Annotated in this window: 106 protein-coding genes, 7 tRNA genes and 1 pseudogene (1 of these 114 only partly in view); 81 read left to right on the forward strand and 33 right to left on the reverse strand. The window is 72.5% G+C overall.

Annotated elements, in window-relative coordinates; all coding sequences use genetic code 11:
- Positions 1-310: 310 nt before the first annotated feature.
- From ACZ4TG_RS35945 to ACZ4TG_RS35955, 3 genes are read left to right on the forward strand one after another with little or no spacing between them, the layout of a single operon-like run.
- Entirely contained in the window at positions 311-1,096 is a 786-nt protein-coding gene (locus tag ACZ4TG_RS35945; protein WP_468171867.1) for a hypothetical protein, read from the forward strand.
- Complete coding sequence (gene mycP, locus ACZ4TG_RS35950; RefSeq protein WP_468171870.1) at positions 1,093-2,274, forward strand: type VII secretion-associated serine protease mycosin; 1,182 nt, start codon at positions 1,093-1,095, stop codon at positions 2,272-2,274. The genes ACZ4TG_RS35945 and mycP overlap by 4 nt, the downstream gene beginning before the upstream one ends.
- 2 nt (positions 2,275-2,276) lie before the next feature.
- A complete protein-coding gene (locus ACZ4TG_RS35955) occupies positions 2,277-3,017 on the forward strand; it encodes an SseB family protein (RefSeq protein ID WP_468171873.1) in 741 nt (246 codons plus the stop codon).
- 85 nt (positions 3,018-3,102) lie between these two features.
- Here the strand turns inward: ACZ4TG_RS35955 and ACZ4TG_RS35960 are convergent, their stop codons facing one another.
- Positions 3,103-3,480: a DUF1844 domain-containing protein gene (locus ACZ4TG_RS35960; protein ID WP_468171876.1), complete on the reverse strand. Its 378-nt coding sequence runs from the start codon at positions 3,478-3,480 to the stop codon at positions 3,103-3,105.
- A 353-nt stretch (positions 3,481-3,833) separates the two neighbouring features.
- Between ACZ4TG_RS35960 and infC the strand changes: the two genes are divergently transcribed.
- The 10 genes from infC (at position 3,834) to ACZ4TG_RS36010 (ending at position 15,254) form a co-directional block, all read left to right on the forward strand.
- Positions 3,834-4,556 carry a translation initiation factor IF-3 gene (gene infC, locus ACZ4TG_RS35965; RefSeq protein ID WP_468172210.1) on the forward strand — a complete coding sequence of 241 codons (723 nt, stop codon included), beginning with the start codon at positions 3,834-3,836 and terminating at the stop codon, positions 4,554-4,556.
- A 104-nt stretch (positions 4,557-4,660) separates the two neighbouring features.
- Positions 4,661-4,855, forward strand: a complete 195-nt coding sequence (rpmI, locus tag ACZ4TG_RS35970; RefSeq protein ID WP_030387121.1) for a 50S ribosomal protein L35 — start codon at positions 4,661-4,663, stop codon at positions 4,853-4,855.
- Positions 4,856-4,959: 104 nt separating this feature from the next.
- Positions 4,960-5,346, forward strand: a complete 387-nt coding sequence (rplT, locus tag ACZ4TG_RS35975; protein ID WP_007263143.1) for a 50S ribosomal protein L20 — start codon at positions 4,960-4,962, stop codon at positions 5,344-5,346.
- Between the two features lie 199 nt (positions 5,347-5,545).
- On the forward strand, positions 5,546-6,403 hold the full coding sequence (locus ACZ4TG_RS35980) for a TrmH family RNA methyltransferase (RefSeq protein ID WP_468171879.1): 858 nt from the start codon (positions 5,546-5,548) through the stop codon (positions 6,401-6,403).
- A 56-nt stretch (positions 6,404-6,459) separates the two neighbouring features.
- On the forward strand, positions 6,460-7,746 hold the full coding sequence (locus ACZ4TG_RS35985) for a sensor histidine kinase (RefSeq protein WP_468171882.1): 1,287 nt from the start codon (positions 6,460-6,462) through the stop codon (positions 7,744-7,746).
- Between the two features lie 161 nt (positions 7,747-7,907).
- Positions 7,908-9,035 (forward strand): phenylalanine--tRNA ligase subunit alpha, encoded by a 1,128-nt coding sequence (gene pheS / locus ACZ4TG_RS35990; RefSeq protein ID WP_468171885.1) that lies wholly within the window; start codon positions 7,908-7,910, stop codon positions 9,033-9,035.
- On the forward strand, positions 9,035-11,563 hold the full coding sequence (pheT, locus tag ACZ4TG_RS35995; protein WP_468171888.1) for a phenylalanine--tRNA ligase subunit beta: 2,529 nt from the start codon (positions 9,035-9,037) through the stop codon (positions 11,561-11,563). Before pheS ends, pheT begins: the two co-directional genes overlap by 1 nt.
- 143 nt (positions 11,564-11,706) lie before the next feature.
- Positions 11,707-12,858 carry a PP2C family protein-serine/threonine phosphatase gene (locus ACZ4TG_RS36000; protein ID WP_468171891.1) on the forward strand — a complete coding sequence of 384 codons (1,152 nt, stop codon included), beginning with the start codon at positions 11,707-11,709 and terminating at the stop codon, positions 12,856-12,858.
- A 468-nt stretch (positions 12,859-13,326) separates the two neighbouring features.
- Entirely contained in the window at positions 13,327-14,664 is a 1,338-nt protein-coding gene (locus tag ACZ4TG_RS36005; RefSeq protein WP_468171894.1) for a transcriptional regulator, read from the forward strand.
- A 53-nt stretch (positions 14,665-14,717) separates the two neighbouring features.
- Entirely contained in the window at positions 14,718-15,254 is a 537-nt protein-coding gene (locus ACZ4TG_RS36010; RefSeq protein ID WP_468171897.1) for an NUDIX hydrolase, read from the forward strand.
- On the opposite strand, the gene ACZ4TG_RS36015 is transcribed toward ACZ4TG_RS36010, so the two are convergent.
- The gene (locus tag ACZ4TG_RS36015) at positions 15,245-16,147 is read right to left on the reverse strand and encodes a 3-hydroxybutyryl-CoA dehydrogenase (RefSeq protein ID WP_468171900.1); all 903 of its coding nucleotides are present in this window, start codon (positions 16,145-16,147) and stop codon (positions 15,245-15,247) included. The genes ACZ4TG_RS36010 and ACZ4TG_RS36015 overlap by 10 nt on opposite strands.
- 154 nt (positions 16,148-16,301) lie before the next feature.
- On the opposite strand from ACZ4TG_RS36015, the gene ACZ4TG_RS36020 reads away from it, so the two are divergent.
- Complete coding sequence (locus ACZ4TG_RS36020; protein WP_468171903.1) at positions 16,302-17,561, forward strand: glycoside hydrolase family 10-like protein; 1,260 nt, start codon at positions 16,302-16,304, stop codon at positions 17,559-17,561.
- Positions 17,562-17,574: 13 nt separating this feature from the next.
- Here the strand turns inward: ACZ4TG_RS36020 and ACZ4TG_RS36025 are convergent, their stop codons facing one another.
- Entirely contained in the window at positions 17,575-17,772 is a 198-nt protein-coding gene (locus ACZ4TG_RS36025) for a DUF1918 domain-containing protein (RefSeq protein ID WP_468171906.1), read from the reverse strand.
- Positions 17,773-17,831: 59 nt separating this feature from the next.
- The gene (locus tag ACZ4TG_RS36030) at positions 17,832-18,737 is read right to left on the reverse strand and encodes a DMT family transporter (RefSeq protein ID WP_468171909.1); all 906 of its coding nucleotides are present in this window, start codon (positions 18,735-18,737) and stop codon (positions 17,832-17,834) included.
- Between ACZ4TG_RS36030 and ACZ4TG_RS36035 the strand changes: the two genes are divergently transcribed.
- Both ACZ4TG_RS36035 and ACZ4TG_RS36040 read left to right on the forward strand, forming a co-directional pair.
- Positions 18,736-20,169 carry an aminotransferase-like domain-containing protein gene (locus ACZ4TG_RS36035; protein WP_468171912.1) on the forward strand — a complete coding sequence of 478 codons (1,434 nt, stop codon included), beginning with the start codon at positions 18,736-18,738 and terminating at the stop codon, positions 20,167-20,169. The genes ACZ4TG_RS36030 and ACZ4TG_RS36035 overlap by 2 nt on opposite strands.
- A 54-nt stretch (positions 20,170-20,223) precedes the next feature.
- On the forward strand, positions 20,224-20,976 hold the full coding sequence (locus ACZ4TG_RS36040) for an N-acetyltransferase (protein ID WP_468171915.1): 753 nt from the start codon (positions 20,224-20,226) through the stop codon (positions 20,974-20,976).
- A gap of 30 nt (positions 20,977-21,006) precedes the next feature.
- On the opposite strand, the gene ACZ4TG_RS36045 is transcribed toward ACZ4TG_RS36040, so the two are convergent.
- On the reverse strand, positions 21,007-21,801 hold the full coding sequence (locus tag ACZ4TG_RS36045; protein WP_468171918.1) for an alpha/beta fold hydrolase: 795 nt from the start codon (positions 21,799-21,801) through the stop codon (positions 21,007-21,009).
- A 153-nt stretch (positions 21,802-21,954) separates the two neighbouring features.
- Here ACZ4TG_RS36045 and ACZ4TG_RS36050 point away from each other — a divergent pair, with 153 nt between their 5' ends.
- The 7 genes from ACZ4TG_RS36050 to ACZ4TG_RS36080 all read left to right on the forward strand — a co-directional run bounded on the left by ACZ4TG_RS36050 (position 21,955) and on the right by ACZ4TG_RS36080 (position 28,900).
- The gene (locus tag ACZ4TG_RS36050) at positions 21,955-22,905 is read left to right on the forward strand and encodes a LysR family transcriptional regulator (protein WP_468171921.1); all 951 of its coding nucleotides are present in this window, start codon (positions 21,955-21,957) and stop codon (positions 22,903-22,905) included.
- A 35-nt stretch (positions 22,906-22,940) separates the two neighbouring features.
- Entirely contained in the window at positions 22,941-23,969 is a 1,029-nt protein-coding gene (argC, locus tag ACZ4TG_RS36055; RefSeq protein ID WP_468171924.1) for an N-acetyl-gamma-glutamyl-phosphate reductase, read from the forward strand.
- Between the two features lie 88 nt (positions 23,970-24,057).
- A complete protein-coding gene (gene argJ, locus ACZ4TG_RS36060) occupies positions 24,058-25,215 on the forward strand; it encodes a bifunctional glutamate N-acetyltransferase/amino-acid acetyltransferase ArgJ (protein WP_468171927.1) in 1,158 nt (385 codons plus the stop codon).
- The gene (gene argB / locus ACZ4TG_RS36065; protein WP_468171929.1) at positions 25,212-26,120 is read left to right on the forward strand and encodes an acetylglutamate kinase; all 909 of its coding nucleotides are present in this window, start codon (positions 25,212-25,214) and stop codon (positions 26,118-26,120) included. The genes argJ and argB overlap by 4 nt, the downstream gene beginning before the upstream one ends.
- The gene (locus ACZ4TG_RS36070; RefSeq protein WP_468171932.1) at positions 26,117-27,328 is read left to right on the forward strand and encodes an acetylornithine transaminase; all 1,212 of its coding nucleotides are present in this window, start codon (positions 26,117-26,119) and stop codon (positions 27,326-27,328) included. The genes argB and ACZ4TG_RS36070 overlap by 4 nt, the downstream gene beginning before the upstream one ends.
- A 7-nt stretch (positions 27,329-27,335) precedes the next feature.
- Entirely contained in the window at positions 27,336-27,899 is a 564-nt protein-coding gene (locus ACZ4TG_RS36075) for an arginine repressor (RefSeq protein WP_468171935.1), read from the forward strand.
- Between the two features lie 125 nt (positions 27,900-28,024).
- The gene (locus ACZ4TG_RS36080; RefSeq protein WP_468171938.1) at positions 28,025-28,900 is read left to right on the forward strand and encodes a hypothetical protein; all 876 of its coding nucleotides are present in this window, start codon (positions 28,025-28,027) and stop codon (positions 28,898-28,900) included.
- Here the strand turns inward: ACZ4TG_RS36080 and ACZ4TG_RS36085 are convergent.
- On the reverse strand, positions 28,887-29,573 hold the full coding sequence (locus ACZ4TG_RS36085; protein ID WP_468172213.1) for a L,D-transpeptidase family protein: 687 nt from the start codon (positions 29,571-29,573) through the stop codon (positions 28,887-28,889). The two genes, ACZ4TG_RS36080 and ACZ4TG_RS36085, sit on opposite strands and share 14 nt — an antisense overlap.
- A gap of 148 nt (positions 29,574-29,721) precedes the next feature.
- On the opposite strand from ACZ4TG_RS36085, the gene ACZ4TG_RS36090 reads away from it, so the two are divergent.
- Positions 29,722-30,915: an argininosuccinate synthase gene (locus ACZ4TG_RS36090; protein ID WP_468171941.1), complete on the forward strand. Its 1,194-nt coding sequence runs from the start codon at positions 29,722-29,724 to the stop codon at positions 30,913-30,915.
- A gap of 134 nt (positions 30,916-31,049) precedes the next feature.
- Positions 31,050-32,480, forward strand: a complete 1,431-nt coding sequence (gene argH / locus ACZ4TG_RS36095; protein ID WP_468171944.1) for an argininosuccinate lyase — start codon at positions 31,050-31,052, stop codon at positions 32,478-32,480.
- A gap of 121 nt (positions 32,481-32,601) precedes the next feature.
- On the opposite strand, the gene ACZ4TG_RS36100 is transcribed toward argH, so the two are convergent.
- The gene (locus ACZ4TG_RS36100) at positions 32,602-33,117 is read right to left on the reverse strand and encodes an HAD domain-containing protein (protein WP_468171947.1); all 516 of its coding nucleotides are present in this window, start codon (positions 33,115-33,117) and stop codon (positions 32,602-32,604) included.
- A gap of 95 nt (positions 33,118-33,212) precedes the next feature.
- Here ACZ4TG_RS36100 and ACZ4TG_RS36105 point away from each other — a divergent pair, with 95 nt between their 5' ends.
- The 3 genes from ACZ4TG_RS36105 to ACZ4TG_RS36115 all read left to right on the forward strand — a co-directional run bounded on the left by ACZ4TG_RS36105 (position 33,213) and on the right by ACZ4TG_RS36115 (position 36,847).
- Positions 33,213-33,764: a TetR/AcrR family transcriptional regulator gene (locus ACZ4TG_RS36105; RefSeq protein ID WP_468171950.1), complete on the forward strand. Its 552-nt coding sequence runs from the start codon at positions 33,213-33,215 to the stop codon at positions 33,762-33,764.
- Positions 33,761-35,305, forward strand: a complete 1,545-nt coding sequence (locus ACZ4TG_RS36110) for an MFS transporter (RefSeq protein ID WP_468171953.1) — start codon at positions 33,761-33,763, stop codon at positions 35,303-35,305. The genes ACZ4TG_RS36105 and ACZ4TG_RS36110 overlap by 4 nt, the downstream gene beginning before the upstream one ends.
- 69 nt (positions 35,306-35,374) lie before the next feature.
- Positions 35,375-36,847 carry a membrane-associated oxidoreductase gene (locus tag ACZ4TG_RS36115; RefSeq protein ID WP_468171956.1) on the forward strand — a complete coding sequence of 491 codons (1,473 nt, stop codon included), beginning with the start codon at positions 35,375-35,377 and terminating at the stop codon, positions 36,845-36,847.
- A gap of 3 nt (positions 36,848-36,850) precedes the next feature.
- Here the strand turns inward: ACZ4TG_RS36115 and ACZ4TG_RS36120 are convergent, their stop codons facing one another.
- Positions 36,851-37,480, reverse strand: coding sequence for a lysophospholipid acyltransferase family protein (locus ACZ4TG_RS36120; protein WP_468172216.1), 630 nt, complete (start codon positions 37,478-37,480; stop codon positions 36,851-36,853).
- 308 nt (positions 37,481-37,788) lie between these two features.
- Between ACZ4TG_RS36120 and ACZ4TG_RS36125 the strand changes: the two genes are divergently transcribed.
- The 3 genes from ACZ4TG_RS36125 (at position 37,789) to ACZ4TG_RS36135 (ending at position 40,166) form a co-directional block, all read left to right on the forward strand.
- Positions 37,789-38,946: a glycerophosphodiester phosphodiesterase gene (locus ACZ4TG_RS36125; protein WP_468171959.1), complete on the forward strand. Its 1,158-nt coding sequence runs from the start codon at positions 37,789-37,791 to the stop codon at positions 38,944-38,946.
- Between the two features lie 172 nt (positions 38,947-39,118).
- Positions 39,119-39,622, forward strand: a complete 504-nt coding sequence (locus tag ACZ4TG_RS36130) for a sigma-70 family RNA polymerase sigma factor (protein ID WP_468171962.1) — start codon at positions 39,119-39,121, stop codon at positions 39,620-39,622.
- A gap of 37 nt (positions 39,623-39,659) precedes the next feature.
- A complete protein-coding gene (locus ACZ4TG_RS36135; protein ID WP_468171965.1) occupies positions 39,660-40,166 on the forward strand; it encodes a GNAT family N-acetyltransferase in 507 nt (168 codons plus the stop codon).
- 12 nt (positions 40,167-40,178) lie between these two features.
- Here ACZ4TG_RS36135 and ACZ4TG_RS36140 read toward each other — a convergent pair whose 3' ends face one another.
- Complete coding sequence (locus ACZ4TG_RS36140) at positions 40,179-40,610, reverse strand: hypothetical protein (protein ID WP_468172218.1); 432 nt, start codon at positions 40,608-40,610, stop codon at positions 40,179-40,181.
- A 1-nt stretch (position 40,611) separates the two neighbouring features.
- Positions 40,612-40,980 carry a hypothetical protein gene (locus ACZ4TG_RS36145; protein WP_468171968.1) on the reverse strand — a complete coding sequence of 123 codons (369 nt, stop codon included), beginning with the start codon at positions 40,978-40,980 and terminating at the stop codon, positions 40,612-40,614.
- Between the two features lie 106 nt (positions 40,981-41,086).
- On the opposite strand from ACZ4TG_RS36145, the pseudogene ACZ4TG_RS36150 reads away from it, so the two are divergent.
- The 9 genes and pseudogenes from ACZ4TG_RS36150 to ACZ4TG_RS36190 all read left to right on the forward strand — a co-directional run.
- Positions 41,087-41,356, forward strand: a pseudogene (locus ACZ4TG_RS36150) (HAD-IA family hydrolase); the annotation flags it as partial.
- 378 nt (positions 41,357-41,734) lie between these two features.
- Positions 41,735-42,814 carry a methionine ABC transporter ATP-binding protein gene (locus tag ACZ4TG_RS36155; protein ID WP_468171971.1) on the forward strand — a complete coding sequence of 360 codons (1,080 nt, stop codon included), beginning with the start codon at positions 41,735-41,737 and terminating at the stop codon, positions 42,812-42,814.
- Positions 42,811-43,479: a methionine ABC transporter permease gene (locus ACZ4TG_RS36160; RefSeq protein ID WP_468171974.1), complete on the forward strand. Its 669-nt coding sequence runs from the start codon at positions 42,811-42,813 to the stop codon at positions 43,477-43,479. Before ACZ4TG_RS36155 ends, ACZ4TG_RS36160 begins: the two co-directional genes overlap by 4 nt.
- Before the next feature lie 119 nt (positions 43,480-43,598).
- Positions 43,599-44,462, forward strand: coding sequence for a MetQ/NlpA family ABC transporter substrate-binding protein (locus tag ACZ4TG_RS36165; protein WP_468171977.1), 864 nt, complete (start codon positions 43,599-43,601; stop codon positions 44,460-44,462).
- A 176-nt stretch (positions 44,463-44,638) separates the two neighbouring features.
- Entirely contained in the window at positions 44,639-45,319 is a 681-nt protein-coding gene (locus tag ACZ4TG_RS36170; protein ID WP_468171980.1) for a GNAT family N-acetyltransferase, read from the forward strand.
- Positions 45,320-45,387: 68 nt separating this feature from the next.
- Complete coding sequence (gene cbiE, locus ACZ4TG_RS36175) at positions 45,388-46,602, forward strand: precorrin-6y C5,15-methyltransferase (decarboxylating) subunit CbiE (RefSeq protein WP_468171983.1); 1,215 nt, start codon at positions 45,388-45,390, stop codon at positions 46,600-46,602.
- Between the two features lie 237 nt (positions 46,603-46,839).
- Positions 46,840-50,202, forward strand: coding sequence for a nicotinate-nucleotide--dimethylbenzimidazole phosphoribosyltransferase (cobT, locus tag ACZ4TG_RS36180; RefSeq protein ID WP_468171986.1), 3,363 nt, complete (start codon positions 46,840-46,842; stop codon positions 50,200-50,202).
- 1,071 nt (positions 50,203-51,273) lie between these two features.
- A complete protein-coding gene (gene cobA / locus ACZ4TG_RS36185) occupies positions 51,274-52,491 on the forward strand; it encodes a uroporphyrinogen-III C-methyltransferase (RefSeq protein WP_468171989.1) in 1,218 nt (405 codons plus the stop codon).
- Positions 52,492-52,534: 43 nt separating this feature from the next.
- On the forward strand, positions 52,535-53,374 hold the full coding sequence (locus ACZ4TG_RS36190; RefSeq protein WP_468171993.1) for a TrmH family RNA methyltransferase: 840 nt from the start codon (positions 52,535-52,537) through the stop codon (positions 53,372-53,374).
- On the opposite strand, the gene ACZ4TG_RS36195 is transcribed toward ACZ4TG_RS36190, so the two are convergent.
- Positions 53,371-54,537 carry a serine/threonine-protein kinase gene (locus tag ACZ4TG_RS36195; protein WP_468172221.1) on the reverse strand — a complete coding sequence of 389 codons (1,167 nt, stop codon included), beginning with the start codon at positions 54,535-54,537 and terminating at the stop codon, positions 53,371-53,373. The two genes, ACZ4TG_RS36190 and ACZ4TG_RS36195, sit on opposite strands and share 4 nt — an antisense overlap.
- A 529-nt stretch (positions 54,538-55,066) precedes the next feature.
- Here ACZ4TG_RS36195 and ACZ4TG_RS36200 point away from each other — a divergent pair.
- The 4 genes from ACZ4TG_RS36200 (at position 55,067) to ACZ4TG_RS36215 (ending at position 57,204) form a co-directional block, all read left to right on the forward strand.
- Entirely contained in the window at positions 55,067-55,276 is a 210-nt protein-coding gene (locus ACZ4TG_RS36200; protein ID WP_388564509.1) for a hypothetical protein, read from the forward strand.
- Positions 55,277-55,517: 241 nt separating this feature from the next.
- The gene (locus ACZ4TG_RS36205; RefSeq protein ID WP_468171996.1) at positions 55,518-55,883 is read left to right on the forward strand and encodes a hypothetical protein; all 366 of its coding nucleotides are present in this window, start codon (positions 55,518-55,520) and stop codon (positions 55,881-55,883) included.
- Positions 55,884-55,885: 2 nt separating this feature from the next.
- Positions 55,886-56,824 carry a phosphotransferase family protein gene (locus ACZ4TG_RS36210; RefSeq protein WP_468172224.1) on the forward strand — a complete coding sequence of 313 codons (939 nt, stop codon included), beginning with the start codon at positions 55,886-55,888 and terminating at the stop codon, positions 56,822-56,824.
- Positions 56,825-56,889: 65 nt separating this feature from the next.
- Positions 56,890-57,204, forward strand: coding sequence for a TFIIB-type zinc ribbon-containing protein (locus ACZ4TG_RS36215; protein WP_468171999.1), 315 nt, complete (start codon positions 56,890-56,892; stop codon positions 57,202-57,204).
- A gap of 142 nt (positions 57,205-57,346) precedes the next feature.
- On the opposite strand, the gene ACZ4TG_RS36220 is transcribed toward ACZ4TG_RS36215, so the two are convergent.
- The 5 genes from ACZ4TG_RS36220 to ACZ4TG_RS36240 all read right to left on the reverse strand — a co-directional run bounded on the left by ACZ4TG_RS36220 (position 57,347) and on the right by ACZ4TG_RS36240 (position 57,819).
- A tRNA-Val gene (locus tag ACZ4TG_RS36220) sits at positions 57,347-57,421 on the reverse strand.
- Between the two features lie 48 nt (positions 57,422-57,469).
- A tRNA-Val gene (locus tag ACZ4TG_RS36225) sits at positions 57,470-57,541 on the reverse strand.
- Positions 57,542-57,560: 19 nt separating this feature from the next.
- Positions 57,561-57,632 (reverse strand) — tRNA-Val (locus tag ACZ4TG_RS36230).
- A 1-nt stretch (position 57,633) separates the two neighbouring features.
- A tRNA-Cys gene (locus ACZ4TG_RS36235) sits at positions 57,634-57,707 on the reverse strand.
- 39 nt (positions 57,708-57,746) lie between these two features.
- Positions 57,747-57,819, reverse strand: a tRNA-Gly gene (locus ACZ4TG_RS36240).
- A gap of 180 nt (positions 57,820-57,999) precedes the next feature.
- On the opposite strand from ACZ4TG_RS36240, the gene ACZ4TG_RS36245 reads away from it, so the two are divergent.
- From ACZ4TG_RS36245 to ACZ4TG_RS36255, 3 genes are all read left to right on the forward strand, one after another.
- The gene (locus ACZ4TG_RS36245; protein WP_468172002.1) at positions 58,000-59,067 is read left to right on the forward strand and encodes a chorismate-binding protein; all 1,068 of its coding nucleotides are present in this window, start codon (positions 58,000-58,002) and stop codon (positions 59,065-59,067) included.
- Entirely contained in the window at positions 59,064-59,882 is an 819-nt protein-coding gene (locus ACZ4TG_RS36250) for an aminotransferase class IV (protein ID WP_468172005.1), read from the forward strand. Before ACZ4TG_RS36245 ends, ACZ4TG_RS36250 begins: the two co-directional genes overlap by 4 nt.
- Positions 59,883-59,948: 66 nt before the next feature.
- Positions 59,949-60,773 (forward strand): GNAT family N-acetyltransferase, encoded by an 825-nt coding sequence (locus ACZ4TG_RS36255; protein ID WP_468172008.1) that lies wholly within the window; start codon positions 59,949-59,951, stop codon positions 60,771-60,773.
- A 17-nt stretch (positions 60,774-60,790) separates the two neighbouring features.
- On the opposite strand, the gene ACZ4TG_RS36260 is transcribed toward ACZ4TG_RS36255, so the two are convergent.
- Positions 60,791-61,330, reverse strand: coding sequence for a DsbA family protein (locus ACZ4TG_RS36260; RefSeq protein WP_468172011.1), 540 nt, complete (start codon positions 61,328-61,330; stop codon positions 60,791-60,793).
- Positions 61,331-61,526: 196 nt separating this feature from the next.
- Between ACZ4TG_RS36260 and ACZ4TG_RS36265 the strand changes: the two genes are divergently transcribed.
- Together ACZ4TG_RS36265 and ACZ4TG_RS36270 are read left to right on the forward strand one after the other, a co-directional pair.
- A complete protein-coding gene (locus tag ACZ4TG_RS36265; RefSeq protein WP_468172014.1) occupies positions 61,527-61,979 on the forward strand; it encodes a hypothetical protein in 453 nt (150 codons plus the stop codon).
- Positions 61,980-62,105: 126 nt separating this feature from the next.
- Positions 62,106-62,285, forward strand: coding sequence for a hypothetical protein (locus ACZ4TG_RS36270; RefSeq protein WP_468172017.1), 180 nt, complete (start codon positions 62,106-62,108; stop codon positions 62,283-62,285).
- On the opposite strand, the gene ACZ4TG_RS36275 is transcribed toward ACZ4TG_RS36270, so the two are convergent.
- Complete coding sequence (locus ACZ4TG_RS36275; protein WP_468172019.1) at positions 62,226-62,846, reverse strand: CGNR zinc finger domain-containing protein; 621 nt, start codon at positions 62,844-62,846, stop codon at positions 62,226-62,228. The genes ACZ4TG_RS36270 and ACZ4TG_RS36275 overlap by 60 nt on opposite strands.
- Before the next feature lie 199 nt (positions 62,847-63,045).
- Positions 63,046-63,459, reverse strand: coding sequence for an SsgA family sporulation/cell division regulator (locus ACZ4TG_RS36280; RefSeq protein ID WP_030011909.1), 414 nt, complete (start codon positions 63,457-63,459; stop codon positions 63,046-63,048).
- A 177-nt stretch (positions 63,460-63,636) separates the two neighbouring features.
- Between ACZ4TG_RS36280 and ACZ4TG_RS36285 the strand changes: the two genes are divergently transcribed.
- Both ACZ4TG_RS36285 and ACZ4TG_RS36290 read left to right on the forward strand, forming a co-directional pair.
- The gene (locus tag ACZ4TG_RS36285; protein ID WP_468172022.1) at positions 63,637-64,074 is read left to right on the forward strand and encodes a TIGR02611 family protein; all 438 of its coding nucleotides are present in this window, start codon (positions 63,637-63,639) and stop codon (positions 64,072-64,074) included.
- Between the two features lie 55 nt (positions 64,075-64,129).
- A tRNA-Val gene (locus tag ACZ4TG_RS36290) sits at positions 64,130-64,201 on the forward strand.
- Positions 64,202-64,249: 48 nt separating this feature from the next.
- Here the strand turns inward: ACZ4TG_RS36290 and ACZ4TG_RS36295 are convergent.
- Entirely contained in the window at positions 64,250-66,589 is a 2,340-nt protein-coding gene (locus tag ACZ4TG_RS36295) for an SCO7613 C-terminal domain-containing membrane protein (RefSeq protein WP_468172025.1), read from the reverse strand.
- A gap of 120 nt (positions 66,590-66,709) precedes the next feature.
- Here ACZ4TG_RS36295 and ACZ4TG_RS36300 point away from each other — a divergent pair, with 120 nt between their 5' ends.
- Positions 66,710-67,201, forward strand: a complete 492-nt coding sequence (locus ACZ4TG_RS36300; protein WP_468172028.1) for an SRPBCC family protein — start codon at positions 66,710-66,712, stop codon at positions 67,199-67,201.
- Between the two features lie 38 nt (positions 67,202-67,239).
- Positions 67,240-67,311, forward strand: a tRNA-Val gene (locus ACZ4TG_RS36305).
- 71 nt (positions 67,312-67,382) lie between these two features.
- Here ACZ4TG_RS36305 and ACZ4TG_RS36310 read toward each other — a convergent pair.
- Positions 67,383-68,108: an exonuclease domain-containing protein gene (locus ACZ4TG_RS36310; RefSeq protein WP_468172031.1), complete on the reverse strand. Its 726-nt coding sequence runs from the start codon at positions 68,106-68,108 to the stop codon at positions 67,383-67,385.
- A gap of 220 nt (positions 68,109-68,328) precedes the next feature.
- On the opposite strand from ACZ4TG_RS36310, the gene ACZ4TG_RS36315 reads away from it, so the two are divergent.
- Together ACZ4TG_RS36315 and ACZ4TG_RS36320 are read left to right on the forward strand one after the other, a co-directional pair.
- On the forward strand, positions 68,329-68,919 hold the full coding sequence (locus ACZ4TG_RS36315) for a DUF4365 domain-containing protein (protein ID WP_468172034.1): 591 nt from the start codon (positions 68,329-68,331) through the stop codon (positions 68,917-68,919).
- Positions 68,919-70,136 carry a hypothetical protein gene (locus tag ACZ4TG_RS36320; protein WP_468172037.1) on the forward strand — a complete coding sequence of 406 codons (1,218 nt, stop codon included), beginning with the start codon at positions 68,919-68,921 and terminating at the stop codon, positions 70,134-70,136. The genes ACZ4TG_RS36315 and ACZ4TG_RS36320 overlap by 1 nt, the downstream gene beginning before the upstream one ends.
- Here the strand turns inward: ACZ4TG_RS36320 and ACZ4TG_RS36325 are convergent.
- From ACZ4TG_RS36325 to ACZ4TG_RS36340, 4 genes are all read right to left on the reverse strand, one after another.
- Positions 70,133-71,491 (reverse strand): carotenoid oxygenase family protein, encoded by a 1,359-nt coding sequence (locus ACZ4TG_RS36325; RefSeq protein ID WP_468172040.1) that lies wholly within the window; start codon positions 71,489-71,491, stop codon positions 70,133-70,135. The genes ACZ4TG_RS36320 and ACZ4TG_RS36325 overlap by 4 nt on opposite strands.
- A gap of 79 nt (positions 71,492-71,570) precedes the next feature.
- On the reverse strand, positions 71,571-72,032 hold the full coding sequence (locus ACZ4TG_RS36330) for an SRPBCC family protein (RefSeq protein WP_468172043.1): 462 nt from the start codon (positions 72,030-72,032) through the stop codon (positions 71,571-71,573).
- Positions 72,033-72,147: 115 nt separating this feature from the next.
- Complete coding sequence (locus ACZ4TG_RS36335) at positions 72,148-72,714, reverse strand: TetR/AcrR family transcriptional regulator (RefSeq protein ID WP_468172046.1); 567 nt, start codon at positions 72,712-72,714, stop codon at positions 72,148-72,150.
- A 31-nt stretch (positions 72,715-72,745) separates the two neighbouring features.
- Positions 72,746-73,210: a GNAT family N-acetyltransferase gene (locus ACZ4TG_RS36340; RefSeq protein WP_468172049.1), complete on the reverse strand. Its 465-nt coding sequence runs from the start codon at positions 73,208-73,210 to the stop codon at positions 72,746-72,748.
- A 177-nt stretch (positions 73,211-73,387) separates the two neighbouring features.
- On the opposite strand from ACZ4TG_RS36340, the gene thrS reads away from it, so the two are divergent.
- A complete protein-coding gene (thrS, locus tag ACZ4TG_RS36345; protein ID WP_468172052.1) occupies positions 73,388-75,364 on the forward strand; it encodes a threonine--tRNA ligase in 1,977 nt (658 codons plus the stop codon).
- A gap of 16 nt (positions 75,365-75,380) precedes the next feature.
- On the opposite strand, the gene ACZ4TG_RS36350 is transcribed toward thrS, so the two are convergent.
- Entirely contained in the window at positions 75,381-76,070 is a 690-nt protein-coding gene (locus ACZ4TG_RS36350; RefSeq protein WP_468172055.1) for a potassium channel family protein, read from the reverse strand.
- A gap of 67 nt (positions 76,071-76,137) precedes the next feature.
- On the opposite strand from ACZ4TG_RS36350, the gene ACZ4TG_RS36355 reads away from it, so the two are divergent.
- On the forward strand, positions 76,138-76,698 hold the full coding sequence (locus ACZ4TG_RS36355; RefSeq protein WP_468172058.1) for an HIT family protein: 561 nt from the start codon (positions 76,138-76,140) through the stop codon (positions 76,696-76,698).
- 73 nt (positions 76,699-76,771) lie between these two features.
- Here the strand turns inward: ACZ4TG_RS36355 and ACZ4TG_RS36360 are convergent, their stop codons facing one another.
- Together ACZ4TG_RS36360 and ACZ4TG_RS36365 are read right to left on the reverse strand one after the other, a co-directional pair.
- Positions 76,772-78,436, reverse strand: a complete 1,665-nt coding sequence (locus ACZ4TG_RS36360; protein WP_468172061.1) for a hypothetical protein — start codon at positions 78,434-78,436, stop codon at positions 76,772-76,774.
- A 261-nt stretch (positions 78,437-78,697) separates the two neighbouring features.
- Positions 78,698-80,911 (reverse strand): elongation factor G-like protein EF-G2, encoded by a 2,214-nt coding sequence (locus ACZ4TG_RS36365; protein ID WP_468172064.1) that lies wholly within the window; start codon positions 80,909-80,911, stop codon positions 78,698-78,700.
- Between the two features lie 242 nt (positions 80,912-81,153).
- Between ACZ4TG_RS36365 and pgsA the strand changes: the two genes are divergently transcribed.
- The 15 genes from pgsA to ACZ4TG_RS36440 all read left to right on the forward strand — a co-directional run bounded on the left by pgsA (position 81,154) and on the right by ACZ4TG_RS36440 (position 96,427).
- Positions 81,154-81,819, forward strand: coding sequence for a phosphatidylinositol phosphate synthase (pgsA, locus tag ACZ4TG_RS36370; protein ID WP_468172067.1), 666 nt, complete (start codon positions 81,154-81,156; stop codon positions 81,817-81,819).
- The gene (locus ACZ4TG_RS36375; RefSeq protein ID WP_468172070.1) at positions 81,819-82,724 is read left to right on the forward strand and encodes a phosphatidylinositol mannoside acyltransferase; all 906 of its coding nucleotides are present in this window, start codon (positions 81,819-81,821) and stop codon (positions 82,722-82,724) included. Before pgsA ends, ACZ4TG_RS36375 begins: the two co-directional genes overlap by 1 nt.
- Complete coding sequence (locus ACZ4TG_RS36380; protein WP_468172073.1) at positions 82,721-83,890, forward strand: glycosyltransferase family 4 protein; 1,170 nt, start codon at positions 82,721-82,723, stop codon at positions 83,888-83,890. Before ACZ4TG_RS36375 ends, ACZ4TG_RS36380 begins: the two co-directional genes overlap by 4 nt.
- A gap of 89 nt (positions 83,891-83,979) precedes the next feature.
- Positions 83,980-84,519, forward strand: a complete 540-nt coding sequence (locus ACZ4TG_RS36385; protein ID WP_468172076.1) for a LemA family protein — start codon at positions 83,980-83,982, stop codon at positions 84,517-84,519.
- Between the two features lie 138 nt (positions 84,520-84,657).
- Positions 84,658-85,575, forward strand: coding sequence for a pyridoxal 5'-phosphate synthase lyase subunit PdxS (gene pdxS / locus ACZ4TG_RS36390; RefSeq protein ID WP_008740483.1), 918 nt, complete (start codon positions 84,658-84,660; stop codon positions 85,573-85,575).
- 7 nt (positions 85,576-85,582) lie between these two features.
- Positions 85,583-86,176 carry a pyridoxal 5'-phosphate synthase glutaminase subunit PdxT gene (gene pdxT / locus ACZ4TG_RS36395; protein WP_468172079.1) on the forward strand — a complete coding sequence of 198 codons (594 nt, stop codon included), beginning with the start codon at positions 85,583-85,585 and terminating at the stop codon, positions 86,174-86,176.
- A gap of 57 nt (positions 86,177-86,233) precedes the next feature.
- Positions 86,234-86,986: a YebC/PmpR family DNA-binding transcriptional regulator gene (locus tag ACZ4TG_RS36400; RefSeq protein ID WP_468172082.1), complete on the forward strand. Its 753-nt coding sequence runs from the start codon at positions 86,234-86,236 to the stop codon at positions 86,984-86,986.
- Between the two features lie 177 nt (positions 86,987-87,163).
- On the forward strand, positions 87,164-87,715 hold the full coding sequence (gene ruvC, locus ACZ4TG_RS36405) for a crossover junction endodeoxyribonuclease RuvC (protein WP_468172085.1): 552 nt from the start codon (positions 87,164-87,166) through the stop codon (positions 87,713-87,715).
- On the forward strand, positions 87,712-88,344 hold the full coding sequence (gene ruvA, locus ACZ4TG_RS36410) for a Holliday junction branch migration protein RuvA (RefSeq protein WP_468172087.1): 633 nt from the start codon (positions 87,712-87,714) through the stop codon (positions 88,342-88,344). Before ruvC ends, ruvA begins: the two co-directional genes overlap by 4 nt.
- Positions 88,345-88,443: 99 nt before the next feature.
- Positions 88,444-89,517, forward strand: coding sequence for a Holliday junction branch migration DNA helicase RuvB (ruvB, locus tag ACZ4TG_RS36415; RefSeq protein ID WP_468172089.1), 1,074 nt, complete (start codon positions 88,444-88,446; stop codon positions 89,515-89,517).
- A gap of 164 nt (positions 89,518-89,681) precedes the next feature.
- Positions 89,682-90,185: a preprotein translocase subunit YajC gene (yajC, locus tag ACZ4TG_RS36420; RefSeq protein WP_468172092.1), complete on the forward strand. Its 504-nt coding sequence runs from the start codon at positions 89,682-89,684 to the stop codon at positions 90,183-90,185.
- Positions 90,186-90,338: 153 nt separating this feature from the next.
- The gene (gene secD / locus ACZ4TG_RS36425; RefSeq protein WP_468172095.1) at positions 90,339-92,159 is read left to right on the forward strand and encodes a protein translocase subunit SecD; all 1,821 of its coding nucleotides are present in this window, start codon (positions 90,339-90,341) and stop codon (positions 92,157-92,159) included.
- A 3-nt stretch (positions 92,160-92,162) separates the two neighbouring features.
- A complete protein-coding gene (gene secF / locus ACZ4TG_RS36430; protein WP_468172098.1) occupies positions 92,163-93,224 on the forward strand; it encodes a protein translocase subunit SecF in 1,062 nt (353 codons plus the stop codon).
- Positions 93,221-93,772, forward strand: coding sequence for an adenine phosphoribosyltransferase (locus ACZ4TG_RS36435; RefSeq protein ID WP_468172100.1), 552 nt, complete (start codon positions 93,221-93,223; stop codon positions 93,770-93,772). The genes secF and ACZ4TG_RS36435 overlap by 4 nt, the downstream gene beginning before the upstream one ends.
- 225 nt (positions 93,773-93,997) lie before the next feature.
- The gene (locus tag ACZ4TG_RS36440) at positions 93,998-96,427 is read left to right on the forward strand and encodes a RelA/SpoT family protein (protein ID WP_468172103.1); all 2,430 of its coding nucleotides are present in this window, start codon (positions 93,998-94,000) and stop codon (positions 96,425-96,427) included.
- A 123-nt stretch (positions 96,428-96,550) separates the two neighbouring features.
- On the opposite strand, the gene ACZ4TG_RS36445 is transcribed toward ACZ4TG_RS36440, so the two are convergent.
- The 3 genes from ACZ4TG_RS36445 to ACZ4TG_RS36455 all read right to left on the reverse strand — a co-directional run bounded on the left by ACZ4TG_RS36445 (position 96,551) and on the right by ACZ4TG_RS36455 (position 100,177).
- Complete coding sequence (locus ACZ4TG_RS36445; RefSeq protein ID WP_468172106.1) at positions 96,551-97,801, reverse strand: glycosyltransferase family 39 protein; 1,251 nt, start codon at positions 97,799-97,801, stop codon at positions 96,551-96,553.
- Between the two features lie 169 nt (positions 97,802-97,970).
- Complete coding sequence (locus tag ACZ4TG_RS36450; protein ID WP_468172109.1) at positions 97,971-99,200, reverse strand: DUF349 domain-containing protein; 1,230 nt, start codon at positions 99,198-99,200, stop codon at positions 97,971-97,973.
- 200 nt (positions 99,201-99,400) lie between these two features.
- A complete protein-coding gene (locus ACZ4TG_RS36455) occupies positions 99,401-100,177 on the reverse strand; it encodes a peptidylprolyl isomerase (protein ID WP_468172112.1) in 777 nt (258 codons plus the stop codon).
- A 163-nt stretch (positions 100,178-100,340) separates the two neighbouring features.
- Here ACZ4TG_RS36455 and ACZ4TG_RS36460 point away from each other — a divergent pair, with 163 nt between their 5' ends.
- The 5 genes from ACZ4TG_RS36460 (at position 100,341) to ACZ4TG_RS36480 (ending at position 105,326) form a co-directional block, all read left to right on the forward strand.
- Positions 100,341-101,051, forward strand: a complete 711-nt coding sequence (locus ACZ4TG_RS36460; RefSeq protein WP_468172115.1) for an MBL fold metallo-hydrolase — start codon at positions 100,341-100,343, stop codon at positions 101,049-101,051.
- Between the two features lie 10 nt (positions 101,052-101,061).
- Positions 101,062-102,321: a histidine--tRNA ligase gene (hisS, locus tag ACZ4TG_RS36465; protein ID WP_468172118.1), complete on the forward strand. Its 1,260-nt coding sequence runs from the start codon at positions 101,062-101,064 to the stop codon at positions 102,319-102,321.
- A 214-nt stretch (positions 102,322-102,535) separates the two neighbouring features.
- On the forward strand, positions 102,536-103,147 hold the full coding sequence (locus ACZ4TG_RS36470; RefSeq protein WP_468172121.1) for a vitamin K epoxide reductase family protein: 612 nt from the start codon (positions 102,536-102,538) through the stop codon (positions 103,145-103,147).
- A gap of 40 nt (positions 103,148-103,187) precedes the next feature.
- Positions 103,188-104,543, forward strand: a complete 1,356-nt coding sequence (locus tag ACZ4TG_RS36475) for a replication-associated recombination protein A (protein WP_468172124.1) — start codon at positions 103,188-103,190, stop codon at positions 104,541-104,543.
- Between the two features lie 78 nt (positions 104,544-104,621).
- Entirely contained in the window at positions 104,622-105,326 is a 705-nt protein-coding gene (locus tag ACZ4TG_RS36480) for an HNH endonuclease family protein (RefSeq protein ID WP_468172127.1), read from the forward strand.
- A 44-nt stretch (positions 105,327-105,370) separates the two neighbouring features.
- Here ACZ4TG_RS36480 and ACZ4TG_RS36485 read toward each other — a convergent pair whose 3' ends face one another.
- Entirely contained in the window at positions 105,371-106,276 is a 906-nt protein-coding gene (locus ACZ4TG_RS36485) for a DUF2470 domain-containing protein (RefSeq protein ID WP_468172130.1), read from the reverse strand.
- Positions 106,277-106,331: 55 nt separating this feature from the next.
- Here ACZ4TG_RS36485 and rpsD point away from each other — a divergent pair, with 55 nt between their 5' ends.
- Entirely contained in the window at positions 106,332-106,943 is a 612-nt protein-coding gene (rpsD, locus tag ACZ4TG_RS36490) for a 30S ribosomal protein S4 (protein ID WP_008740451.1), read from the forward strand.
- Here rpsD and ACZ4TG_RS36495 read toward each other — a convergent pair.
- Entirely contained in the window at positions 106,931-109,171 is a 2,241-nt protein-coding gene (locus tag ACZ4TG_RS36495; protein WP_468172133.1) for an ATP-binding protein, read from the reverse strand. The two genes, rpsD and ACZ4TG_RS36495, sit on opposite strands and share 13 nt — an antisense overlap.
- Before the next feature lie 148 nt (positions 109,172-109,319).
- On the opposite strand from ACZ4TG_RS36495, the gene ACZ4TG_RS36500 reads away from it, so the two are divergent.
- The 3 genes in view from ACZ4TG_RS36500 to alaS are tightly spaced (at most 8 nt apart) and all read left to right on the forward strand, a layout consistent with a single transcriptional unit that may run on beyond the window.
- On the forward strand, positions 109,320-109,751 hold the full coding sequence (locus tag ACZ4TG_RS36500; protein WP_468172136.1) for a DUF948 domain-containing protein: 432 nt from the start codon (positions 109,320-109,322) through the stop codon (positions 109,749-109,751).
- An 8-nt stretch (positions 109,752-109,759) separates the two neighbouring features.
- Entirely contained in the window at positions 109,760-110,104 is a 345-nt protein-coding gene (locus ACZ4TG_RS36505) for a DUF6167 family protein (protein ID WP_468172139.1), read from the forward strand.
- Positions 110,104-111,189, forward strand: the start of a protein-coding gene (alaS, locus tag ACZ4TG_RS36510; protein WP_468172142.1) for an alanine--tRNA ligase. Its footprint extends 1,584 nt past the window's final position; the window shows 1,086 of its 2,670 coding nt (coding positions 1-1,086); the start codon lies at positions 110,104-110,106; its stop codon lies beyond the right edge, outside the window. The genes ACZ4TG_RS36505 and alaS overlap by 1 nt, the downstream gene beginning before the upstream one ends.

Raw genomic sequence — 111,189 nt, forward strand, 5'->3', positions numbered from 1 at the left:
GGCCGGAAGCAACGGCGCCGCAGGCGACCAGCTCAACCGCCCGGCCAGGGCACCGGCCGGCGCTTGAGGCGCCCCGCAGCAGCCGAGCTGCAAACCGCACCCCGCCCGGAACGGGGCAACCCGATCCCCGACCGACGCCCGGCCAGGGCAGGGGCAGCCCGACCCCCGCCCGGCCAGGGCAGGGTCACCCCGGACCCGACCCCCGCCCGGCCAGGGCAGGGTCACCCCGGACCCGCCCCCCGCCCGGCCAGGGCAACGGCCGTAGAGTACGGGGAGGCCGCAGCGTACGAACGGGGGGCGGAGCAGCCGGATGAGCACGTCTACATGGCAGTGGCCGGTCCTGGCCGAGCCCGATCCGCCCCCGCCGCCGCGCCGCAGGCCCGGGCGGGTGCTGGCCGCCGTGGTGTGCGGGGTGCTCGGGGCGGGGCTGGCCGGCGGGGCCGGGATCACCGCGTGGGACGAACACCGCGCCGCGCACCGCCCGTTGCCCGCCGACGCCGCCTACCGCGAGGCCGCCGCGCTCTGGCGGAACGCCCCCGTCGACAGCCTCTTCCCGCCCGTCCTCGACGGCCGCGGCGACGGCCCCGGCGGAGCCGACCGCACCTGGACCCGGACCGCGCTCGCCCCCGACGCCGACTGCCCCTCCGCGCTCAACGCCGAATGGCGGGCGGCCCTGGCCCCCACCGGCTGCACCCGCGTGCTCCGGGCCACCTACACCGACTCCGCCCGCAGCTCCCTGATCACCGTCGGCCTGGTCTTCACCACCGCCGACTCCGCCACCATGGACGGCTTCCGCAACCGGCTCACGGCCCCGCCGGGCTACGGGTTCGCCGACTCCCGGCGCGCCGCCTGGACCGCCACCGTGATCGCCGAGGCCCCCGCCTTCGTGTACGCCGTCTCCGCCTTCGCCGACGGCCGGGTCCTCGACGCGCCGCAGCCCGCCGAGGAGGCCGTCCGGCAGGCCGCCACCGGGGTCGTGGCCGAGTCGGGCCTCGGCCATGCCGCCAAGTCCGTCGCGGTGAAGGTGGAGCGGAGCGTCGGCGCCCTGGTCGTCCCGCCCGCGTCGCCGGAGCCACAGCCGGAGTCCGCGCCATGAGCCGAGCCCGTACCGCGTCCGCGGCCCTCGCGCTGGCCGCCCTCCTCGCCGGAGCCGCCGCGCAGCCGGCGGCCGCCGACGCCATCCGGGACCGCCAGTGGGGCCTGCTGGCGCTGCGCGCCGAGGAGGCCTGGGGCACCACCCAGGGCAGCGGCATCACCGTCGCCGTGCTCGACACCGGCGTGGACGCCACCCACCCCGACCTCGCCGGCCAGGTGCTCGAAGGCACCGACCTCGTCGGCATGGGCGCCGGCCGCGGCGACCGGGCCTGGGCCCGCCACGGGACCGCCATGGCCAGCATCATCGCCGGCCGCGGCCACGGCCCGAACCGTGGCCAGGGCGTCCTCGGCATCGCCCCGCAGGCGAAGATCCTCCCGGTCCGGGTGATCCTCGAAGAAGGGGACCCGGGCCGCGCCAAGGCCCGGGACAGCAAGGCCGGAGCGCTCGCCGAGGGCATCCGCTGGGCCGCCGACCACGGCGCGGACGTGATCAACCTGTCGCTCGGCGACGACAGCGAATCCGCCCACCACGAAGGCGCCGAGGACGAGGCCGTCCAGTACGCCCTCGCCAAGGGCGTGGTGGTGGTCGCCTCGGCGGGCAACGGCGGCGAACGCGGCGACCCCACCTCCTACCCGGCGGCCTATCCGGGGGTCATCGCCGTCACGGCCGTCGACCGCAAGGGCCGCAAGGCCGACTTCTCCACCCGCCACTGGTACGCCACCGTCAGCGCGCCCGGCGTCGACGTGGTGATCGCGGACCCGGACCGCTCGTACTACGAGGGGTGGGGCACCAGCGCCGCCTCGGCGTTCGTCTCCGGCACGGTGGCCCTGGTCAAGGCCGCCCATCCGGGTCTCTCCCCGGCCCAGATCAAGAAGCTGCTGGAGGACACCGCCTCCGACGGCCCGGCCGGTGGCCGCGACGACTCCCGGGGCCACGGCACGGTCGACGCCGTCGCCGCCCTCCAGGCCGCCGAGAAGCTGCGCCCCGAGGCGCTGGTCCCCGCACCCGTCCCGGCCGGCGCGCGGTACTTCGGCCCGGGCCCCGACCCGGTCCGCCCGCCGGAGCGCGAGGCGCGGCTCGGGGCGCCGGAGGCGGCGGTCGCGGGGGTGGTGCTGCTCGCACTGGCCGGGGTACTGGCCCGGCGTCCGAGGCGTCCGCGGCGGGATAGGGTCGGTTAACTGTGGCGAACAAGAACATTCCCGACCCCGGTTTCTCCGACGACGACGGCTCCGCCGACCCGGCACTGAGCGCGGCCCTGGCCGCCTGGGCCCAGGACCGGGCGCGGGAGCCGCAGGTACTGGCCGCCCTCAAGGGCGCCCGCCTGCTGGTGCCGGTCGTCGCGATGCTCGGCGAGGTCGAGACGGACCCGGAGACCGGGCTCAAGCGCGAGAAGACCAGCGACATGGCCGTCCCCACCCTGACGGCGGGGGACCGGCGGGCGCTGCCCGCGTTCACCTCCATCGCCTCGCTGGCGCTGTGGGACCCGGCGGCCCGGCCGGTGGCGGTCCCGCTGCACCAGGCCCTGGCCGCCGCCGCGCACGAGAAGGCCGACACGATCGTCCTCGACCTGGCCGGCCCGGTCCCGTACCAGCTGACCGGCCCCGCGCTGCTCGCGCTGGCGGAGGGCCGCACCGACGCGGGCCCGCTGGCCGATCCGGCCGTGCGGGAGGCCGTACGGGCCGCCGTGGCGGCGGAGCCCGCCGTCCTGCGCGCCCACCTGGTCCCGGGCGGCGGGGAGACCGACGGCACCCTGGCGATCGTGCTGGAAGCCGGCGCCGAGGCCGCCGTGGCCGCGCGCCGGGTGGCCGGGGCCATCGCGGCCGACGAGACCCTGCGGGGCCGGCTGGTGCGCGGGCTGGACCTGGCGCTGCTCCCGCCGCAGGCCCCGGCCCCGCCCGGCGAGCCCCTGTTCACCCGCTGAGGCAGCGAAAAGGGCCGGGCCGGCCCCAGGAAACCCTGGGGCCGGCCCGGCCCTTTTCGCGGCTGCGCCGTTACGAGAACAGCCGTTACGAGAACACGGGACCCGTGAACTTCTCGCCCGGCCCCTGCCCCGGCTCGTCCGGCACCAGCGAGGCCTCGCGGAAGGCCAGCTGGAGCGACTTCAGGCCGTCGCGCAGCGGAGCCGCGTGGAAGGAGCTGATCTCGGTGGCGCTCGCGGTGACCAGGCCGGCCAGGGCCGTGATCAGCTTGCGGGCCTCGTCGAGGTCCTTGTGCTCGGAGTCCGGCTTGTCCAGGCCCAGGTTGACCGCCGCGGCGCTCAGCAGGTGCACGGCCACCGTGGTGATCACCTCGACGGCCGGCACGTCCGCGATGTCGCGGGTCATGGCGTCGTAGTCGGGGGCCTGGTCGGCCTCGGTGGCGGGGGTGGGGGTCGCGTCAGTCATGCCTCACACGATAAGCCGGGCCGTGCCGCCCGCGGACCGGTCCTCCGGGTGAGCGGACCTGGCGCGCAGTGCTATATTGGGTTAACGACCGGCCGGAGACGTATGTCCCCGGCCCACAAGTGGAGGCTCCGATTCTCCCACCTGACTGCCCTCCGGGGCGGCGGGTCACCGGTCAGGCGGCATCCATCGTTCCGTACGGACGATGGAAAGCTGCCCGAGTCTGCGCCCCGCGGTTCGCACGCGGCGGTGCTCCGGTTGTTTTGGAGCCCCTGCCTGTGCCCGGCGGGGCTTTTTTCATTCTCCGCCGCGGTAGGTCTGACGACAAAACGTCAGCGGCTGTCTGCCAGACAGCCGTGTGGTGCTACCGAGGAGGATCCATCAGCACCGAGCCCCGCATCAACGACCGGATTCGCGTTCCCGAGGTACGACTCGTCGGTCCCAGCGGCGAGCAGGTCGGCATCGTGCCGCTTGCGAAGGCGCTTGAGCTTGCGCAGGAGTACGACCTCGACCTGGTCGAGGTCGCGGCGTCCGCACGCCCGCCGGTCTGCAAGCTCATGGACTACGGCAAGTTCAAGTACGAGTCGGCCATGAAGGCCCGTGAGGCGCGCAAGAACCAGGCGCACACGGTCATCAAGGAAATGAAGCTCCGGCCGAAGATCGACCCGCACGACTATGACACCAAGAAGGGTCACGTCGTTCGGTTCCTCAAGCAGGGCGACAAGGTCAAGATCACGATCATGTTCCGTGGTCGCGAGCAGTCCCGGCCGGAACTCGGCTACCGACTGCTGCAGCGCCTCGCTTCGGACGTCGAGGACCTCGGGTTCATCGAGTCGAACCCGAAGCAGGACGGCCGAAACATGATCATGGTCCTCGGTCCGCACAAGAAGAAGACCGAGGCGATGGCCGAAGCCCGCGAGGCGCAGGCCGCCCGCAAGGCCGAGCGCCAGGGTGTCGCCCTCACCGACGACGAGGCTCCTTCCGAGGACGCCGTCGAGGTGAAGGAGACCGAGGTCGCCTCTGCCGAGGCAGCCTCCGACGAGGCAGACACCTCTCACGAGGCACCTGCCGAGGCCTGATTCCGGGGCAGCCCGTCTCGGATCACCGACACAACATGACGCTCCCGTGAGCCGGTCCCGAAAAGGACCGGTGGGGGCGCCACCGACGAGGAGATAACGGCGCTATGCCGAAGAACAAGACGCACAGCGGTTCCAAGAAGCGCTTCAAGATCACCGGCTCCGGCAAGGTGCTCCGTGAGCGCGCCGGCAAGCGCCACCTGCTCGAGCACAAGTCGTCCCGTGTCACCCGCCGCCTGACCGGCACCGCGGAGATGGCCCCCGGCGACGCCGCGAAGATCAAGAAGCTTCTCGGCAAGTGATGTTCTCCGCTCCCGCGCCGGGAGCGGATGAGCGTCAGGACCGGGACCCCATCGAATTCGGGCCGTGTGAAGACAACCACGGCCCCGCTACAAGGAGTTAAAAAGTGGCACGCGTCAAGCGGGCAGTAAACGCCCACAAGAAGCGCCGGGCGATCCTCGAGGCGGCCTCCGGCTACCGCGGTCAGCGTTCGCGCCTGTACCGCAAGGCCAAGGAGCAGGTCACCCACTCGCTGGTCTACAACTTCAACGACCGCAAGAAGCGCAAGGGCGACTTCCGTCAGCTGTGGATCCAGCGCATCAACGCCGCTGCCCGCCAGAACGGCATGACGTACAACCGCCTCATCCAGGGTCTGAAGGCCGCCAACATCGAGGTGGACCGCAAGATCCTCGCGGAGCTGGCCGTCAACGACGCCAACGCGTTCGCCGCGCTCGTCGAGGTCGCGCAGAAGGCCCTCCCGGCCGACGTCAACGCCCCGAAGGCCGCCGCCTAAGGCCTTGGCCGGCCGCACACCGCAGTCGGCACCCACGGACCCGCAGGCCACACGCCTGCGGGTCCGTGTGCTTTCGCCCCGCGACGCCGGGGCGGGACCTCGCGCAACCCCGCCAGCACGCTGGCTCCGACCCGCCCGGCCCGTACGCCGGCGGCCGTCCGGAGCCGCGCTCCGGACCCCGAGAGAGAACCGCAGACACATGGGCACCCCCGAGCTGATCTCCCCCCGATCCACCCGGGTGGCCGCCGCCAGGCGCCTGGCGCGGCGAAACTTCCGCACCAAGGAGCGCCGGTTCATCGCCGAGGGCCCGCAGGCGGTCCGCGAGGCCGTAGAGCACCGCGGTCCGGGCGGCGCCTCGACCCTGATCGAGCTGTTCGCCACCGTCGAGGCCGCCGAGCGCTACGCCGACATCGTCGAGGCCGCGCTGCTGGCCGGGGCCCGCGTGCACTACGCCGACGACGAGGTGCTCGCTGAGGTCTCGCAGACCGTCACCCCGCAGGGCCTCGTCGGCGTCTGCCACTTCCTGGACTCCCCCTTCGAGGACATCCTCAAGGCCGGTCCCAAGCTCGTCGCCGTCCTCGCCCACGTCCGCGACCCCGGGAACGCCGGAACCGTGCTGCGCTGCGCCGACGCCGCGGGCGCCGACGCGGTGGTGCTGACCGACGCCTCCGTGGACCTGTACAACCCGAAGTCCGTACGGGCCTCCGTGGGTTCCCTCTTCCACCTCCCGGTCGCGGTCGGCGTACCGGTGGAGCAGGCCGTCGAGGGGCTGCGGGCAGCGGGCGTACGGATCCTCGCGGCCGACGGGGCCGGTGAGGACGACCTGGACGCCGAGCTGGACGCGGGCACCATGGGCGGGCCCTCGGCCTGGGTCTTCGGCAACGAGGCCTGGGGCCTGCCGGAGGAGACCCGGGCGCTGGCGGACGCCGTCGTACGGGTGCCGATCCACGGCAAGGCGGAAAGCCTGAACCTCGCCACGGCCGCCGCCGTGTGCCTCTACGCTTCCGCGCGTGCACAGCGGGCGCCCGGAGGGTGCCGCTCCGTGACCCCCAGCTAGTAATGTGGCGGCCCGGGGGGCCCACTGCGCTACTCGGAGATGTGGGGTACGGGGACATGACCGTCGGTACGAACAGCTCGCCAGCGGCCGTCGAGGCGGCCGGGCCGCCGCCCCGGCCCGCCCGCGCGCCCCGGGCTGGCGGACAGCAGGCCCGCCCGCCCCAGGCCCCGCCGCACGTGGTCCCCGCCCAGGCCGGCCCCGCGCACGGGGGACCCGTAGAGCCGGGGAACCCGCGCGAGGAGCCGCCCGCGGCCGGGGCGCCGTCCGAGTTCGCAGGCCCGGGGATCGACCCCGACGACCTGCCGGACGGGCTGGTCGTCGCCGACCACACCGGGCGGGTCATCTGCTTCAACTCCGCCGCCGCCCGGATCACCGCCCTCGCCGCCCGCGAGGCGCTCGGGGCGCGGATCGACCGGGCGCTGCCGCTGGAGGACCTCGAAGGCCGCCGCTGGTGGGCGCTGACCGACCCGTACGGGGGCCTGGCCACCCGGCGCGGACAGCCCGAGCGGAACCTGCTGCTCCCGGGCGGCCGCGAGGTGCTGGTCTCCGCCCGCTACGTACGCACCCACCCCACCGGCCCGCTGCGCCGTCTCGTGGTCACCCTGCGCGGCACCGAGGCCCGGCGGCGCACCGAGCGCAGCCACGCCGAGCTGATCGCGACCGTCGCCCACGAGCTGCGCTCCCCGCTGACCTCGGTCAAGGGCTTCACCGCGACCCTGCTCGCCAAGTGGGAGCGGTTCACCGACGACCAGAAGCGGCTGATGCTGGAGACCGTCGACGCCGATGCCAACCGGGTCACCCGGCTCATCGCCGAGCTCCTCGACATCTCCCGGATCGACTCGGGTCGCCTGGAGGTGCGCCGCCAGCCGGTGGACCTCGCCACCGCCGTCGGCCGGCACGTACAGGCCCTCACCGCGAACGGCCAGGCACCCGAGCGGTTCCTCGTCCGCGTCAGCCGCCCGCTGCCCGATCTCTGGGCCGATCCGGACAAGATCGACCAGATCCTCGGCAACCTTCTCGAAAATGCCGTGCGGCACGGTGAGGGAACGGTCACCATCGACGTATCGCCGACCACCTTCGCGAATGCCGCGGGGAAGACCGAGGAAGGAACCGCCGTCACCGTGACCGACGAAGGGCCCGGGATCCCCGAAGAGTCGATGGGCCGCGTCTTCACCCGCTTCTGGCGGGGCAGCAAGCGCGGCGGCACCGGCCTGGGCCTGTACATCGTCAAGGGCATCGTGGAGGCCCACGGCGGCACCATCGCGGTCGGCCGCGGCCCCGGCGGCGGCGCCGAGTTCCGATTTATCCTGCCCGTCGCCGCCCCGGCCTACCTCACGCAGTAACCCTGCGGGACGTCTCGCCAGGCGGCCCACGGGCCCCTTCACCCCCAGCGACCTTTAGACTCGTCCTTTGGCACCTTTGTGTCCTTGTGTGGAACGTGTCGGTCGAGACTGCCGAGCGTCGCGCGGGGTCCACCAGCCAGCCATCGGAAGTACGGGAAGAGATGTCGGCACCGAACAAGTCGTACGACCCTGTCGAGGTCGAGGCACTGAAACCGGAAGAGATCGAGCGCATGCGGGACGAGGCGCTCGCCGCCTTCGCGTCCGCCGGCGACCTCGACGAGCTCCGCGAGGCGAAGACCGCGCACATGGGCGACCGCTCGCCCCTGGCGCTCGCCAACCGCGAGATCGGCGCCCTGCCGCCCCAGGCCAAGGCCGAGGCGGGCAAGCGCGTCGGACAGGCCCGCGGCGCCGTGAACAAGGCCTTCGGGGCCCGCACGGTCGAGCTGGAGGCCGAGCGCGACGAGCGGGTGCTGGTCGAGGAGGCCGTGGACGTCACGCTGCCCCACGACCGGGTCCCGGCCGGCGCCCGGCACCCCCTGACCACGCTGATGGACCGCATCGCGGACATCTTCGTGGGCATGGGGTACGAGGTCGCGGAGGGCCCCGAGGTCGAGGCGGAGTGGTTCAACTTCGACGCCCTCAACTTCACGCCCGACCACCCCGCGCGCCAGATGCAGGACACCTTCTTCGTCCAGGGGCCCGAGGGCACCGAGGGCGACGAGTCCGGCGTCGTGCTGCGCACCCACACCTCCCCGGTGCAGGCGCGCTCGCTGCTGGAGCGCAAGCCCCCCGTCTACATCGTCTGCCCGGGGCGGGTGTACCGCACCGACGAGCTCGACGCGACGCACACCCCGGTCTTCCACCAGGTCGAGCTGCTCGCCGTGGACGAGGGCCTGACGATGGCCGACCTCAAGGGCACCATGGACCACATGGTCCAGGAGCTCTTCGGCGAGGGCACCACCACGCGCCTGCGCCCGCACTTCTTCCCGTTCACCGAGCCGTCCGCCGAGATGGACATGCAGTGCTACGTGTGCCGCGGCGAATCGGTGGGCAACCCCGACCGCCCGTGCCGTACCTGCTCCAGCGAGGGCTGGATCGAGCTCGGCGGCTGCGGCATGGTCAACCCGAAGGTGCTCGTCGCCTGCGGTGTGGACCCGGAGAAGTACAGCGGGTTCGCCTTCGGCTTCGGCATCGAGCGGATGCTGATGTTCCGGCACAACGTTGAAGACATGCGAGACATGGTCGAGGGTGACGTCCGTTTCACCCGGCCGTTCGGGATGGAGATCTGATGCGGGTCCCGCTTTCTTGGCTGCGGGAGTACGTCGACCTGCCCGCGGGGGAGACCGGTCGTGACGTGGCGGCCAAGCTCGTCGACGCCGGCCTCGAGGTCGAGACCGTCGAGCAGCTCGGCGCCGGGCTCAAGGGCCCCCTCGTCGTCGGCCAGGTGCTGACCATCGAGGAGCTCGAGGGCTTCCGCAAGCCGATCCGTTTCTGCACGGTCGACGTCGGCCAGGCCAACGGCACCGGCGAACCGCAGGAGATCGTCTGCGGCGCCCGGAACTTCTCCGTCGGCGACAAGGTCGTCGTGGTCCTGCCCGGCGCGGTGCTGCCCGGCGACTTCGCGATCGCCTCGCGCAAGACGTACGGCAAGACCTCGCACGGCATGATCTGCTCCGGCGAGGAGCTGGGCATGGGCGACGACGGCACGCACGGCATCATCGTGCTGCCGCCGGAGCACGAGGTCGGCACCGACGCGATCGAGCTGCTCCAGCTCGTCGACGAGGTCCTCGACATCGACATCACCCCGGACCGCGGCTACTGCATGTCCATGCGCGGTGTGGCCCGCGAGGCCGCCACCGCCTACGGCCTGCCGCTGCGCGACCCGGCGCTCCTCGACGTGCCCGCGCCGAACTCGTACGGCTACCTGGTCAAGATCGACGACCCGGCCGGCTGCGACCGCTTCACCGCGCGCACGGTGACCGGCCTCGACCCCGAGGCGCGCTCCCCGATCTGGCTCACGCGCCGCCTGCAGAAGGCGGGCATGCGCCCGATCTCGCTCGCCGTGGACATCACCAACTACGTGATGCTCGAGCTGGGCCAGCCGCTGCACGCGTACGACCGCTCGCGCATCGACGGGGCCATCGGCGTCCGCCGTGCCGAGCAGGGCGAGAAGTTCACCACCCTCGACGGCGTCAAGCGCACGCTCGACGCCGAGGACCTGGTGATCACCGACAACAGCGGCCCGATCGGGCTCGCCGGTGTCATGGGCGGCGCCAACACCGAGATCGCCGACTCCGTCACGGACCCCGAGACCGGCCAGGTCACGGGGACCACCGACGTGGTCATCGAGGCCGCGCACTTCGACCCGGTGTCGATCTCGCGGACCGCCCGCCGCCTCAAGCTCTCCTCCGAGGCCTCCAAGCGCTTCGAGCGCGGTGTCGACCCGCAGGCCGCCGCCGCGGCCGCGCAGCGCACCGTCGACCTGCTCGTGCTGGTCGCGGGCGGTACGGCCGAGGCCGGGGTCACCGAACTCGTCGCCCCGGGTGCCCCGCGCACCATCGCGATGAGCGCGGACCACCCGGACCGCGTCGCGGGCATGGAGTACGGCCGCGAGACCGTCGTGCGCCGTCTCCAGGAGATCGGCTGCGACGTCTACGGCCAGGACGAGCTCGTCGTCACCGTCCCGTCGTGGCGGCCCGACCTCGCCGCGCCCAACGACCTCGCCGAAGAGGTCATCCGGCTGGAGGGCTACGGGAACCTCCCGTCGACCCTCCCGCAGGTGCCCTCCGGCCGCGGCCTGACCGCCCGGCAGCAGCTGCACCGCCGGGTCGGCCGCGCGCTGGCCGGCGCCGGCTACGTCGAGGCGCTCAACTACCCGTTCCTGGGCGAGGGCGTCTTCGACCAGCTCCAGCTGGCTCCGCACGACGCGACCCGCCAGGTCGTCAAGCTGGTCAACCCGATCTCCGACGAGGAGCCGGCGCTGCGCACCACGCTGCTGCCGGGTCTGCTCGGCGCGCTGCGCCGCAACGACAGCCGGGGCAGCCACGACCTCGCGCTCTTCGAGACCGGTTCGGTCTTCCGGGCCGCCGCCCAGCCGGGTGTCGCCGTACGGCTGCCCGTCGACCGGCGTCCCACGGACGAGGAGATCGCCACCCTGAACGCCGCCCTGCCCGCTCAGCCGCGGTACGCCGCGGTCGTGCTGGCCGGTGCGCGCGAGCAGGCCGGCTGGTGGGGCAAGGGCCGCCCGGCCGACTGGGCCGACGCCGTCCAGGCCGCGCGTGCGCTGGCCGCCGAGGCCGGCGCCGAACTGACCGTGCGCCAGGGCCAGTACGGCCCCTGGCACCCGGGCCGGTGCGCCGAGCTGCTCGTCACCCTGGACGGGGTGGAGACGGTCATCGGCCACGCCGGTGAGCTGCACCCGCGCGTGGTCAAGGCGATGGGCCTGCCGGCCCGCACCAGCGCCATGGAGCTCGACCTGGACCGCCTCGCGGCGGCCGGCGGCGAGCCGGTGCAGGCGCCCCGGATCTCCTCCTTCCCGGTGGCGACCCAGGACGTCGCGCTGATCGTGGACGCGTCGGTGCCCGCCTCGGCGGTCGAGGACGCGCTGCGCAAGGGCGCCGGCGAACTGCTGGAGTCCCTGCGGCTGTTCGACGTGTTCACCGGTGAGCAGGTGGGCGAGGGCAAGAAGTCCCTCGCGTACGCGCTGCGCTTCCGGGCCGCCGACCGCACGCTGACGGCCGAGGAGTCCACGGCCGCGCGCGACGCGGCGGTGGCGCTGGCCGGCGAGCGGACGGGCGCGGTGCTGCGGGGCGCGTAACCGCATCGCAGAGAAGGCCTGTTGAGGGGCGTGTCCGGAGCACCGGACGCGCCCCTCACTCGTTCGGGTGAGAACCCTGGTGACCCGTATGCGCTGCTCCGGCCGGTCGACACAATCATTGCGGCCGAGGGGAGGCCGCGACGATGAACACGAGCAGGGAGATGCCCCGGCTGGGCCGGGTGTGCGTCCTGGCCTGGGGCGGCGCCGCGGTGTCCTGGGAGCTGTCCTCCCCGGGGCGGCTGGTGCCGAGCCTCGCGACGTGCGCGGCGTTCCTGCTCCTGGCCACCGGCTGCGCGGTGCACATCCGGCGGGGGCTGGTGGCGGAGCTCCGCCGCTCCCAGGAGATCGCGGGCGCCGCGCAGCGGGCGCTGCTCAGACCCCTGCCGGGGCGGATCGAGGGGCTGGCGCTGGCCGCGGCGCAGCTGTCGGCGACCCGGGGTGCGGTGGTGGGCGGGGACCTGTACGAGGTCGTGCCGACGGGGTACGGGGTGCGGGTGGTGATCGGGGACGTACGGGGGCACGGGCTGCCCGCGCTGGGCGCGGCCGCGGCGGTACTGGGGGCGTTCCGCGAAGCGGCGTACGACGAGCCCGCGCTGGGCGGTGTGCTGCACCGGATGGAGCGGGCGCTCGGCCGGCACGTCCGTGACCGGGCCCGGGCCGAGCACCCCGCCACGTGCTCCGCCGAGCCGGAGTCCCCGTCGGCGGAGGAGTTCGTCACGGTGCTGCTGCTCCAGATCGCCGAGGACGGGGCCGTGCAGGCCCTGAACTGCGGCCACCCGTGGCCGTACGTGCTCCGCCCGGCGGCGGCCGCGGACCCCGCCCCGGAGCCCGATCCGGTGCCGGAGCCCTGTGGGGCCGTCCCCTGCCCGCCGTCGCGCGCTGCACGGGGCGCCGCCCGGACGCGTGCCCCGTGGGCGGGCGAGCGGGACACCGCGCTGCGCGCCCTGGGGCCCGCCGGGGCGGAGCGGGGCTCCGCGCGGCGGGAGACCGATGTGCGCGCCCTCGACGGGGCCGAGCCCCTGCCGCCGCTCGGGGTGATACCCGTACCCGAGGTCCCGGCCGCGCGGGAGTGCGGGCAACTGCGGCCCGGCGAACTGCTCGTGCTGTTCACCGACGGCGCGGAGGACGCCCGTGACGACGCCGGGCGGTTCTTCGACCTGCGCGGCGTCCTCGCGCGGGAACCGGCGCTCACGCCCGCGCGGCTGGTCGCGGGCGTGCACGCCGCACTGCTGCGGCACACCGGCGGACGACTCGCCGACGATGTCGCCCTGCTGGTGCTCCGCAACGACCGTTAGGCCACCGATCGCGCGCACCGGGTCCGGTGGAGGGACCCGGTGCGCCATCGGCCCGGCCCCGGCCGGAACCCGGCGACCAACCGGGTGCCGGCGGAGCCGTGGCGCGCCGCCCGTCTGCCATGGAGTGTCGGGCAGACAGCAGGACGGACGGCGCGGTGTCGGGTCGTCGCACTGTACGAGGGGGAGCCGACGACCCGAGCTCCTCTTGGCGAGGCCCTTAAGTGAAGCGCCCCGCGGGGCCCTCGCGGCAGGGTGCGTATCGCATTTATGCGCGTAGTCAGTTCACACCCCGTGTGAATCGGGCGCAGCACACCCCGTGTGAATCGGGCGCAGCACACCCCGTGTGAATCGGGCGCAGCACACCCCGTGTGAATCAGGTGCAGCACACCCCGTGTGAATCGGATGCACCACACCCCCTGTGAAGCCCGCAGCCACTAGCCTGATGCGGACGAGCCCTTGGAGGGGCCCATGCAGCCCAACGCCCTGCTCGACGCCCTCCTCGCCGAGGCGGGCATGTCCCACGCCGGACTCGCCGCGCACGTCAACCAGGCGGGCCGCGGCCGCGGACTCGCACTGCGCTACGAACACACCGCCGTCTCCCGCTGGTTGAAGGGGCAGCGGCCGCGCGGCCAGGTGCCCGAGCTGATCTGCGAGGTGCTGGGCGGCCGGCTGCGGCGGGCCGTGTCGCTGGACGACGCCGGGCTCGGGATGGCGGGGCCGCCGGCCCCGCACGCGACCCCGCTGAGCGGGTTCGTCGACCGGGCCGCCGCCCTGTGGCGCTGCGACGAACAGGGGCGGTACCCCTTCCTGTCCGCCGAGGCGGTCACTGGAACGCCCGCCGTCATCCCGGTCTGGGAGTGGGAGAACCCGCCCGAGGATTCCGACGTGTCCCGAGAGGGCGCGCACCGGATCGGGCCCGAGCACATCGAGATCCTGCGCGCGGCCCGCTCGCACTACGAGCTGATGTACCGGCGGGCCGGCGGGATGGCCACCCGGGCCCGGATCGTGCGCTTCCTCGGCAGCGAGACCGCCCCCATGCTGCGCGGGAGCTACCCCGACGACCTCGGGCGGCAGCTGCACCGCGCCACCGGGTCCCTGGTGGCGGTGGCGGGGATCTGCGCGTACGACTCGGACGCCCACGGGCTCGCCCAGCGGTACTTCCACCAGGCACTGCGGCTGGCGAAGGCCAGCGGGGACCGGGGGCTGGGGGCGTACGTGATCGCGCTGCTGGTCAACCAGTCGCTGCACCTGGGGGAACACCGGCAGGCCGTCGCCTTCGCCGAGGCCGCGCTGCGGGCCGCCGGCCGGCACACCACCCCCGCCCTGGCCGCCGATCTCCACGCGATGCAGGCCAAGGCGTACGCCCGGCTCGGGGACACCGCCGCCGCGCTGTCCTGCATCCGGCAGGCCGAGGGGGCCGCCGAGCGGATCCGGCCCGGTACGGAGCCCGCCGAGACCGGCTACGTACAGCCCGGGCTGGTGAACGTACAGGTGGCGGAGGCGCTGTTGTGCCTCGGTGATCTGGAAGCCGCGCACGAGCAGGCCGCGGCGGCCGTCGGGACCCCGGCGCACGACCGCGGGCGCGTCCACCGGCTGGCGATCCTGTGCGAGGTCCAGCTGCGCCAGGGCGAACCGGACCGGGCGGTCGCGGCCGCGGCCGAAATGGCCGAGCGGGCCCGGGGGATGGAGTCGCAACGGCTCAGGGAGCGGCTGCGGGCGGTCCGGCAACGGCTCCTGAGCAGCGGCTGCGCCGACGCGGAGGAGACCGTCCAACTCATCGACGGGGCGCTGCGCGTTCCCCTCTGACGGTTCGGACTGCTGCCATGTTGCCACCTGAAGATGCGGAAGGTGGCAAAGCCGTGCAGTGGACGAACCTGAGTGAGCAGACCGTGTACAAGAACCGCTGGTTCGACGTGAACCTCGCGGATGTGGAACTACCCGACGGCCGGCACCTGGACCACTTCGTGATCCGGCTGCGGCCCGTCGCGGTCGCCACGGCCGTCAACGAGGCCAACGAGGTGCTGCTGCTGTGGCGGCACCGCTTCATCACCGACAGCTGGGGCTGGGAGCTGCCCGCCGGGGTGGTCGAGGACGGTGAGGACATCGCCGTCGCCGCCGCCCGGGAGATGGAGGAGGAGTCGGGCTGGCGGCCCGGGCCGCTCCACCACCTGCTGACCGTCGAGCCCTCCAACGGGCTGACCGACGCCCGCCACCACCTCTACTGGGCCGACGGGGCCACGTACACGGGCCACCCCGAGGACGACTTCGAATCCTCGCGCCGGGAGTGGGTCCCGCTGAAGCTGGTGCCGGACATGATCGCGCGCGGCGAGATCCCGGCCGCCAACATGGCGGCCGGGCTGCTGCTCCTGCACCACCTGCGGCTGGGTCAGCCGTAGGGGTAGAAGCCCGAGCCGGTCTTGCGGCCGAGGCGGCCGGCGTCGACCATGCGCTGGAGCAGCGGGGGAGCGGCGTACAGCGGCTCCTTGAACTCGGCGTACATCGAGTCCGCCACCGAGGCCACCGTGTCCAGGCCGATCAGGTCCGCCAGCTTCAGCGGGCCCATCGGGTGGGCGCAGCCCAGCTCCATGCCGTTGTCGATGTCCTCGCGGCTGGCGATGCCGGACTCGAACATCCGGATCGCCGACAGCAGGTACGGGATGAGCAGCGCGTTGACCACGAAGCCGGAACGGTCCTGGGCGCGGATCGCGTGCTTGCCCAGCACGTCCCGCACCAGGGCCTCGGACCGCTTGATGGTCTCCTCGCCCGTGGTCAGCGCCGGGATCAGCTCGACGAGCTGCTGCACCGGGGCCGGGTTGAAGAAGTGGATGCCGATGACCTGGTCGGGGCGCGAGGTCGCGACGGCCAGCTTGACCAGCGGGATCGAGGAGGTGTTGGAGGCGAGGATCGCGTCCGGGCGGGTGATCACCTGGTCGAGGACCTGGAAGATCTCCGTCTTGACCTGCTCGTTCTCGACGACGGCCTCGATGACGAGGTCGCGGTCGGCGAACTCGCCGAGGTCGGTGGTGAAGGTGAGGCGGGCCAGGGTGGCGTCCCGCTCCTCCTCGCTGATCTTGCCGCGTTCGGCGGCCTTCATCAGGGAGTTGTGCAGCCGGGTGCGCCCGATCTCCAGGGCCTCGCCGGTGGTCTCGGCGACCATCACCTCAAGACCGCTGCGGGCGCACACCTCGGCGATGCCCGCGCCCATCTGGCCACAGCCCACCACGCCGACGCGTGCGATGTCGGTCGGGAGGGTAGAGAGGTCCGTCACATCGTGCCTTTCGCTGCTCATCCATCGCGGGTCCCCCGTACTCGGCAGTGGTAACTGCGTTCCGGCGCCCGCCACGCCCCCCGACGTTACCCCCGACCTTGCCCCCGGTTGCGGGGCGGGGCGGGCATGCTGGGCACACGCAGAGCATTGTCACGGAACGGAACGGGGTCGTCACATGGCGTACATCGGACGGCGGGGGCTGCTGGCCGCGGGAGCGGGGCTGCTGGCCTCGGCGACGGCCGCGGGGCCGGCCGGGGCGGCCGGGGTGGCGGAGCGGCCCGGCCGGGCTCCGGTGCCGGCGGAGGCGGCCGCCGCCGAGTTCCGGGGGATGTGGATCGCCTCCGTACAGAACGTCGACTGGCCGTCCAGGGCCGGACTGCCCGCGCGGCAGCAGCGCGCCGAGCTGCTCGCGCTCCTCGACACCGCCGTGCGGCGCCGGCTGAACGCCGTGGTGCTCCAGGTCAGGCCCGCCGCCGACGCGATGTGGCCCTCGAAGCTGGAGCCCTGGTCGCAGTGGCTGACCGGGACGCAGGGCGCGGACCCCGGCTGGGACCCGCTGGGCACGGCCGTCACCGAAGCCCACGCCCGGGGGCTGGAGCTGCACGCCTGGTTCAACCCGTACCGCGTCGCGCACCACACCGACCCGCAGCGGCTCGCCCCCGAGCACCCTGCCCGCCGCAACCCCGGCTGGACGGTCGCGTACGGCGGGAAGCTGTACTACAACCCAGGGCTCCCCGAGGTGCGGGACTTCGTGCAGCGGGCCGTGCTCGACGCGGTCTCGCGCTATCCGGTCGACGCGGTGCACTGGGACGACTACTTCTACCCGTACCCCGTCGAGGGCGAGGACTTCGACGACGACGAGGCGTACGAGAGCTACGGCGGCGCCTTCGACTCCGTGGCCGACTGGCGGCGCGACAACACCGACACGCTGGTCCGCGAGATGTCCGAGAAGCTGCGCAGGATCCGCCCTGCGGCCCGGTTCGGCATCAGCCCGTTCGCGGTCTGGCGCAACGAGGGGAGCGACCCGCTCGGCTCCCCGACGCGGGCGGGCGTCGCCACGTACGACGACCTGTACGCGGACACCCGCAAGTGGGTGCGGGAGGGCTGGATCGACTACATCGTCCCGCAGGCGTACTGGGAGATCGGGCACGCGACCGCCGACTACGCCTCGATCGTGCCCTGGTGGGCGCGGACGGTGGCGGGCACCGGCGTGGACCTGTACGTGGGGGAGGCGCTCTACCGCTGCGACGCCGACAGCCCGACCGCGGCCTGGCGCGACCCGGCGGAGCTGTCGCGGCACCTGCGGTTCGCCCGGGACCACGCGCAGGTCCGCGGCCACTGCTTCTTCTCGGCGAAGCAGGTGGTCGCGGACCCCAATGGTGCGATGGCCAGGGTGGTGGCCGACCACTATCCGACGGCTGCGCCGCCGCGTTGAACCACGTGTGCGATCAGTGTGTGGGCTCGGTCGGATGCTTCACGACGCAGTCGGGGCCCGGGGACATCACGGCCTCGTGCCCGTCCTGGAAGCGGACCCGGTAGGGAGGCGTGCCGTCTTCTCCCAGGACCTGGGTGATCTCACCCACCTTGTCGTGCTGGCCTACGATCCTGCCGTGCTGCACCAGCTGGTCGCCCTCGGTCGCGTGCATTGCTGACCTCCCTCACGAGGCGGTCTGATCCGGTGCTAGCAGTTTAGGTCGTTTCGGTGTTATTTGACCCGTTGGGTCACGGCGATGCAGACCAGTACCGCGCAGGCGGCGACCGGCGCCGCCGGGGACATCCGCTCGCCGAGCAGGGTCACCGCCCAGAGCAGCGTCAGCAGCGGCTGCGCGAGCTGGAGCTGGCTGGCCCGGGCCGCACCGATCTCGGCCATGCCCCGGTACCAGACGTACAGGCCGAGGAAGGTCGAGCCGGCCGCCACCCAGACCAGCCCGGCCGCGCCGTGCCAGGTGAGGTGCGCCGGCTCGTACGCGAGCCCGATCACCGAGCCCGCCACGGCGAGCGGCAGGCACAGCACCAGCGCCCAGCCGATCACCTGCCACCCCGGCAGCATCCGGGCCAGGCGGCCGCCCTCGGTGTACCCGGCCGCGCACACCAGCAGCGCCCCGAAGAGGTAGCCGTCACCGGCCGACAGGGCGCCGCCGCTCTGGCCCAGCGTGAAGCCGAGCACGATCACCGCTCCGGCGACGGCCGCGGCCCAGAACCGCCCGGACGGCCGGGCCCCGGTGCGCAGCGAGGACACCGCGGCGGTGGTCAGCGGGAGCAGGCCGACCACGACGGCGGCGTGCGAGGTGGTGGAGGTCTGCAGCGCGAGGGTGGTGAGCAGGGGGAAGCCGACGACCACTCCGGCGGCGACGACAGCGAGTCCCGCCCAGTGCGCACGGTCGGGCAGCGGCACCCGGCGGGCCAGCAGGAAACCGCCCGCGATCGCCGCGGCGAGGACGCTGCGCAGGGCGACGAGTGACCAGGGGCCGAAGCTCTCCAGGCCCCAGGCGGTGCCGGGGAAGGTCAGGGAGAAGGCGAGGACGCCCAGCGCGGCGAGGGCGGTCCCGTTGCGAGCGGAACCTCGAACCGCTATCGGGGTCGGGAGAGTAGCGCTATTCTGTGCTGTCATGTACGAGCGTAGCAGTGTGGCGGAGCTGGCTGAATCCCTGCGATCGGAGCTTGACCGCTACTCGGTGGGTGGAAAGCTCCCGTCGAGCAGGGCTTTGGTGGAGCGTTATCGCGTCAGCCCCGTCACCGTCTCGCGGGCCCTCGCGCAGCTGGCCGCCGAAGGGCTCGTCGTCACCCGGCCGGGCGCCGGCGTGTTCCGCGCCCGGCCGCGGACGGCGGAACCCGCCGCCGGGGACACCTCCTGGCAGGAGGTCGCCCTGAGCGCGGAGGGCGCCGGGGACGTGTTCCCGCGTTCCGTGGACGCCTCCGGGGTGCTGAGCACCCTCGCCGCGGCCCCGCCCGGGGTGATCGAGCTCAGCAGCGGCTACCTGCACCCCTCGCTCCAGCCCGAGCGGGCCATGGCGGCGGCGCTGGCCCGGGCCGGACGCCGGCCGGGCGCGTGGGGCAGGCCCCCGGTGGAGGGACTGCCCGAGCTGCGCGACTGGTTCGCCCGGGAGATCGGCGGCGCGGTGGGGGCCGCCGACGTACTGGTCACCGCGGGCGGGCAGAGCGCGCTGACCACCGCGCTGCGGGCGCTGGCCCCGCCCGGCGCGCCGGTCCTGGTGGAGTCGCCGACCTACTCCGGGCTGCTGGCGGTCGCCCGCGCCTCGGGCTGCCGGCCCGTACCGGTCCCGGCCGACGCGGAGGGGGTCCGGCCGGAGCTGCTGGCCGCCGCCTTCGAGGCGACGGGCGCGCGGGTCTTCGTATGCCAGCCGCTCTTCCAGAACCCGACCGGCGCCGTGCTGGCCGCCGGGCGGCGCGCGGAGGTGCTGCGGATCGCGCGGGCCGCCGGGGCCTTCGTGGTCGAGGACGACTACGCGCGGGCCCTGGCCCACGAGGACGCCGGTCCGCTTCCCGCCACCCTCGCCGCCGAGGACACCGACGGGGTCGTGGTGCACGTCCGGTCGCTGACCAAGGTCACCTCGCCCAGCCTGCGGGTGGGCGCGCTGGCGGCCCGGGGCCCGGTGCTGGACCGGCTGCGCGCCATCCAGGTCGTGGACAGCTTCTTCGTACCCCGCCCGCTCCAGGAAGCCGCCCTCGAACTGGTCGGCGCCCCCGCGTGGCCGCGCCACCTGCGGGCCGTCGCCGCCGAGCTGCGACACCGCCGGGACGTCCTCGCGGGCGCCCTGCGCCGGGAGCTGCCCGGTCTGACGATCCCCCACCTGCCGGCCGGCGGATACCAGTTGTGGGTCCGGCTCGGGGAGGGCGGGGACGAAGCGGCGTTCACGGCGGCCGCCCTGCGCGCCGGGGTCACGATCGCGCCGGGCCGCCCGTACTTCTGCGCGGAACCACCCGGCCCGTACGTACGGCTCAGCTTCGCCGGCGTGGCCGGCGCGGGGCAGCTGACCGAGGCCGTCCACCGGCTGCGCGGGAGCCTCGGCCCGGACGCCTGACCCCGGGCTGGGAAATCGCTTGAGGGCCGCGTGGGGCGGGCCTAGCCTGCGGACATGACCGGTATGAAGATCACCACGCTCGCCCAGCGGCCCGAACTGGCCGGCAGGCTCTGGGACATGACGGACTCCTGGCCGGAGTTCAGCGCGCACGACTCCCTCGCCTGGCTGCTGTACCCGCGGATGGTGGCCGAACTGCCGGACTACGTCCTGGTCGCCACGGACGGCGACGCGGTGGTCGCCCGCGGGTTCAGCCTCCCCTTCGCCCTGCACGCGCAGGGGCGCGGCGGCGGGGCGCTGCCCGCACGGGGCTGGGACCAGATCCTCCTGTGGGCCTTCTCCGACCTGCGGCGCGGGATCGCCCCCGACACGGTCAGCGCCATCGAGATCACCATCGCCCGCGACCGGCAGGGCGAGGGCCTGTCCGCCCTGATGCTGGCCGCCATGCGGGACAACGCCCGCGCCCGCGGCTTCGCCGAGGTGGTGGCTCCGGTACGGCCCAGCGGAAAGCCCGCCGAGCCGGACACCCCGATGGGCGAGTACGCGTACCGCACCCGCGAGGACGGCCTGCCCTACGACCCCTGGCTGCGCGTCCATGTGCGCGCCGGTGCCGTCATCGACTCGGTGGCCCCGCTGTCGATGACGGTCAGCGCCTCCCTCGCGGAGTGGCGGGAGTGGACGGGACTGCCCTTCGACACGCCGGGGCCGGTGCACGTGCCCGGCGCCCTGACCCCGGTGCACTGCGAACCGGAGCACGGCCACGCGGTCTACGTCGAGCCGAACGTGTGGGTGCGCCACCGGCTCGGCTGAACGGCCTCCCGGCGGGCTCGTCCGGGCGGGTCACGCGGTGGCGCGGGCGGCCCGGGCGATGCGGGTGAGCGCGGCGCGCAGGGCGGTGTCGAAGAGCTCGGGGAGCTCCTGGTGCGGCATGTGGGCGGCGCCGGCGATCACGCTCACCTCGGCCCCGGGGGTGAGGGCGGCGCAGGTGCGGGCCACCTCCAGGGGGATCGCGGTGTCCAGCTCGCCGTGGACGTAGTGGACCGGCACCCGCAGCCCCGGCAGCGTCGGGCGGGGGTCGTAGCCCTCGGCGCCGGCCTGGTGCTCGTCGATGTGGACGCCGGAGTCCAGGATCTGGCGGACCGTCCGGTCGATGAGCGCGGGCGCGGTCCCCGGCGCGTACCACCCCGGCACCCAGCCGGCGACCGTACCGGCCCGGTCGCGGCGCAGACCGGCCACCAGCTCCGCCTGAGCCCGGGGCTTCGTCGACGGCCAGTACCCCGGCGCACCCACCGCGACCACGCCTGAGATCAGCTCGGGGCGCCGCAGCCCCAGTTCCGTGGCGAAGGTTCCGCCGATCGACGAGCCGACGACCACCGGCCGGTCCAGCCGCAGCGCGCCGATCAGCGCCACCAGGTCGCCGACCACCCCGGCGGTGGTGTTGCCCCGGACGGGGCGGCCGGAGCGTCCGCAGCCCCGCCAGTCGAGGGTGACGACCCGGTGGTCCCGGGTGAAGCCGGGCAGCTGGGCGCCCCAGGTCCGGCCGCTGGTGCCCCAGCCGTGCAGGAACAGCAGCGCCGGGCCGGTCCCCTCGTCCTCGTAGTGGAGCGTGGTGCCGTTGACGTCCAGGCGGGGCATGGTTCTCCTCTGCCTCGTGGGCCCTTGCGGGCCGCGCGGTTGGTGACGTCCCCAGCCAACCGTGATCACCTCCGCCGGCCAATGATCGATCCGCGCCTACACTGATCACGAACGGTGATCAATGCCGGTCACGGCGGACAGGGGACCGGGGCCATGGAGCTGCGTCAGCTGCGCTACTTCCTCACCGTGGCGGAAGAACTGCACTTCGGCCGCGCCGCCGAGCGGTTGCACATCGTGCAGTCCGCGGTCAGCCAGCAGCTGCGCCGGCTCGAACGCGAACTGGGCACCGAGCTGTTCGCCCGCTCCACCCGCGTGGTCCGGCTCACCGAGGCCGGCGACCGGCTCCTCCCGTACGCCAGGCAGATGCTCGACCTCCAGGCGCGCGCCCGGGAGGCCGTCGACGAACTGCGCGCCGAACAGGCCGCGACGGCGCGCCTGGGCACCAGCTCCGGGCTGGGTTCCCGGCTGGACGCCGTACTCACCGCGTTCACCCGGCGCACCGGCCACGCCCGGTTGGAACTCGTCACCGGCAGTACCGGGGAGCGGCTGGCGCAGGTGCGGGCCGGCGACCTGGACGCCGCCCTGCTGCGCGGCGAGCGGACCGACCCCGGGCTGGAGTTCCTGCCGCTGTGGCAGGACGCGCTGATGGCGGCGCTGCCCGCGGGCCACGAGCTCGCCGCGCATGAGACCGTCGCGCTGGCCCACCTCGCGGAACTGCCGCTGCGGCTCTCCCCCCGCTCCCGCAACCCCGCGCTCCACGACCTGGTGATGCGCTCCTGCCGGGCCGCCGGCTACGCGCCCGTCCCGGGCCCGGAGTTCACCAACGACCAGGACACCCTGGCCGCCATCGGCCACGGCAGGGCGTCCTGGACGGTCTTCTACGCCCCGCACGCCGACCAGCTCTCCGTTCCCGGCGTGGTGTTCCGCCCGCTGAGCGACCCGGCGCCCGTCATGCGGACCTACCTCGCGGTGCGGAACGGCCCGCCCCGGGCCGCGCTGCGCGCCCTGATCGAAGCCTGCTACGAGGCGGTCGAGGGGGCCGGGGAGCGGGGCCGGGGCGCCCGCCGAATTCCGCTGGGCCGGGCTTTGCATAAACGTGCGTAGATACGTATAGTCATGCCATCGAGGAGGAGGGTCCGATGGTGGTACGTGTAGCAGTGGCCGGAGCGAGCGGATACGCGGGCGGTGAGGTCCTGCGCCTGCTGCTCTCGCACCCCGAGGTGGAGATCGGCGCGCTGACCGGCCACTCCAACGCCGGACAGCTCCTCGGAACCCTGCAGCCGCACCTCGTGCCGCTCGCGGGCCGGACCCTGGAGGCGACCACCCCCGAGGTCCTCGCGGGTCACGACGTGGTCTTCCTCGCGCTCCCGCACGGCCAGTCCGCCGCCGTCGCCGCGCAGCTCGGCGAGGAGGTGCTCGTCGTCGACATGGGCGCCGACCACCGGCTCAAGGACTCCGCCGACTGGGACAGGTTCTACGGCGCCCCGCACGCCGGGACCTGGCCCTACGGCCTCCCCGAGCTCCCCGGCGGCCGCGCCGCCCTGGCGGGTTCCAAGCGCATCGCCGTCCCCGGCTGCTTCCCGACCGCCGTCTCGCTCGCGCTGTTCCCCGCGTACGCGGCGCGGCTCGCCGAACCGGAAGCCGTGATCGTGGCCGCCACCGGCACCTCCGGCGCGGGCAAGGCGCTCAAGCCGCACCTGCTCGGCTCCGAGGTCATGGGCTCCGTGAGCCCGTACGGGGTGGGCGGCGGCCACCGGCACACGCCCGAGATGGTGCAGAACCTCAGCCCCCTCGCGGGTCAGCGGGTCTCGGTGTCCTTCACCCCGACGCTGGTGCCCATGGCCCGCGGCATCCTCGCCACCTGCTCGGCGAAGGCCCTCCCCGGCACCACCGCCGACGCGGTCCGCGCCGCGTACGAGAAGGCGTACGCCGACGAGCCCTTCGTCCAGCTGCTCCCCGAGGGGCAGTGGCCGGCCACGAAGTCCGTCCAAGGCTCCAACGCCGTCCAGATCCAGGTCGCGTACGACGAGTCCGCCGGGCGGATCATCGCGATCAGCGCCATCGACAACCTGACCAAGGGCACCGCCGGCGGCGCGGTGCAGAGCATGAACATCGCCCTCGGGCTTCCCGAGGGCCTGGGCCTTTCCACGATCGGAGTCGCACCGTGAGCGTCGCACGCGCGGCCACCGGCCCGCGGACGACGACGATGGCCGCGCCGGCGCGCCGCGCGGGCGCAGAAGCGAACAAGGAGAAGCAGTGAGCGTCACGGCAGCACAGGGATTCACGGCGGCGGGCATCGCCGCCGGGATCAAGGCAAACGGCAACCCGGACCTGGCCCTCGTGGTCAACAACGGGCCGCGTCTGGCCGCCGCGGGCGTCTTCACCTCCAACCGCGTCAAGGCCGCGCCCGTGCACTGGTCGGAGCAGGTCCTGCGCGGCGGCACGGTGAGCGCGGTCGTCCTCAACTCCGGCGGCGCGAACGCCTGTACCGGACCCAAGGGCTTCCAGGACACCCACGCGACCGCGGAGAAGGCCGCCGAGGCCCTCGGCGGCGACTTCAACGCGGGCGAGATCGCCGTCGCCTCCACCGGCCTGATCGGCGTCCTGCTCCCCATGGACAAGCTGCTCCCCGGCATCGACACCGCCGTCGCGGCGCTGACCGCCGAAGGCGGCGAGGACGCGGCCGTCGCCATCAAGACCACCGACACCGTGCACAAGACGGCCACCGTCTCCCGTGGCGGCTGGACCGTCGGCGGCATGGCCAAGGGCGCCGGCATGCTCGCCCCGGGCCTGGCCACCATGCTCGTCGTCCTCACCACCGACGCCGACCTGGACAGCGGCACCCTCGACAAGGCGCTGCGCTCCGCCACCCGCACCACCTTCGACCGGGTCGACTCCGACGGCTGCATGTCCACCAACGACACCGTGCTGCTGCTCGCCTCGGGCGCCTCCGGCCAGGTGCCCGCGTACCAGGAGTTCGCGGAGGCCGTACGCACCGTCTGCGACGACCTCGCCCGGCAGCTGATCGGCGACGCCGAGGGCGCCAGCAAGGACATCCGCATCGAGGTCGTCGGCGCGGCGAGCGAGGACGACGCGGTCGAGGTCGGCCGGTCCATCGCCCGCAACAACCTGCTCAAGTGCGCCATCCACGGCGAGGACCCGAACTGGGGCCGGGTGCTCTCCGCCATCGGCACCACCAAGGCGGCCTTCGACCCGGACCGCCTGAACGTGGCCATCAACGGCGTCTGGGTGTGCCGGAACGGCTCGGTCGGCGAGGACCGCGACCTGGTCTCGATGAAGGACCGCGAGGTCCGCATCACCGCCGACCTCGCCACCGGCGCGGAGTCCGCGGTCATCTGGGCCAACGACCTGACGGCCGAGTACGTCCACGAGAACAGCGCGTACAGCTCATGAGCACCGCGAGGAAGCACACCGCGCTGCCCAAGGCCGAGATCCTCATCGAGGCCCTGCCCTGGCTCACCCGCCACAACGGCAAGATCGTCGTGATCAAGTTCGGCGGCAACGCCATGATCGACGAGGACCTGAAGGCCGCCTTCGCCCAGGACGTGGTCTTCTTGCGGCAGGCGGGCCTCAAGCCGGTCGTCGTGCACGGCGGCGGCCCGCAGATCAACGCCCAGCTGGACAAGCAGGGCCTGGTCAGCGAGTTCAAGGCCGGTCTGCGGGTCACCACCCCGGAGGCGATGGACGTCGTACGGATGGTCCTGGCGGGACAGGTCCAGCGCGAGCTGGTCGGGCTGCTCAACCAGCACGGGCCGCTCGCGGTCGGCATGACCGGCGAGGACGCCCACACCATCACCGCCACCAAGCACAGCCCGGAGATCGGCGGCGAGCTCGTCGACATCGGCCGGGTCGGCGAGATCACCGCGATCGACACCGGCGCGATCGAGGCGCTCCTGGCGGACGGCCGGATCCCGGTCATCTCCTCCATCGCCCGCAGCGCCGACGACCACCACGTCTACAACGTCAACGCCGACACGGCGGCCGCGGCGCTCGCCGCCGCGCTGGGCGCCGAGACGCTGATGGTCCTCACCGACGTGGAGGGCCTGTACGCGGACTGGCCCAACAGCGACGAGGTCATCAGCCGGCTGACGGTCAGCGAGCTGCAGAAGCTGATGCCCGAGCTGTCCAGCGGCATGGTGCCCAAGATGGAGGGCTGCCTGCACGCCGTGCGCAGCGGGGTGACCACCGCCCGCGTGATCGACGGGCGGGTCCAGCACTCGATCCTGCTGGAGATCTTCACGGACGAGGGCATCGGCACGATGGTCGTGCCCGACCCGCAGGGAGGGGAATCCGCATGACCGGCAACCAGGACTACGCTGCCCGCTGGCAGGGTGCGCTGACCAACAACTACGGCACCCCGGCGCTGGCCCTCGTACGCGGCGAAGGCGCCCAGGTCTGGGACGCGGACGGCAAGCAGTACACCGACTTCGTCGGCGGGATCGCGGTCAACGCCCTCGGCCACGCCCACCCGGCGATCGTCTCCGCCGTGACGGAGCAGATCTCCACCCTCGGCCACGTCTCCAACCTGTACGCCTCCGAGCCCGTCCTCGCCCTCGGCGAGCGGCTGCTCCAGCTCTTCGGCCGCCCCGGCAGGATTTTCTTCTGCAACTCCGGCGCCGAGGCCGTCGAGGCGGCCTTCAAGATCGGCCGGCTCACCGGACGCCCGCACATGGTCGCCACCGACGGCGGCTTCCACGGCCGCACGATGGGCGCCCTCGCGCTCACCGGCCAGCCGAAGAAGCAGGATCCCTTCCTGCCGCTGCCCGGCGATGTCACGCACGTCCCGTACGGGGACGTCGAGGCCCTGCGGGCCGCCGTCACCGAGGAGACCGCGTTCGTCGTCATCGAGCCCATCCAGGGCGAGAACGGCGTCGTCGTCCCGCCCGCCGGCTACCTGACGGCCGCCCGCGAGATCACCCGGGCCACCGGCACCCTGCTCGTCCTCGACGAGGTGCAGACCGGCATCGGGCGCTGCGGCCAGTGGTTCGAGCACCAGGCCCACGAGGGCGTCGAACCCGATCTCGTCACGCTCGCGAAGGGTCTCGGCGGAGGCCTGCCGATCGGAGCCGTCGCCGCCTTCGGGCCGGCCGCCGATCTGCTCCAGCCCGGCCAGCACGGCACCACCTTCGGCGGGAACCCGGTCGCCTGCGCCGCCGGCCTCGCCGTGATCGACACCATCGCCGGCCAGGGCCTGCTCGACCAGGTCAAGGCGCGCGGCGAGCGGCTGCGGTCCGGGATCGAGGGTGCTGGCCACGGGCTGGTCTCCCACGTCCGTGGAGCCGGCCTGCTGCTGGGTATCGTGCTGACCGAGCCGCTCGCACCGCTGGTGCAGCAGGCGGCTCAGGACGCCGGCTTCCTGGTGAACGCGCCCGCCCCCGATGTCGTACGGCTGATGCCCCCGTACGTACTCTCCGAGGCTGAGGCGGACGCGTTCGTCCGGGCGCTGCCCGGCGTGCTCGACGCAGCCAAGGACGCAGCCAACGGGGACGGACGAACCGGGGAATGAGACGACGATGAGTCAGGCGCAGGAACACGAGCCGTGGGGGTCCGCCCAGGCGGAGCCCGGGGGTGGCCAGTCCGTCCCGCAGACCCGCACCGCCCGCCACCGCCGGATCGTGGACATCCTCAACCGGCAGCCGGTCCGCTCGCAGAGCCAGCTGGCCAAACTGCTCGCCGACGACGGGCTGAGCGTCACCCAGGCGACGCTCTCCCGCGATCTCGACGAGCTGGGCGCGGTCAAGATCCGCAACACGGGCGGCGAGCTGATCTACGCGGTCCCCAGCGAGGGCGGCTTCCGCACCCCGCAGGCACCGCTCGGCGAGTCGGCGAAGGAGGAGCGCATGCGGCGCCTCTCCGGGGAACTGCTGATCTCGGCCGAGGCCTCCGCGAACCTCGTGGTCCTGCGCACCCCGCCCGGTGCGGCCCAGTTCCTCGCCTCCGCGATCGACCAGGCCGAACTCCGGGAGATCCTCGGCACCATCGCCGGGGACGACACGCTGATGCTGATCAGCCGCGACCCGGCGGGCGGCCAGGCCCTGGCCGACCACCTGCTGCGGCTGGCGCAGAAGGAAGGCTGAACCCCCTGCCGCCCGGGCCCCTTCCGGGCCGGGCACAGGCACAGGCACGGGCATACGCGCAGGCACAGGCGCGGGCGCCGGAAATCCGGTGCCGGACCCGGGGCCCGCGCACGTAGCCTCGGGGCGTGCTTCAACTCGTCCTCGCCGCATCGGTGTTCACCGTGGCCGCCGCCGTGTACGGGCCCATCGGCCTGCGGTGGCGGCGCCGCTCGGCTGTCCGCCGCGAGATCCTCGCGCTGGTCGCCGCCTTGGAGCTGGAGCCGTACGACGTCGCCGGGATGAAGGCCGAGGCGTCCGGGGCGGCGGCCGCCGAACTGCTCCTCGGCGGCTACCTCGACATCGACGCCGAAGGAGCGGTGCGCCTCACGGACGCGGGCCGCGATCCCGCCAGGACCCCCGCCCACCCGGTGCCCGCCGCCCTGCTGGAGGCCGTACGCCGCCACGATCCCGAGCCGGTGTCGATCGGCTGGATCCAGTGGGGCGACGAGGAGTACCTGGTGCTGAGCGCCGCCCACCGCAGCGAGCGGGAGGCCCTGCTGCCCCCGATACCGCGCATGCCCGAGGCCCGGCCGCGGCTGCCGGCCTGCTGCGGCTGCGTGGGCGTCGTCCTGCTGGTGACCGGCTGGATCGCGGCGGCCGAGCTGCTGGTGGTGTCCCGCCCGGACGGCCCCCTGGAATGGGCGGCCGCCGTGGTGACCGCCCTGGGCCTGGGCCTGCTCTGGTTCGCCCAAGACGCCGAAAAGGCGGTCCGTGCCCGGACGGACTGCGGGGACCCGCTGGGGGACCGGATACGCGCCGAGGTCCATCCCGCCTTCGCGGCGCTGGACGAGCAGCAGCGCTTCCACGTGCTCAGGAGCGTCGGGGACCGCAGCAGGTGGCGCGGGGCCGACGAGGACGATGACGACGACGAGGCCGACTGGCTCGACGACGACGAGGACGAGTTCTGGTGGGCGGACGCCTACCGGCACCGGCCCGAGGACGGAGAGGTCAGTAACGGGTGACGGCGAGCGGCCCGTCCTGCGTTCCGACCGCGATGTGCGGGCGCCGCCGGGGGTCGGCCCAGCGCAGGATCTCGCGCATCGCCCTCTCCGGCACGGAGACGCAACCGGCCGTCGCACCCTTGCCGTTGACGTGCAGGAAGATGCCCGCGCCACGGCCCCGTACCGGCCGGTCGTAGTTGAAGTCCAGCACCATGGCGTACGCGTACTGCTGCTCGTACGAGACCAGGTGCTCCGCCTCGCCCGGCGCGCATCCGGCGGGGAGCGGCTCCACCCAGCGGTTGTAGTCGGGGGAGGCGTTGTCCTGGCACCACCAGGAGTGCTCCGTCACCCGCCGGTAGCGGTACTCGGTCCCGGCGGGCGCGTGCGCGATGCCGAAGGCGTACGGGAGCCCGTAGAGGCCGGCCGGCGTGGTGTTCGTGCCCTGGACCCTGGTCGAGCCCTCGGTCAGGCCGTTCGCCCCGAAGCGTGCGGGCGCGCTGCCCGCCTCGTACCAGTGGCCCGCGCGCCGGTCCCACCAGGTCAGCAGCCCGGTCGTCGACCCGGGCCCGGGGGCGACGGCGGTGATCAGCTGGCTTCCGCCGCCGGTGTCGGCGAGCCGGGCCGGCAGGGGCGCGGGGCCGGGCCACAGGAGGCCGGCGGCGAGCAGGGAACCGGCGAGGAGAGCGGTACGCAGCACCCGTCAGACGGTACGGGCAGGAAGGGGCCGGGAGGGGCCGACAGGCCGTGGGCTCACCCCGTCGCAGCCACCCCCCTCGATTGACGAAACATACGGAGCAGTGCATAGTTATGCCTGTCGCTGAATGCACCGTAAGGAGAAACCCGTGACCGAGCGCGTCGTACTCGCCTATTCGGGCGGCCTGGACACCTCTGTCGCCATCGGCTGGATCGCCGAGGAGACGGGTGCCGAGGTCATCGCGGTTGCCGTGGACGTCGGCCAGGGCGGCGAGGACCTGGACGTCATCCGCAAGCGCGCCCTCGCCTGCGGTGCGGTCGAGGCCGAGGTCGCGGACGCCAAGGACGAGTTCGCCGACGAGTACTGCCTGCCGGCGATCAAGGCGAACGCCCTGTACATGGACCGCTACCCGCTGGTCTCCGCCCTCTCCCGGCCGACCATCGTCAAGCACCTGGTCGCCGCCGCGAAGAAGCACGGCGCCTCGATCGTCGCCCACGGCTGCACCGGCAAGGGCAACGACCAGGTCCGCTTCGAGGCCGGCATCGCCGCCCTCGGCCCCGACCTCAAGTGCATCGCCCCGGTCCGCGACTACGCCATGACCCGCGACAAGGCCATCGCCTTCTGCGAGGAGAAGAACCTCCCGATCGCCACCACCAAGAAGTCCCCGTACTCCATCGACCAGAACGTCTTCGGGCGCGCGGTCGAGACGGGCTTCCTGGAGGACATCTGGAACTCGCCGATCGAGGACATCTACGAGTACACCGCCAACCCGGCCACCCCCCGGGAGGCCGACGAGGTCGTCATCTCCTTCAAGGAGGGCGTCCCGGTCGCCATCGACGGCAGGCCCGTCAGCGTGCTCCAGGCGATCCAGCAGCTCAACGAGCGCGCCGGCGCCCAGGGCATCGGCCGGATCGACATCGTCGAGGACCGCCTCGTCGGCATCAAGTCCCGCGAGGTGTACGAGGCCCCCGGCGCGATCGCGCTGATCACGGCCCACCAGGAGCTGGAGAACGTCACGGTCGAGCGCGAGCTGGCCCGCTACAAGCGGCAGGTCGAGCAGCGCTGGGGCGAGATGGTCTACGACGGCCTGTGGTTCTCCCCGCTCAAGCGGGCCCTGGACGGTTTCATCAACGAGGCCAACCAGCACGTCACCGGTGACATCCGGATGACCCTGCACGGCGGCCGCGCCGTCGTCACCGGCCGGAAGTCGGACGAATCGCTGTACGACTTCAACCTGGCGACCTACGACTCGGGCGACACCTTCGACCAGTCCAAGGCCCAGGGCTTCATCGAGATCTTCGGTCTTTCCTCGAAGATCGCCGCACGGCGCGACCTCGCCTGAGCCTGAGTCGTTGGGCCGTCAGGCCGTCACGACGCCGTCGGGCCGTCACGCAGTACGAAGCCGGCCTCCCCGTTACCTCCGCGGCGGGGAGGCCGGAGCACATCCAAGCCATGCAGTCTTGAGGAGCAGCAGCTGTGAGCAGCAACAACGGTGGTGACGTCCGGCTCTGGGGCGGCCGGTTCGCCGACGGCCCTTCGGAGGCGCTGGCCAAGCTGTCAGCGTCCGTCCACTTCGACTGGCGTCTGGCGCCGTACGACATCGCCGGCTCCCGTGCCCACGCCCGCGTCCTGCACAAGGCGGGCCTGCTCACGGCCGAAGAGCTCGACCGCATGATCGCCGGTCTGGACCGGCTCGAAGCCGATGTGGCCGACGGATCCTTCGTCGGCACCGTCGCCGACGAGGACGTCCACACCGCCCTGGAACGGGGCCTGCTGGAGCGGCTCGGCGCCGACCTCGGCGGCAAGCTGCGCGCCGGACGGTCCCGCAACGACCAGGTGGCAACCCTCTTCCGGATGTACCTGCGCGACCACGGCCGGATCGTCGGCGGGCTGATCGCCGACCTCCAGGACGCCCTGGTGGGCCTCGCCGAGGCACACGCCGACGTGGCCATGCCGGGCCGGACCCACCTCCAGCACGCGCAGCCGGTGCTCTTCGCCCACCACGTACTGGCCCACGTGCAGTCCCTGTCCCGGGACGCCGAGCGGCTGCGCCAGTGGGACACCCGGACCGCGGTCTCCCCGTACGGCTCGGGCGCGCTGGCCGGCTCCTCGCTGGGCCTGGACCCCGAGGCCGTCGCCGCCGACCTGGGCTTCGAGCGGGGCTCGGTCGGCAACTCGATCGACGGCACGGCCTCCCGTGACTTCGTCGCCGAGTTCGCCTTCATCACCGCGATGATCGGGGTCAACCTGTCCCGGATCGCGGAAGAGATCATCCTCTGGAACACGAAGGAGTTCTCCTTCGTGACCCTGCACGACGCCTTCTCCACCGGCTCGTCGATCATGCCGCAGAAGAAGAACCCGGACATCGCCGAGCTGGCGCGCGGCAAGTCGGGACGCCTCATCGGCAACCTGACCGGCCTGCTCGCCACCCTCAAGGCCCTTCCGCTCGCGTACAACCGCGACCTCCAGGAGGACAAGGAGCCGGTCTTCGACTCCTGCGACACCCTTGAGGTCCTGCTGCCCGCCTTCACCGGCATGATGGCCACCCTCACGGTCAACCGGGAGCGGATGGAGGAGCTGGCTCCGGCGGGCTTCTCCCTCGCGACCGACATCGCGGAGTGGCTGGTCAAGCAGGGTGTGCCGTTCCGGGTGGCGCACGAGGTGGCCGGCGAGTGCGTCAAGGAGTGCGAGGCGCTCGGCATCGAGCTGGAGGAGCTCACCGACGAGCAGTTCGCGAAGATCTCGGAGCACCTGACGCCCGAGGTCCGCACCGTCCTGAACGTCAAGGGCGCCCTCGCCTCCCGCAACGGCCGCGGCGGCACCGCCCCCTCGGCGGTCGCGGTCCAGCTCACCGAGCTGAAGGCCGACCTGGTCATCCAGCACGCCTGGGCGACCCACAAGCAGTAGCCGCCGCGCCCGGAGGGGCGGTACGGGCCCGCGCCGGCCCGTACCGCCCCTCCGGCGTGTCCGGGGGATCAGCGGACGACGGTGCTGGAGAACGGCCGGTCGCCGCCGCCGCGCAGGGTGGCTACGCCGCCCACTGTGCCAGCCGGTCGAAGTCCGGGCGGGTCAGGCCGATCCGCTCGTCGATGCGGAGCAGCAGCGTCCGGGCCGGGTGGTACTGGTCGACGTACTCGTGGTCCATGGCCGTGATGTCGTCGTCGATCCAGGCGAAGGGCCGGTTCCCCGCGTACTCCAGGATGTACTGGGTCTTCCAGAAGGTGCCGCGCGGCGCCCGGCCGTGCATCTGCGGCCAGTCGATGAACGGGAGCCGCGGCAGGCCCAGGTGCGGGCCTATCCAGTCGTTCGCCTCGTCCTTCCAGGTCGTCGCCCAGACCAGCTCGTACGCGTCCGCCAGAGCGAGCAGCTCCGCGCCGTGGCCGCGGTTGAGCCACACCCGCAGCGGCTTGGCGCTCTCCGCCTCCGTCCAGCCCTTCGGCCGCATCCGATGGGTGCCGTAGCCGTCCGGGCGCCGCTGGGCCTTGGCCGCGTACGGGTTCAGCGGGCCGTCCACGTCGATCAGCAGCAGTGGCTTGTGGTTCATGTCGGAAGGATTCCTTTCCTCGCCCCGAAGGGCAGCTGATTAATTTCGATGAGTTCGATGAGACAGAGATGTCTCATTCGGGTTATGGTTGTCTCATGGCCATGGACCGTGACCAGGTGCTCCGCGATGCCGCGGCCCTGCTCTCCCGCAAATCGACCGCGACGATGGACGAGGTCGCGCGCGCCGCCGGAATCGGCCGCGCGACCCTCCACCGGCACTTCGCCGGACGCGACGCCCTCGTACGGGCCCTGGAGGAACTGGGGATCCGCGAGTTCGAGGTGGCGTTCGACAACGCCCGCCTCGACGAGGGCACGGCCGTCGACGCGCTCAGACGCCTCGTCGCCGAGGCGGAGCCCAACGCCGAGCTGCTGGCCTTCCTGGTGACCGAGAACCAGCTGTTCGAAGGCGACCAGGTCCACGAGGGCTGGGCCCGCCTCGACGCCCGCGTGAGCGCACTCTTCCGTCGCGGCCAGGAACAGGGCGACATCCGGATCGACCTGAGCCCCGCCTGGCTCACCGAGGCCCTCTACGGGCTCATCGGCACCTGCGCCTGGGCCGTCATGGACGGCCGGGTCGCGGCCAAGGACTTTCAGTACATGATCATCGAGCTGCTGCTCGGTGGCGCAAGACGGAGTGTGGAGAAATGAGCCGTACCGAAGAGCTGAGCAGGCAGAAGGGGACGGAGGCGAAGAGCCCGGGGCGCTGGCTCGCGCTCTCCGTGCTCGTCCTGGCCGTGCTGCTGGTCGCGGTCGACGCCACCGTACTCGGCCTCGCGACCCCCTCCCTCAGCGAGGACCTCAAGCCGTCCGGCACCCAGCTGCTGTGGATCGGCGACATCTACTCCTTCGTCATCGCCGGCCTGCTCGTCTCCATGGGCTCCCTCGGCGACCGCATCGGCCGCAAGAAGCTGCTGCTCGTCGGCGCGACGGCCTTCGGCGCCGTGTCCGTCCTGAACGCCTACGCGACCAGCCCCGAGATGATGATCGTGGCGCGGGCGCTCCTCGGCGTGGCGGGCGCGACCCTGATGCCCTCCACCCTCGCGCTGATCCGCAACATCTTCCACGACCCCAGGGAACGCAGCCTCGCCATCGGCATCTGGGGCGCCACCGCCTCGGCCGGCGCGGCCGTCGGACCGGTCGTCGGCGGAGCCCTGCTCCAGCACTTCTGGTGGGGCTCGGTCTTCCTCATCAACCTGCCCGTGATGATCGCCCTGGTCCTCGTCGGCATCAAGCTGCTGCCCGAGTCCAAGAACCCGGTCGCCGGCCCCTGGGACCTCCTGAGCGTCGGCCTCTCCCTCGTCGGCATCATCGGCGTGGTCTACGCCGTCAAGGAAGTCGCCACCCACGGACCGACCTGGGAGGTCTGGGCCGCCGCCGTCCTCGGCGGGGGCGCGCTCTACACCTTCGTACGCCGTCAGTTCACGCTCACCGCCCCGCTCCTCGACATGCGGCTCTTCAAGCACCGCGGCTTCTCCGGCGCGGTACTCGCCGACCTGCTCACCGTCTTCGGACTGTCCGGACTGGTCTTCTTCCTCTCCCAGTTCCTCCAGCTCGTCCAGGGCCGCGAGCCGCTGGAGGCGGGCCTGGCCGAACTGCCCGCCGCCATCGGCGCCGTGGTCACCGGCCTGGTCGCGGGCAGGTACGCCCGCAGGTACTCGGTACGGGGCATCGTGACCGGCGGACTCGCCGCCATAGGCCTGGCCCTCGCCGCGCTGACCCTGATCCACAAGGAGAGCGGCTACCCGCTGCTCGGCGCGGCCCTGCTCGCCGTGGGCCTCGGCGCGGGCTTCTCCTTCACGGTCACCGCCGACGTCATCCTGTCCAGCGTGCCCAAGGAGCAGGCCGGTTCGGCCTCGGCCGTCTCCGAGACCGCGTACGAACTCGGCGCCGCCCTCGGCATCGCCCTGCTCGGCTCCGTCGTCACCGGCGTCTACCAGAGCTTCACCGCCCCGGAGTCCGTCCCCGGCCCGGTCGCCGACGCCGCCCACGAATCACTCGGCGGCGCCGTCGAAGCGGCCAAGTCGCTGGACCCGCAGACCGCCCAGACGATGGTCGGCGCGGCCCAGGAGGCCTTCGTGGACGGCCTGCGGCTCGCCTCCGGGGTCGGCGCGGCCGTCCTGCTGGCCACCGCCGCGGCCGCCTGGTTCCTGCTCAGGGGACAGGAGCTCCAGGACGGCATCGAGCACTGACGCCCAGCCAAAGGAGGGTGTCCTGAGCGGAGTTGACAGTCCGTCGCAGCTCAGGACACCATCCCCGCGATGGAGATCAATGATCTGACCCCGGCCGAACGCCGCGTGTGGGAGGCCTTCCCGCGCGGTGAGCGGGTCGACTTCCAGCCGGACCCCGACGAGGACGTCGCCGAGGGCGGGGGCTGGGGTCCCGAGCGGACCCTGCGCGCGGAGGTGCTCACGCACCTGCTGCTGAGCGGGACGAGGGCGCCGGGCCTGGTCCCCGGCCTCAACGTCAAGGGCGCCCGGATCGTCGGCAAGCTCAACCTCAAATACGCCATCGTCGAACACGGCGTCCGGCTGCGGGCCTGCTGGTTCGAGCGCAAGCCCCTCCTCTACGGGGCCCAGCTGCGGGCCGTCGTCCTCTCGGACTCGGTACTGCCGGGCCTGACGGCATCCACCCTCAGCATCGACCTCACCCTGCGGCTCTCCTGCTGCCGCATCACCGGACCGGTGCGGCTCGCGGGCGCCCGGATCACCGGCGGGCTGTTCCTCCGGGGGACCACGATCGGCGTACCCGGGGCGGACGAGACCGACGAGGCCCCGCTCCAGTTCAACCACGCCGACATCGGCACCGACGTGGTCGCGACCGGGCTCACCGTCCACGGCCAGACCCGCATCAACGGCACCACCGTCGGCGGACAGATCAACCTCGACGACGCCCGCCTGCTCGCCCCCGGCGGCATCGCGCTGCACGCCGAGAACCTGACCGTCGGCACCGACCTGCGGGGCCATCGGCTGGAGGCCCACGGCCTGGTCAACCTCACGGGCTCCCGCATACCGGGCCAGCTCTACCTCGGCCGCGCCGCCTTCAACAACCCCGGCGGGATCGCCCTGCGCGCCTCCAGCTGCGTCGTCGGCGAGCTGTGGCTGAGCGCCTGCGACACGATCCAGGGCGTGGTGAGCCTGCGCCGCTCCCAGTTCGACCTGCTGCACATGCCGACCGAGACCTGGCCGGAGAAGATCCGCATCGACGGCCTGAGCTACCGCACCCTCGCCCCCCACCTCCCCGCCGAGCAGCGGCTGCCCGCCCTGGAGCGGGAGGAGTCGGGATACCTCCCGTACGCCTACGAGCAGCTCGCCGCGGCCTACCGGACGGCGGGCGACGAAGCCGCCGCCCGCACCGTCCAGCTCGCCAAGCTGCGCCGCCACCGGCGCACCCAGCCCCGGCACGCCCGCGTGTGGGGGCTCCTCCAGGACGTCACGGTCGGCTACGGCTTCCGGCCCCTGCGGGCGGCGGGCTGGCTGCTCGCGCTGCTGCTGACCGGGTGGGTCGCGTACGGCTTCCGGCCGCCCCGCCCGATCAAGGCGGGGGAGGCGCCGGACTTCAACCCGGTCTTCTACACGCTCGACCTGATGCTGCCGATCATCGGCTTCGGCCAGGAGGCGGCCTTCGCGCCGAGCGGCTGGTACCAGTGGCTGTCGTACCTGCTGATCGTGACCGGCTGGGTCCTCGCCACCACGACGGCGGCGGGCGTCAGCCGGGCACTCCAGCGGCAGTAGGAGCTAGGCGGCCTTCGCCTTGGTGGCGTACATGTCCACGTACTCCTGGCCAGACAGCCGCATGACCTCGGCCATCACCGAGTCGGTGACGGCGCGCAGCACGTAGCGGTCGCGGTCCATGCCCTCGTAGCGGGAGAACTCCATCGGCTCGCCGAAGCGGATGGTGACCCGCCCCGGGCGGGGCATGCCCTTGCCGCCGGGCTGGAGCTTGTCCGTGCCGATGACCGAGAAGGGCACCACGGGGGCGCCGGTCATCAGGGTCAGGCGGGCGACGCCGGTGCGGCCGCGGTAGAGCCGGCCGTCGGGGGAGCGGGTGCCCTCGGGGTAGATGCCGAAGATCTTGCCCTCCTCCAGCACGCGGCGGCCGGTCATCAGTGCCGCGACTCCGCCGTTGGCGCCGTCACGGTCGACCGGGATCATGCCGGAACCGGTGAAGAACCAGGCCATGAGGCGGCCCTTGAGGCCCTTGCCCGTCACGTACTCGTCCTTGCCGATGAAGTGGACCGTGCGGTCGCACACGAGCGGCAGGATCATCGAGTCGATGAAGGTGAGGTGATTGCCCGCCAGGATCACCGCTCCGGTGCCCGGAATGTTCTCGATGCCCTCCACCTTGGTGCGGAACATCAGCCGCATGACGGGTCCGACGGTGGCCTTGATGAGCGCGGTACGGAACAACGTGAGCCCTCCGGCATCGAAAAGCGGGTCTCGCACCACACGCTGGTAGTGCAGGTGAGGACGATACTCGCGGGTCACCACTGATCGCACATCGGGTTCACGTGTCGGATACGCAGTGTTGACGCACGTTTCCGCCATGTTCCGCCCGCCACCCCCTCCCGGTCACCGTTCAATTCTACGATCGGCACGCCGATTGCGGGCCGCGTGACACCGGGACATCAGGCGTTCCGGGACCGCGGACCCCTTCAGAATCAGGAGTGGCACTCATGACGCAGGGTGGGGCAGCGCGGCGCACGGTCCTGGGGGCGGCCGTCCTGGCGGCCGGCGGCGGGATCGCCGGACTCTCGGGGGGAACCGCCGCCGCGGCGGGCGCCGGCCGCGAAGGCGGCTACCGGGAGCTCCCCTTCCCGACCGTGATCGGCCACCGGGGCGCCAGCGGCTACCGGCCCGAGCACACGCTCGGCTCCTACCAGCTCGCGCTCGACCTGGGCGCCGACGTCATCGAACAGGACCTGGTCCCCACCAGGGACGGCCATCTGGTCTGCCGCCACGAGAACGAGATCGGCGGTACGACCGATGTCGCGGACCACCCCGAGTTCGCGTCCCGGCGTACCACCAAATCGGTGGACGGGGTCTCCGTCACGGGCTGGTTCACCGAGGACTTCACCCTCGCCGAGCTGAAGACCCTGCGCGCGAAGGAACGTATCCCCGCCGTCCGCCAGCGCAACACGCTGTACGACGGCCGGTGGGCGGTCCCCACCTTCGAGGAGGTGCTGCGCTGGGCCGACCGGGAAGGGAAGCGGCGCGGCAAGCGGGTCTGGCTGCACGTGGAGACCAAGCACCCCAGCTACTTCCGGGCCCTGGGCCTCGGCCTGGAGGAGCCGCTGGCCGAACTGCTGCGCCGGTACGGCCGCGACGGCCGGAACGCGCCCCTATTCCTCCAGTCGTTCGAACCGTCCAGCATCCAGCGGCTCTCCCGCCTGGTCTCCGCGCCCCGTGTGGTGCTGCTGTCCGCCGCGAACACCCGGCCCTGGGACTTCGAACTGGCCAAGGACCCGCGCACGGTCGCCGACCTGGTCAAGCCCGAGGGCCTGAAGTGGATCGCAGGCTTCGCCCAGGGCATCGGCCCCACCCTCGACCTGATCGTGCCGCGCGACGCGGACGGCAGGCTCGGCGCCCCGACCACGCTGGTGCGCGACGCCCACGCGCGGGGGCTGGTCCTGCACCCCTACACCGCGCGCAACGAGAACAGCTTCCTGCCGGCCGAGTACCGCAAGGGCGTCGACCCGGCCGCGTACGGGGACGCCTTCGGTGCCTTCCGGAGGTACTTCGAACTGGGCATCGACGGAATCTTCACCGACAACCCGGACACCGGGCTGCTCGCCGCCGAGGCCTTCCGCCCGGGCCGCAGGCCGAAGGCCTAGCCCGGGCCTGGCCCGGCCCGGCCGGCCCGGGGCGCCGAGCGGGCGCGGCCGGGGGACCCGACCGGCGCCGCGGCAGCTCCCGTCCGCGTCAACGTCCGCGCCGGGTTTCTCGTACGAGTGTGCTGCGTCCTGCGGGGAAACCGCCGGACGCGGCCCCCGCGTCCCGCCCGGCATGGACCTGCTGAAGGAACTCGGACCGCTGCTCTCCGCCGAGGCGGCCGCGGAGGCCCCGGCCGCCGGAGTGGACGCGGCCGACCTGGAACAAGCCGTCTGGGTCAGGCTGCTGGAGCGCGGCCCCGTCCCCGCACCGGCCGACCGCGCGAGCTGGCTGCGCCGGGCGGTGCGCGCCGAGGCCCGCGGAGCCCGCCGCCGGGCCCGCCGCGAAGTCCCCTACGGAGCCCGGCCCGGCAGCGCCGGCGCGGAACCGGAGGACGCGGCCCTGCACGGCGAGGAGAACCGGGTCCTCCGATCGGCCGTCGCCCGGTTGCCCGGACGCTGTCCGGAACTGATAGGGGCACTTCTTTCGCCCAGGGACCTCACTTACCGTGAAATCGCAGGAGAGTTGGGTATCTCACAAGGAAGTTTGGGACCCGTGCGTTCCCGTTGCCTGGGATGTCTGCGCAGAATGCTGGCTGCAGAGGTTGCGGCTCCTGGCCTGCGGGGAAAGGAGCGGTAGACCAACGGGCTACCAGGTGAGCGGGAGGCATGCGCACATGGGCATGAGCGTGACCATTTCGGCAGCGGCCGCCGAGGATGCGGAGCAGATCTTCAAGCTCCAGTATCTGGCGTTCCAGCGCGAAGCCGAGCTGTACGGCAACTACCTCATCCAGCCGCTCACCCAGACGCTCGACTCCCTGAAATCGGAGCTGGAGACGGACACCGTGCTGGTGGCCCGGCTCGGCGACGAGGTGGTCGGCACGGTGCGCGGCAACGTGGACGAGGACGGCACCGGCAAGATCGCCAAGCTCTGCGTCCACCCCCGCCTCCAGGGCCACGGGCTCGGCGCCCGGCTGCTGCGCGCGGTCGAGGTGGCCCTCGCGGGCGACGGCGAGACCAGCCGCTTCCGGCTGCACACCGGCCACAAGAGCGAGTCCAACCTGCGCCTGTACCGCAAGGCGGGCTACGTCCGGGTCGGTGACCGCACCGCCTCCGACGGCGTCCAGCTGGTGATCCTGGAGAAGGAAGCCAAGAGCGCCGCGGACTTCGCCGTCAGCGCCTGACCCCCTGTCATCTCAGGGCCGGCGCCCGGTGCGCAGCCAGAGCATCCCGGTGATCGGCAGGATCACCGGGATGAACAGGTAGCCCATCCCGAACTTCGACCAGACGGTCGCGTCGGGGAAGGCGTCGGGGTTCAGCACCGTCCAGGCGCCCACGACCAGTACGCCGGTCAGCTCGGCGGCGCAGCAGATCCGCGCCGCCTTGCGGGCCGTCTCCCCGCCCCGCACCAGCGAGTACGTGATGAAGGCGTACACCAGCGCGGCCACGGCCGACAGCGAGTACGCCAGCGGAGCCCGGTCGAACTCGGTGGAGATCTGGTAGAGCGAGCGGGAGACCGCGCCGACCGTGATCACCCCGTACAGCCAGACGAGCAGCAGCCCCGGACCGGAGACCAGCCGCTCGCGTCCCACGGGCGTCGGGGCCGTGGCGGAATCGGTGTCGGGCAGATCAGGCACCGGTGGTTCCCCAGATGTCGTAGAGGCGTACTTCGAGCACGGCGAGGACCACCGCACCGGCTGCCACGGTCACCGAGCCCCACTTGGTCCGCTCGGTCAGCGAGAGCATCCCGGCGGCCGGCACCGACGCGAAGGCGCCCAGCAGGTAGGCCACGAAGATCACCGTGCCCTCGTCGGGCTTCTCGCCCCCGCCCAGCTTCACCAGGCCGATCACCAGCTGGGCCAGGACCAGTACGGTCACCACGGCCATGCCGATGAAGTGCCAGTCCTTGGTCGGCTGGTCCCGCAGCGCGGCGAAACCGCACCAGGCGGCGAGGGCGAGTGCGGCCACACCGATGGCGACCGTCAGGGCGTCGAGCATGCAGCGAGGGTATTACGGGCCGAAAGACCCGATGCGCTCACCCCTGGGAGCGGGCTACGGGATCTCCGCGGAGGCCTTCACGGCCGTCGAGCTCCCCGGCCGCCCCGCCGCCGACATCACCCGCGGCAAGCCCGACCCCGAGCCCTTCCTGCCGGCCGCGGCCCGGCTGGGCGCCGATCCGGCCCGCTGCGTGGTCTTCGAGGAGGCTCCGGCGGGGCTGGCCGCCAGCCGCGCGGCCGGGATGCGGACCGTGGCCTTGACCACAACGCACACCGCCGCCGAGCTCGACGCGGACGTGGTCGTACTGGACCTCTCGGCCGTGTCGGTGCAGGTCAGTGGAGGCGGTCTGACCCTCGGGACCGACGGCCGGAGCTGACCGATGTTGTCCGTAATGCGGTCGGAATTCGTCCGCTATCCGGACAGCATTGATCGGTGACGCGAGAGGTCTGCTTTACTGGGGCCCATGACCACGACGAGCAGCCGCACCCTTGCGACCGAGGCGACGATGACGCCCGGTGCTCGTTGTATGTGTCGAATGTGCGCCTTCTGAGGGCCCCCTCCCAGCAGTCTCGCGCCCCGAAGCGAGACCGGCCGAGCCCCGTCCGGCACCACCGTGTGACACCCGGAACGCTCCTGCCCCGCGCACGCGTCGCCATCACCCCTTCGTGATGGTCCGACCCGTATCGCGTCCCCAGATGTTTGCCCCGTGCCCGGCACACCGCTGCGCCGTGCACTCGACAGCGACGGAATTCCTGTGATCACCACATCGGGCCTCACGAAGGTCTACCAGTCCCGTGGCCGCGAGGTCACCGCCCTGGACGGCGTCGACCTGCACGTCCGCGAGGGCGAGGTCTACGGAGTCATCGGACAGAGCGGCGCCGGCAAGTCCTCCCTGATCCGCTGCGTGAACCTGCTGGAGCGCCCCACCACCGGCACGGTCACCGTCGACGGAGTCGACCTCACCGCCCTCGCCGGCCGCGGCCGACGCGCCGGCAAGGAACTCCGCGAGGCCCGCAGCCGCATCGGCATGGTGTTCCAGCACTTCAACCTGCTGTCCTCGCGCACCGTGCAGGCCAACATCGAGCTGCCCCTGGAGATCCTGGGCATCTCCGGCCGCGAGCGCTCCCGCAAGGCCTCCGAACTCCTCGACCTCGTGGGCCTCGCCGACAAGGCCAAGGCCTACCCCGGCCAGCTCTCCGGCGGTCAGAAGCAGCGCGTCGGCATCGCCCGCGCCCTGGCCGGCGACCCCAAGGTGCTGCTCTCCGACGAGGCCACCAGCGCCCTGGACCCCGAGACCACCCGCTCGATCCTCCAGCTGCTGCGCGACCTCAACCAGCAGCTCGGCCTGACGGTCCTGCTGATCACCCACGAGATGGACGTGGTCAAGACCGTCTGCGACTCCGCCGCGCTCATGAAGCGGGGCCGGATCATCGAGTCCGGCACCGTCTCCGAGCTGCTGGCCACCCCCGGCTCCGAGCTCGCCGCCGAGCTCTTCCCGGTCAGCGGCTCCGCCACCGGCCCCGAGCGCACGGTCATCGACGTCACCTTCCACGGCGAAGCCGCGACCCAGCCGGTCATCTCCCAGCTCTCGCGCACGTACAACATCGACATCTCGATCCTCGGCGCCGCGATGGACACCGTCGCAGGCAAGCAGATCGGCCGCATGCGGATCGAGCTGCCCGGCCGCTACGAGGACAACGTGGTCCCGGTGGGCTTCCTGCGCGAGCAGGGCCTCCAGGTCGACGTGGTCGACGACGCCGAAGACGTACAAGCCGCGGTCGACGCGCTCGCCGACGCCGACACCGACGCACTGGTCAAGGATGGTGCCAAGTGACCTGGTCCGAAATGCAGCCCCTGCTCACCCAGGGCACGTACGACACCCTGTACATGGTGCTGTGGTCCGCCCTGGTCACCGTCCTCGGCGGGCTGCCCATCGGCATCCTGCTCGTCCTCACCGACACCGGCGGCCTGCTCCAGAACCGGCCGCTCAACAAGGTCCTCGGCGTCATAGTGAACGTCGGCCGCTCGCTGCCGTTCATCATCCTGCTGATCGCCCTGATCCCGGTCACCACCGCGGTCGTCGGCACCTTCATCGGCCCCACCGCCATGATCGTCCCGCTCGCCATCGGAGCCATCCCCTTCTACGCCCGCCTCGTCGAGACGGCCGTCCGCGAGGTGGACCACGGCCTGATCGAGGCCGTCGAATCCATGGGCGGCGGCGTCCCGACCCTGGTCGGCAAGGTGCTGCTGCCCCAGGCGCTGCCCTCCCTGATCGCCGGCGTCACCACCACCGTGATCACCCTCATCGGCTACTCCGCCATGGCGGGCGCCGTCGGCGGCGAAGGACTCGGCTCCAAGGCCATCACGTACGGCTTCCAGCGCTTCGAGACCGGCTTCATGGTCGCCACCGTCGTCATCCTGATCGCCCTCGTCACGGTGATCCAGCTGATCGGCGACGGCGTGGTACGCGTCCTCGCCCGCCGCGGCCGGACAGCCTGAGCGGTCACGGACCCCCCAGACCCACCCCTCAAGAGAGCCCGCACTTGTCGTGCTTGGGCCACCACCCCGCAAGACCAGCGCACGACCCGCGCACTTGCAAGCAATGAAAGGCACTCTTCGTGCGTAAGAACATCAAGCTCACCGCTTTCGCCGCCGCCTCCGCCGCGCTCGCCCTCGGCCTCACCGCCTGCGGCAGCTCCTCGGACCCGTCCTCCACCAAGGCCGACGGCGGCAAGGTCGACGAGAGCAAGCCGCTCGTCATCGCGGCCTCCCCGAGCCCGCACGCCGACGTCCTGAACTTCGTCAAGGACAAGCTCGCGGCGAAGGAAGGCCTCAAGCTGGAGGTGAAGGAGTTCACGGACTACGTCCTGCCCAACACCGCCACCGAGCAGGGCCAGGTCGACGGCAACTACTTCCAGCACAAGCCGTACCTCGACGACTTCAACAAGAAGAACGGCACCCACATCGTGCCCGTCGTGAACGTGCACCTGGAGCCCCTCGGCCTCTACTCCAAGAAGATCAAGGCCATCGGTGACATCAAGGCCGGCCAGACCGTCGCCGTCCCCAACGACACCACCAACGAGGGCCGCGCGCTCCAGCTGCTGGCCGCGAACAACCTGATCACCCTCAAGGAGGGCGTCGGCACCAGCGCCAAGCTGTCCGACATCACCGACAAGAAGGGCCTGGAGTTCAAGGAGCTGGAGGCCGCCACGGTCCCGCGCGCCCTGAACGACGTGGACGCCGCGATCATCAACGGCAACTACGCCATCGAGGCCAACCTGTCGCCCGCCAAGGACGCCCTGATCCTGGAGAAGGCCGAGGGCAACCCCTACGCCAACTTCCTCGCGGTCAAGGACGGCAACCAGAACGACCCGCGCGTCCAGAAGCTCGCCAAGCTCCTGAACTCCGACGAGGTCAAGAAGTTCATCGAGGACAAGTACCAGGGCTCGGTCATCCCCGCCTTCGGCGCCCCGAAGGCCTGACCCGCCGCGGTGTTCCGGCCCCGCACGCCCCCCTCGGCGTGCGGGGCCGACCGCTGCCCGCTTCCGGGCAACCCGGCCCTGCACATCCCTCGGCCCATGCTGCATGCTGTGGCCTACGACCCGCACAAACGGTCCCGCAACACGGTCGCACCACGGTCTCAGGCATGGAGCTGCGCATGACTACCACCTTCCCGGACGTCACCATCAGCACGGACCGGCTGGTACTGCGCCCCTTCGAGGAAGAGGACGTCACCGCGCTCGCCGAGATGATGAACGACGAGCACGTCACCGCGTGGACCTCCGTACCGCACCCCTACACCCACGCCGACGCACACCGCTGGGCCACCCGCGAGTCCCACGACGAGCGCGCCGAGGGCCGCGGGATCGTCCTCGCCGTCACCGAGTTCCTCACCCAGCGCCTCGTCGGCATCGTCCACCTGCAGAACACCGACTGGCGCACCCGCACCACCGAGGTCGGCTACGTCACCGCCCCCTGGGCCCGCGGCGAGGGCTACGCCAGCGAATCCGTACTCGCCATCGCCCAGTGGCTCTTCCGCGACCAGCGCTTCGAACGCCTCGAACTGCGCACCGCCGCCGACAACACGGCCTCCCAGCAGGTCGCCCAGAAGATCGGCTGCATCAGCGAAGGCGTCCTGCGCAACGCCTGCATAGTGCGCACCCAGACGACGGCCGGCACCTGGACCGAGACCCGCAGCGACCTCATCGTCTGGGGCCTCGTCCCCGAGGACCTCGACGAATCCGAGGGCTACGACGGATACCCCGGCTACGGCGACGAATACGAGTTCGGACAGCGCGCCGACGCGAGCGGCTACGCCGTATCGAGCGACTGGAAATGACCCGATGACCAGGTAGTCTCACCGTGCCCGCACCCCGCGCCTGCCCCCACACCAGGAGACCGACGACGATGGCCGACCGGGTAACGGTGATCGGCTGGGACGGCTCGCCGCTGACCGCGGCCGCCCGCTCCGCCCTCTCCGCCGCCACCCTCGTGGCCGGCGCAGCCCACCACCTCGCACTCCCCGAGATCCCGCCCACCGCCGAACGCATCCGCCTCGGCAGCCTCGGCCTCGCCGCCCGCCGGATCGCCGGCCACCGCGGCACCGCCGTCGTCCTCGCCGACGGAGACCCCGGCTTCTTCGGAGTCGTACGCACCCTGCGCGCCCCGGAACACGGCCTCGAAGTCGAAGTCGTCCCCGCCGTCTCCGCCGTGGCCGCCGCCTTCGCCCGCGCCGGAATGCCCTGGGACGACGCCCAGGTGGTCGTCGCCCACCCCCGCACCCTGCGCCGCGCCGTCAACGTCTGCCGCGCCCACGGCAAGGTCGCCGTACTCACCTCACCCGGCGCCGGCCCCGCCGAACTCGCCCTGCTCCTCGGGGGAATCCACCGCACCTTCGTCATCTGCGAGGAACTCGGCACCGACCGGGAACGGGTCACCGTCCTCACCTCCGACCGGGCCGCCGACCACACCTGGCGCGACCCCAACGTGGTCATCGTCATCGGCGGAGCCGCACAAGGCGCCGCCGCCGACCCCGGATGGCTGCTCGGCCAGGGCCCCGGCCTCACCGGCGCCCGGGGCTGGGCCCGGCCGCAGCCCGGCACCGCGGAAGGGGAGTCGGCCCAGTTGCGCGCCGCACAGCTCGCCCGCCTCGGCCCGCGCACCGGCGACCTCGTCTGGGACATCGGCTCCGGCTCCGGCGCGCTCGCCGTGGAAGCCGCCGCGTTCGGCGCCGCCGTCATCGCGGTCGACGCCGACCCCCGCGCCTGCGAACGCGTGACCGCCGCCGCCCGCGCGCGCGGAGTCCAGCTCCAGGTCGTGGCCGGCCGCGCCCCGCACGTACTCGAAGACCTGCCCGAACCCGACGTCGTCCGCGTCGGCGGCGGCGGAGCAGAAGTCGTCGCCGCCGTCGCCGACCGGCGTCCCGAACGGATCGTCAGCCACGCCTCCACCCGCGACGAGGCCGAGGCCATCGGCCGTACGCTCACCGAACACGGGTACGCCGTCGAGTGCGCGCTCCTCCAGTCCGTGGGCCTCGACACCCGCACCTGGACCGAACAGGACCGCTCCGTCGTCTTCCTGCTGGCCGGCGAACGCCCCGCCAACCGCCCGGACAGGACCTGACGCGGAGGCCGGGGTAGGCTGATCGATCGTCGTACCGCCCCACCGGACGCGCGACGTGGCGCAGTCCACAACAGACCGTGCTGGTTTCTGGCCGACACGGTGGCCGCCGACCGCGACAATGCTCAGTAGTCGTTGTGCGGGCGGGCGTGAGGCGAACGCGACGCACGGCGACTCCGCTCGTTGGTCATGAGGGCGCCGGGCGATCGAAGAGGCAACACCGATGGGCGAGGGGTACGCATGACTGACACCGGCCAGGTCCCGGGCGAGGGTCACCCGGACAATGCGGGCATGGTGGATCAGCAGAGCATCCCCGCTCCGGTCCCGCCGCCCGCAGCGCCCCAGGCCCCCGCGGGCTACGCCTTCCAGGACCTCGTGGACAACCCGGCCGAGCCGGAGGACGAGGAACTGCTGCTGATGCCGAGCGGCCAGGGCGCGTGGAGCGACCCGCAGCTGGTCCCGCCGCCGGCGTTCCCCGCCGAGCCGGCCCCCGCCTACGAGGACTACCCGCAGCCGGCCGGCTACCCCGAGCCCGCGGCACCCTCCTTCGCCGACCCCGCGGCAGCCCCCGCGTACGCCGATCCCGCGTTCACCGGCTTCCCGGACCAGGGGTTCCCCGCGCCCGCGCAGCCCGGCGCGTTCCCCGACGCCGGACACCCCGAGCCCTTCTACAGCGCAGGCGCGCACGAGGCCGGCGGCCGTGACTCCGGCGCGCTCGACCTCGGCGGCCTCATGGTCCCGCCGGCCGCCCCGATGGCCCCCACGGCTCCCGTGACCCCGCCCCGCCGGCCCCTGCACATGGGCCCGCCCGTGCCCGAGGCCGGGGGAGTCGTACGGTCCCTCGCGGACCGGGGCCCGGCCGCTTCGCCGGTCGCCGCCCAGGCCCCCGCGCCGGCGGCCGCCCCGCAGACCCCGCCGACGCCGATGCCGATGCGCCAGGCCGGCCCGCCGACCACGGGCCCCGAGTACCTGGACGTCCCGCGGGCCGAGGCCGTCATGACCCAGGCCCCGCCGCAGCTCGGCGAGATCCCGCCGCAGGCGGGCGCGCCCTGGACGGCGGAGCCGATCGCCGAGGCCGCGCAGCCGGAGCCGGTTCAGCCGGAGCCCGTTCAGGCGGAGCCCGTTCAGCCGCAGCCCGTAGAGGCGGCCCAGCCGGAGGCTGCGGCTCAGCCCGAGCCCGCGGCTCAGCCGGAGGCCGTGGCCCAGCCGGAAGCCGCCGCCCAGCCCGAGCCCGCGGCCCAGCCGGAGCCCGCAGCTCAGCCCGAGGCCGTGCCCGGCCCGGAGCCCGTCACGGCGGCGCAGCCCGAGCCGACGGCGGAGCCCGCGCAGCCGGTCGAGCCCGTGCAGCCGGTCGAGGCGGCGGAGCCGGTGGCCGCGCCCGAGCCCGTTCAGCCGCAGCCCGAGCCTGCGGCCGTGGCCGAGCCCGTGGAAGCCCCGCAGCCCGCCGAGGCCCCCGAAGCCGTCGAAGCCCCGCAGCCCGTGGAGCCCGTCGCCGCCGCTGCGGAGCCGCAGCCTGCCGCCGAGGCCGAGGTCCTGCCCGAGCCCCAGCCCGAGCCCGCGGCGGAGTCCGTGGAGCCGGCCGTGCCGCAGACCCCTCAGCCGGTCGAGGTTCCGGCGGTCGCCGAGACCCCCGAGACCCCCGAGACCCCCGTGGCCGTGGAACTTCCCGCCGAGCCGGAGCCGGAGCCGGAGCCCGTACCCGCAGAAACGGTGGTTCAGGCCGCCGAGCCCGCCGCCGAGGCAGCGGAGCCGGTCCCGGCCGAGCCCGAGGCGGCAGAGCCCGCACCGGTCGAGGCCCTCGAACCCGCCCCCGTCGAGGCCCCCGAGGTGCTGGAGCAGGCCGAGCCCGCCGCCCCCGCCGCTTCCGCCGGCGAGCCGGCCCCCGGGTACGGCGAGGCCGAGCGCGAGGCCATCCAGCGCGTCATGCGCGAGCGCCGCGACATCCGCAAGGGCTTCCGCTCCGACCCGATCCCGCACGAGGTGCTGCTGCGCGTCCTGGAGGCGGCCCACACCGCCCCCAGCGTCGGCCACTCCCAGCCCTGGGACTTCGTCGTCATCCGCTCCGCCGAGACCCGCCGGACGATGCACGAGCTCGCCCAGCGCCAGCGCGAGGCCTACGCCAAGTCCCTTCCCAAGGGCCGGGCGAAGCAGTTCAAGGAACTCAAGATCGAGGCGATCCTCGACACCCCGGTGAACATCGTCGTCACCGCCGACCCGACGCGCGGCGGCCGCCACACCCTCGGTCGTCACACCCAGCCGCAGATGGCCCCGTACTCCTCGGCCCTCGCCGTCGAGAACCTCTGGCTCGCCGCCCGCGCCGAAGGCATCGGCGTCGGCTGGGTCAGCTTCTTCGACGAGCGCGAGATGGTGCGCGAGCTGGGCCTGCCGGAGCACCTGGAGGTCGTCGCGTACCTCTGCATCGGGTACGTGGACGAGTTCCCCGAGGAGCCCGAGCTGGCCCAGGCCGGCTGGTCGCAGCGCCGCCCGCTGTCCTGGGTCGTCCACGAGGAGACGTACGGACGCCGCGCGCTGCCCGGCGAGGAGCCCCACGACCTGCTCTCCGAGACGGTCGCCAGCATCCGCCCGCTCGACGCGAAGGCCCTGGGCGAAGCCTGGGAGCGCCAGAAGCGCATGACCAAGCCCGCCGGGGCACTGGGCATGCTCGAAATCATCTCGGCCCAGCTCAGTGGCCTCTCCCGGGTCTGCCCGCCGCCGATCCCGGAGCCCGCGGCCGTCGCGATCTTCGCCGGTGACCACGGGGTGCACGCCCAGGGCGTCACCCCCTGGCCGCAGGAGGTCACCACGCAGATGGTGGCCAACTTCCTGGGCGGCGGCGCGGTCTGCAACGCCTTCGCCAACCAGGTCGGCGCCGAGGTCTGCGTCATCGACGTCGGCGTCGCGGGCGACCTGCCCGCCACCCCCGGCCTCCTTCCCCGGAAGATCCGCCCGGGCACGGCGGACCTCTCCACCGGCCCGGCCATGACCCGCGAGGAAGCGATCGCGGCCATCGAGGTCGGCATCGAGACCGCCCGCGACCTCGTCGCCGCGGGCAACAAGGCCCTCCTCACCGGCGAGATGGGCATCGCGAACACCACCGTCTCCGCCGCCCTGATCTCGGTCTTCACCGGGGTCGACCCGGCGGAGGTCACCGGCCGCGGAACCGGCATCAACGACGAGACCCACGCCCGCAAGGTCGAGGTCGTCCGCCGCGCCCTGGAACTCCACCAGCCCGACCCGGCGGACCCGATCGGCGTACTCGCGGCCATCGGCGGCCTGGAGCACGCGGCGATCGTCGGCCTCCTCCTGGGCGGCGCCTCGCTCCGTACGCCGGTGATCCTGGACGGCGTCAGCGCCGGGGCGGCCGCGCTGGTGGCCCGTGCCATCGCTCCCGAGTCCCTCTCCGCCTGCATCGCGGGCCACCGCAGCGCGGAGCCGGGCCACGTGGCGGCCCTGAACAAGCTCGGCCTGCGCCCCCTGGTCGACCTGGACCTCCGCCTCGGCGAGGGCACGGGCGCCCTGCTGGCCCTCCCGCTGGTCCAGAGCGCGGCCCGCGCGATGCACGAGGTCGCCACGTTCGACTCGGCGGGGGTCACGGAAAAGTAACCGTGGCCCTGGCCGGGCGTTGGTCGGGGCCCGGGCTGCCGCTGCCCTGGCCGGGCTTTGGTCGGGGTTCGGGGTGTCCCCGGTACCCCGGGCCGGTTTGCAGCTCGGCTGCCGTTGCCCTGGCCGGGTGTTGGTCGGGGCTCGGGCTGCCCCTGCCCTGGCCGGGCGGGGGTCGGGCTGCCCCTGCGGGGCGGGGTTTGGTTTGCAGCTCGGCTGCTGCGGGTCGCCTCAAGCGCCGGCGGGGCTGGGTTTGGCTGCGGGTTGGGCGGGGTGCCGGGGGCGCCGCCGGGGTGGGGTGTGGTCCGGGGCGGGCATGATTTATGGCGCCTGATCCGAGCCCCCAGTTGCTGGGCGGTGCAGGGCGCCAACAAATCACGTTTTAGCCCCGGACGACACCCCACCCCGACACCGCCCCCGGCCACGAAGCCCAGCCCCTGCGGTGGGGGACAGTTATCCGACCACCTGGGTCGGTGACGGGGCCGGGGTGGGGTGTCGACCGGGGCTAAAACGTGATTTGTGGCGCACAGAAGCCCGAACTCATGAATCTCTGAACGGGCGCCATAAATCATGCCCGCCCCGGACGACACCCCGCCCCGGACACGGCACCGACCCACCACCCCAGCCCCGCCGGCGATTGAGGCGACACGCAGCAGCCGAGCAGCAGATCAAGCCCGGGGTACCGGGGACACCCCGAACCCCGGAAACCGCCCGGCCAGGGCAACGGCCGAGCTGCAAACCAGCCCGGGGTAGCGGGGACGCCCCGAACCCCGCCACCCGCCCGGCCAGGGCAACGGCCGAGCTGCAAACCGGCCCGGCCCGGCACGGGACAGCCCGAACCCCGCCACCCGCCCGGCCAGGGCAACGGCCGAGCTGCAAACAGGCCCGGGGGCACGGGGACACCCCGAACCCCGTCAACCGCCCGGCCAGGGCATCGGCCCCCCTGAGGGCAACCCCACCCCACCGGGTCGTATCGTGGACCCGGGCACACCGCACCCCGCCCCACCAGCCGCTCCAGCGCCGCAGCGGCCCGCACCCCCGCCACTGCCCAGCCGCATCAGGAGCCGCACCGCCATGGCACACCCCGCCTACCCCGTAGGACTCCGCCTGGCCGGCCGGCGCGTCGTCGTCATCGGCGGCGGCCAGGTCGCCCAGCGGCGCCTGCCCGCACTCATCGCGGCCGGCGCCGACGTCCTGCTGATCTCCCCCTCCGCGACCCCCTCCGTGGACGCCATGGCCGAGACCGGCGAGATCCGCTGGGAGCGCCGCCGCTACCAGGACGGCGACCTCGCCGACGCCTGGTACGCCCTGATCGCAACCCGCGACCGGGCCGCGAACGACGCCGCCTCCGCCGAGGCCGAGGCGAAGCGCGTCTGGTGCGTGCGCGCCGACGACGCCGACGCCGCCACCGCCTGGACCCCGGCCACCGGCCGCGTCGAGGGCGTCACCGTCGCCGTGCTGACCGGCAACGACCCGCGCCGCTCCGCCGCCGTCCGCGACGCCGTCGTGGAGGGCCTGCGCGACGGCACCCTCACCGCCCCCGCCCACCGCCACAAGGGCACGCCCGGCGTGGCCCTCGTGGGCGGCGGCCCCGGCGACCCCGACCTGATCACGGTCCGCGGCCGCCGTCTGCTCGCCGAGGCGGACGTGGTCATCGCCGACCGGCTCGGCCCCCGCGACCTGCTCGACGAGCTGCCGCCGCACGTCGAGGTCATCGACGCCGCGAAGATCCCGTACGGCCGTTTCATGGCCCAGGAGGCCATCAACAACGCCCTGATCGAGCACGCCAAGGCCGGCAAGGCCGTGGTCCGGCTCAAGGGCGGGGACCCGTACGTCTTCGGCCGCGGCATGGAGGAGCTCCAGGCCCTCGCCGCCGAGGGGATCCCCTGCACCGTCGTCCCCGGCATCTCCAGTTCCATCTCGGTGCCCGGCGCTGCCGGAATCCCCGTCACCCACCGCGGCGTGGCACACGAGTTCACCGTGGTCAGCGGCCACGTCGGCCCCGACGACCCGCGCTCCCTCGTGGACTGGGCCTCCCTCGCCAAGCTCACCGGCACCCTGGTGATCCTGATGGGCGTCGACAAGATCGGCCTGATCGCGGAGGCCCTGGTCCGTCACGGCCGTCCCTCCGACACCCCGGTCGCGGTCATCCAGGAGGGCACCACCGCCACCCAGCGCCGCGTCGACGCCACCCTCGCCACGGTCGGGGAGACCGTGCGCGCCGAGGAGGTCCGTCCGCCGGCGGTCATCGTCATCGGCGCGGTCGTCGCGGTCCACACCCCCAGCGCCTGACCGGGCCGTTGGCACCACACCCAGGACAAGGCAGTATCACCCTGTGGCTGATCTCATCACCGTCGAAGACCCCGACGACCCGCGCCTGCGCGACTACACGGGCCTGACCGACGTAGAACTCCGGCGCCGGCGCGAGCCCGCCGAAGGCCTCTTCATCGCCGAGGGCGAGAAGGTCATCAGACGGGCCAAGGACGCCGGGTACGAGATGCGCTCGATGCTGCTCTCCGCCAAGTGGGTCGACGTCATGCGCGATGTCATCGACGAGCTCCCGGCCCCGGTCTACGCCGTCACGCCCGAGCTCGCCGAACGCGTCACCGGCTACCACGTGCACCGCGGCGCCCTCGCCTCGATGCAGCGCAAGCCCCTCCCGGCGGCCGAGGACCTGCTGGCGCAGGAGTCGACGGGCCGGCGGATCGGCGTGTTCGAGGGCTTCGTCGACCACGCCAACCTGGGCGCCGCGTTCCGCAGCGCCGCCGCTCTGGGGATCAGCGCGATACTGCTCTCCCCGGACTGCGCGGACCCCCTGTACCGACGGGCCATCAAGGTGTCGATGGGCTCGGTCTTCTCCGTCCCGTACGCGCGCCTCGACCAGTGGCCCGCCGACCTGGAGAAGGTCCGCGAGGCCGGCTACCGGATCCTGGCGATGACTCCGAGCGCGAAGGCCACGCCACTGGACCAGGTGCCGCCGGAGCGGTTCGAACGCTCCGCGATCATGCTCGGGTCGGAGGGGCACGGGCTCTCCACGTACGCCCTGCGGGCCGCCGACGAGTGGGTACGGATCCCCATGGCGGAGGGCATCGACTCGCTCAACGTGGCAGCGGCCTCGGCGGTCGCCTTCTACGCGACCCGCCCGCCCCGGGTACCGGCGCCCCAGCAGACCTAGAGCTTCTGCGCGGCGGCGATGCCCAGCGCCACGATCAGCGTCACCACGATGAACACGATCAGCCGCTGCCGCATCAGCTTCGGGTCCGGCCGCGCGGGCCGCCGCCCCGTCCCCGTCGTGCGGGGCGCCTGGCGGCCGCCCGTACGGCCGGCCGTGGAGCCCGGGTTGCGGGGGGACGAGGGCCGGGAGTGCGATCCGCTCTGGGAGCCCTTCGCCCGGGGAGTCGCGCTGCCGCCTCCGGTACGTCGCTCCGTGCGCTGTTCGGCGTACTCCTCGGCCAGCCGCCCCGTCGGGCGCTCGGTCCGGGCGCGCTGCGCGGGCGGCCGGGTCTCGCCCAGCCCCTGCGCCTCGCGGGCAGCGATCTCCTTGAGCCGCATCGACAGCTGGAGCGTGGTCGGCCGCTCCTCGGGGTCCTTGGCCAGGCAGGCCCGTACGAGGGGCGCGAGCGCGTCCGGGACCCCGACGAGGTGCGGCTCCTCGTGCACCACGCGGTACAGCATGACCTCGGAACTGCCGTGCCCGAAGGGCGAGTCGGCGGTCGCGGCGTAGGCGAGGGTGGCGCCGAGGGCGAACACGTCGGTCGCCGGGGTGACGGCGGCGCCGCGCACCTGTTCGGGCGCGAGGAAGCCGGGCGAGCCGACGGCCGTGCCGACGTGGGTGAGGGTGCTCGCGCCGGTGGCCCAGGCGATCCCGAAGTCGATGATCCGGGGGCCCTTGGGGGAGAGAAGAATGTTCGAGGGCTTGAGATCGCGGTGGACGACCCCGGCCTCGTGCACGGCGACCAGCCCCTCCGACAACGCGGCGCCGATCGCGGCGATCTGCGCGGCGGTGAGCGGGCCTTCCTCGGCCACCTTGTCGTGCAGGGACGGCCCGGGGACGTACTGGGTCGCGAACCAGGGCCGCTCGGCCTCCAGGTCGGCGGCCACCAGCCGCGCCGTGCACCCGCCGCGGATCCGCCGGGCGGCGGACACCTCGCGGGCGAACCGGGAGCGGAACTCCTGGTCCTCGGCGAGATCGGGCCGGATCACCTTGAGCGCGACACGCTGCCCCCGCCGGTCGGAACCCAGGTAGACCACGCCCATGCCGCCGGCGCCGAGCCGCCGGTGCAGCCTGAACGAGCCGACGACACGCGGGTCCTCGCGCCGGAGCCGCATCATCGCCATGTCCACCCCGCTGCCCGGTCGTCCCTGTTGACGTGCCACAGCTTACGGACCATCCGCCATGTGCGCTCAGAGGCCGCGCCCTCGCCGGGAGATTCGATTGTCAGTGCGGGGCAGGCCACTTGAGGGTTGTTCAGGTGGATCTGCGACCCTTCGTCCTGCGCGGGAGGCGCCCCCCAAACGGCCCTGCGGGAAAGGCGATTGACCCCGCACGGGCTCCATCCGGCGGGCGCACCCGGGCCGGTCCGCCGACGGGCGGCCACCGGGCCCGGCCGCACCCCGAAGGAGGACACGCGTGTGCGGGGAGTGACGGAAGTGAGCGAAGTCACTACCCTCCGGTCATCCCCTCCGGGAAGACCCCCACAGCGGGGGAGCGGTCTCCACCCAGGGGAGTAGGCGCGGGGTGGGGCCCTCATCCTCCTGGAGGCCTGGCAATGGGTACGAAGGCATGAGGCCAGGCGCCTTCCAGCCGCCTAGTGTTGAAGACAAGCGGCGGGTGGCGCACTCGTCCCCCGAGGTCACGAGCCCGCCGCTGCCAGACGACAGGGAGAGGACCATGGCGGACATCGCACGGCAGGGACGCAAGGCATTCGCGTTCAACGGCCATGAGTCCGGTACGCGGCACCCGCTGGTGGCCGCGGCCATGGTCCTCCCTCTGGCCGCCCTCCTGCTCTTCCTCTTCGGAGGATTCGAACAGGTGGCGGCACAGGCGTCGTCCGTGGGCGCGATGCTGGGGCGCTGAGCGGCGCTCCAGGCCCGGGAGAGCGGCCCGGGCCGGGACATCACCCTGTCGAACCCCGTGGGGACGGGGGAGCGGCGGACGGACGGCAGGTGAAGGGTGCTGCCCGTACGACTGGGGAGTCGGACGGGCAGCACCCTTTTCAATTTCCCCCGCGGCGCCGGGGACGGGCCCGGTTCCGTAATCTCCTCCTGAGACGCGGCCGCGCCCAGCGGCGGCCAGGAGCACACCGGAGCGAGCCACGATGACCCAGGACGACGCCGGCTGGCGCCTGATGCGCCAGGACACCCTGCTCGGCACGATCGCCGTCGAGGGCACCGACTTCCCCTGGCTGCACGGCCGCTTCGCCGCCGAACCGGCCTTCGCCGAGGTGCGGCCCTGGTTCGACGCAGTCCAGGAGGTGATGGCCGCGGAGATCTACGACGAGCGCTTCGACGCGGCGTACGACCCCATCGCCCGGACCCTGACCCTCGTCTCGCCCGCGGGACCCGTGGCCCAGTTCCTGCTGCACATCGACGGGGAAGCGGCCTGGTTCCGCTGGAGCGACGGCCCGAGCCGGCCCGATGACGCGAGCGGGTCCGGTGATGCGAGCGGGTCCGGCGGCCGGTGAGCCTGCCCGCCTCCCTCGCGGAGTACGCCGCCGCCGTACGGCCCGCCGCGCCGCCGGGTCCGTACGTCCTCCTCGCCGACCGGGACGACGGGACCGTCGTGCGGTGCGGCGGGGCCGTGGTCAAGGCGCACGCCGAGGACAGCGACCACGGCGGCCTCGCCGTCCGGCTGCGGATCGCGGGGGACCCGGCACTGGCGGGGGTGCTGCTGGCTCCGCTGGCCACGGAGGCCGGCCAGGTCCGCGGGCGGCCGGTCTCGCTGTGGCCCTACGGCGCCCCGGTCGACCCGGAGCGCCCCGAGGACGCCCCCTGGGAGGCGGCCGCCCGGCTGCTGGCCGCCCTCCACCGGATCCCGGCCCACCGGCTCCCGGGGCCGGTCCCCCCGATGCGCGGCCCGGCCAAGGTGGCCCGCGCCCTGCGCCGCCTGGCGGCGGCCCTCCCCGCGGCGGCTCCCGATGCCCGGACGGTGTGGGCCGCCGCGCGCACGCTGCCCGGGTGGGCGCGGGGGGAGGCGTCGGCCCCCGGCGGCGCTGCGGCGCTGTGCCACGGTGACCTGCACCTAGGACAGCTGGTCCGGTACCCCGCACCGGACGGGCCCTGGCGGCTCATCGACGTCGACGACCTGGGCCTCGGCGCCCCCGCCTGGGACCTGGCCCGCCCCGCCGCCTGGTACGCCGCCGGGGTCCTCGACCCCGAGGTCTGGCTGCGGTTCCTCGACGCCTACCGGGTCGCCGGCGGGCCTGCCGCCGGCCCGCCCCGTAGCGACCCCTGGCCGGAACTCGACGTCGCCGCCCGGGCCCTGACCGTACAGACCGCGGCGCTCGCCCTGGCCAAGGCCGTACGGGAGCGGCGCGGCCTCGACGAGGTGGAGCGGCTGATGGTGGACGCCTGTGCCCGAATATCCGCCCTCCCGCCCGAGTTGGAGCCGCAGGCTCCGTCGTAGGGTGAGCTCCACGCCACCGGGCATGCATCCGGTGTCGACGCAGACGGCGAGGAGTTGATCCGGTCATGCAGTGTCCGAAGTGTCACGCGATGATGCACACCTACAACCGCAACGGTGTCCAGATCGAGCAGTGCAGCGGCTGCCGCGGCATCTTCCTCGACTACGGCGAGCTGGAGGCGCTGACCCGCCTGGAGTCCCAGTACACCTCCCAGCAGTACGGCCAGGCCCCGCCGCCCGCCGCGCCGCCGGCCCCGTACCCGGCCCAGCACGGCGCCCCCGCCCCCGCGCCCGCCTGGGGTGCCCCGCAGCACGGCGGCTACGGCCACGGCCACGGCAAGCACCACCGCGGTGGCTTCGGGCGGATGTTGTTCTCCTCCTGACACGGCGACCTGACACGGCGACGCGCCGAGGCGGGGCCCGTGGGTCCCGCCCGGCCGCCACGTCCCCGGCCGCCATGTCCCCGGCCGCCATGTCCCGGACAACGCAGAAGCCCCGGCCGTGGAGACGGCCGGGGCTTGCTGATGGTGCGCGATACTGGGATTGAACCAGTGACCTCTTCCGTGTCAGGGAAGCGCTCTCCCGCTGAGCTAATCGCGCGGGACGGCTGTTGAGCCGCAGGTCAAGCAGGTGGTGCGTGGTACTGCGTGCGCGATACTGGGATTGAACCAGTGACCTCTTCCGTGTCAGGGAAGCGCTCTCCCGCTGAGCTAATCGCGCGGGGGCCCTTGCGGACCAGTGGACGATACTGGGATTGAACCAGTGACCTCTTCCGTGTCAGGGAAGCGCTCTCCCGCTGAGCTAATCGTCCTTGGAGGTGGAGACGGGATTTGAACCCGTGTAGACGGCTTTGCAGGCCGTTGCCTCGCCTCTCGGCCACTCCACCATGGAGCTGCAGGGGTTCTCGGGAAGATCCCCCACTTCGAGCGGACGACGAGACTCGAACTCGCGACATCCACCTTGGCAAGGTGGTGCTCTACCAACTGAGCTACGTCCGCAGGTCACCGTGTCTGCTCCGGGGTTTTTCCCCTTCGCTCCCTGGCGACGTGTTGAACTCTAGCGGATTCCCGGGCCAGCTCAAAAACGCGTTTCCGCAGCGTGCTGCCGGTCGATCACCACCGGTCACCCGGCCGTCACCTCACCGGCGAGATCTCGCCACCGGTCATAGACTCGCAGCCGTGCACGACCTGCTCCCCATGGCCCGCTTCGGCGGCCGCCTCGCGACCGATCTCCGCGATGTCACCAGCGATCCCTCCGCCCTCGACTCCAGCGGCTTCTGGGCCGTGGTCGCGGACTTCGAGGGACGCCTGGTCTGCGCGCGCTTCGGCGACATACGCCCCGACCCCGTTCCCGCGCCCGTCCCCGGTGGCTGGCGCGGTCCAGCCGCCGACCAGTGGGTCTCCTCGCTCGACCGGGCCGCCTACGTGGCCGCGGTGCGCCGCATACGCGAGCACATCGCCGCCGGCGAGGTCTACCAGGCCAACCTCTGCCGCGTGCTGTCCGCGCCGCTGTCCGACCCGGCCGCGGCCGACGTGGACGCCCTCACCGCGCTGCTCGCGCGCGGCAACCCGGCGCCCTACGCAGGAACGATTCGGCTGCCGGCCCACGGCGTCGAGATCGCCACCGCCTCCCCCGAGCTGTACCTGCGCCGCAACGGCAGCCACGTGGAGTCCGGCCCCATCAAGGGCACCGGCCGTACCGTGGAGGACCTGCTCCCCAAGGACCACGCCGAGAACGTGATGATCGTGGACCTCGTACGCAACGACCTCGGCCGCGTCTGCGCCACCGGATCGGTCGCCGTCCCCGAGCTGTGCGCCGTCGAGGAGCACCCGGGCCTGGTCCACCTCGTCTCCACCGTCAGCGGCGAGCTGGCCGAGGGCGCCGGCTGGCCGGAACTGCTCGGTGCGACCTTCCCGCCCGGCTCCGTCACCGGGGCTCCGAAATCATCCGCCCTGCGGATCATCGAGGCCCTGGAGACCGTCCCGCGCGGCCCCTACTGCGGAGGCATCGGCTGGGTCGACGCCGACCGGGGCACCGCCGAGCTGGCCGTCGGCATCCGCACCTTCTGGATCGACCGCACGGCCCCCGGCGGCCCCCGCCTGTGCTTCGGCACCGGCGCCGGGATCACCTGGGGGTCCGACCCGGACCGCGAGTGGGCGGAGACCGAACTGAAGGCCGCCCGGCTGCTCGGAGTCGCCTCCGGGACGCCCGAGGCGCACGGGCTGAGCGCGGGGACCGTACGGTGAAGATCTGGCTCGGCGGCAGGCTGCGGGACGCGCAGGACGCGACGGTGTCCGTACTGGACCACGGGATGACCGTGGGCGACGGCGTGTTCGAGACGCTCAAGACCCGGGACGGAAAGCCCTTCGCCCTCACCCGCCACCTGGAGCGGCTGACCCGCTCGGCGCGCGGCCTCGCTCTGCCCGACCCCGACCACGACGAGGTGCGCCGGGCCTGCGCCGCCGTTCTCGAGGCGAATCCGATGCCGCTCGGCAGGCTCCGGATCACCTACACCGGCGGTGTGTCCCCGCTCGGCTCCGACCGCGGCTCGGCGCGGCCCACCCTCGCCGTCGCCGTCGGCCCCACGGTCCGCCGCCCCGACTCCACGGCCGTGGTCACCGTCCCCTGGGTGCGCAACGAGCGCTCCCCGCTGACCGGCCTGAAGACCACCTCGTACGCCGAGAACGTGGTCGCGCTGGCGCACGCGAACCGGGCGGGGGCCACCGAGGCCCTCTTCGGCAACACCGTCGGGCGGCTCTGCGAGGGCACCGGCTCCAACGTCTTCGTCGTCCTCGACGGGGAACTGCACACCCCGCCCGTCGCCTCCGGCTGCCTCGCCGGCATCACCCGGGCCCTGACCGTCGAGTGGACCGGAGCCAGGGAGACCGACCTCCCGTTCGAGGCCCTGGAGCGCGCCGAGGAGATCTTCCTGACCTCCTCCCTGCGCGACGTACAGGCCGTCCACCGCATCGACGCGCGCACCCTCGCCGCTCCGGGCCCGGTCACCGCCCGCGCGATGCGGATCTTCGACGAACGGGCCGCCTCGGAGGTCGACCCGTAGTACCCGCGGCGCGCGAGCGGGTATATCCCCTGTCGCCCGGGGCGCCCTGCGGGTAGAACTCGAAGGATGACCACCACCCTGCGGCCGAGCGGGCCGCTTCAGCAGAGCGACGGGGGCGCGCGCTCGCGCCCGTACGAGGTCCGCGTCAACAGCAGGCGCGTCGGCGCCCTGCTGATCGGCACGGGCAGTCCCTTCGGGCCGACGGTCGGCGAGATCCGCGATCTGGTCATCGACCCGCCGGACCGCCGTCGCGGCCGGGCCACCGTCGCCGCGCTCGCCGCCGAGGAGGTGCTGCGCGGCTGGGGGTGCCGCCGGGTGCGGGTCTGCGTACCGGCCGGCTCGGCCGGCGGCCGCCGGATGGCCGAGGCCCTCGGGTACGCCGAGTACAGCCGCAACATGGCCAAGGACCTCCCCGCCGAGCCGCCCGCGCTGCGCGAAGGCGTACGGGGCCGTCCCATGACGGAGGCCGAGTACGAGGTCTGGGTGGCGCGGGCCCGCGCCACCTACGCCGAGAGCTGGGTCGGCCGCGGTATGACGCCCCAGGCCGCCGCGGCGAAGTCGGCGGCCGACCACGACGCCAAGCTGCCGCAGGGGCCGGCCACCCCGGGGGTCTCGCTCAGCGTCCTGGAGGCCGACGGCGCCCCCGCCGGCACCCTGTGGGTGGCGCCGCTGGACGGGGGCGCGTACGTCTTCGACGTCGAAGTCGCCGAGGCGCGCCGCGGCCGGGGGTACGGCCGGGACCTGATGCTGCTCGCCGAGCGCGTGGCGCTCGCCGACGGCCACCGGTTCCTGGGGCTCCACGTCTTCACCGGCAACACCCCGGCCCTGCGGCTGTACGAGTCCCTCGGCTACCGCCCGACCGGCTTCAACTACGCCAAGGACCTGCTGTAGCGGGTCGTGCGGCGGGTTCAGCCCGCCAGCAGGCGGTCGGCGATCTCCTCGATGCGGGCGCGCAGGCCGTCCTGGCTCTTGCCGCCGTCGAGGCGCTCGCCGCCGATCACGTACGTCGGGGTGCCGGTCACGCCGATGGCCTTGCCCTCGGCCTGGTCGGCGTCGACGATCAGGATGTGCCGCCCGTCGATCAGGGCGGTGTCGAACTCCTCTGCGTCCAGGCCGAGTTCGCGGGCCACCTCCAGCAGTACCGGCTCGCCGCGCTCGGCCAGCTCCGCGGTGCGGGCCAGCACGGCTTCCGCGTACGGCCAGCCCTGCCCCTGCTCCACGGCCTCCTCGGCGGCCTGCGCCGCGGCGAAGGAGTGCTTGTGCTTCTCCAGCGGGAAGTGGCGCAGCACGATGTCCAGCCGGGCGCCGTACCGGGCCCGCAGGGCGCGTACGTCGTCCAGGGCGCGGTGGCAGTCCGGGCACTGGAGCTCGCACCAGACCTCCAGCACGACGGAGGCGGCGGAGGCGGCGGGTGCGGGGGCGGAGTCGGGGGAGTGGGAATCGGTCATGCGCACAGTCTCCCAGCAGTGCCCGCGCCCCCGCGCACCCCACCCGGCGGGACCTGGGGAGGAGGCGCGACCCCGAGATCTCCCGGAGATCGGTGCCGGACCCGCCCGGGGCGTGGCCCCCGCGGCGGTGGCCGGTGCAGGATGGATAGGGACAGATCGCCCAAGCCCGACAGACAGCTCTGCCCTGGAGGACAGCATGCTCGCCGAGACCATATGTTCCGCGGTGTCCGCCGCGGGCCTGGGCATCGCCGCGGTGACCGCCTACCGCAAGCGCTTCCTCGCCGCGACGCGGATCGCCGCCTACGCGCTGGTGCCGGTCGGCCTGGTGCTGACGGGCGTCGTGGAGTGGGTGTCCGGGATCGTCTTCAAACCGTCCGTCTGGATCGGCTTCGCAGCGCTGGGCTTGGCCTGGCTGCTCTTGATGACCACCCGGGCCGTCGAGCGCCGCGGGCAGGCCAAGGCCGTCAAGCCGCCGAAGGAGCCCAAGGCGGCCAGGGGCCGCCCGGCGCCGGAGGCCGTCGCGCCGACCGCCTCCGCCCCTTCCCTCGGTGCGGGCTCAGCGCCCCGGCCCACGGCGCGGCAGGCCCCGGCCGCCCCGGCCGACGACTTCTCCGACATCGAGGCCATCCTCAAGAAGCACGGCATCTGAGCGGCGAGCCCCTGCGCGGCGGCGTCAGCGGCGCTGTGCGAACGTGACGGGAACTGACGAACTCCCGCGTGTCCACTGGCGTGTTGAGGGGTGATTCGGGTCGCGCTGCGCGATCATCGCCCCGACATGCTCGACACATCGCAGGGTGAGCCGCCGCCGGCTCCCGCCCCCGTCGCCGAGGACCCCGTCGCCGAGAGTGGGCGCGGCTGCCTCTTCGCGCTCTCCCAGCCGCCCCTGATGATCTTCCTAGGGGTGATCGGAACCCTGCTGCTGCTCGCCGCCGTGCACGACCTCTTCCTGCTCTGAGCCGTGCGCGTCCGCCTCCTTGCGGCGTGCCCGGTACGCCGCCACGTGCAGGCGGTTTCCGCAGGTCCGGCTGTCGCAGTAGCGCCGCGAACGGTTGCGGGACAGGTCCACGAAGGCGCGCCGGCAGTCCGGGGCCTCGCAGCGGCGCAGCCGTTCCTGCTCGCCCGAGACCACGATGAAGGCCAGCGCCATGCCGCCGTCCGCGGCCAGGTGGTCGCCCACCGAGGCGCCCGGTGCGAAGTAGTGCACGTGCCAGTCGTAGCCGTCGTGGTTGGTCAGCTGGGGGGTGGTGCCCGCCGTGGCCACCAGCTCGTTCACCAGCGTGGCCGCCGCGCGGGAGTTCGGGGCCGCGAACACCTGGGCGAACTTCCCGCGCACCGCCCGTACGCCTGACAGGTCGCGGGCGCCGAGGTCGCCGACGTCGCTGATCGCGTACTCGCGGACGAATCCGCGCAGTGCGCCGACGTCCGACAGCCCGTCCGGCCGGCCGGGCTCGGCCGCGGTGTTCACCAGCGCGACGACGACGTCGAGCGCGCGGCGGGTGTCGTGGGGGATCTGCATGAGGTCTCCCTTGGGGGCCGGGCCTGCGACGACGGGCCTGCCGCCGCTGGGGGCCGACTCTAGCGGGTCCTCCGCAAGGCGCACCGGCGCCGCCCTCGCGGTTGGCTTCCGAGAGAGCAGCGCCGGCACTTCGCTATGTGGTTGTCCGACGCGCACCGTCGCCCCGAGTCGGACGGTGTCGCGCCGGTGTAGGCCTGGCTCAGCTTTCGGCCAGGATGTGGGAGAGCTCCTTGTCGAGGTCGAAGTGCCGGTGTTCGGTCCCGGGTGGGACCGCGGCGTCCGTCCGCTTGAGGAACGACTCGAGTGCTCGGGCTGGTGCTTCGAGCAGCGCTTCTCCCTCCGGTGAGCTCAGGGCGATGCAGACGACGCCCTGGCCGTGGCTGCGGGACGGCCAGACGCGGACGTCGCCGGTACCGGTGGGCCGGTGGAGGCCCTCCGCGAGGAGGTCGCGGGCGAATACCCATTCGACCGTCTCCTCGGCGCCGGTGTGGAAGGTGGCGTGCACGGCGTAGGGATCGGCCGTGTCATACCGCAGGCCCGCGGGAACAGGCAGTGAGGACTCGCTCGACACAACGAGGCGCAGGTGCAGCTCGCAGCTGACCGTGGTGTTCATAAGCGCCAGGGCCTTTCGCTCAGTGTGCGCTCGGGGATTCGCACGTCGGCGAAATCGACATGCCACCTACGGTGCCGTTGTAAACCCCTCTGACCGTTTTGCGGACCTCTGGGTCCCTCGGACGGCGGATCCAAAGCGTCGTTCACGTGTGCTTCCGGCTCCGGTAGATTCGCTCTCATGAATACGGGGAGTGACCGCGGGACCAATGAGTCCGCCACCAGCGATCCGGCCGCCGAAGAGGCGCCGCACGTCTCGAAGGCGCCCGCCTTCATCAAGGCCAACCGAAGCCTGCACGTGAGCTGGCAGGTCGGTGTCTTCATCGTCGGCCTGGCCGTCATCGGCGCCGGCGTCGCCATGCTCGTCCTGCCCGGCCCGGGCTGGGTGGCGATCTTCGCCGGCCTGGCGATCTGGGCCACCGAGTTCGCCTGGGCCCACCTCGTCCTGCGGTGGACCAAGCGCAAGGTGAGCGAGGCCGCGCAGAAGGCCCTCGACCCGAAGGTGCGCCGCCGCAACATCATCCTGACCAGCATCGGCCTGGCCGTCGCGGGCGCGCTGATCGGTTTCTACCTGTGGAAGTACGGCCTCACACTGCCGTGGAACCTGAAGGACCAGTGACCGGCCCGATGGTCGTGGAGCACCGCTGACATGCGGTAATGTTTGCGGTGCGTCCGGGCGATTAGCTCAGTGGGAGAGCACTTCGTTCACACCGAAGGGGTCACTGGTTCGAACCCAGTATCGCCCACCCGGACCAGAGGCCCGGAGACTTTCACAGTCTCCGGGCCTCTGGCGTTCAGCGGAGCCGGCCGAGCGCCTCCCGCAGGCGGCGGGCGTCACGCAGCCGCCGCTCGTACGTCGCCCCCACCGCCAGCAGCAGCAGGCCCGCCAGGGCCGGCGGCAGCCACCTCGGCAGCGCCCCGACCACCTGGACCACGTACGGCGCCAGCTCGTGCAGGGCCACCGCCGCCAGGGTCGAGCCCCCCAGCAGCAGCGGGGCCTGCAGCCGGCGGTGCGCGCCCGCCAGGGTCAGCGCCAGGGCGGCCAGCCCCAGCAGCAGCGGCCGCAGCCAGTGCGGGTCGCCCCAGGCGGCGACCAGGCTGGGCAGCAGGGTCGCCGCCAGCCCCGGGCCGTACGCCGGCCAGGACGAGGCCGCCGGATCCCTGCGGCGGCGTACGAAGCCCACCGCCAGCGCCGGGACCGTCACCGGCAGCGAGTACGCCTCGGGCCAGGTCACCCCGGACGCGCTCAGCCGGACCCAGGCCGCCGCCACGAACAGCGCCCCCGCCGCCCAGCCCAGGGCGCGCCGGTCCGCCCGCACCGCCGAGCCCGCACAGATCACCGCCGCCAGGGCCAGCACCAGCGCGAACACCGGCCGGTCCAGCGCGGCCAGGGCCAGGGCGAGCAGCCCGGACCCGGCCGAAGCGGCCTCGGCCGGGACCCGTACCGCGCCCAGCCGGGGCCCGAGCACGGCCACCGCCGCCGGGACCGCCAGCACCGGCAGCGCCCACCAGGCCACCGCCAGGTCGGTCAGCGCGCTCCCGGCCACCGCCAGAGCCGTCGCGTACCCGACCGCGAGCACCGCGGCCCCGCCCCGGGCCCACCCCGGCGCGGGCCGGTACGCCGCTCCCGCCGCCCCGGCCGCGGCCAAGGCCCCGAACACCAGGAAGGTGGCCGAGCGGCCGTCCAGGGCGCCCACGGACACGTTCCCGGCCCCGAGCAGCGCGCACCCGGCCGCCGCGATCCCGGCAGCGGGGCCGGCCTCCCCGGGCCGCAGCGCGAGCGCCCCCGCCGCGCCGGTCACCGCCAGCTGCACCGCGAACGCGGGCCCCGCGGGGAACCCGAGCAGCAGCGGGGCCGTGAACAGCCCGGCCCAGCCCAGCACCACCGCGAGCGCCCCCGGCTCGGGGCGGGCCGGCAGCACCCGGACCAGCCACCAGCAGGCCCCGGCCGTCAGGAGCAGCGCCACCGCGGCCGCCCCGCCCGGCCCGCCCCGGTACGGCAGCGGGCTCGTCGCCGCCCACACCTCGCCGAGCACCCGCAGCCGCCCCAGCAGCACCGGCACCACCGAGGCCAGGCCCCAGACCGCGGCCAGGACGGCCACCCCCGCCCCGGCGCGGGCCAGGCCGCGCCGCACCGGCCCCGGCAGCGCGGGTACCCGTACCGCGCCCAGCAGCGCCAGCGCGACCAGCAGGTGCACCACCACCGCCCAGCCCGGCTCCAGCCCGGGCGCCGCCACCGAGCCGGCCGCCGCCACCGCGGCCAGGCCGCCGACGACCGCCGCGGCCGTTGCCCCCGGCACCCGCCAGGCCACCGCCACCCCGAGCCCGGCCCCCGCCGCCAGCAGCAGCGCCGGAGCCACCGCCCCCGGGTCGGCCACCGCCTGCGCGAGGCCGGTCAGCAGGGCGGCCGCGCCCAGCACGGCCCCCGGCACCCACGCCGCCCGGGCCCGGGCCACCAGCACCGCCAGGGCCACGTCCAGCGCTGCGGTCGCCAGCATGGCCCAGCCGAGCTCCAGCGGACCCCCGGCCGAGGCCACCGCGGCCAGCGGGAGCGGAAGCTGGGCCGCCAGCACCGCGGCCGGCAGGGGCAGGCGCAGGCCCGGCAGCAGCCGTCCGTACCCGGCCCAGAGCGCGGCCAGCACCGCGGCGGCCCCCGCCGCGTAGGCGGTGGTGTCGCTCGCGGGCATCCCCACGGCGTGCAGGGCGTACGCGTCCAGCACCGTCAGCAGCAGCCCCACCGCCCCGACCGACTCGGCGGTGGACCGCAGCCCGCGGCGCAGCAGCGGCGCGGGCGCGGCCAGGGCCGCCGCCGTCACCGCCGCGAGCACCGCGGAGCGGCCCGCGATCCCCAGGGAGCCCCAGCTGACGAGCGTGAACGCGAGCGCGGCCACCGCCAGCAGCACCGCGCCCAGGGTCAGCAGCACGTTCTGCGCGCTCGGCGCCGAGGCGTCCTTCGCGGTGCGAGACGGGGACGACAAGGGCGGCACGGGCGGCGGAGCCGACGGCCACCGGAGCTGGGGCAGCCGCAGCAGCCAGTCCCGGCGGGCCGTCAGGTACAGCCGCCGGGCGTCGAGTCGGGCCAGTTCGCCGTCGATGAGCGCCAGCTCCTCGGCCGGCGACAGGGGCATGTTCATAAGCGGAGTGTGGCGCCCGTCACGCCATCAGGACATGGGCGTACGTACTCAGATCCGCCTGAGTACACGGAGTGCGCGAAACACGGCGTACGGGGAGCGCGTCCGGTCCAGACTGAGGGCATGGACCGCAGCCGCTGGGACCGTTGGAGCCGCTACCGCTTCCGCAGCGTGTGGGATCTCGACGCCCCGCCCGCCCTCGTCTACTCCGCCCTGGAGGAGGCCGGCGCGTACCCGCGCTGGTGGCCCCAGGTCCGCCGGGTCGAGCCCGTCGACGAGCGCACCGGCGCCGCCCTCATCCGCTCCGTCCTCCCGTACGGCCTCCACGTCACCGCCACCGAACTGCTGCGCGATCCCGCCCGCGGCGTACTGGAGGTGGCGCTGCGCGGGGACATGGAGGGCTGGGCGCGGTGGACCGTACGGGCGCGCGGGCGCGCCGCGGGCGGCACCCGGGCGCGGGCGCTGTACGAGCAGGAGGTCGAGGTGCGCAAGGCGCTGCTGCGCCGGCTCGCGGTGCCCGGACGCCCGGTGTTCCGCCTCAACCACGCCCTCATGATGCGGGCGGGACGGCGCGGTCTCGCGGCCTGGCTGGCGGCCGGCGGGGAAGCGGTTTGAACAGACCCCGAGGCTCTTGTATTGTTCAGTCCGTTCCCGGGCGATTAGCTCAGCGGGAGAGCACTTCGTTCACACCGAAGGGGTCACTGGTTCGATCCCAGTATCGCCCACCGGGAGAGGCCGGTCCGTCTCAGACGGACCGGCCTTCCGCATGTTCCGGGGCCGCCGGTCAGGGCGCGGCCTACGCCGCCGCCCCCAGCTCCGGGCGCAGCGGCCAGTGCGGATCCACCGCTTCCGGGGTGCCCTGGCGCGCGAACCACGCCTGGAGGCCGCGCGCCTGCGCCGCGTGCCACACCGCCTGGAGCGTGTGCAGTTCCGCGGGCGTCAGCCGCTCCAGCCGGCCGGCGAACCGGCGCCCGACGGCCCGTACGACCTCGAGCGAGGCCATCGCGTCCGCCGACGCGTCGTGCGCGCCCTCCAGCTCTATCCCGTAGTGCGCGCACAGGTCCGTCAGGGTCCGGCGGCCCTTGCGGTAGCGGTCCAGGTGCTTGTCCAGCACCCGCGGATCCAGCACCGTCAGCGGCCGGTTGTCCAGGTACCGGGCCAGCGAGGACGCCCGGTGCCGGCGCAACTCCCGGTCCAGCAGGGTCAGATCGAACGGCGCGTTCATCACCACCACCGGCCTGCCGGCCACCTGCTGCTCGGCCAGCGCACGGGCTATCTCCTCCACCACCGGCGCCGGCCAGCGGCCGTGGCGCTGGAGGTGCTCGTCCGTCAGCCCGTGCACTTCCGTGGCGCCCGGGGGCACCGGAATGCCGGGATTGACGAGCCAGCGGGTGGAGCGGACGCGGCCGCCCGCGCACTCCTGCACGACGAGCGCGGCGGACACGATCCGGTCCTGCTCGACGTCCACCCCGGTCGTCTCCGTGTCGAATGCGGCCAGCGGGCCCTCGTACCAGCGTGTCATGGCGAACTCCTCGTCCCCGGTCGGCAGATGGGCGCATCCGGGCGCCGCCGCCTCGGAACGTGCCACCCTTGCCCGAGTCGGTGATACCCGGGCTGTTTGCCCCGTACGCCGTTTGCGACTCCTCTGCTGCGGAGACAACTTCCCTGGGGGACCGCACACATGAGCGGCCGTCACCCCGACACCTCACTCGGCAGGGCCCGGAAGGCATGGGGAGCCGGCCATGGCGCTCGCACAGCCCGAACAGGGCGGGGTGCCGCTGGGGCAGATCGGTCCGCGGCCGGGCGCCGGGGCCGGACCGCTGCGCGGCGCACTCGCCACCACCGCCTGCATGGAGACCCTCCAGGTGGGATACCTGCACGCCGTCGCGGCCGCGGCCGGCTGCTCGCTCTCCCAGCCCTTCCCGGACAACGGCATCGACTGGCACGTCAGCCACGGTGCGCCCGAGCACGTCGTCGACGACGAGGTCACCATCAAGGTGCAGTTGAAGGCGACCTACCAGATACCGCCGCGGCCGGCCGGAGCCACCTTCGGCTTCACCCTCGACAACGAGCACCTCGTGAAGCTGGCCCGCACACCGGTCGCCGTGCACAAGATCCTCGTGGTGATGCTCGTACCGAGGGAGCGCGAGCAGTGGCTGAGCGCCGGGCACGACCGGCTCGACCTGCGGCACTGCTGCTACTGGACCAACCTCGCCGGACAGCCCGTGACCGGCCGGCGCCGGACCACCGTACGGATCCCGACCACGCGGATCTTCGACGACCGGGCGCTGTGCGAGATCATGACCCGGGTCGGGTCGGGAGGGACACCCTGATGAACTGGCACTCACCGCACCTGGAGCCGCTGTCGTCCCCGGACCTCACGGGGTACCCGGACGCGGGCGCGCCCGATCCCGCGACGGTCGACCCCGCCGTGCTCGGCGCGCTGCTGCACCGGCACGGCTGGCTGCGGCGCGGCGGGCCCGTCGGACGGTACGGGCGGTGGACGCCGCCCGGGCACCTCGGCACCAGCCTGCTGGTCCCCGAGAGCCGGGCCTTCCCCGACTGCGCGGACCTGCTGGACGAGGCGCTGACCGCGCTGTCGCGCAGCGGGCTGCCGTCGGCGCGGGAGGTGCTGTTCGGGCTGAGCGTGCCGAGCGACGAGATCCGCTGGGAGCGGGAGTTCCCCGAGGGGGCGTACGCACCCCGGGGCGCGGAGGCCTGGCCCGTGCAGGAGCAGCTGCGCTCGGCCGCCCGGCAGCTGCTGCTGGCCGGGGCCCTCGCGGCCCGGGCCCGCGCCGGGTACTACGGCGCCCGCCACCGCAGGCAGGCCGAACGGACCCTGGACGGGGTGCTGGTGGGGCCCTCGCCGGGCGGGCGGCGCCTGGCCGCGTACGTCCCGGTGGACGGCGGGCGGGGCACCATGGCCCGGTTGCACCACGCGCTGCACGCGGCCCGCGAGGCGGTGGACTACCGGCGGGCCACCGGCGGCATGGAGGCCTTCGACGCGGCGGTGGAGGCCGGGGTCAGCCGGGAGCTCGCCGATGCGCTGATCGCGCTCGTACGGGGCTCCGAGGGGGCCCGGATCGCGCTGGCCTGGGCGCCGGCGGCCGGGGTCCCGGCGGGGTGCGCGGCCCGGCCGGAACCGGTGGAGTTCTCCCCGGGCGACCTCCCCGTGCTCCGGGAGGCGGCGGCCCGCTACACCCGGGACGAGCCGGCGGTCCCGGTCCGGCTGGCCGGGGCGGTGGTCCGGATGCGGCGCTCGGCGGCGGGGGGCGGGGGGACGGTCCGGCTGCGGGTGCTGTCGGGGGCGGACGTGCCGTACGTACGGGCCGCCCTGGACGAGGAGTCGTACCGCGTGGCGGGCCACGCGCACCTGGTGGGCCTGCCGGTCCGGGTCAGCGGCCGGCTCCAGCGCCGGGGCGGCTTCCGCAGGCTGACGGACGCGGCGGACGTGACGCCGGTCCCGCTCGACGAGGTCGAGCGGGACCGGCTGATGAAGTCCCTCGACGAGGCCTTCGACCCGTCGGAGGTGCTCCCCTCCGACGACTAGCCCAGGTCGGCGTCCGGTATCCAGGAGCCGTGGATCATGGCCGGCACCCGGCGCGGCAGGTGCACGGTCGCGACCGGCGCCGCGGTGAGGTCGGTCGCGTCCAGCACGAGGAGCTGCGAGGCGTCGGCGTTCAGGTCGCTGACGACGGTCAGCAGGTAGCCCGCGTCCTCGTCGGAGGGGCCGGCGCCGGCGGCGGGTACGAAGACGGCCTCGCTGGGCAGCCGGCCGGTGCCGAAGGGCAGCAGCTGGCGCCCGCCGGTGGTGCGGTCGTACTTGACCAGGGTGTGGTTGCCGACGCCGAGGTCGTCCGGGAAGGACAGGGCGTACTGGTAGCGGTGTTCGCGGCCGAGGTAGTCCTCGTTGATGGTGGGGAACTCCACGGTGAGGTCGTCGGTCTGCTCCTCGGTGACCTTCCCGGCGGCCAGGTCGACGGTCCAGCGGCGGCCGCGCGAGCCGGAGTTGGGCTCGGCGCCGCGGTCGGGGGCGCCGACCCACCAGTTCCACGAACGCTGCCAGCCCTCGCGGCCCACGCTCGGGCCCTCCACGACGATCCGGCCGCGCGGGTCCTCGTAGGCGTTGGCGAAGTGCATTCCGTAGCCCGGGGCGGTCTCGAACCAGCGGATGGCGGCCGCGCCGCCCGTACCGCGCGGCATCACCCCGATGCGGGAGGCCTGGGCGTCGCTCCAGCGGTAGGGGATGCCGGAGTGCTCGGCGGGGTCGAAGGTGACCGAACCCTCCAGGAAGACCACGTAGTGCTCGGTCAGCACGAAGTCGTGCTTCAGGGCCGGGCCGGCGCCCGGGACCTCCTGGCTGTCGAGGACCCGGCCGTCGGCCGAGGCCACGTGGTGGATCAGGAACGGCGGGAAGGGCGAGGAGGCGAAGAAGTGGAGCTCACCGGTCCTGGGGTCCTCCTTGGGGTGCGCGGTCATCGCCGAGGTGAGCTTGCCGCCGAAGTCGTAGGCGCCCACGGTCTCCAGGTCGGCGGTCAGTTCGAAGGGCAGGGCGGCCTCGCTGAGGGCGAGCAGCCGGCCCGCGTGCTCGATCACGTGGGTGCCGGCGGTGCTCGCCGTCAGGTCGGGGCCGTGCTCGGTCATGTACGGGGCGCCGTCGAGGGCGGGGGTGTGGACCCACCGGTTGCGGTACCACTCGGCGCGGCCGTCGCGCAGGCGGATGCCGTGGACCATGCCGCTGCCCTTGAACCAGTGGGTGGGGGTGATGCCCGGCTTGGGGTTGTGGCTGTTGCGGATCAGCCGGCCGGTCAGCTCGGGCGGGAGGGTGCCCTCGACCGTCAGGCCGGTCGCGGTGATCTCGTCGGCCACGGGGGTGTAGTGACCCGTCAGGTACGGCTTGTTCATGGTGTCGGCCCTCGGTTTCGGCAGCAGGAGCAGGAGCAGGAGCAGGAGCAGGAGCAGGAGCAGGAGGAAGGGGCGGTGGTCAGCGGGCTTCGGCGGTGGACTTCAGGAGCCCGAGCCACTCCGCCAGCGACTGGCGCAGGGCCGCCTCCAGCTCGGCGGGCCGGGCCTCGACGGGGGCGCCCGCCCAGGACTCCTCGGTGTGGACCGTGACCAGCCCGGCGCTCTCGCGGAACGTCCAGACGTGGACCCCGTCGATCCCGTGGGCGGGGCCGCCCCACACGATCCGCTCGCCGGGCACCACCTCCAGGACCGTCGAGGTGATGTCCAGGCCGTGGGTCAGCCAGCGGAAGGCGGTACCCGGGGCGAGGGGGCCGGCGAACTCGACCCGCTCGACGCCGGTGTGCCAGTCGGACCATGCGGCGATGTCGGTGTGCAGTGCCCACACCGTGGCGAGCGGGGCCGCGACGGTGGTCTCCAGCCGGACGATGACGGGGGCGTTCTCGTCGACGGTGCGGGCGCCGGTGTGCGGGTGGGCGTTCATGGTGGGTGCTCCTTCGATCGTCGGGTGGGAGTGGTGCGTGAGTGTGTGTGGTTGACCACTCACTCTTTGGTGCCAAAGGAAGGGCGGGACCGGGCCCGCCCTTCGCGGCTGTTTCTCAGTAGTGCCGGACCCCCGCCGAGAGGGTGCGGGTCCACGGTGCGTCCACGTCCTGCGTGTCCATCGACACCAGCAGGTGGCAGAGCATGCCGATCGCGAAGAACTGCTGCACCTCGGCCTCGCTGCCGCCCGAGGCGCCGCGCACGTATTCCACCAGGCGGGCGTACCCCGCCCGGACGGTGTCCCGGACCGCGGCCTCGGACACCGCCGCCGCCTGTGCGTGGGTGAGGACGAGCAGCAGGTCCTTGTCCGCGATCAGGCGGGCGTACGCGTCCCCCATGGCGTCCAGGACGGCTTCCGGTGCGCTGCCGCCGGCGTTCGCCGCCCCCTCCTCCAGGCTGCTCCGCACGCGGGTGAAGCAGTGCTCGACCACGGCGGTGAACAGCGCCTCCTTGTTGGGGAAGAGCCGGTAGACGTACGACTGCGAGATGCCGGCGGCCTTGGCCACCTCGGTGGTGGTGGTGCCGAAGTAGCCGCGCGAGGCGAAGGCCCCGATGGCCGTGTGCAGCACCGTGTCCCGGCGTTCCTCCGCGGAGGAGAGCTGTCGTCGTCGTTCCGTGTTCATGTGAGTAATAAACCACTCACACTTTTCCGTGTCAATGCCTCCGGGAGAAGCAGGCCATCCGCAGCCCCGGGACCGGTTCGAAGTCCTCGCCCCGTACGAGGCCGAGGCGCCCGTACAGCGCCACGGCGGGTGCGTTCGCCGCGCCGGTGGTGACCGTCACGGCGCGCCCGCCCGGCAGGTGGCGGAACAGCAGGGAGGCGACGCCCCGGCGGAACCACGCCGGGTCCACACAGAGCCGGTCGACGCACACCCCGCCGTCCTCGGCGTCCTCCCAGGCCAGGAAGCCGGCCACCGCGCCGTCCTCGCAGACGGCCCCGATCCAGTGCAGCGGCCGCTCCCGCATCTGCGCGAGGCTCTCGCGCAGGGCCGGGATGCCGTCGAAGCCGATCAGCTCCGCCTCCACCGCGTACGCGGCCCGGCCGATCCGGTGGACGGCGACGGCGGTGGCCGTGTCGGCCAGGTCCAGGTCCAGCACGCGGATCGACGTGCTCGTCATACGGGTCCCTCCGGGTCGCGGGGCGCGAACGCCCACGCTACCCGCGGACCCGGCCGGGCCCGGTGTGGGAGGCCGGGCCGGAGCCCGCGGTTAACCGTTTAGCAGCGCGGCCCCCGCGCTCGGTACGATTCAGGCGCGCAGTGTTCGCTCGCGCACCCCCTGAGTCAGGAGAGACCGGTGTCAGACGTCCGTGTGATCATCCAACGCGATTCCGAGCGGGACGAGCGCGTGGTGGCCACGGGCACTACGGCGGCGGAGCTCTTCGCCGGCGAGCGCACCATCGTCGCCGCGCGCATCGCAGGTGAGCTGAAGGACCTCTCGTACGAGGTGAAGGACGGCGAGACCGTCGAGCCGGTGGAGATCTCCTCCGAGGACGGCCTGAACATCCTGCGCCACTCGACCGCGCACGTCATGGCGCAGGCCGTGCAGGAGCTCTTCCCCGAGGCCAAGCTGGGCATCGGCCCGCCGGTCCGCGACGGCTTCTACTACGACTTCGACGTCGCCCGGCCCTTCACCCCCGAGGACCTCAAGGCCGTCGAGAAGAAGATGCAGGAGATCCAGAAGCGCGGGCAGAAGTTCGCCCGCCGCGTGGTCTCCGACGAGGCGGCCCGCGAGGAGCTCGCCGACGAGCCTTACAAGCTGGAGCTCATCGGCATCAAGGGTGCGGCCTCGACCGACGACGGTGCGAACGTCGAGGTGGGCGGCGGCGAGCTGACCATCTACGACAACCTCGACGCCAAGACCGGCGAGCTGTGCTGGAAGGACCTCTGCCGCGGTCCCCACCTGCCCACCACCCGCAACATCCCGGCGTTCAAGCTGATGCGCAACGCGGCCGCCTACTGGCGCGGCAGCGAGAAGAACCCGATGCTCCAGCGCATCTACGGCACCGCGTGGCCGTCGAAGGAGGAGCTCAAGGCGCACCTCGACTTCCTCGCCGAGGCCGAGAAGCGCGACCACCGCAAGCTCGGCAATGAGCTGGACCTCTTCTCCGTCCCGGACGAGATCGGCTCCGGCCTGGCCGTCTTCCACCCCCGCGGCGGCATCATCCGCCGGACCATGGAGGACTACTCGCGCCGCCGGCACGAGGAGGAGGGCTACGAGTTCGTCTACTCCCCGCACGCCACCAAGGGCGCCCTCTTCGAGAAGAGCGGCCACCTGGACTGGTACGCGGAGGGCATGTACCCCCCCATGCAGCTCGACGGTGGTACCGACTACTACCTCAAGCCGATGAACTGCCCGATGCACAACCTGATCTTCGACGCGCGCGGCCGCTCCTACCGCGAACTGCCGCTGCGCCTGTTCGAGTTCGGCACCGTGTACCGGTACGAGAAGTCCGGTGTCGTCCACGGCCTGACCCGGGCCCGCGGCTTCACCCAGGACGACGCGCACATCTACTGCACCCGTGAGCAGATGGCGGACGAGCTCGACCGCACCCTCACCTTCGTGCTGAACCTGCTCCGCGACTACGGTCTGACCGACTTCTACCTGGAGCTGTCGACCAAGGACCCGGAGAAGTTCGTCGGCTCGGACGAGGTCTGGGAGGAGGCGACCGCGGTCCTCCAGCAGGTCGCCGAGAAGCAGGGCCTCCCGCTGACCCCCGACCCGGGCGGCGCGGCCTTCTACGGCCCGAAGATCTCGGTGCAGGCGCGCGACGCCATCGGCCGCACCTGGCAGATGTCGACCGTCCAGCTCGACTTCAACCTGCCGGAGCGGTTCAACCTGGAGTACACCGCGCCCGACGGCTCCCGCCAGCGCCCGGTCATGATCCACCGCGCGCTGTTCGGATCCATCGAGCGGTTCTTCGCCGTACTGCTGGAGCACTACGCGGGTGCCATGCCGCCGTGGCTGGCCCCGGTCCAGGCCGTCGGCATCCCGATCGGCGACGGGCACGTGGAGTACCTGCAGGAGTTCGCCGCCGCGGCGAAGAAGCAGGGCCTGCGGGTCGAGGTGGACGCCTCCTCCGACCGCATGCAGAAGAAGATCCGCAACCACCAGAAGCTCAAGGTCCCGTTCATGATCATCGTCGGTGACGAGGACATGGCCGCGGGCACCGTCTCCTTCCGCTACCGCGACGGTTCGCAGGAGAACGGCATCGCCAAGGACGAGGCCCTGGCCAAGCTGGCCAAGGTCGTCGCGGACCGCGTCCAGGTCTGACCGGCCCGCCGGCAGCTCATCGAGGGGCCCCCGGGGAACTTCCGTTCCCCGGGGGCCCCTCCTCGTCCTCCCGCCGGAACATCTGGATCAGCCAGGCCGAGAACGAGCCGGTCACCGCCCCCAGCAGCCCCATGCCGAACACCATCATCCCGATCGCGATCAGCCGCCCCACGGGGGTCACCGGGGTCATGTCCCCGTAGCCCACCGTCGTCAGCGTCTGGCAGACCCACCACACCGCGTCCCCGAAGGTGCGGATCTTCGAGGCCGGGTCGCGGTGCTCGTGGTGGTAGACGCCGAGCGCGCCGGAGAAGCCGAGCAGGACCGCCGAGAGCCCGGCGTACGTGATCACCCGCTCGTACAGCCCGCGGCGCGGGCGGTCCCTCCTGTCCTGCACCGCGTCGTGGACCTTGACCATGCGCAGCGGCCGCAGCAGCGGCAGGACGACCACCAGGGTGTCCAGACCGTGCCGGCGGACGAAGGCGAGCGGCGACGAACCGCTCAGGAAGAACCGCACCACGTAGTCCACGATGAAGCAGAGCCAGGTCACCAGGACCAGCAGCGCGGCGGCATCCCGCCAGACGGGGTCCGTCCGGTGGTCGAGTACGCGGACCGCGTAGCCCGCGATGAAGACCAGTGAGGCGTAGAAGAGCGGGAGCTCGGTCCGGCGCTCCCAGGCCTGGTCACGGGTCTCGGCGTCATGGTGCATGTGCCCAGCATCGCGGCGGGGACAGCGGTCCTCGCCCCGGCGACACGCCCCGCGGGGACAAGGTCATATGCTGCATCCCATGACGATTGAGCCGGAGCAGCAGATCGGTGTGGGTACGCAGGACGCGTTCCAGCGTCTGTGGACGCCCCACCGGATGGCCTACATCCAGGGGGAGAACAAGCCGACCGGTCCGGAGGCCGGCGACGGCTGTCCCTTCTGCGGGATTCCGGAGATGTCCGACCAGGACGGGCTGGTCGTGGCCCGCGGCAAGCACGTCTACGCCGTGCTGAACCTGTACCCGTACAATGGCGGGCACCTCATGGTCGTCCCCTACCGGCACGTCGCCGACTACACCGAGCTCGACGGCCCCGAGACAGCGGAGCTCGCGGACCTCACCAAGCGGGCCATGCTCGCCCTGCGCAAGGCGTCCGGAGCGCACGGCTTCAACATCGGCATGAACCAGGGCGCGGCCGCCGGGGCGGGCATCGCCGCGCACCTGCACCAGCACATCGTGCCCCGCTGGGGCGGGGACACGAACTTCATGCCGGTCGTCGGCCACACCAAGGTGCTGCCCCAACTCCTCGCCGACACCCGGCAGATGCTCGCCGACGCCTGGCCCGTCGACTGAGGACGGCGCCTGGACGGGGACTGCCCGTCCAGGCTCCGCCCGCGTCCGGGGCCGCGTCCGGGGCCTCGTACGACTAGGCGTCGTAGACGTCCGCCTTGCGCGGCGAGGGCTCCTGGATGAGGCCGCTCATGATCGAGGAGCGGTTGGTGAAGCGGTCGGTGTCGACGCCGTTCTCCTCCAGCACCTTGAACGCTGCGGTGTGCACCGAACGCAGTACGGGGGCCACGGTGCGCAGGGCGTCGTCCGCCATGAACCGGTGCCGCCACATCGAGCCGGCCCACACGTGGCGGACGCCGAACGGCTCCGGCAGGACCAGCTTGCCGCCGAAGTAGTCCAGGATCGGCGGGTACCAGGTCAGCGGGGCGCGCACGGTGAGGCGCACCACCTCCTGGGCGTCCACCAGCGGCAGCGGGCGCTCGACGGTCTCCCAGAAGCGGATGCTCTTGGGCACCTCGACCACCGGCGCCTTGGGCTTCGTGGTGAACAGGCCGTGGACGGGGCCCAGGGCGTGCGCGGTGACGTCCACGCGCAGGGTCTTGTAGAGCACGGTGACGGTCACCAGCATCGTGATGACGAGCTGTCCGTCCCACAGCGGGTACTGGATGCCCAGGTAGTGCCGGTTGCCCGCGCTGAACTGCTGCTCGTTGCAGATCCGGGTGATCTCGTGCGGCTTGACGAGGAAGGTGTCCACGTCCTCGCCGGTGGGGCGGGCCACCTCCCCGGCGCCCTCGCCGATGGGCGTGACGATCCAGTGCTGGATCGAGGCGGCCGGGAAGCCGCCGGTGTGCAGCGGGCCGCGCTCCAGCTTGCGCAGCTGGGTGTCGATCGCGCGTATGACGTCCCAGCTGCGGAAGGGGTGGATCTCGGCGCCCTCGGTCTTGGGGGCCAGCTCCTCGGCCATCTGCCAGCTGCCCCAGCGGGTGCCCATGCCGAGGATGCCCTTGGGGCCGGCGTAGAAGGCGGAGTTGCTGCGGTCCTCGGCCGTGAGCTTCGCGAGCTGGCGGCGCAGGTCCTCGCGGGCCTTCTCGTCCGGGTTGCCCGGCACCGCCTCGGGGATCTTGGCCGCGACGGCCCCGCCGCCCAGCAGGCCGTCCCAGCGTGAGCGCAGGTCGGCGGCGGTCGACTCGCACAGCCGGCGGGCGAGCAGCCAGCCCAGCGCCGGAGCGATGATCATGCCGCGCAGGTAGAGGCCGAGGAACCCGGTGAAGGGCAGCCGGAACATCAGCACCGCCACCACCACGGCGACGCCGACCAGCAGGGCGGTGCCGAGCCAGGAGCGCTTGCCCTCGCCCGAGGAGAGCGACTTGCGGAGCTGGAAGAGGCCCAGCCACAGCAGCAGCCCGGGCAGGAAGAGCACCCCGCAGACCAGCATGATCAGGCGGAGCTTGCGGTCGCGGTCCTTGCGGATGCGGGAGGCGGCCAGGCAGTGCTCGACCACGGTCTGCGGATCGGCGCCGAAGGACTGGATCAGCGGCTTGCGGCCCGCGCCGAGGGTGCGGGCCTCGACGGCGCGGCAGAAGGCCTCGCCGAGGCTGGGCTCGAAGAGGGAGATCTTCGGGGGCTTCACCGTGGCCGGGTGGTTCTCGCTGTTGGCGTCGAGTATGGAGCTCAGGGCGGTGTCCTTGCCGCCGTCCCGGTACGCGGCCGAGGCGAGCGCGTTGGTCGCCGCGGTCTGGCCGCCGCCCCCCTGAAGTGGAATCTGTGCTCCGGGCCTGAAGTCGAAACCGTCGTCCGCCACCGCTGCCCCCATCGCTGTGCGTCTGTGCCCACTGCTGTCCTGCGTGTCCTGCGTGTCCTGCGCGTGCCGCGTGTGCTGCCTGTGCTCTGCTGTGCTGGACTGTGCGTCCCGTGTGTCCCGCATGTCCCGCTGTCGTGCTCATTGCCGCGCCGAAGAGCCTATCGGCGGACACCGCCCCATGGTCATGGGACAGGGAAATACCGCCCACCGCAAGCGGGTTGGGTGGGCGGTCGTCCGGCCGGGGTCCTCGCCCCGTACCGACTAGGTTCCCTTCTCGGCCTGTTCTCGAATCTTTTCGGCCAGCTGCGGCGGCATGGGCTCGTGCCGGGCGTACGTACGGCTGAACCCGCCCGTTCCGTGCGAAACGGAGCGCAGGTCCACGGCGTACCGGCCGATCTCGATCTCCGGGATCTCGGCGCGCACCCGGGTCCGCCCCGGGCCGGCCTGGTCGGTGCCGACGACGCGGCCGCGGCGGCCCGCGAGGTCGCTCATGACCTGGCCCACGTATTCGTCGGGGACCAGGACGTCGAGCTCGGCGACGGGCTCCAGGAGGTGGATCGTGGCCTCGGCGGCCGCCTCGCGCAGGGCGAGGGCGCCCGCCGTCTGGAAGGCGGCGTCGGAGGAGTCCACCGAGTGCGCCTTGCCGTCGAGCAGGGTGATGCGTATGTCGACGAGCGGATAGCCGGCCGCGACCCCGCGGGCGGCCTGGGCGCGTACGCCCTTCTCCACGGACGGGATGAACTGGCGCGGCACGGCTCCGCCGACCACCTTGTCGACGAACTCCAGGCCGCTGCCGGGCGGGAGGGGGTCGACCTGGATCTCGCAGATGGCGAACTGGCCGTGGCCGCCGGACTGCTTGACGTGGCGGCCGCGTCCGGCCGCCGTGGCGCCGAAGGTCTCGCGCAGGCTGACCTTGTGCGGGACGGGGTCGACCTGGACTCCGTAGCGGGTCCGCAGGCGCTCCAGTACGACCTCCTGGTGGGCCTCGCCGAGGCACCACAGGACGAGCTGGTGGGTGTGCGGGTTCTGTTCGAGCCGCAGGGTCGGGTCCTCGGCCACGAGGCGGGCCAGGGCCTGGGAGAGCTTGTCCTCGTCGGCCTTGCTGTGGGCCTCGATCGCCAGGGGCAGCAGGGGGTCGGGCATCGGCCAGGGCTCCATGAGCAGCGGCCGGTCCTTGGAGGAGAGGGTGTCGCCGGTCTCGGCGCGGGTGAGTTTGGCCACGCAGGCGAGGTCGCCGGCGATGCACCGGTTGAGGACGCGCTGCTGTTTGCCGAAGGGGGAGGAGAGGGCGCCGATGCGCTCGTCCGCCTCGTGCAGGGGCCGGTCCTGCGCGTCGTGGTCGGCCAGGCCGTGCCCGCTGACGTGGACCGTCGCCTCGGGGCGCAGGGTGCCGGAGAAGACGCGGACGAGGGAGACGCGGCCGACGTAGGGGTCGGAGGAGGTCTTGACGACCTCGGCCACGAGGGGGCCGTCGGGATCGCAGCCGACCTCGGGGCGGGCGGAGCCGTCGGGGGCGGTGACGGTGAGGGCGGCGCGCTCCAGGGGGGTGGGGAAGCCGCCGGTGACCAGTTCGAGGAGCTCCACGGTGCCCAGGCCCTGGCGGGCGCCCTCGGCGGCCGGGGCGGCCATCAGGACGGGGTGGAAGGTGCCCCGGGCCACGGCCCGCTCCAGGTCGTCCACGAGCGTCTTGATGTCGATGTCCTCGCCGCCGAGGTAGCGGTCCATGAGGCTCTCGTCCTCGCTCTCCGCGATGATCCCCTCGATCAGGCGGGAGCGGGCCTCGCTGATCAGGGCGAGTTCCGCGGGGTCCGGGTCGCGCTCGACGCGTTCGCCCGAGCCGTAGTCGTAGACCCGCTGGGAGAGCAGGCCGAGCAGGCCGGTGACCGGGGCGTGCCCGTCGTGGCCGGCCGGCCCGTGGAGGGGCAGGTAGAGCGGGATGACCGCGTCCGGGTCGTCGGCGCCGAAGATCTCGCCGCAGACGGTGGTCATCTGCGTGTAGTCGGAGCGGGCTGCCTCCAGATGGGTGACGACGATCGCCCGGGGCATGCCGACGGCCTCGCACTCGTCCCAGACCATGCGGGTGGCCCCGGACAGTCCCTCGCCCCCTTCGGCGGCCGAGACGACGAAAAGGGCCGCGTCCGCGGCACGCAGACCGGCCCTGAGTTCTCCGACGAAGTCGGCGTATCCGGGGGTGTCCAGGATGTTGATCTTGATCCCGCCCCATTCGACGGGGACGAGGGAGAGCTGGATGGAGCGCTGGCGGCGGTGTTCGATCTCGTCGTAGTCGGAGACGGTGCCGCCGTCCTCGACCCGGCCGGCGCGGTTGACGGCCCCGGCGGTCAGCGCCAGGGCTTCGACCAGAGTGGTCTTGCCGGCGCCGCTGTGGCCGACCAGCACGACGTTCCGTACGGAAGCGGGGCGGTCGGCCGTCAGTGCCCTGCCGGCGGCCCCGGCTTGGTGTGATGTGGCTCCCATGATGATCGTGCCTCCCGGTGTCGCGGTGAGGAGGGTGATTGGGGTTCTTCGAGCTTTGCACTGGTGTCACACTGCGTCCATACGTCGTACCGGGCACGGTCCGGAAGGCGACGGGGGAGCGGCGCGGGGATTGCCCGGCGCGAACCGGTGGGTGCGCGGCACCCGGGGTGCGGGGCGCTGGCTACGATGGGCCAGCCGGTGGCCGATGTGGCCGTGCGGCCCAGCGACCCTCCGGGAAGGCCATGCTGAACAAGTACGCGCGTGCATTCTTCACGCGTGTTCTCACGCCGTTCGCCGCATTTCTCCTCCGTCGGGGGGTGAGCCCGGACGCCGTCACCCTGATCGGCACGGCCGGAGTGGTGGCGGGAGCGCTGGTCTTCTTCCCCCGGGGCGAGTTCTTCTGGGGCACGATCACCATCACCCTCTTCGTCTTCTCCGACCTGGTGGACGGCAACATGGCCCGCCAGGCCGGCGTCTCCAGCAGGTGGGGCGCGTTCCTCGACTCCACGCTCGACCGGGTGGCCGACGCGGCCATCTTCGGCGGGCTCGCCCTGTGGTACGCGGGCTCCGGGCACGACAACGTGCTGTGCGCGGTGTCGATCTTCTGCCTGGCCAGCGGGCAGGTGGTCTCGTACACCAAGGCCCGGGGCGAGTCGATCGGGCTGCCGGTGGCCGTCAACGGGCTCATCGAGCGGGCCGAGCGACTGGTGATCTCGCTGGTCGCGGCCGGTCTGTCCGGGCTCCAGACCTTCGGGGTCCCCTCGTGGATCGGGGTCCTGCTGCCGATCGCCCTGTGGGTCGTGGCGGCGGGCTCGCTCGTCACGCTGATCCAGCGGGTGGTCACCGTACGCCGTGAGGCGGCGGAAGCCGACGCCGAGGCCGCCACGGCCGAAGGCGGGGCGGCCTGATGGGGGCGGCGCAGGACAAGCTGGTCGACGGGCTGTACGGGCTCGGCTGGGCGGCCGTGAAGAAGCTGCCGGAGCCGGCGGCCGTGGCCCTCGGCCGGAAGATCGCCGACGTGGCCTGGAAGCGCCGCGGCAAGAGCGTGCTGCGGCTGGAGTCGAACCTGGCGCGCGTCGTGCCGGACGCCACCCCCGAGCGGCTCCGGGAGCTGTCGCAGGCGGGCATGCGCTCGTACATGCGCTACTGGATGGAGTCCTTCCGGCTGCCCACGATGGACCCGGAGCGCTTCCGCACGGACGTCGAGTTCCAGGACGAGCACCTGCTGCGCGAGGCCCTCGCCACCGGGCGCGGGGTCATCGTGGCCCTGCCGCACCTGGCCAACTGGGACCTCGCCGGATGCTGGGCCATCGGCCACATCGGCGTTCCCTTCACCACGGTCGCCGAGCGGCTCAAGCCCGAGACCCTCTACGACCGCTTCGTGGCCTACCGCGAGAGCCTGGGCATGGAGGTCCTGCCGCACAACGGCGGCGCCGCCTTCGGCACCCTCGCCCGCCGGCTCCGCTCCGGCGGCCTGGTCTGCCTCGTCGCGGACCGGGACCTGTCGGCCTCCGGGGTGGAGGTGGACTTCTTCGGGGCCGCCACCCGCATGCCCGCCGGGCCCGCCCTGCTGGCCCAGCAGACGGGCGCCGTGCTGCTCCCGGCGACCCTGCACTACGGGGACACCCCGAAGATGTACGGCCGGATCCACCCCGAGGTGGAGGTGCCGAAGACCGGGACGCGGGTCGAGAAGACCGCCGTGATGACCCAGGCCGTGGCGGACGCCTTCGCGTGGGGCATCGCCGAGCACCCGGAGGACTGGCACATGTTGCAGCGTCTGTGGCTCGACGATCTGGAGGAGCGCACGCAGTGAAGATCGGCATCGTGTGCCCGTACTCGTGGGACGTACCGGGCGGCGTCCAGTTCCACATCCGTGACCTGGCGGAGCACCTGATCCGCAGCGGCCACAAGGTGTCCGTGCTGGCCCCCGCCGACGACGAGACCCCGCTGCCGCCCTACGTGGTCTCGGCGGGCCGGGCGGTGCCGGTGCCGTACAACGGGTCGGTGGCCCGCCTGAACTTCGGCTTCCTCTCGGCGGCCCGGGTACGGCGCTGGCTGCACGACGGGGTCTTCGACGTGATCCACATCCACGAACCGGCCTCGCCGTCGCTCGGCCTGCTGTCCTGCTGGGCGGCCCAGGGCCCGATCGTGGCCACCTTCCACACCTCCAACCCCCGCTCGCGCGCGATGATCGCCGCGTACCCGATCCTCCAGCCGGCGCTGGAGAAGATCAGCGCCCGGATCGCGGTCAGCGAGTACGCGCGGCGCACCCTGGTGGAGCACCTGGGCGGGGACGCGGTGGTGATCCCCAACGGGGTCGACGTGGACTTCTTCGCCAAGGCCGAGCCCAAGGCCGAGTGGGGCGGGCAGACCCTGGGCTTCATCGGCCGCATCGACGAACCCCGCAAGGGCCTGCCGGTCCTGATGGCCGCCTTCCCGAAGATCGCGGAGGCCTGCCCGGACGTACGGCTGCTCGTGGCGGGCCGGGGCGACGAGGAGGAGGCGGTGGCCTCCCTGCCGGCCTCCCTGCGCTCCCGGGTGGAGTTCCTCGGCATGGTCTCCGACGAGGACAAGGCGCGCCTGCTGCGCAGCGTCGACGTGTACGTCGCCCCGAACACCGGCGGCGAGAGCTTCGGCATCATCCTCGTCGAAGCCCTCTCGGCGGGCGCCGCGGTCCTCGCCTCCGACCTGGACGCCTTCGCACAGGTCCTGGACCAGGGCGGGGCCGGCGACCTCTTCGCGAATGAGGACGCCGGCTCACTGGCGGCCGCCGCGATCACCCTGCTGCGCGACCCCGACCGCCGCGCCCGGCTGAGCGCCCGCGGCTCGGCCCACGTACGCCGCTTCGACTGGTCGACCGTGGGGGCGGACATCCTGGCCGTCTACGAAACGGTGACCGACGGCGCGGCGGCCGTGGCAGAAGACGAGCGCGTGCCGCTCCGCACGCGCCTGGGGCTGACCCGGGACCCGTCCGCCTGACGGGACCCGGCCGGCGATCGCCGCCCGGTCCGGGCTCCCGCAGGCCGTGAGCCCGGGCCCCCGCGGACGGCCCGGTAGAGTCGCCGCCCGTGATCGAAACCCTTGTCTGGATTGCCCTGGCCCTCGGTGTCATCGGGGTCTACCTCAGCTGGACCGCCGGCCGGCTCGACCGTCTGCACTCGCGGATGGACGCCGCCCGGGCCGCGCTCGACGCGCAGCTGGTGCGGCGGGCCTCGGTGGTGCTGGAGGTGGCCACCTCCGGGGTGCTCGACCCCGCCTCCTCGCTGGTGCTGTACGAGGCCGCGCACGCGGCCCGGCAGGCCGAGGAGGAGCAGCGCGAGGTCGCCGAGAGCGAGCTGAGCCAGGCGCTGCGCGCGGTGTTCGCGGACGTGGACCAGGTCGAGGTGCTGAAGGCGGCCCCGGGCGGGGCGGAGGCCACCGAGGAGCTGGCGGCGGCCGTCCGCAGGGTGCCGATGGCCCGCAGGTTCCACAACGACGCCGTACGGGCGGCCCGCGCCCTGCGCCGGCACCGCAAGGTCCGCTGGTTCCGGCTGGCCGGACACGCCCCCTTCCCGCTCGCGTTCGAGATGGACGACGAGCCGCCGGTGGATCTTGCCGAGCGGCCCTGAGCGCCCCCAGTTGTACCCAATGGCCAAATCGGAAGGAGCCACCGGCTCCTCATTGGCCCTTGCAGTGGACTGGTCGGGGGAGGTTTGCTCAGCGCAGTAGAACCGCAGCACCCGTCTTCCTTCGAGTGAGGTCAATCCGTGAGCACGCTTCCCTCCACCCCGCAGTCCGCTGAGTCCGCGATCGGCACCTCCCGCGTCAAGCGCGGCATGGCCGAGCAGCTCAAGGGCGGCGTGATCATGGACGTGGTCAACGCCGAGCAGGCGAAGATCGCCGAAGACGCCGGCGCCGTGGCCGTCATGGCCCTGGAGCGGGTCCCGGCCGACATCCGCAAGGACGGCGGCGTGGCCCGCATGTCCGACCCGAACATGATCGAAGAGATCATCGAGGCCGTCTCGATCCCGGTCATGGCCAAGTCCCGCATCGGCCACTTCGTCGAGGCGCAGGTCCTGCAGTCCCTCGGCGTCGACTACATCGACGAGTCCGAGGTCCTGACCCCGGCCGACGAGGTCAACCACTCCGACAAGTGGGCCTTCACCACCCCCTTCGTCTGTGGCGCCACCAACCTGGGCGAGGCCCTGCGCCGCATCGCCGAGGGCGCGGCCATGATCCGCTCGAAGGGCGAGGCCGGCACCGGCAACGTGGTCGAGGCCGTCCGCCACCTGCGCCAGATCAAGAACGAGATCGCCCGCCTGCGCGGCTACGACAACAACGAGCTGTTCGCCGCCGCCAAGGAGCTGCGCGCGCCGTACGAGCTCGTCAAGGAGGTCGCCGAGCTCGGCAAGCTCCCGGTCGTGCTGTTCTCCGCCGGTGGCGTCGCCACCCCGGCCGACGCCGCCCTGATGCGCCAGCTCGGCGCCGAGGGCGTCTTCGTCGGCTCCGGCATCTTCAAGTCCGGCGACCCGGCCAAGCGCGCCGCCGCCATCGTGAAGGCCACCACCTTCTACGACGACCCGAAGATCATCGCGGACGCCTCCCGCAACCTGGGCGAGGCCATGGTCGGCATCAACTGCGACACCCTCCCCGAGGCCGAGCGCTACGCCAACCGCGGCTGGTAGTACCGACATGACGAACACCCCCGTGATCGGTGTCCTGGCTCTTCAGGGCGACGTACGGGAGCACCTGATCGCCCTGGCCGCGGCGGACGCCGTGGCCAGGCCGGTCCGGCGTCCCGAGGAGCTCGCCGAGGTGGACGCCCTGGTGATCCCCGGCGGCGAGTCGACGACCATGTCGAAGCTCGCCGTGCTGTTCGGCATGCTGGAGCCGCTGCGCGAGCGCGTGCGGGCCGGAATGCCGGTCTACGGCACCTGCGCGGGCATGATCATGCTCGCCGACAAGCTGCTGGACGGCCGTGAGGACCAGGAGACGCTCGGCGGCATCGACATGATCGTGCGCCGCAACGCCTTCGGCCGGCAGAACGAGTCCTTCGAAGCGAAGGTCGATTTCGCGGGCATAGCGGACGGCCCGGTCGAGGGCGTCTTCATCCGCGCCCCGTGGGTCGAGTCGGTCGGCGCCTCGGCCGAGGTCCTCGCCACGTACGACGGCCACACGGTCGCCGTGCGGCAGGGAAACGTGCTCGCCACGTCGTTCCACCCCGAGCTGACCGGCGACGACCGCGTTCACGCGTACTTCGTCGACATGGTGCGCGCCGGGCTGTGACCGGGTCCCGGTAGGATCGTTGGCGAACACTGTTGGTTACGCGAAGGAGACAGGCGGATGTCCGGCCACTCTAAATGGGCTACGACGAAGCACAAGAAGGCCGTGATCGATGCCAAGCGCGGCAAGCTCTTCGCGAAGCTGATCAAGAACATCGAGGTCGCGGCCCGTATGGGCGGCGCCGACATCGACGGCAACCCGACCCTCTTCGACGCCGTCCAGAAGGCCAAGAAGAGCTCCGTCCCGAACAAGAACATCGACTCCGCGGTCAAGCGCGGCGGCGGCCTGGAGGCCGGCGGCGCCGACTACGAGACGATCATGTACGAGGGCTACGGTCCGAACGGCGTCGCGGTGCTCATCGAGTGCCTCACCGACAACCGCAACCGTGCCGCGTCCGACGTGCGTGTCGCCATGACCCGCAACGGCGGCTCGATGGCCGACCCGGGCTCGGTCTCGTACCTGTTCAACCGCAAGGGCGTCGTCATCCTGCCCAAGGGTGAGCTCTCCGAGGACGACGTTCTGGAGACGGTGCTCGAAGCGGGTGCCGAAGAGGTCAACGACCTCGGAGACAGCTTCGAGATCATCAGCGAGGCCACCGACATGGTCGCGGTGCGCACCGCGCTCCAGGAGGCGGGCATCGACTACGACTCGGCCGACTCCAACTTCCTGCCGACCATGCAGGTCGAGCTGGACGAGGACGGCGCGCGCAAGATCTTCAAGCTGATCGACGCGCTGGAGGACAGCGACGACGTGCAGAACGTCTTCGCCAACTTCGACGTCTCGGACGAGGTCATGGAGAAGGTCGACGCGTAGGGCCGCGTCTGCGGACTGTGGTGACGGGCCGACGGGGACACACCCCGTCGGCCCGTCGCGTTGTCATAGGCGCCGGTTAGTCTGGCGACCGCGACGATCGATCGAGCGGCCAGGACGGTGATCGGCCGCCTCCGCGCGGGCGGCGGCGGTGCGTCCGTACGGAGGGGAGGGGGCCAGGTGCGAGTTCTCGGCGTGGACCCGGGGCTGACGCGGTGCGGTATCGGCGTGGTCGAGGGTGTCGCCGGCCGTCCCCTGACCATGCTCGGAGTGGGGGTCGTCCGCACGCCCGCGGACGCCGAGCTGGGGAACCGGCTCGTCGCCATCGAGCAGGGCATCGAGGCCTGGCTCGACGAGCACCGGCCCGAAGTCGTCGCCGTGGAGCGGGTCTTCAGCCAGCACAACGTCAGCACGGTGATGGGCACCGCCCAGGCGAGTGCCGTCGCCATGCTGTGCGCGGCGCGCCGCGGGCTGCCGGTCGCCCTGCACACCCCCAGTGAGGTCAAGGCGGCCGTCACCGGCAGCGGGCGGGCCGACAAGGCGCAGGTCGGGGCGATGGTGACCCGGCTGCTGCGGCTGTCCGCCCCGCCGAAGCCGGCCGACGCCGCCGACGCCCTCGCGCTCGCCATCTGCCACATCTGGCGGGCCCCCGCCCAGAACCGCCTCCAGCAGGCGGTGGCCCTGCACGCCGCTGCCTCCCCAGCCTCCGCCTTGAAAGGCCGTACCCGATGATCGCCTTCGTCAGCGGACAGGTCGCCGCGCTCGCCCCCACCCTGGCCGTGATCGAGGTCGGGGGAGTGGGCATGGCCGTGCACTGCACGCCGAACACCATCTCCGGGCTGCGGACGGGCGAGCCCGCCCGGCTGGCGACCTCCCTGGTCGTACGGGAGGACTCGCTGACCCTGTACGGCTTCGCCGACGACGACGAGCGGCAGGTCTTCGAACTGCTCCAGACCGCCAGTGGGGTCGGGCCGAGGCTGGCGCAGGCCATGCTGGGCGTGCACCGCCCGGACGCGCTGCGGCTGGCCGTCTCGACGGGGGACGAGAAGTCCCTGATGGCGGTGCCGGGCATCGGCAAGAAGGGCGCCCAGAAGCTGCTGCTGGAGCTCAAGGACAAGCTCGGCGCGCCGCTGGGGACGAGCGGCCTGGTCGGGGCGCAGCGGGCCGCCGCGCCGGGGCCCGCGCCGTGGACGGAGCAGCTCACCGCCGCGCTGATCGGGCTGGGGTACGCCTCCCGGGACGCGGAGGAGGCCGTCTCTGCGGTCACCCCGCAGGCCGAGGAGGCCATCGCGGCCGGCGGCTCGGCCCCCGTGCCGCAGCTGCTGCGCGCCGCCCTCCAGTCCCTCAACCGGGCCCGCTGAGCCCCGCCGCCCGCCGCCGCGCCGAGCCCGCGCGGCCGCGCCCGGCGGCAGGGGGCGCCGCGCTGACCACCGTACGAACCGAGAAGGCAGACTGACACCGTGAACTGGGACGACGACACCGACGCAGCCGAGGCCGAACGGCTCGTCGCCGCGGCGGCGGACGGCGAGGACACCGCCGTCGAGGCGGCACTGCGGCCCAAGGACCTCGGGGAGTTCGTCGGCCAGGAGAAGGTCCGCCAGCAGCTGGACCTCGTCCTCAAGGCGGCCCGCCAGCGCGGCGCCACCGCCGACCACGTCCTGCTCTCCGGCGCGCCCGGGCTCGGCAAGACCACCCTTTCCATGATCATCGCCGCCGAGATGGGAGCGCCCATCCGGATCACCTCCGGCCCCGCCATCCAGCACGCCGGCGACCTCGCCGCGATCCTGTCCTCGCTCCAGGAGGGCGAGGTCCTCTTCCTGGACGAGATCCACCGCATGTCCCGGCCCGCCGAGGAGATGCTGTACATGGCCATGGAGGACTTCCGCGTCGACGTCATCGTCGGCAAGGGCCCGGGTGCGACCGCCATTCCGCTGGAACTGCCGCCCTTCACCCTGGTCGGCGCCACCACCCGGGCCGGCCTGCTGCCGCCGCCGCTGCGCGACCGTTTCGGGTTCACCGGGCACATGGAGTTCTACGCCCCCGAGGAGCTGGAGCGCGTCATCCACCGCTCCGCCCGCCTCCTCGACGTGGAGATCGACGCCGAGGGCGCCGCCGAGATCGCCGGGCGCTCCCGCGGCACCCCGCGCATCGCCAACCGGCTCCTGCGCCGGGTCCGCGACTACGCCCAGGTCAGGGCCGACGGGGTGATCAACCGCGAGGTCGCCGGTACCGCCCTCCAGGTGTACGAGGTGGACGCGCGCGGGCTCGACCGGCTGGACCGCGCCGTGCTGGAGGCGCTGCTCAAGCTGTTCGGCGGCGGTCCCGTCGGGCTGTCGACCCTCGCCGTGGCCGTCGGTGAGGAGCGGGAGACCGTGGAGGAGGTGGCCGAGCCCTTCCTGGTGCGCGAGGGGCTGCTGGCGCGTACCCCCCGCGGGCGGGTCGCGACGCCCGCCGCCTGGGCTCACCTGGGGCTCGTACCGCCCCACCAGGGCGGGAGTGGATCAAGCGGACAACAGGGCTTGTTCGGGGCCTGACGGCGCGGAGGTTCGACCGCTCAGGAACTGCGGTGCCATGCTGGGCGTTGTTCCATCGGTGTGGACTCGCCTAGACTCCGCCGATGCCGACCCTTCGGGTCGGCATGCCCACCCCCGTAGAAAAAGGCCGTCTCCCGTGCGGTCGTGCGAAGGATCTCCGTCCCGTGAATCTCGTGACACTCCTCCCGTTCATCGTGCTCATCGGGGCCATGTTCCTGATGACCCGCTCCGCCAAGAAGAAGCAGCAGGCGGCCGCGCAGATGCGCAACGAAATGACGCCCGGCACCGGGGTCCGCACCATCGGCGGCATGTACGCCACGGTGAAGGAGATCGGTGAAGACACGGTCACCCTCGAGGTGGCCCCCGGCGTCCACGCGATCTTCGCGAAGAACGCCATCGGCGCTGTGCTGGAGGACGAGGAGTACAACCGCATCGTTCACGGCACCACCGAAGATCTGAACCTCGACACGCCGGTCGTCCCGGACGACGCCTCCTCGCTGACCGAGGCGGAGGCGGACACGCCGAAGACCACCCTGTCGAAGGGCGACGAGGACGAGGCTCCCAAGCTCGACCTCGGCAAGAAGGACGCCACCGACACCGGGGCCGACGACGAGCCGAAGGACGGCAAGACCGACGGCAAGACCGACGGCGAGGCCGGCGCGAAGTAGCGCACGGCCGGGAACCGCGGTGGCGCCCGACCGGCGGCCGCCGCGGTTCCCGCCAGTGAAACTTCTGCGGGGGGCAGGGGTCCCCACCACACATTTCGTGGCCGTCCGCGCGCTGACCCGGCGCGGGACGGTTGGACAGGGAGATACGACAAGGTGGCAGCACCGAAGAAGGGCCGGCGGCCCACGGGGGCTCAGGGGAGGCCGGGGCGCGCCCTGGCGTTCATCCTGATCGCGATGGTGGCGCTCACCGCGGGGATGTTCCTCACTGGTCAGACGACTCCCCGGCTGGGCATCGACCTCGCAGGCGGCACGAGCATCACGCTCAAGGCCAAGAGCGAGCCGGGCAAGCCGGACGCGATCAACGAGACCAACATGAACACGGCGGTCGGCATCATCGAGCGCCGCGTCAACGGTCTCGGCGTGTCGGAGGCCGAGGTCCAGACCCAGGGCCGCGACCACATCATCGTGAACATCCCCAAGGGGATGAACGAGCAGCAGGCGCGCGAGCAGGTCGGTACCACCGCCCAGCTGTACTTCCGCCCCGTCCTGGCGTTCACCGGCGGCGAGCCGCTCCCCGACGCCACGCCGCAGCCGTCCGGCAGCCCGTCCGGCAGCCCGTCCGCGAACCCCTCCGCGAGCGCCTCCGGCGCCCCGAAGACCGACGGCGCCAACAAGCCGTCGGCCACCCCGTCGTCCAGCGCCACTTCCCAGGGCCGTGCGCTCAGCGAGGCCCTCAAGGCCCCGAGCGCCCCCACTCCCACGCCCTCGGCGAGCGAGTCGAAGAAGGCAGACGACAACAAGGCCACGACGCCGGCCCCGACCCCGTCGGGCGCGGACGCCGCCGTCGCCGACCTGCAGGCGAAGTTCGCCGCCCTGGACTGCTCGAACGAGGCGCAGCGCGCCGCGGCCGGCAAGGAAGCCAAGCCCGAGGACCCGATGCTCGCCTGTGGCAAGCGCGGCGACACCTGGGGCAAGTGGGTGCTCGGCCCGGCCGGAGTCAACGGCCAGGACGTGGACAACGCCAAGGGGATCATCGACCCGCAGACCGGCGAGTGGATCGTCACGATGCAGTTCACCGACAAGGGCGCGGACAAGTTCGCGAAGATCACCGGTGAGCTCGCCACCAAGCAGATGCCGCAGAACCAGTTCGCGATCGTGCTCGACGGCCAGGTCATCTCCGACCCGTCCGTGAGCCAGGCGCTGACCGGCGGCAACGCCCAGATCTCCGGCGGCTTCACCCAGCAGTCCGCGATGGACCTGGGCAACATGCTCTCGTACGGCGCGCTGCCGCTCTCCTTCCAGGAGGACAGCGTCACCACCGTCACCGCCGCGCTCGGCGGCGAGCAGCTGAAGGCCGGCCTGATCGCCGGTGCGATCGGCCTGCTCCTCGTGGTGATCTACCTGCTGGTCTACTACCGGGGTCTGGCGTTCATCGCGATCATCAGCCTCCTGGTGTCCGCGGTCCTCACGTACACGATCATGGCGCTGCTCGGGAAGGGCATCGGGTTCGCGCTGAACCTGCCCGCCGTCTGCGGTGCGATCGTGGCCATCGGCATCACGGCGGACTCGTTCATCGTGTACTTCGAACGCATCCGTGACGAGATCCGCGAGGGCCGCACCCTGCGTCCGGCCGTGGAGCGCGCCTGGCCGCGGGCCCGGCGCACCATCCTGGTCTCCGACTTCGTGTCGTTCCTCGCCGCCGCGGTGCTGTTCATCGTCACCGTCGGCAAGGTCCAGGGCTTCGCCTTCACGCTGGGTCTGACGACGCTGCTCGACGTGGTCGTGGTGTTCCTCTTCACCAAGCCGGTCATGACGCTGCTGGCCCGTACGAAGTTCTTCTCCAGCGGCCACCCGTGGTCCGGGCTGGACCCGAAGCGGCTCGGCGCCAAGCCGCCGCTGCGCCGGTCCCGTCGTACCGGTACCGGTGCGAGTGCCGCCGCCGTGTCCGCCCCCGTCGACGCAAAGGAGGCGTGAGAGATGTCGAAGCTGGGAGATCTCGGCGCCAGGCTGTACCGCGGTGAGGTCGGCTACGACTTCGTCGGCAAGCGCTTTCTCTGGTACGGCGTTTCCATCCTGATCACCATCACGGCGATCGTGGCCCTGGCCGTCCAAGGCCTCAACATGGGCATCGAGTTCAAGGGCGGTGCGGTCTTCACCACCCCGAAGACCACCGTCTCCGTCGCCAGGGTGACGGAGGACGCGGAGAAGGCCTCGGGCCACGACGCGATCGTCCAGGAGCTCGGCACCGGCGGCATGCGCATCCAGATCTCCGGTCTGGACACCAATGACGCGGCCGGCGTGAAGAAGCAGCTCGCCACCGACCTCAAGGTCACCGAAGCCGACATCAACGCGGACCTGGTCGGCCCCAGCTGGGGCGAGCAGATCGCGAACAAGGCCTGGACGGGCCTCGGCATCTTCATGATCCTCGTGGTGATCTACCTCGCGATCGCCTTCGAGTGGCGGATGGCGGTCGCGGCGCTGATCGCGCTGATCCACGACCTCACCATCACCGTCGGCATCTACGCGCTGGTCGGCTTCGAGGTCACGCCGGGCACCGTGATCGGTCTGCTGACGATCCTCGGCTACTCCCTCTACGACACCGTCGTCGTCTTCGACGGTCTCAAGGAGGGCTCGAAGGACATCACGAAGCAGACCCGCTTCACGTTCAGCGAGATCGCCAACCGCAGCATCAACGGCACCCTGGTCCGCTCGATCAACACCACCGTCGTGGCGCTGCTCCCGGTCGGGGCGCTGCTCTTCATCGGCGGCGGTTTCCTCGGCGCGGGCATGCTGAACGACATCTCGCTGTCGCTGTTCGTCGGCCTCGCCGCCGGTGCGTACTCCTCGATCTTCATCGCGACCCCGCTGGTCGTGGACCTCAAGGAGCGCGAGCCCGCCATGAAGGCGCTCAAGAAGCGGGTGCTCGCGAAGCGGGCCGCCGCGGCGGCCAAGGGCGAGTCGGCCGACGAGGGCCACGACGGCGAGGACGCTCCGCAGGTCGTCGCGCAGGGCCAGGGCCCGGGACGGCGGCGCCGGTGAACGCCTGCTCTCCCGAGGTGCGCGAGCTGCTGCTCAGCCGGATCAAGGACGTCGCGGACTACCCGAAGCCGGGGGTGATGTTCAAGGACATCACCCCGCTGCTGGCCGACCCGAAGGCCTTCGCGGCCCTGACGGACGCGCTCGTGGAGCTGGCCGGCCGGTACGGCGCGACCAAGATCGTCGGCCTGGAGGCGCGCGGGTTCATCCTCGCGGCCCCCGTCGCCGTCCAGGCCGGGATCGGTTTCGTCCCGGTGCGCAAGGCCGGGAAGCTCCCGGGGGCGACGCTCTCGCAGTCCTACGAGCTGGAGTACGGGACCGCGGAGATCGAGGTCCACGCCGAGGACCTGTCGGCCGGTGACCGGGTCATGGTCATCGACGACGTCCTGGCCACCGGCGGTACCGCGGAGGCCTCGCTCTCGCTCATCCGGCGGGCCGGAGCCCAGGTCGCGGGCGTGGCGGTGCTGATGGAGCTGTCGTTCCTGCCCGGCCGCGCGAAGCTGGAGCCGGCCCTGGCCGGTGCTCCGCTGGACGCGCTGATCGTGGTCTGACGACCCCGTCGTACGAAGCGGCGGGCATCCGGGATCCCCGGGTGCCCGCCGCTTGCGCGTAACCGGGCCCCGTGCGCGGGGGCGGGGAGCCGGGGCCGGGCCGTACGGAGCCGGGGCCGAGGGGAACGGGCCGGCGCAACCCTCGCTACCATGGGTTATCCGGACCTGACCGGGGACCCGGATCCTCCCCCGACTCCGTCCGGGGGGACCCCCTGAGGAGCGCTCTTGCCAGACGAGGTCCAGCCACTCTCCGCCGCGCAGCCCGACCCGCAGACCGGGCAAGCCGAACAGGCGGCGGCCGCAGCCACGCCCGCGCCGGCCCCGCCGGTCAAGCCCGCTCCGGCGAAGCCGGCCGGGTCCTCCAACCGCGTGCGCGCCCGGCTCGCGCGCCTCGGCGTCCAGCGTTCCAACCCGTACAACCCGGTACTGGAACCCCTCCTCCGTATAGTCCGCAGCAACGACCCGAAGATCGAGACGGCGACCCTGCGCCAGATCGAGCAGGCGTACCAGGTCGCCGAGCGCTGGCACCGCGGCCAGAAGCGCAAGAGCGGCGACCCGTACATCACCCATCCGCTCGCGGTGACGACGATCCTCGCCGAGCTCGGCATGGACCCCGCGACGCTGATGGCGGGCCTGTTGCACGACACCGTCGAGGACACCGAGTACGGGCTGGACCAGCTCAGACGCGACTTCGGCGACGCCGTGGCCCTGCTCGTGGACGGTGTCACCAAGCTCGACCGGGTCAAGTTCGGCGAGGCCGCGCAGGCCGAGACCGTGCGCAAGATGGTCGTCGCCATGGCCAAGGACCCCCGGGTCCTCGTCATCAAGCTCGCGGACCGCCTGCACAACATGCGCACGATGCGCTACCTCAAGCGGGAGAAGCAGGAGAAGAAGGCCCGCGAGACCCTCGAGATCTACGCGCCCCTGGCCCACCGGCTGGGCATGAACACGATCAAGTGGGAGCTGGAGGACCTCGCCTTCGCGATCCTCTACCCCAAGATGTACGACGAGATCGTACGGCTGGTCGCCGAGCGGGCCCCCAAGCGCGACGAGTACCTCGCGGTCGTCACCGACGAGGTGCAGGCCGACCTGCGGGCGGCCCGCATCAAGGCCACCGTCACCGGCCGGCCCAAGCACTACTACAGCGTCTACCAGAAGATGATCGTCCGCGGCCGTGACTTCGCGGAGATCTACGACCTGGTGGGCATCCGCGTCCTCGTGGACACCGTCCGGGACTGCTACGCCGCCCTCGGCACCGTGCACGCGCGATGGAACCCGGTCCCCGGCCGGTTCAAGGACTACATCGCGATGCCCAAGTTCAACATGTACCAGTCGCTCCACACGACGGTCATCGGACCCAGCGGCAAGCCCGTCGAACTCCAGATCCGCACCTTCGACATGCACCGCCGCGCCGAGTACGGCATCGCCGCGCACTGGAAGTACAAGCAGCAGACGGTCGCCGGCACCTCCAAGGTGCGCACCGACGTGCCGCAGGCGGCCAAGGGCAGCGCGGGCCAGGACACCGTCAACGACATGGCCTGGCTGCGGCAGTTGCTGGACTGGCAGAAGGAGACCGAGGACCCGGGCGAGTTCCTGGACTCGCTGCGCTTCGACCTGTCCCGCAACGAGGTCTTCGTCTTCACGCCCAAGGGCGATGTCATAGCGCTGCCCGCGGGCGCCACTTCGGTGGACTTCGCGTACGCCGTCCACACCGAGGTCGGTCACCGCACCATAGGGGCGCGGGTCAACGGGCGCCTGGTGCCGCTCGAATCGACCCTGGACAACGGCGACCTGGTCGAGGTGTTCACCTCCAAGGCCGAGGGCGCCGGCCCGTCCCGCGACTGGCTGGGCTTCGTCAAGTCCCCGCGGGCCCGCAACAAGATCCGGGCCTGGTTCTCCAAGGAGCGCCGCGACGAGGCGATCGAGCACGGCAAGGACGCCATCGCGCGGGCCATGCGCAAGCAGAACCTGCCGATCCAGCGCATCCTGACGGGCGACTCGCTCGTCACCCTGGCGCACGAGATGCGCTACCCCGACATCTCCTCCCTGTACGCGGCGATCGGCGAGGGCCATGTGGCCGCGCAGGGCGTCGTACAGAAGCTCGTGCAGGCCCTCGGCGGCGAGGAGGCCGCCAACGAGGACATCGAGGAGAGCATCCCGCCGGCCCGCGGCCGCGCCAAGCGCCGCAACAACGCCGATCCGGGCGTGGTGGTGAAGGGCGTCGACGACGTCTGGGTCAAGCTGGCCCGCTGCTGCACCCCGGTGCCGGGCGACCCGATCATCGGGTTCGTCACGCGGGGCAGCGGCGTATCGGTTCACCGCGCGGACTGCGTCAACGTGGACTCCCTCTCCCAGCAGCCCGAGCGGATACTGGAGGTCGAGTGGGCCCCCACCCAGTCCTCCGTCTTCCTCGTCGCCATCCAGGTCGAGGCCCTGGACCGGTCCCGGCTGCTGTCCGACGTCACCCGGGTCCTGTCGGACCAGCACGTGAACATCCTCTCGGCGGCCGTGCAGACCTCGCGCGACCGGGTGGCCACCTCCCGGTTCACCTTCGAGATGGGCGACCCGAAGCACCTGGGGCACGTCCTGAAGGCCGTACGGGGCGTCGAGGGCGTCTACGACGTCTACCGCGTGACCTCGGCCCGCAGGCCGTAGCCCGCAGGCCCTGGTCCACGGGGCGCAGAACGCAGAACGGCCATGGGCGCCACCCCGAGGGGGTGGCGCCCATGGCCGTGTGCGGATGTTTCGGGACAGGTGGCGTCCGGGGCGGTCAGGGGATCAGGGACAGCCCCACCAGACGAAGTTGAGGTTGCCGCCGAAGATGGCGGAGGTGAAGGTGGCGCCGCCGATGATCCACAGGACGGTGCTGCGCTTGGCTCTGGCGAGGGCCAGGGCGAAGGGGAACAGCAGGGGGAAGGCGGGGAGGATGAAGCGCATCTTGGAGAAGTAGAAGCCCGCACCGCCGAGCGCCATGAGCATGATCATGGCGGCGAAGATCCAGACGACGGCCGGGGGTCGGCGCCGGCGGGTCATGATGACGAAGAGGATGACCGCGGTCACCACGGTGAGGGAGACCACCACGTGGTTGAGGGTGGTGTGGACCTCGGTGAAGGTCTTCTTCAGCTCCGTCAGCGTGTCGAAACCGCCGTCGTAGACCGAGCCCCAGCGGCGCTGGAGTTCGAAGTAGCCGTCCCAGCGCCCGAAGTGGTAGCCGACGTATCCGACGTAGCCGAACCAGCCCAGGGGCGCGATCAGCGAAGCGGTGACCATCCGGCCGACCGGGGGCCGCTTGGTCCGCTTCTTGCGGCGCCACTGCACGAACTCCCAGACCGCGGCCAGCACCACCGCGGCCACGATGGCCGATCCCGAGGGCCGGGTGGCACCGGCGACCAGCGCGAGCGTGCCGGCCGTCAGCCATGCCTTCGACATCACCGCGTACATCGCCCACACCGACAGCGCCAGGAACAGCGGCTCGGTGTACGCCATCGACTGCACCAGCGCGGCCGGCACGATCGCGAACAGCGCGCAGGTGAACAGCGCGACCCGGCGGCCGTAGATCTTGTCGGTGACCGCGAAGATGCCCCAGGCCGCGATGACCGACGCGAACAGCGCCAGCCCCATCGCCACCCAGTTCATCGGCAGACCGGTGAGGTAGGAGGTGTAGCGGATCATCATCGGGTACACCGGGAAGAACGCCATCTGGCATCCCGGCCCGGCGAACCCGCACGGTGACGGCGAGGCAAGCGGCGTGGTCAGCCCGCTCTCCGCGATGTGCAGGTAGTACACCGCGTCCCAGCGCCCGCCCAGGATCTCCAGCGGCTGCACGCCCTTGCGCTGCGCCCACACCGCCATGACGGCCAGTCCGGTGGCACGCAGCGCGATGTGGATCAGCAGCGCCTTCCGTGCACGCAGCAGGTTCGCCAGTACGCGCCGGCCGACACCCCGAAGGCCGGAGTCCTTCTTGCTGACAAGGGGCTCGGCAACGAGAAGGGTGTCAGGAACATCAGCCCGTATTTGGGTATGCGTCACATTCAATCCTGGTAGTCGCCCGGCAGAAGGCCGCCACCTGCGGCACCGTACAACGGTACACAGGTGTCAGGTGCTCCCAGTGCGCAGCCAGTGTTGAGAGCCGGTAACAAACTGGGTGGGCATCACCGGACGATTCCGGTGATGCCCACCCAATACGGTGTACGGGGCGTCAGCCGCCGAACTCCTCCAGGCCCTTCAGCGCCTGGTCCAGCAGAGCCTGGCGGCCCTCCAGTTCCCGGGCCAGCTTGTCGGCCTTCGCGTTGTTACCCGCGGTCCGCGCCGCGTCGATCTGCCCGCGCAGCTTGTCGACCGCGGCCTGGAGCTGACCGGTGAGACCTGCCGCACGCGCCCGGGCCTCCGGGTTCGTACGACGCCACTCGCCCTCCTCGGCCTCCTGGATGGCCCGTTCCACGGAGTGCATCCGGCCCTCGACCTTGGGACGGGCGTCCCGCGGCACGTGACCGATGGCCTCCCAGCGCTCGTTGAGGGAGCGGAACGCGGCACGGGCCGCCTTCAGGTCCGTGATCGGGACGAGCTTCTCGGCCTCGTCGGCCAGCTCCTCCTTGAGCTTGAGGTTCTCGATCTGCTCGGCGTCGCGCTCGGCGAAGACCTCGCTGCGGGCCGCGAAGAACACGTCCTGCGCACCGCGGAAACGGTTCCACAGATCGTCCTCGGACTCGCGCTGCGCCCGGCCCGCCGCCTTCCAGCTCTCCATCAGCTCGCGGTACCGGGCGGCCGTCGGACCCCAGTCCGTCGACTTCGACAGCGACTCGGCCTCGGCGACCAGCTTCTCCTTGGCCTTGCGGGCGTCCTCGCGCTGCGCGTCCAGCGAGGCGAAGTGAGCCTTGCGGCGCTTGGAGAAGGCGGAGCGGGCGTGCGAGAAGCGGTGCCACAGCTCGTCGTCCGACTTGCGGTCGAGCCGGGGCAGACCCTTCCAGATGTCCACCAGGGCACGCAGCCGCTCACCGGCACTGCGCCACTGGTCGCTCTGCGCCAGCTGCTCGGCCTCGGTGACCAGGGCGTCCTTGGCCGCGCGGGCCTCGTCCGCCTGCTTGGCCTTCTGGACCTTGCGCTCCTCGCGCCGCGATTCCACGGTCGACACCAGCTTGTCCAGCCGGACGCGCAGGGCGTCGAGGTCGCCCACGACGTGGTGCTCGTCCAACTGCGTCCGCAGGTGGTCGATGGCCGTCTGGGCGTCCTTGGCGGACAGATCGGTGGTCCGCACCCGCCGCTCGAGGAGGCCGATCTCGACCACCAGGCCCTCGTACTTGCGCTCGAAGTAGGCCAGGGCCTCCTCAGGGGTGCCCGCCTGCCACGAGCCGACGACCTGCTCGCCCTCGGCAGTACGCACGTACACGGTGCCGGTCTCGTCGACTCGGCCCCACGGGTCGCTGCTCACAGCGCCTCCTCCACCTGATGCCTTGCGAGGGGTTCACCCCCTGGGCATCGTCCACAGTTTCCTGGGGCGGGCAGCGCCCGCCCTGCACAACGCCAACATAGGCGACCGCCGGGCCGGCTGTCCGCATCCCGCACGACGGAATATCGACGTACGGGCGGGAGGCCGGCCGGCTCCGGGCCGCCGGTCGCCCCGGCCGCCGGTCAGTTCTTGGTGACGGCGCCCTTCTCGATGGTCACGGCGTTCTTCGGGGCCCCGTCCTGGGCTCCGTCGGCGGTCCCGGTCTTGGCGACGTCCTCCAGGACCTTCAGGCCGGCCGCGTCGATCTTGCCGAACGGCGTGTAGGAGGGGGCCAGCGGGCTGTCCTTGTAGACGAGGAAGAACTGGCTGCCGCCGGTTCCGGGCTGGCCGGTGTTCGCCATCGCCACCGTCCCCGCCGGGTAGATCACCTGGCCCTGCTCGTTCGGCTTGCCCAGGGCGTCGAGGTTCTCGTCCGGGATGGTGTAGCCGGGGCCGCCCATGCCGGTGCCCTGGGGGTCACCGCACTGGAGCACGAAGATCCCGCCGGTCACCAGGCGGTGGCACTTCGTGTGGTCGAAGAAGCCCTTGTCGGCGAGCGACTTGAACGAGTTGACCGTCTGGGGGGTCTTCGCCGCGTCCATCTCGAACTTGATGTCGCCCGCGCTCGTCTTCAGGTCGAAGGTGTACTTCGCCTTCTCGTCGATCGCCATCGCCGGAGGCGACTGCTTGGGCGTGGGGGAGGCCGAAGGGGAGTCCGCCGGCTCGCTCGCCGTCTTGTCCTTCGAGTCGAAGACGCCGCCCACCACGAGGCCGATCAGCGTCGCGACCACCACGGCCACCGCCGCACCGACCACCGCCATGGTGCGGCGCGACTTCCGCCGGGCCTCGGCCCGGCGCTTCTGCTGGCGCTCGTACTTCTCCCTGGCGAGCTGTCGCCGACGCTGATCGCTCGTGACCACCGGTCGTCTCCTTGTACGTGTCTGGTACCGCTGTCCGGGCTGGGCTAGGCCGTACCGTATATGGGTTCGCTGTGTAATGAGCGGCGCCGGTAGGCTCTGAGCAGCGGCATTCCGACCTGCGGCCGCATCCGTAGCTCCCGCCGGACGACGATTGAGGACGAACGTGCTGATTGCCGGTTTCCCCGCCGGGGCCTGGGGGACCAACTGCTATGTGGTCGCCCCCGCCGCCGGTGAGGAGTGCGTCATCATCGACCCGGGCCACCAGGCTGCCCAGGGCGTCGAGGAGACGTTGAAGAAGCATCGGCTCAAGCCCGTCGCGGTCGTCCTCACCCATGGCCACATCGATCATGTGGCCTCGGTGGTCCCGGTGTGCGGAGCACACGACGTACCGGCCTGGATCCACCCCGAGGACCGCTACATGATGAGCGACCCGGAGAAGGCCCTCGGCCGGTCCATCGGCATGCCGCTCATGGGCGAGCTGACCGTGGGCGAGCCGGACGACGTCCGCGAGCTGAAGGACGGCAGCAGCCTCAAGCTGGCCGGAATGGACTTCTCGGTGGCGCACGCGCCCGGGCATACCAAGGGGTCGGTGACCTTCCGGATGCCCGAGCTGGCCGACATCCCGCCGGTCTTCTTCTCGGGCGACCTGCTCTTCGCCGGCTCCATCGGACGTACCGACCTGCCCGGCGGCTCCCACGCCGAGATCCTCCAGTCGCTGGCCCGCGTGTGCCTGCCGCTGGACGACTCGACGGTGGTGCTGTCCGGCCACGGTCCCCAGACCACCATCGGGCGCGAGCGCGCGACCAACCCGTACCTGCGGGAAGTCGCGGCCGGGCCGGGAGGCGGCACCGCCGCTCCACGACGAGGAATGTGACGAAAGTTTCGTGAGTACTTTTCAGGCCCCCAAGGGCACGTACGACCTGCTGCCCCCCCGCTCCGCGACCTTCCTGGCGGTGCGCGAGGCGATCTCGGGCCCGCTGAAGAACTCGGGCTACGGGTACGTCGAGACCCCCGGCTTCGAGAACGTCGAGCTCTTCTCGCGCGGCGTCGGCGAGTCCACCGACATCGTCAGCAAGGAGATGTACACCCTCACGACCAAGGGCGGCGACCAGCTCGCCCTGCGGCCCGAGGGCACCGCGTCCGTGCTGCGCGCGGCGCTCCAGGGCAACCTGCACAAGGCGGGCCTGCTGCCCGTCAAGCTCTGGTACTCCGGCTCCTACTACCGCTACGAGCGGGCGCAGAAGGGCCGCTACCGCCACTTCTCGCAGGTCGGGGCCGAGGCGATCGGTGCCGAGGACCCGGCGCTGGACGCCGAGCTGATCATCCTTGCCGACCAGGCGTACCGCTCGCTGGGCCTGCGCAACTTCCGGATCCTGCTGAACTCGCTCGGCGACAAGGAGTGCCGCCCCGTCTACCGCGAGGCGCTCCAGGCCTTCCTGCGCGGGCTCGACCTCGACGCCGACACCGTGCGCCGCGCCGAGATCAACCCGCTGCGGGTGCTCGACGACAAGCGGGAGGACGTACAGAAGCAGCTGGTCGGCGCGCCGATGCTGCGCGACTACCTGTGCGACGCCTGCAAGGCGTACCACGAGGAGGTGCGGGCGCTGGTGACGGCGGCCGGCGTCGCCTTCGAGGACGACGAGAAGCTGGTGCGCGGCCTGGACTACTACACCCGGACCACCTTCGAGTTCGTGCACGACGGCCTCGGCTCGCAGTCGGCGGTCGGCGGCGGAGGACGCTACGACGGCCTGTCCGAGATGATCGGCGGGCCGGCGCTGCCGTCGGTGGGCTGGGCACTCGGCGTGGACCGTACGGTGCTGGCGCTGGAGGCCGAGGGCATCGAGCTGGCGCTGCCGCCGGCCACGTCGGTGTTCGCGGTGGCGCTGGGCGAGACCAAGCCGGCGCTGTTCGGCCTGGTGACCGAGCTGCGCCGGGCGGGCGTCGCCGCCGACATCTCGTACGGGGGCAAGGGCCTCAAGGGCGCGATGAAGGACGCGAACCGCTCGGGTGCGCGGTTCGCGCTCGTCGCGGGCGACCGGGACCTGGCCGAGGGCGTCGTGCAGCTCAAGGACATGGAGTCGGGGGAGCAGTCCCCGGTGGCCGTGGGCGACGTGGTCGAGGTCCTGAAGGCCAAGCTGGCCTGACCGGGGCCGCCCGTGGGGGCGGGGTGGGGAGCCGCGGCGCGGAGCTCTCCCCCCGCCCCTTCTCCATGCCCGCCCCCCGCCCGTTCCGCGCGCCCGGGCCCCGCCGCTCCTGCGTCCCGAACATGCGCACTTATGTTCATCGAACGGTGGACGGACAGCCCGGTACGGCACAATGGCCGGTGCTTGATGACCTTGCAGATGTGGAGCGGGCGGTATGACGACAACCGGTACTGGCGCGGACACCGCTCGGACGTACGGCGGCAGCCGGGCCCTGGCGCTCCTGCTGGTGATCACGGGAGCCGCGGGCCTGCTCGCCGCCTGGGTGATCACCATCGACAAGTTCAAGCTGCTGGAGGACCCGAACTTCACGCCGGGCTGCAGCCTGAACCCGATCGTCTCCTGCGGCAACATCATGAAGAGCGACCAGGCGTCCGCCTTCGGCTTCCCGAACCCGATGCTGGGCCTGGTCACGTACGGCATCGTCATCTGCGTGGGCATGAGCCTGCTGGCCGGGGCCCGGTTCGGGCGCTGGTACTGGCTGACCCTGAACGCGGGCACCCTCTTCGGGGTCGGCTTCTGCACCTGGCTGATGTACCAGTCGCTGTACAACATCAACTCGCTGTGCCTGTGGTGCTCCCTGGCCTGGGTCGCCACCATCCTGATGTTCTGGTACGTCACCTCGCACAACGTGCGCCAGGGGCTGCTGCCCGCCCCCGGCTGGCTGCGCGGCTTCTTCGACGAGTTCACGTGGGTCCTGCCCGTGCTGCACATCGGGATCATCGGCATGCTGATCCTGACCCGCTGGTGGGACTTCTGGACCTCCTGAGCCGGAGGGCGGTGTCAGTGGGCTCGCATAGGCTTCCCGTGTGGAACCAGATCTCTTCACCGCCGCCGCCGAGGACCGCCAGGAGAAGGACCCGTCGAGTTCTCCGCTCGCCGTCCGGATGCGCCCGCGCACCCTGGACGAGGTCGTCGGCCAGCAGCACCTGCTGAAGCCCGGCTCGCCGCTGCGGAGGCTGGTCGGCGAGGGGGCCGGGGGCCCGGCCGGTGCCTCGTCGGTGATCCTCTGGGGGCCGCCGGGCATCGGAAAGACGACGCTCGCGTACGTGGTCAGCCAGGCGACGCAGAAGCGGTTCGTGGAGCTGTCCGCGATCACGGCGGGCGTCAAAGAGGTACGCGCGGTCATCGAGGGCGCCCGGCGGGCGGCCGGCGGGTACGGCAAGGAGACCGTCCTCTTCCTCGATGAGATCCACCGCTTCAGCAAGGCGCAGCAGGACTCGCTGCTCCCGGCCGTCGAGAACCGCTGGGTGACGCTGATCGCGGCCACCACGGAGAACCCGTACTTCTCGATCATCTCGCCGCTGCTGTCGCGGTCGCTGCTGCTGACGCTGGAACCGCTGACGGACGACGACCTGAGCGCGCTGATGAAGAGGGCGCTGGAGGAGGAGCGGGGCCTGGGCGGGGCCGTCACCCTGCCGGCCGACGCCGAGGCGCACCTGCTGCGCATCGCCGGCGGCGACGCCCGGCGGGCGCTGACCGCACTGGAGGCGGGAGCCGGCTCGGCCATCGCCAAGGGCGAGCAGGAGATCACCCTCCAGACGGTGGAGGAGGCGGTCGACCGCGCGGCCGTCAAGTACGACCGGGACGGCGACCAGCACTACGACGTGGCGAGCGCGCTGATCAAGTCGATCCGCGGCTCGGACGTGGACGCGGCGCTGCACTACCTGGCCCGGATGATCGAGGCGGGGGAGGACCCGCGGTTCATCGCGCGGCGGCTGATGATCTCCGCGAGCGAGGACATCGGGCTGGCGGACCCGACGGCCCTGCCGCTGGCCGTGGCCGCGGCCCAGGCGGTGGCCATGATCGGTTTCCCGGAGGCGGCGCTGACCCTGTCGCACGCGACGATCGCGCTCGCGCTGGCCCCGAAGTCGAACACCGCCACGACCGCGATCGGCGCCGCCCTGGCCGATGTCCGGGCAGGGCTGGCGGGATCGGTTCCGGCGCACCTGCGGGACGGGCACTACAAGGGGGCGGCGAAGCTGGGCCACGCGGTGGGGTACGTCTACCCGCACGACGTACCGGGCGGCATCGCGGCGCAGCAGTACGCCCCGGACGAGATCCACGGCAAGCGGTACTACGAGCCGACCCGCTACGGGGCGGAGGCGCGGTACGCGGACGTGGTGGAGAAGGTCCGCGAGCGGCTGAAGGGCGGCGGCGCCTGAGGGTGCGGCGCCGCTGCCGGGGCTGCGCGCCGGCGCCGCGCCTCGAAGGCCGGCGGGACAGCCCTTAGGCTCCCTCGCATGCGACGCCGTGCTCCGCTCCTCGCCCTCGCCCTGGCGGTGACGCTGCCGCTCAGCGGGTGCCATCACGACTCCGGCCGGCAGGAGCCCCGGGCGCTGGTGGCGCGGGTGCCGCTCGCCGGTGCCGGGTTCCCGCCGAGCGCGGCCACCGCCAAGGCCCGGCTGGCCGCCCTGAAGGTCGAGTGGGGCAAGAACTGGCAGACGTACAAGCGGGAGGACTTCGGCAGGTACTGGTCCGACGAGACCGATGCCGTCGGCGGGCGCAACGGCTGCGACACCCGGGACGACGTGCTGCGCCGGGACCTCGCCGAACTCCGTGAAGGGGACCGCAACCCCTGCGTGGTCCTCTCGGGCGTCCTGCACGATCCGTACACCGGCAGGCGGCTCCCCTACACCTACCGCCGCGCCTCGCAGATCCAGACCGACCACGTCGTCGCGCTCGGTGCCGCCTGGCGGGGCGGGGCCTACGCCTGGACGCCGCAGCGCAGGCTGGAGTTCGCCAACGACCTCGACGTGCTGCTCGCCGTGGACAAGCAGACCAACTACGACAAGGGCAGCAGGACCGCCGACAAGTGGAAGCCGCCGCTCAGGTCGTACTGGTGCAAGTACGCGCGCCGCTACACCGGCATCAAGGCCAAGTACCGGCTCTCCGTGACCCCACCGGAGAAGACCGCGCTCGGCGAGATGCGTGCCACCTGCCCCTAGCCGGCCGGCTGCCCGGCGACCCGGCTGCATGGCGACCCGGCGCCCTAGCGGCCGGCCGCCGCGAAGAGGGTGTGCATGGCCCGGCGCAGGCCGCAGATGTCCGCGACCGGCTCCGGAAAGTCGAAGCGGGCGTCGAAGGAGGACTCCCCGCCGGTGAACCGGACGCGCAGGCCCAGCCGGTCCAGGGCCAGCGGGACCGCGGTCATCCCCGCCGCCTCACGGGGGCCGAGCAGGCCGCACAGGTCCGCGACCCGGTCGCCGTGGGCGCGGTGGAGGTGCTGGAGGAGTTCGGTCTCGTGGGCGGTCATCGGGTCGGGCTCGACCCGGGCCAGGTCGTCGGGATCCACCTGTTCGGCGCCCCACAGGTCGTCGACCGTGATCTCGCCGACCTCCAGGCGGAGCATCATCCAGGCCGGGCGGCCGGAGTAGGGGGCGTCCAGCGACTCGGACATGCCCAGCAGCTCACCCACCGGATGCCGCTCCGCGAGCAGCGCGGCGCAGGCCGGGCGGTCGTCCCCGCGCACCGGTGTCAGCCACCCGGCGAGCCACGCGCGGCCTCGGATACGATGGGGCACGGACACCGGCGCCACATCCGTGATCTCGATCACGGCGGTGAGGTCGTCGTCCTGGGCGTGAGCGGCTGCCCTGGCAGCCACGGATTCCCCTGAAACCAGGAGGATCACGTCCCCGTCCGGGGTGACGGTCCGAGCGGCCGGCATCCCTGCCCCGATCTCTGTCAGCTCCTGCGTGTCAGGAGCACCCGGCAGCGTGAGGGATACTGAGGCGTTGGACTCTACGAGGGTTCGTACGCGTTCGGCTCCGGTGAGCTGCCGAACGCCTTCCCTGGGACGCGGCTGACCTTGCCTACCGTCGTCGAAAGCAGATCCTGTTTCGTTTGGATCTGAACTTCGATGCGCACTGGGCAGGGGGATCCCATGTGGTCGAGACATTACGTCCTCCTCGCTAAGGTAAGCCTCACCTAACTTACATGGAGGTAGGTTCCACGTGAACCAGAAGCGACCCAAGGTCAAGAAGTCGCGTGCCCTCGGCATTGCGCTGACCCCGAAGGCCGTCAAGTACTTCGAGGCCCGCCCCTACCCGCCGGGCGAGCACGGCCGTGGCCGCAAGCAGAACTCGGACTACAAGGTTCGTCTGCTGGAGAAGCAGCGTCTGCGCGCTCAGTACGACATCTCTGAGCGTCAGATGGCCCGCGCGTACGACCGCGCCAAGAAGGCCGAAGGCAAGACGGGCGAGGCGCTGGTCGTCGAGCTCGAGCGTCGCCTCGACGCCCTGGTCCTGCGTTCGGGCATCGCCCGCACCATCTACCAGGCTCGCCAGATGGTCGTTCACGGCCACATCGAGGTCAACGGTGACAAGGTCGACAAGCCGTCGTTCCGTGTCCGCCCGGACGACGTCATCACCGTGCGCGAGCGCAGCCGCGAGAAGGTTCCGTTCCAGGTTGCCCGTGAGGGTGGCTACGCAGGCGAGGGCGAGACCCCCCGTTACCTGCAGGTCAACCTGAAGGCCCTGGCCTTCCGCCTGGACCGCGACCCGAACCGCAAGGAAATTCCGGTCATCTGCGACGAGCAGCTCGTCGTCGAGTACTACGCCCGCTGATCCAGCGGACGTAGCCTCACAGGCTGGTCAGCCCGCCGGTTCCCCTCGGGGGAGCCGGCGGGTTTCCTGTTCTCCGCCTTCGGTCCCGTCCGGTCCGCCGGTCGCCCGGACGTCGTACGGGGCCTCGGCAGCGGGGCCGCCACCCCCGGCTCCGGCCCCCGCAGGGCCCGCTCCACCAGCGCGTCCACCGAGAGGCCGCCCCCGTGCCGGGCGCACGAGGCGTACCGCTCGGCCCCGATCAGCTCGCCCGCGCGCTCCTGGCACATCAGCCGGGGCGCGTTGAAGTACCCCGACCCGAAGAGCTGGAGCCCGACCCCGTCCCACATCGGCTCCGCCGCGCCCTGGAGCACCGCCGCCTCCGCCGGGTGCCCCTCGGCCACCGTGACCAGCGCCAGCAGCTCCACCGCCAGCACCAGCCCCACCAGGTCCCGGAACACGTGGTTGATCTCGACGCACTCCGCCAGCAGCAGCCGGGCCGGGCCCGTGTCCCCCGCGTCCAGCGCCGCGTACGCCAGCACGTAGAGGGCGTACGCCTTCGTCCAGCGCTCCCCGCGCTCCTCGCAGATCTCCCGGACCTCCTCGCACAGCGAGAGCGCGCCCGCCGGATCGCCCTGGAAGGCCAGCGCCATCGCCAGCTCGACCTGGCACATCAGCACGTTGCTGTTCAGCTCCCCGGCCTCCCGGTAGCGCTCCAGGGCCGCGCCCAGCAGCTCGCGGGCCCGCGTCATATCGTCCGAGACCAGGGCCAGGCAGCCCAGCCGGTGCACCGCGTACGCCGCCGCCACCGGGTTGCCGGACCGCGCCGCCCCCTCCTGGCACTCGTACAGGGCGCTCATCGAAGCCACCGCGTCGCCCTGCAGGGCCGCGACGTAGCCCAGCACCCAGAGCGCCTTCAGCCGGGAGTTCTCGTACCCGTTCCCCGAGGAGTGCTCCAGGGCGCGGTCCAGCCAGTGCCGGCCCTCGGTGAGGCGGCCGCAGCCCGCCCAGTAGAACCAGAGCGTGCCCGCGAGGTACTGGCCCAGGTGCGGTTCCTCCGCCTCCTCCAGGCAGCACTCCAGGGCCAGGCGCAGGTTCGCCAGCTCCGCCTCCACCAGCGCGGCCACCTCCTGCTGGCGCGGGCTGAACCAGTCCAGCTCGCACCAGGTGGCCAGCCCCAGGTACCAGTCCCGGTGCCGCCGCCGCAGCCGCCCGGCGTCGCCCAGCGACTCCAGCCAGCCCGCCCCGTACAGCCGTACGGTCTCCAGCATCCGGTAGCGCACCCCGGCCGGCGTCTCCTCCCTGACCAGCAGGGACTGGGCCAGCAGCTCCCCGACCAGGTCCAGCACGGACTCCACCGGCAGATCCGGCCCCGCGCACACGTATTCGGCGGCGTCGAGGTCGAACCGCCCCGCGAACACGGAGAGCCGCGCCCACAGCAGGCGCTCCCCGGGCGTGCACAGCTCGTGGCTCCAGCCGATCGCCGTCCGCAGCGCCCGGTGCCGGGGCAGCGCCCCTCGGGCCCCTCCCGTCAGCAGGGCGAACCGGTCCTCCAGCCGGGCCAGCACCTGCGCCGGCGCCAGCGCCCGCAGGCGGCCCGCCGCCAGTTCGAGGGCCAGCGGGAGCCCGTCGAGCCGCTCGCAGACCTCGGCCAGCACGGCCCGGTCGGCCCCGGACACCGTGAACGCCGGATCGGCGGCCGCGGCCCGGGCGGTCAGCAGGGCCAGGGCCTCCTCGGGAGGCAGCGGGGCCAGCGGGAAGGCCAGCTCCCCGTCCAGGGCCAGCGGACGCCGGCCCGCGGCGAGCACCCGCAGGCCGGGGGAGCGGCGCAGGAGCTCGCGCACCAGCTCCGCGCACTCGTCCACCAGCTGCTCGAAGCCGTCGAGGACCAGCAGCAGCCGGCGGTCCGCCAGGTGCTCGGCCAGGACGGTCTTCGGTGGCCGGGTGGTGTGGTCGGTCATCCCGAGGGCCTCGCAGAGCGCGAGCTCGAGGAGCGCCGGATCGCGTACGGAGGACAGCTCGGCCAGCCACACGCCGTCGCAGTAGCGTTCCTGCGCGGCATCGGCGAGCGCCCGGGCGGCCGCCAGCACGAGCCGGGACTTGCCGACACCGCCCACTCCGGTGACCGTCACGAGCCGCACGGAGTCGAGGAGCCGCTCCAGCCCGGCGAGTTCGCCACCCCGGCCGACGAACCCGCTCAACTCCGAGGGAAGATTGCCCCGGGTCCTGTGGTGAAGGGGTCTCTGTCGCATGGGACACGGAGAGTACTGCTACGGATGCGCTGCGTACAAGGCGGGTCCGCGCGGCTCCCGAATTCCGGTACGGCCGGGGATCTCCGGCGCGATAGGGTCGGAGGACGACTTTTCTACGTAGTGATCAATGTGCAGAGAGCGGTGCAACGTGTCCGGTGGTGAGGTGGCCGGGATCCTCGTGGCCGTCTTCTGGGCCATTCTGGTCTCCTTCCTCGCCGTGGTGCTGGTGAGGCTGGCCCAGGTCCTGAAGGCGACCACCAAGCTGGTGGCGGACGTGACCGAACAGGCCGTCCCGCTGCTGGCCGACGCCTCCACCACCGTGCGCTCCGCGCGCACTCAGCTCGACCGGGTCGACGCCATCGCGAGCGACGTCCAGGAAGTCACCTCCAACGCCTCCGCGCTGTCCTCGACCGTGGCCTCCACCTTCGGCGGGCCGCTCGTCAAGGTCGCGGCCTTCGGCTACGGGGTCCGCAAGGCGCTGGGCAGGACGCAGGAAGACGCGCCGCAGAAGACATCCCGACGCACTGTGATCGTCGGCCGTACGGTGCCGGCGGCCCGGCGCCGGAAGCAGAAGGGCTGAGACCTCCGATGTTCCGCCGAGCCTTCTGGTTCACCGCAGGCGCAGCCGCCGGCGTGTGGGCCACCACCAAGGTCAACCGACAGCTGAAGAAGCTGACGCCGGAGAGCCTCGCCGCTCAGGCGGCCGACAAGGCCGTGGAGGCGGGCCACCGCCTCAAGGACTTCGCCCTCGACGTCAAGGCGGGAATGACGCAGCGCGAGGACGAGCTGAACGACGCACTGGGGCTCCACCAGGACCCCGAAAGGCCCGACAACGTCACCGCCCTCCCGGGGCCGCGGCGGCTGCGGGCCATCGAGAACCACCAGAACACCCACCGCACGAATCTCTCGTACAACCGGAATGAGGACCACTGATGGAGTCGGCTGAAATCCGCCGCCGCTGGCTGAGCTTCTTCGAGGAGCGCGGTCACACCGTTGTCCCTTCGGCGTCGCTCATCGCGGACGACCCGACTCTGCTGCTGGTCAACGCGGGCATGGTCCCGTTCAAGCCGTACTTCCTCGGCGAGACCAAGCCCCCGGCCCCCCGGGCCACCAGCGTGCAGAAGTGCGTCCGTACCCCGGACATCGAAGAGGTCGGCAAGACCACCCGCCACGGCACGTTCTTCCAGATGTGCGGCAACTTCTCCTTCGGGGACTACTTCAAGGAAGGCGCCATCAAGTACGCCTGGGAGCTGCTCACCAGCTCCGTGGCGGACGGCGGCTACGGCCTGGAGCCCGAGAAGCTCTGGATCACCGTCTACCTCGACGACGACGAGGCCGAGACGATCTGGCGCGAGAAGATCGGCGTCCCCGCCGAGCGCATCCAGCGCCTGGGCAAGAAGGACAACTTCTGGTCCATGGGCGTCCCCGGCCCCTGCGGCCCGTGCTCGGAGATCAACTACGACCGCGGCCCCGAGTTCGGCGTCGAGGGCGGCCCCGCCGTCAACGACGAGCGCTACGTGGAGATCTGGAACCTGGTCTTCATGCAGTACGAGCGCGGCGCCGGCGACGGGAAGGAAGACTTCCCGATCCTCGGCGACCTGCCGTCGAAGAACATCGACACCGGTCTCGGCCTCGAACGCCTCGCGATGATCCTGCAGGGCGTGCAGAACATGTACGAGACCGACACCCTGCGCGTGGTCATGGACAAGGCCACCGAGCTGACCGGCGTGCGGTACGGCGCCGCCCACGGCACGGACGTCTCGATGCGCGTGGTCGCCGACCACATCCGCACCTCCGTGATGCTCATCGGAGACGGCGTGACCCCCGGCAACGAGGGCCGCGGCTACGTCCTGCGCCGCATCATGCGCCGGGCCATCCGCAACATGCGCCTCATGGGCGCCACGGGTCCGGTCGTCCAGGACCTCGTCGACGTCGTGATCAACACGATGGGGCAGCAGTACCCGGAGCTGGTCACCGACCGCAAGCGCATCGAGACCGTCGCGCTCGCCGAAGAGGCC

Source organism: Streptomyces sp. NPDC028314, assembly GCF_055565795.1.

Coding starts and splice junctions, on each gene's coding strand:
- ACZ4TG_RS35945 (WP_468171867.1), top strand. CDS start 311: ATGAGCACGTCTACATGGCAGTGGCCGGTCCTGGCCGAGCCCGATCCG.
- mycP (WP_468171870.1), top strand. CDS start 1,093: ATGAGCCGAGCCCGTACCGCGTCCGCGGCCCTCGCGCTGGCCGCCCTC.
- ACZ4TG_RS35960 (WP_468171876.1), bottom strand. CDS start 3,480: ATGACTGACGCGACCCCCACCCCCGCCACCGAGGCCGACCAGGCCCCC.
- rpmI (WP_030387121.1), top strand. CDS start 4,661: ATGCCGAAGAACAAGACGCACAGCGGTTCCAAGAAGCGCTTCAAGATC.
- ACZ4TG_RS35980 (WP_468171879.1), top strand. CDS start 5,546: ATGGGCACCCCCGAGCTGATCTCCCCCCGATCCACCCGGGTGGCCGCC.
- ACZ4TG_RS35985 (WP_468171882.1), top strand. CDS start 6,460: ATGACCGTCGGTACGAACAGCTCGCCAGCGGCCGTCGAGGCGGCCGGG.
- pheS (WP_468171885.1), top strand. CDS start 7,908: ATGTCGGCACCGAACAAGTCGTACGACCCTGTCGAGGTCGAGGCACTG.
- pheT (WP_468171888.1), top strand. CDS start 9,035: ATGCGGGTCCCGCTTTCTTGGCTGCGGGAGTACGTCGACCTGCCCGCG.
- ACZ4TG_RS36000 (WP_468171891.1), top strand. CDS start 11,707: ATGAACACGAGCAGGGAGATGCCCCGGCTGGGCCGGGTGTGCGTCCTG.
- ACZ4TG_RS36005 (WP_468171894.1), top strand. CDS start 13,327: ATGCAGCCCAACGCCCTGCTCGACGCCCTCCTCGCCGAGGCGGGCATG.
- ACZ4TG_RS36015 (WP_468171900.1), bottom strand. CDS start 16,147: ATGAGCAGCGAAAGGCACGATGTGACGGACCTCTCTACCCTCCCGACC.
- ACZ4TG_RS36020 (WP_468171903.1), top strand. CDS start 16,302: ATGGCGTACATCGGACGGCGGGGGCTGCTGGCCGCGGGAGCGGGGCTG.
- ACZ4TG_RS36025 (WP_468171906.1), bottom strand. CDS start 17,772: ATGCACGCGACCGAGGGCGACCAGCTGGTGCAGCACGGCAGGATCGTA.
- ACZ4TG_RS36035 (WP_468171912.1), top strand. CDS start 18,736: ATGTACGAGCGTAGCAGTGTGGCGGAGCTGGCTGAATCCCTGCGATCG.
- ACZ4TG_RS36030 (WP_468171909.1), bottom strand. CDS start 18,737: ATGACAGCACAGAATAGCGCTACTCTCCCGACCCCGATAGCGGTTCGA.
- ACZ4TG_RS36040 (WP_468171915.1), top strand. CDS start 20,224: ATGACCGGTATGAAGATCACCACGCTCGCCCAGCGGCCCGAACTGGCC.
- ACZ4TG_RS36045 (WP_468171918.1), bottom strand. CDS start 21,801: ATGCCCCGCCTGGACGTCAACGGCACCACGCTCCACTACGAGGACGAG.
- ACZ4TG_RS36050 (WP_468171921.1), top strand. CDS start 21,955: ATGGAGCTGCGTCAGCTGCGCTACTTCCTCACCGTGGCGGAAGAACTG.
- argC (WP_468171924.1), top strand. CDS start 22,941: ATGGTGGTACGTGTAGCAGTGGCCGGAGCGAGCGGATACGCGGGCGGT.
- argB (WP_468171929.1), top strand. CDS start 25,212: ATGAGCACCGCGAGGAAGCACACCGCGCTGCCCAAGGCCGAGATCCTC.
- ACZ4TG_RS36070 (WP_468171932.1), top strand. CDS start 26,117: ATGACCGGCAACCAGGACTACGCTGCCCGCTGGCAGGGTGCGCTGACC.
- ACZ4TG_RS36075 (WP_468171935.1), top strand. CDS start 27,336: ATGAGTCAGGCGCAGGAACACGAGCCGTGGGGGTCCGCCCAGGCGGAG.
- ACZ4TG_RS36100 (WP_468171947.1), bottom strand. CDS start 33,117: ATGAACCACAAGCCACTGCTGCTGATCGACGTGGACGGCCCGCTGAAC.
- ACZ4TG_RS36105 (WP_468171950.1), top strand. CDS start 33,213: ATGGCCATGGACCGTGACCAGGTGCTCCGCGATGCCGCGGCCCTGCTC.
- ACZ4TG_RS36110 (WP_468171953.1), top strand. CDS start 33,761: ATGAGCCGTACCGAAGAGCTGAGCAGGCAGAAGGGGACGGAGGCGAAG.
- ACZ4TG_RS36115 (WP_468171956.1), top strand. CDS start 35,375: ATGGAGATCAATGATCTGACCCCGGCCGAACGCCGCGTGTGGGAGGCC.
- ACZ4TG_RS36120 (WP_468172216.1), bottom strand. CDS start 37,480: ATGCGGCTGATGTTCCGCACCAAGGTGGAGGGCATCGAGAACATTCCG.
- ACZ4TG_RS36125 (WP_468171959.1), top strand. CDS start 37,789: ATGACGCAGGGTGGGGCAGCGCGGCGCACGGTCCTGGGGGCGGCCGTC.
- ACZ4TG_RS36130 (WP_468171962.1), top strand. CDS start 39,119: ATGGACCTGCTGAAGGAACTCGGACCGCTGCTCTCCGCCGAGGCGGCC.
- ACZ4TG_RS36135 (WP_468171965.1), top strand. CDS start 39,660: ATGGGCATGAGCGTGACCATTTCGGCAGCGGCCGCCGAGGATGCGGAG.
- ACZ4TG_RS36145 (WP_468171968.1), bottom strand. CDS start 40,980: ATGCTCGACGCCCTGACGGTCGCCATCGGTGTGGCCGCACTCGCCCTC.
- ACZ4TG_RS36170 (WP_468171980.1), top strand. CDS start 44,639: ATGACTACCACCTTCCCGGACGTCACCATCAGCACGGACCGGCTGGTA.
- cbiE (WP_468171983.1), top strand. CDS start 45,388: ATGGCCGACCGGGTAACGGTGATCGGCTGGGACGGCTCGCCGCTGACC.
- cobT (WP_468171986.1), top strand. CDS start 46,840: ATGACTGACACCGGCCAGGTCCCGGGCGAGGGTCACCCGGACAATGCG.
- cobA (WP_468171989.1), top strand. CDS start 51,274: ATGGCACACCCCGCCTACCCCGTAGGACTCCGCCTGGCCGGCCGGCGC.
- ACZ4TG_RS36195 (WP_468172221.1), bottom strand. CDS start 54,537: ATGGCGATGATGCGGCTCCGGCGCGAGGACCCGCGTGTCGTCGGCTCG.
- ACZ4TG_RS36205 (WP_468171996.1), top strand. CDS start 55,518: ATGACCCAGGACGACGCCGGCTGGCGCCTGATGCGCCAGGACACCCTG.
- ACZ4TG_RS36215 (WP_468171999.1), top strand. CDS start 56,890: ATGCAGTGTCCGAAGTGTCACGCGATGATGCACACCTACAACCGCAAC.
- ACZ4TG_RS36255 (WP_468172008.1), top strand. CDS start 59,949: ATGACCACCACCCTGCGGCCGAGCGGGCCGCTTCAGCAGAGCGACGGG.
- ACZ4TG_RS36260 (WP_468172011.1), bottom strand. CDS start 61,330: ATGACCGATTCCCACTCCCCCGACTCCGCCCCCGCACCCGCCGCCTCC.
- ACZ4TG_RS36265 (WP_468172014.1), top strand. CDS start 61,527: ATGCTCGCCGAGACCATATGTTCCGCGGTGTCCGCCGCGGGCCTGGGC.
- ACZ4TG_RS36270 (WP_468172017.1), top strand. CDS start 62,106: ATGCTCGACACATCGCAGGGTGAGCCGCCGCCGGCTCCCGCCCCCGTC.
- ACZ4TG_RS36275 (WP_468172019.1), bottom strand. CDS start 62,846: ATGCAGATCCCCCACGACACCCGCCGCGCGCTCGACGTCGTCGTCGCG.
- ACZ4TG_RS36280 (WP_030011909.1), bottom strand. CDS start 63,459: ATGAACACCACGGTCAGCTGCGAGCTGCACCTGCGCCTCGTTGTGTCG.
- ACZ4TG_RS36285 (WP_468172022.1), top strand. CDS start 63,637: ATGAATACGGGGAGTGACCGCGGGACCAATGAGTCCGCCACCAGCGAT.
- ACZ4TG_RS36295 (WP_468172025.1), bottom strand. CDS start 66,589: ATGAACATGCCCCTGTCGCCGGCCGAGGAGCTGGCGCTCATCGACGGC.
- ACZ4TG_RS36300 (WP_468172028.1), top strand. CDS start 66,710: ATGGACCGCAGCCGCTGGGACCGTTGGAGCCGCTACCGCTTCCGCAGC.
- ACZ4TG_RS36310 (WP_468172031.1), bottom strand. CDS start 68,108: ATGACACGCTGGTACGAGGGCCCGCTGGCCGCATTCGACACGGAGACG.
- ACZ4TG_RS36315 (WP_468172034.1), top strand. CDS start 68,329: ATGGCGCTCGCACAGCCCGAACAGGGCGGGGTGCCGCTGGGGCAGATC.
- ACZ4TG_RS36320 (WP_468172037.1), top strand. CDS start 68,919: ATGAACTGGCACTCACCGCACCTGGAGCCGCTGTCGTCCCCGGACCTC.
- ACZ4TG_RS36325 (WP_468172040.1), bottom strand. CDS start 71,491: ATGAACAAGCCGTACCTGACGGGTCACTACACCCCCGTGGCCGACGAG.
- ACZ4TG_RS36330 (WP_468172043.1), bottom strand. CDS start 72,032: ATGAACGCCCACCCGCACACCGGCGCCCGCACCGTCGACGAGAACGCC.
- ACZ4TG_RS36335 (WP_468172046.1), bottom strand. CDS start 72,714: ATGAACACGGAACGACGACGACAGCTCTCCTCCGCGGAGGAACGCCGG.
- ACZ4TG_RS36340 (WP_468172049.1), bottom strand. CDS start 73,210: ATGACGAGCACGTCGATCCGCGTGCTGGACCTGGACCTGGCCGACACG.
- ACZ4TG_RS36350 (WP_468172055.1), bottom strand. CDS start 76,070: ATGCACCATGACGCCGAGACCCGTGACCAGGCCTGGGAGCGCCGGACC.
- ACZ4TG_RS36355 (WP_468172058.1), top strand. CDS start 76,138: ATGCTGCATCCCATGACGATTGAGCCGGAGCAGCAGATCGGTGTGGGT.
- ACZ4TG_RS36365 (WP_468172064.1), bottom strand. CDS start 80,911: ATGGGAGCCACATCACACCAAGCCGGGGCCGCCGGCAGGGCACTGACG.
- pgsA (WP_468172067.1), top strand. CDS start 81,154: ATGCTGAACAAGTACGCGCGTGCATTCTTCACGCGTGTTCTCACGCCG.
- ACZ4TG_RS36375 (WP_468172070.1), top strand. CDS start 81,819: ATGGGGGCGGCGCAGGACAAGCTGGTCGACGGGCTGTACGGGCTCGGC.
- pdxT (WP_468172079.1), top strand. CDS start 85,583: ATGACGAACACCCCCGTGATCGGTGTCCTGGCTCTTCAGGGCGACGTA.
- ACZ4TG_RS36400 (WP_468172082.1), top strand. CDS start 86,234: ATGTCCGGCCACTCTAAATGGGCTACGACGAAGCACAAGAAGGCCGTG.
- ruvA (WP_468172087.1), top strand. CDS start 87,712: ATGATCGCCTTCGTCAGCGGACAGGTCGCCGCGCTCGCCCCCACCCTG.
- secF (WP_468172098.1), top strand. CDS start 92,163: ATGTCGAAGCTGGGAGATCTCGGCGCCAGGCTGTACCGCGGTGAGGTC.
- ACZ4TG_RS36470 (WP_468172121.1), top strand. CDS start 102,536: ATGACGACAACCGGTACTGGCGCGGACACCGCTCGGACGTACGGCGGC.
- ACZ4TG_RS36480 (WP_468172127.1), top strand. CDS start 104,622: ATGCGACGCCGTGCTCCGCTCCTCGCCCTCGCCCTGGCGGTGACGCTG.
- ACZ4TG_RS36485 (WP_468172130.1), bottom strand. CDS start 106,276: ATGTCTCGACCACATGGGATCCCCCTGCCCAGTGCGCATCGAAGTTCA.
- ACZ4TG_RS36495 (WP_468172133.1), bottom strand. CDS start 109,171: ATGCGACAGAGACCCCTTCACCACAGGACCCGGGGCAATCTTCCCTCG.
- ACZ4TG_RS36505 (WP_468172139.1), top strand. CDS start 109,760: ATGTTCCGCCGAGCCTTCTGGTTCACCGCAGGCGCAGCCGCCGGCGTG.